Source organism: Brevibacillus sp. NSP2.1, assembly GCF_000470975.2.
GTDB lineage: Bacteria > Bacillota > Bacilli > Brevibacillales > Brevibacillaceae > Brevibacillus > Brevibacillus agri.
In genome coordinates, this window is the sequence record NZ_CP048274.1 from 1,271,955 (window position 1) to 1,365,000 (window position 93,046).

Genomic DNA, 93,046 nt, shown 5'->3' on the forward strand with positions numbered 1-93,046 from the left:
CATTTGGCTGGCTGCTGGCAGATGTCGCTGATCGCATCGAAAAGGGACAAGTACCAGGCATAGCGCTGCTCGGGAATAGGCAGCAGATGGCGGATGTTCAAAGGCAATCCGTAATCAAGCTCGGCGATATCTCCATGCGCTTCCGAAACGGGAGCAGTCCCCCAGCAATTGTACACGCGCAAGGAAGTAGATCCGTCCTCTGCCTGATAGCCGGAAGCGAAGACGACGTATTCCACGCCACGTTCAAACCGGTAATGGCAGCTTCCGGGAGCGGACAACGTGCGGCGCTCCGGGAGCTTGTCCCCTTTCCACGTTTTCGTGACCGCGAAAATCACCTCTTCATCCTCGCCGTTTTGGCGGATGTCCGTGACGACGCCCTGAAAGACAGCTTCTGTTTTTTCCAACCGCTTCGTCGCACTCTGTTCTCCGCAGGAGCAGGCTTGGGCGGAAGGGGTAGGATAGACGAGGAAGCCGAGCAGGATGAATGCCAAAACAGCCGCTACGCATTTGCGTAACCATTTGTGGATGTGCATGTTGGAATCACCTCATCGAAGAGACGGGCGAAGGGGTGGAAAAGTTACCATATTATAGGAAGGGTGATGATGCTCGTTTGGGGCGTAGCAGGGCGCTTACGGGTAAAAGGAAGGGATAGGAGACGGGAGGAGACGGGAGGAGACAGGTGGAGACAGAGACAGGAATTGTCGTTTTGTGATTTTTTGGCAGGCGAGTTCGGAGGGACGAATTTGTCGTCGGCATGAGCGGGCGGGGGGCAGGATTCGCTCGCAAGTAGCCAGCAGCAATGTGCATCATTGCCGTAAAAGTTGGGAGCGGGGAGGCAAGGGGCCAGGTATTCAGCAAGAAAGGGAAGGAGTGCTCGGAGTCTGTCAGCTCTCCAGCCGGAAAACGAAGGGACGTCCCCAACCAGCTTCCCAACCAGAAAACAAGGATCGCCGAAACCAGCCCCTCTGCCAACTAGCAAGTAACCCCCTCCCCTTGAACCTATTCCAACTCACCCAAATCCCGACAATACTTCTGAATCAGCTTCGTCGCTTTCGTCTGGCTCACGCCCAGGTCAGCGGCGACTTTGCGGGTTGTGCGGTGCTTTTGGCACGAGCGCCGGACCATCTGTTTTTCCACCTCCGCCAGCGCTGCGTCGAGCGTCTGGGGCAGCGGAGGACTTCCGGCCGAAGACAAAGGCAGATGATTCCGGTTATGCTGATGAATAATGTCCGGCAAATCGGCCGGGGTGATGATCGACTCTGTCGTGACTACGAGCCGCTCGATCATGTTTTCCAGTTGGCGCACATTGCCCGGCCAGGAATAGCTGCTCAAAGCTTGCAGCGTCTCCTGGGAAATCAGTCGGTCCACGCCGTATTTTTTGTTGCAGCGGTTGATGAAATAATAGGTGAGGGGTACGATGTCTTCAGGGCGCTCGCGCAGCGGCGGGATTTTCAGGTCGATCACGTTGAGCCTGTAGTACAGGTCCTCGCGAAACTGCTTGTTTTCCACCATCTTGGACAAGTCCCGGTTGGTCGCGGACAAAATGCGAATGTCCACCTGCTTGTACTCGGTGCCGCCGACAGGCAAAAAGCGGTGCTCCTGAATCACCTGCAGCAGCTTGGCCTGGATTTTCAGCGGCAGTTCGCCGATCTCGTCCAAAAAGATCGTGCCGTTGTTCGCCGCCTCGATCAGCCCGATCTTGCCGCTTTTGCTCGCTCCGGTAAACGCGCCTTGCGAATAGCCGAACAATTCTGACTCCAGCAGCTCCTCCGGGATCGCAGCGCAGTTGATCGTCAAAAACGGCCCGTTTTTGCGGCGGCTCATCTGGTGAATGAAAGCGGCGAACGCGCCTTTTCCCGTGCCGGACTCGCCTTGCAAAAGAATCGTCGAGTCGACCAGGGCGATTTTGTGGCAAAAGGTGAGCAAGTCCTTCATCTTCTGGCTGTTCGTGATGATGTTGTTAGGCAGTTGGTTTTGGTCGGCGGGTTCCTGATCGGTGTGCATGATTTTCTTGAAGTTCTGCTCATGGGCGGTAATGACGACGAGCTCGATCTCCTTCGTCCGGTTCAGGATGGGGACGGCTGTCGTGACAAGCTCGCCGCCGTAGTAGGTCGTCTGCTTGATGGTGACGGGCTTCTTTTCCTGCATGACGATCGGGATGATCGAGGGCGTCCAGTAGCCTTGCTTGAACAGCTCCTCGTTGCGCTTGCCGATGACCTCCGAGCGCTTGAGCCCGTAGTGCTGGGCGCATATTTTGTTCATGAAGACGATCCGTGTCTCGCCGTCGACCACGTAAATTTCATCGGTGGAATGGTCGAGGATTTTTTCCAAAATATCCGTGCTCATTTCAATGATGAAGCCATTTTCCGACTCTTTGAACATGGGAACCTCCGCGCGTGCAGCCGTTTTTCCCATCATACCACGCGTGAGTGCAAATCGGTTCGAAATGAACCTGAATAAACTCAATTTTCCTAATAATTTTACTATTATCACCGTGATAACCGTGGTTTTCGCATGTGGCATCGTTTTTGCAAAAAGGAGGGGCAAGACCGTAACCAATAATGATGCCGCATGGTGCGAAAACGAAAGGGGTCATGGCAGATGTCTATCCAAGAAGCAAAGGTTGGTTTCACTACCCGCGAGGTGAAAACGCTTCCTTACCGTCTATACACCGATCCGGAGGTGCTTCGCGCAGAGCAGGAAAAGATTTTTGCCCGCTCGTGGCAGTTTGTCGGGCATATCAGTCAGGTCGAAAATCCCGGCGACTTTTTTACCTGTGACGTGGCAGGTGAGCCGATCCTTGTCGTGCGAGGGCGGGAAGGTACGCTGCGCGCATTTTACAACGTCTGTCCGCACCGCGCGACGAAGCTGGAGAAAAACGCCGAGGGCAACAAGAAAATTTTGCAATGCGGCTACCACGGGTGGACGTTCCAGCTCGACGGTTCGCTGAACAAGGCGCCGAACTTTAAAAACGGCGAGCAACTGTGCGCAGCAGAAGCCTGTCTGCGCCAGGTGAGGCTGGAGGTGCAAGCGTCGCTGATTTTCGTCAACCTCGATGATGACGCGGTTCCGCTGGCGGCTTCCTACGGCGACTTTTTCGCTGATCTGGCGGCGTTTCCGTTTTTGGGCGAGTTGAAAAAATACAGCGTCAACACGCGGGTCATCAAATCGAACTGGAAAGCGTTCATCGACAACTACCTGGAATGCGACCATTGCCCGATTGCCCATCCCGGCTTTACCGCTACGCTCGATTTGACGAAGTACCAGATCATCCAGTGTGAAAATTACTCCGTGCAAGGGACGGTCGTCAAGCCGGATAAGCAACTCGGCTCGGTTGAACTGAATAAGGCGGAGATGCAGGGCGGCCGTTTTTACTGGCTGTGGCCGAACCTGATGCTGACGATCTATCCGGGGCCGGGCAACATGTCGCTGATCCAGATGGTGCCGATCGACCACGAGACGACATTGGGCGTGTACACGTATTTGTTCCGCCATGACGAGTTGACGCAGGAAGAAAAAGATTTGATGGCGTTTACCGAGCAGGTGCGGGTCGAGGACGTGGAGCTGGTTGAGCTGGAGCAGATCGGCTTCAAGTCCCGCGCCTTCCAGAAAGGGAAGTTTTCCGCAACCGAGCACGCCGTCCTGCAGTTCCACGAGATGGTGCTGAAGACGTTGGGGATCGAAGAGGCGCAAGCATGAAAAGAGGGGAGGGACCAGCGATGCACACGATGCAAAAAAGCTTGTTCATCAACGGCGAGTGGGTAAAAGCGGGGCAGTACACGGAGCTGCGCTCTCCGTATTCCGGGGAAGCGCTCGCCGAGATTCCGGCGGCAAACGAAGAAGAGACAAAGCAGGCAATCGCGGCTGCCTACGCGGCAAAAGCCATCATGGCGAAAATGCCGGCGCATCGCCGCGCTGCGATTCTCGAAAGCCTGGTGAGCCTGCTTCGCGAACGCAGCGAGGAGGCGGCCACGATCATCGCGCAGGAGGCGGCGAAACCGATTGCGGTAGCGAGAGGCGAAGTCGCGCGCACGATTGAAACGTACAAGTTCGCCGCCGAAGAGGCCAAGCGCATTCACGGAGAGACGTTGCCGCTCGACGCCGCTCCCGGCGGGGAAGGCCGGCTCGCCTATACGCTGCGCGAACCGATTGGCGTAATTGGCGCGATTACCCCGTTTAATTTTCCGATGAATCTCGTCGCGCACAAGGTCGGGCCTGCCATCGCAGCGGGCAACACGATCGTGCTCAAGCCCGCCTCGCAGACGCCGCTGTCCGCCTTTTTCATCGCAGAGCTGTTGGCAGAAGCGGGCTTGCCTGCCGGGGCATTGAATGTCGTGACGGGGAGCGGCCGCGTCGTCGGCGATCTGATCGTCACGGACGAGCGGGTCAACATGGTGACGTTTACAGGCAGTCCGGGTGTCGGCATTGGCATCCGCAACCGGGCAGGCTTGAAGCGGACGACACTGGAGCTTGGCTCCAACTCCGCCGTCATCATCGACAAAGGCGTCGAGCTTGAGCCGCTGATTGCCCGCTGCATCACCGGAGCGTTTTCGTTTCAGGGGCAGGTGTGCATCTCGTTGCAGCGCGTGTACGCGCATGCGGAGGTGTACGACGCGTTCGTGGAAAAATTCGTCGCAGCCGCAAAGGCGCTGCGGTTAGGCAGCCCGCTCGACGAGACGACAGACATCTCCGCCCTGATTTCCCCGGGTGACGTGCAGCGGACGCTGGACTGGATTGACGAGGCGCGACGGGCGGGAGCGACGGTGGCCGCAGGCGGCAGGGCAGAGGGCAACATCCTGCAGCCGACCGTGATTCTCGATGCCGGGCCTTCGCTCAAAGTCTCCTGCCAGGAAGTGTTTGCCCCAATTGTTTTGGTGAACCGGGTGAACTCGGTCGAGGAAGCGATTGAGCGCGTGAACGATTCCCGGTTCGGGCTGCAGGCAGGCATTTATACGGAAAACGTGCACACAGCGCTCGACGCCGCAGAGAAACTGCATGTCGGGGGCGTGCTGATTAACGACATCCCGACCTTCCGCGTGGACCACATGCCGTACGGCGGCGTCAAAGAAAGCGGAACGGGCCGGGAAGGGATCAAATACGCGATCGAAGAAATGACGGAGTTGAAGCTGGTGATCTGGAACCGGCGGCAATGATCTATTTCATGACGAGGAGAGATGCGGATGATTTGCTTTGACAAGGTCACGAAGACGATCAATGGCGCGCCGATTATCAAAAGCCTGGACCTGTACATCGGCGCGGGCGAGCTGTTTGTGCTGATCGGGCCGAGCGGCTGCGGCAAGACGACCACGATGAAAATGATTAACCGCCTGATCGAGCCGACATCAGGAAAAATTACCATCAACGGCGAAGACATCGCGAAAAAAGATCCGGTTATGCTCAGGCGGGGCATCGGCTACGTCATCCAGCAGATCGGCCTGTTCCCGCACATGACCATCGCGCAAAACGTCGCCCTGGTCCCGAAGCTGAACAAGACCGATCCGGCCGTCTACGAGAAACGGGTAGATGAGCTGCTCGCTCTGGTCGGACTGGAGCCGAAAAAATACAAGGACAGGTACCCGGCCGAACTGAGCGGCGGACAGCAGCAGCGCGTCGGGGTGATTCGGGCGATGGCGGCAGACCCGCCGATCATTTTGATGGATGAGCCGTTTTCCGCCCTGGACCCGATCAGCAGAGAGCAACTCCAGGATGAGTTTGTCCGTCTGCAAAAGACGATTCATAAAACCATCGTCTTCGTCACGCACGACATGGATGAAGCGATCAAAATTGCCGACCGCATTTGCCTGATGAACGACGGGGCTGTCGTGCAAATCGACACGCCGGACCGCCTGTTGCAGCACCCGGCCAACGATTTTGTCGCGGATTTTATCGGCGTCAAGCGGCTCAAACGGCCGAGCGAAAAGTTTCCGCGCTCCGGCGCTTTGTAGGGGGAGGGACGGGCATGAGCGATTTCTTTGCCTTTTTGTCCGAGCGGCACGAGCAAATTCTCTCGCTTGTCTGGGAGCATTGCTACATTTCCTTGCTCGCTGTGCTTGCGGGATTCATCCTTTCCGTTCCCCTTGGCATTTTATTGACGAGAGCAGAGCGAATCAGCCAGTATGTCATCGGCGTCGTCAACATTTTGCAGACGATTCCGAGCCTGGCGCTGTTGGGCTTCATGATTCCGTTTTTGGGCATTGGCGCTTTTCCGGCCGTCGTCGCGCTGTTTTTGTACTCGCTTTTGCCGATGCTGCGCAACACCTACACAGGTATCCGCGAGGTGGAGCCGTCGCTGATCGAAGCGGCTCGCGGGATGGGCATGACCAATCTGCAAATTTTGTTCAAGGTAGAAATTCCGCTGGCGATCTCGATCATCATGGGCGGCTTGCGGACAGCGACGATCTATACGATAAGCTGGGCGACGCTCGCCGCTGTCGTGGGGGGCGGCGGCTTGGGCTACCTCGTCTTCACGGGGCTTGGCAACTCGAATGACAACATGCTGTTGACAGGGGCGCTCCTGACTGCCCTGCTCGCGGCGTTCGCCGACCTCGTCACGCGCAAGTTCCAGCGCATGTGCACACCGCGAGGCTTGCGGAAGTGAGCAGAGCGATCCAATAACAGGTTGAGAGAAAAAGGGGGCAATGAATGTGGGGATGAGAGTGCTTTTTCGCACGCTGTTTTTGGCGGTCCTGGCGGTTGCGCTGGTCACGGGCTGTTCGAAGGGGGGAGCTGGAAACACCGTTCAGCTCGGTTATCAGCCTACCTCCGAGCAAGAGATTATCGCCAACATGCTGAAAAAACTGATTGAAGCCAATTCCAGCCTGAAGGTGGAAATGGTCGGCGGGCTCGGCGGAACGCCTGTCGTGCTCAAAGCGATGCAAAACAACGACATCCAGATTTCCGCCGTCCGCTACGTAGGGACAGATCTCACGAGCAGTCTCGGCATGACCGAATTTCCGAAAGACCCTGCCGCCGCCTTCGACCTGGTCAAGCAGGGCGTCAAGGAAAAGTTCGACCAGGAATGGTTTCCGTCCTACGGCTTTGACAACACGTACATTTTTACGGTGCGCAAAGATATCGCGGAAAAATACGGCCTGAAAAAGATTTCCGACCTGCAGGCGCACGCCGCCGAAATGAAGCTGGCAACAGACGCGGGCTGGCTGGAGCGGACCAACGACGGCTATCCGGCGTTCAAAAAGGAGTACGGCCTGGAATTTGCCAAGGCGATTCCGATGGACATCGGGCTGGTCTACAAAGCGGTGAAAAATGGCGACGTGGACATCGTGCTCGCCTATTCGACGGACTCGCGCCTGAAGGAGTACGATCTGGTCACGCTGGAGGACGACAAGCATTTCTTCCCGAACTACACGGCCTCGCCTGTCGTGCGCAACGACGCGCTCAAAAAGCATCCCGAGCTGGCGGACATTTTGAACAAGCTGGCGGGCAAAATCGACACGAAGACGATGACGGCGCTCAATTACCAGGCGGATGTGGAAAAGCTGGAGCCAGCGGAAATCGCCCAAAAGTTTTTGACCGAGCAAGGGCTTTTGCAGCCGTAGCGACCTTTTGCCAGAAAAGGAGGCAGATTCGATGGACAGCATCCTCGACATAATCGGCGTCATGAACAAATATTCGGAGCAAATCCTGGAGCTGACGGGGGAACATCTGTTCATGAGCATCAGCGCCATCGTCATTGCGATTGCACTCGGCCTTCCCCTGGCGATCCTGATGACGAAAAACCGGACGCTGGCCGTGGCGATCCAGACGACGATCAACATTATCCAGACCATTCCGTCCATTTCCATGCTGTTGATTATCATGATTTTCCTCGGCCTGGGCTATGACACGGCCATCGTCGCCCTGGCGCTGTACTCGATGCTGCCGATCATCGCCAACACGTACGCGGGACTGACTGGCGTGGACAAAAACATGATCGAGGCGGGAACAGGCATGGGCATGACGTCCGGCCAGCTCTTGCGCATGGTCATGATCCCGCTGGCGATGCCGATTATTTTGGCGGGAGTGCGGGTAGCGGCCGTTGTAGCGATCGGGGCGGCCACGATGGCGACGTTTGTCGGCGCGGGCGGTCTGGGCGAAATGATCTTGCGCGGCATCTCCACGACTGACGATCAAAAAATTTTGGCCGGGGCCATACCAGCCGCGCTGCTCGTCATCCTCGTCGACTTGCTGCTCGGGCTTGTCGAGAAAAAATCGAGCTTCCGCCTGCGCGCAGCGAAAAACAAATAGGAAGGGGCGAGCAAACGATGAGAAAACTGGTGTGCATCGGCGACAGCTTTACGGAAGGGCTGGGCGTGCCGAAAACGGCGGCCTGGCCCGCGCTCCTGCAGCGCGAACTGGGGGTGGAGGTCATCAACAAAGGCATTTCGGGGGACACGACAGGGGGAATGCTCGGCCGGTTCACCCACGATGTCGTTTGGCAAAACCCTTCGCATGCGCTCATCATCGGCGGCGGCAACGATTTGTGGTGGGATGTCAGCGAAAATGCGCTGCTCGCCAATATGTACGCCATGGTCAAGCAAGCGCTGCACCACGGCATCGTGCCGATCATCGGCGCGTCCGGCTCCGGCTTCGACCCGGGCCAGGTAGACGGCGAGCAGGTCTGGGAGCCTGTAGCCGGCTATGGCACGCTGTTGCGGCGCGGCAAGGAATACGCGGCGGCGCTGGAAGAGATGGCGAAAAAAAGCGGCCTGTTGTTCCTCAGCTTTCAGGGCATTTTCCACGACGAGCGGGGCGAGGTCGACCAGACGTACTTTGCGGGCATAGACGGACTGCATCCAAATCAAGCGGGGCATGCGAAAATCGCCGGAGCGGCCGCTTCGTTTTTACGGGAAGTGATCGTATGAAAAAAACGTGGCAGATCGCAGTGATTGCAGGAGACGGCATCGGGCCGGAGGTGCTTCGGGAAGGGATCAAGGTGCTGGACACGGCGGCACGGCTCGACGGCAGCTTCGAGCTGCAATTTCACGATTTTCCATGGGGCTGCGAGTACTACGCCAAACACGGCAAGATGATGGACGAGGACGGGATGGAGCAGCTCCGCAAGTTTGACGCGATCTACCTGGGGGCTGTCGGCTATCCGGGAGTGCCGGACCACATTTCGCTGTGGGATTTGCTTTTGCGCATTCGCAAAGGGTTCGAGCAGTACGTCAACATCCGCCCGATCAAGCTGCTGCGCGGCGCTCCTTGCCCGCTCGCTGGCGTGCCGCGAGAAGCGGTCGACATGCTGTTCATTCGCGAAAACAGCGAAGGCGAATACGCGGGGGCAGGAGAGTGGCTGTTTCGCGGAAAGCCGGAGGAAGTGGTGCTGCAGACAGGCGTGTTCTCGCGCAAAGGGACGGAGCGGATTATCCGCTACGCGTTTGCGACGGCCCGCGAACTGGGCAAGTCGCTGACGAGTATCAGCAAAGGCAACGCGCTCAACTACTCGATGGTTTTCTGGGACGAGGTGTTTGCAGAAGTCGCCAAGGAATACCCCGATGTGCCGACGCATTCGTATTTGGTCGATGCGGCGAGCATGTTCATGATAAAAGAGCCGCAGCGGTTCGAGGTCGTCGTCACTTCCAACCTGTTTGGCGACATTTTGACCGATCTGGGCGCGGCGATTGCCGGAGGGCTGGGCCTGGCGGCGGGGGCCAACATCAACCCCGAGCGCACGTATCCGTCGATGTTCGAGCCGATTCACGGGTCTGCCCCGGACATCGCGGGAAAAGGCATCGCCAACCCGCTGGCGGCAATCTGGTCGGCGAGCCAGATGCTTGAATTTTTCGGCTACAAGCACCTCGCTGAACTGGTGCTGCAAGGGATCGAGGAGACGCTGGTGGAACACGAGGTGCTCACGCCGGACATGGGCGGGACGTCCGCGACCGCAGAGGTGGGGGACGAGGTCGCAGGCAAAATCATCCGCCTGTTTCAGCAGAGTGGACATATAGTCTGAACCGATGGGAGGCTCCGCCGCTTGGATGGCGGAGCCGACTTTTTGAGGAGAGGGTGTCGCATGATTTATGTGACGATTGCGTTGATCCAGATTATTTACGTCGCGCTCAATTCCCTGCGGGTCGTGCTGATGATAAAAGGCCGAAACTACGCGGCCGCGAGCTTGTGCACGGTCGAGATTTTTGTCTATTTGTCCGGGTTGTCGATCGTTTTGAACTACATGGATTCGTTCTGGGGGATTTTCACGTACTGCCTGTCGTATGGAGTGGGGACGTTGCTCGGCATGTACATCGAACAAAAAATCGCCCTCGGCTACATGACGCTGCAAGTGATTACGGCCAATGAAGCGGAGCTGACCAGCGTGCTCAAGGAAAAGGGCTACGGCGTGACCAAGTGGCACGGCTCCGGCCTGTACGGGACGCGGATGATTTTTCTCATTTTGGCCAAGCGCAAAAATTACCTGGATGCGATCAAAACGATCCAGCAAATCGATCCCGGCGCCTTTATCATCTCCTCGGAGCCGAAGACGTTTGTCGGCGGGTTTACGCCGGGGAAGCTAAACTGAAAGCACGCCTGTTCCAAGCCTGCCTGCGCCAAGCCCGCGCATAAAAAGGTGCCGTGCAGCATCAGGGGAGCGCGGCATCTTTTTGCTGTCTGCCCTGGGTGGTGCGGCAGCTTGTGACGACCCGGCTTGCGGAATCGCGTTTTTGCCCGTGCAGGCGTTAGGCTGGTTGGCCCCGGTGTTTGTGAAGGCAGTTGCCATTTTCTTTGCCGTCTGCTCATAAAATACTATCTGATAGGCGAATTGCCAGCTTTTGGTTTGGGGCGACTGAGTGGCAAGGTTGCGGCCGGAGAAAAAGGGCGGCTCTGGCAGTGGAGCACAGCCGGATTGCCGAGGCGAACCAGTGCCAAGCGGTCAGAGTTGTCCAATCGCCGGACAGAGGTGTCTCGTAACTGTCCGCTGTCCGCTGCGCGTATGTGCCCGGACCGCGACATGGACAGCAGTGTTTTAGACAAAGCGGGAGCTGATAACGCTTTTGCGGGCTGGTGCAAAACTTGCATAGGTAATGTTGCGAATGCCGATTTGAAGGAAGGGAGAGAATGGCGTGGAAATTCGGGATGTGGTTGCCATGGTAACGGGTGGAGCTTCCGGATTGGGGGAAGCCACAGTAAGGAATGTGGTTGAGCACGGAGGAAAAGTAGCCATTCTTGATCTGGACCTCGAACGGGGGTACGCCCTCGCCAGCGAGCTGGGACGTGAGCAAGCCCTGTTTGTACAGACGGATGTGACGAGCGAGGCGAGCGTGCGGGAGGCGATTGACCGCGCAGCGGGAGCTTTTGGCACCATTCATGCTGCGATCAATTGCGCGGGCACGGTCCTGGGGCAAAAGACGCTTTCCAGAAACGGCCCGCATTCGTTGGAGGCATTTGCCAAAGTCATCCAGCTCAATCTGATCGGCACGTTCAATGTCGTGCGCCTGGCGGTCGAGCAGATGGCAGGCAATGAGCCAGCCAGCACGGGCGAGCGCGGCATCATCATCAATACGGCTTCTGTCGCCGCTTTTGACGGGCAGGTGGGGCAGGTGGCCTACAGCGCCTCCAAAGGCGGAATCGTCGGCATGACATTGCCATTGGCACGTGACCTGGCGCCGTACGGGATTCGGGTGATGACGATCGCTCCTGGCTTGTTCGATACGCCGATGTTTGACAAGCTGCCGCGCTCTGTAAAAGACGCGCTGGGAGCGACCGTTCCTTTTCCATCGCGCCTAGGTCAACCCGGCGAATACGCCAGGCTGGTGAACAGCATCATCACCAACCCGATGTTAAACGGAGAGACGATTCGGCTGGACGGGGCGATTCGGATGCAGCCGAAGTGAGCGAAGGGGGAAGCAAGCGGGCAAGCTTTTGTTTCAGCTTTGCGGTTTGACGCGGCTGGGCGCTTCCGTTTCCAACAGCGACAGTTCCTGCGCCTTGAGCAGCGCCTGCGTGCGGTTGGCGACGCCGAGCTTGCCGTAGATTCCGTGCAGGTACACTTTTACCGTCCCGCCCGTATTGCCCAGCGTTTCGGCAATTTCCTTATTGGTAGCTCCCTTGCCGAGCATGGACAAAATGATCCGCTCCTTGCCTGTCAACGGCTCTGCAAGCGGCGCGGAGCGATTGTCTTTGATGGTTGCGCCCGTTTGCGGAAAGAGGGCGAGCAGGCGGGCGACGCAAGCGGGAGACACGGCAGGAGCAAACGGCTCTGTCCGGGCTTTTTCCCGCTGCTGATAGGCGAGCAGCAAGCTGTGCATGGCCGGGCCTTCGTCGAGAAAGCTGCGCACGTACAAATTCCGCTCTCCGATTGCGAGCGCCTCGTGCAAGCATGCCAGGGCCTGCGGCTTGTTGCCTTGCTGCCATTCGGCCAGCGCCTGCACCACGTATTTGTTAATCAGCGAGTCGCCCCAGCCGTGCGTCTCCAGGATGCGGGAAAACTGCTTGCCGACCAGCTCTGTCTCATCGGACATCATCCCTTTCAAGCCGAAGCGCGTCTTTCGGATAAAAGGCTCTGTCGCGTTGTAGTTCAGATGGTAGAACAGCGGGTTTTGGGGCAGCTCGTCCTGCAATTGGGCAGCGCTTGCCACCCAGCTTGCAAAATCGCCGTTTGCGAACACGAGGTTGGCCCGGACAAAAAACAGGCCGCTGGCAAATTGCTCGCGTTCCGCGGAGGCTGGCATGTTTGACAAGTCTTTATCCTCTTCCTTGCAGCGCAAAAGTATCCTTCTATTATACTAGCAGACATGCGCCGTTCGACACGGGAAAAACGCGGCGTCAAAATAGGGCGAGAAATTCCTTTCCCCGCCGGACACGCTTCAACAAGCTTTTCGCAGCGCGCCTTCTACAATGAAAGGTAAAAAAAGGACGTGCGCGGCGAATGCAGATTATTCGATGGAAAAGGGCGGCCATGGTAGCGGTCGCAGCGGCTTTGCTGGCTGCTGCGAGCGCAAGCCCGGCTTTCGTCCAGGCGACAGAGGCGGGCGAGCGGCAAATAGCAGCAGAGGAAATCCGCATCGCGTTTGTGGGAGACATCATTTTGGATAAAAGCGTAGGGGTACAGATCGCGCGCCATGGGATCGACTACCCGTTTCAAAAAACAGCGGATTTTTTGCGGCAGGCCGATCTGGCTATCGGCAACCTGGAAACGCCTGTCAGCACACGCGGCAAGCCGGAGAAAAAGGAGTTTACGTATCGCGCCAAGCCGGAAGCGTTGCAGGGGCTTAAAACTGCCGGAATCGACGTGGTCAATCTGGCGAACAACCACACGCTGGATTACGGTGTGGATGCCCTGCTCGATACGTTTGCCCATTTGCAAAAGCAGCAAATCGGCTACGTGGGCGCAGGCAAAAACGAAGCGGAAGCGTTTGCGCCGTACGTACAGACGATCAAAGGCAAACGCGTTGCGGTGATCGGGCTTGGCCGCGTGCTGCCCAATCAGCGCTGGTACGCGGGCAAAAACAGGCCAGGGCTTGCGCACGCCTACGCCTATGAGCCGATGCTCTCCTATGTGCAGCAGGCGGTGGCGCAGTCAGATATCACGATTGCGGTCATGCACTGGAATCTGGAGTACAAGGACACGCCCGAGCCGTATGCCCGCGAGCTGGCGAAAAAGCTGATCGACCACGGCGTGGATGCGGTAGTCGGCTCGCATAGCCATTCGGTCATGGGCGTCGAGTTTTACAAAAATGCGCCGATCTACTACAGCGTAGGCAATTTTGTGTTCACGACCTCGCACAATCCGAAAGGCCGTGAAGCCATCATGGCGGAGCTGACATTTGCCGCAAGCGGCACGAGGACGCGGGTCATCCCGGTCAAGATTGCAAACGGACAGCCAGCCCCGATGGACAGCCAAAACAGGCAGCGGATGGTGGACAAGCTGAACCGGATTTCCTACGGGGCAACGGTCGCAGCGGACGGCGAAGTGAAAAAGAAGTAGGGAGGCTTTTGGAGAAGCCTCCCTTTTTGCATGGCTTTGGCTGGTCGCTCAGGCGTGCCCGACGGACAACGGACAACGCCGCTCACACAGACTCTGCCTGCCTGCGCATCATCTCTCTGCGCACGAAGCCGTACTGCTCGTACAGTCCATGCGCATCCCGCGTACCCAGCGTCATGTTCGTATGACGAATGGCCGGATGGTGGATGACGATCTCCATCATCCACTTGCCAAGCCCTTTTCCCCGATGCGCCGGATCGACGAAGACATCGCACACCCAGGAAAAAGTCGCGTAGTCCGTCACGACCCTGACGAATCCAGCCTGTCCGTTCTCGTGGTGCAATCCGAAGCAGAGCGACTGCTGGATGCTTTTGCGCACGATCTCGCACGGACGCTCGCTGGCCCAATAGGTGGTAGCCAGCCACGCACAAATTTTGTCCTCGTCGAGCAAAGCCTTGTCATCGCTCATCGTATAAGGCCATTCGCCGTGCTTCCACTCCATCTGTACCCCTCCCGCTTTCCTGTTTACTGCCTGACTTACGATTTACTATACTGTAAGGAACAAAAAGAGAGCTACGCACAAAAAGCGCATCTGTACCCACACAGAGCGGAGAACGGGGGACAGGATGGAGACAAAATACGAAGCGGTCAAGCAAGAGATCAAGGAGCGACTGGCGGCGGGCAACATACGGCCGGGCGAGAAGCTGCCTTCGATCCGCACAGCCTCTGCGCTGTGGAATTGCAGCATCAACACGGCGATCCGGGCCTATCAGGAGCTGGAAAAAGAGCACTTGATCTACTCCGTGCCAAAAAGCGGCTATTACGCAGTGCTTCGCTCGCAGGAAAGCGCGCGCCGGATGGAGGAGCACATTGATTTTTCAGCGGCGTGTCCCGATCCGGAGGTCATGCCGTACAAAGACTTCCAGCATTGCCTCAACCGCGCCATCGAGCTGTACCGGGAGCAGCTTTTCACCTATTGCGATCCGCAAGGCTTTTCCTCTTTGCGCCGCGAATTGGAGAAGCATCTCGCCCATTCGCAAGTATTCGCGCATCCGTCCCGAATCTGCGTAGTTTCGGGCGCGCAGCAAGCTTTGCACCTGCTTGCGTCGATGCCTTTTCCCAACGGAAAAAGCGCGGTTCTGGTCGAGCAGCCCACTTTTCACGGCATGCTTCGTTCGCTGCGGCTGCTGGGCGTAACGGCGCTCGGAATCGCGCGGACTGCGGCAGGCATCGACCTGGACGAGCTGGAGCGACATTTTCGCAACAATCCGATCAAGTTTTTTTATACTGTGCCGCGCTATCACAATCCGCTCGGGACAAGCTATGCGGCAGAGGAGAAAAAGCAAATCGCCAGGTTGGCGGAGCGCTACGGGGTATTTGTCGTCGAGGACGACTACCTGGCTGACATGGAGACGAAGGCGAAGGCCGACCCGATCTACAGCTACGATTCAGCGGGACAGGTTATCTACGTCAAAAGCTTTTCCAAAATCATGCTGCCGGGACTGCGACTGGCTGCGGTCGTGTTGCCGCCGTCGCTTCTGGAGACGTTTCGCCTGTTCAAAGCATCGGCTGATTCCAGCACGTCGGTCCTGTCCCAAGCTGCTCTGGAACTGTATCTGAACTGCGGCATGTACGACCGTCATGCGGCGATGGTTAGGGAGCGCTATCAGGCGCGGATGGAAGCGCTGGATGCAGCTTGCCGCCGCCATCTGGACAAGGGGCTGGGCTTTCGGTATGTCGCGGCGCACGGGGGAATTTTTACGACCATCGTCCTGCCGGAAGGAATCGCAGCCCCCGACATGATCGCGGCCTTGCAGCAGCGCCATGTACGGGTGTTCTCCACGGAGCAAAACTACTTGCCGAGCTTTGCTAGCGACAACGGGCTGCGCCTCAGCATCATTCAGACGGATGCCGCCGAGATCGACAGAGGAATGGCGCTCATGGCCGAGGTCGCCGGCGCGCTTGCGCAAAAACGGGAAATGGACAGGCGGCGAGTCATCGACTGGCGATGAATAGGAGCTGCTGCCAATGAATTGAATTATCAAAATATTTACCGTTGACTCGACTGTTCGGAAAAATTTAATATATATAAATTGAAAACTGTTTTGTATATAAAACAAAAAACGATTTAAACCAGAAAAATCAGGAGAATGATATTATCCCCTTTAGGTAGACGGTGAAAAAAGACCAAGTTAACGAGCTTGGATGATACACTGATACTTGGAGGGGATTTTCTTTGGCTAAAAAGGGGCAGTCATTTGTGAAGTATTCAGAGGAGACAAAACAAAGAGCCGTTGATTTATATGAAAAGGGTGGACGAAGTTATCAAGCTGTGGCGGATGCTCTGGGAATACGCAGTTCTAGTCAGGTAAAGAGCTGGGTAAAGAAATGCCGCAACCACGAAACACTGCAGGATCAGCGGGGCAAACAAGCAGCTTCCCATCCTTTTATTGGACGGCCCCGCACCAGGTTTTCCAGCGTGGAGGAAGAACGGGATTATTTGAAAGCGCAGGTCGCGTTTCTAAAAAAGCGCAATCCCAATCTATTCGGGGAGGGATCATTCCGAAAATAAATCGCTTTGACATCATTTCTTCGTTAAAGGACATGTACCCCATTACTTGGTTGGTGGCGATCGCCCAAGTATCGCGGGCAGGTTATTACAGATTTTCCGAACGAGAAAGCCCGCTACGGTGCGATAGCACCCCCTTTAGGGGCGGGATGAGAGTGAGTAGCGAATGGCTGCACCCGTGAGTTGTGCCCGGCCCTGGGGCTGGGCTTTCTTCTTTTCCACCCGAAAGGAGGCAAACGATGACCGCCTATTTCCTGAAAAGACTGTTGTACATGGCGCTGAGCCTCTTCGGCGCATCCGTTCTGATCTTTCTTTTGTACGCCATGACGCCCGGCGACTTCGTCGATACGAACCCGAAGCTGACGGCGGAGCGCAAGCTGGAGCTGAAGGCGATGTACGGACTGGATAAGCCTGTCGGGGAGCGGTATGTCATCTGGATGAAAAACGCTTTGCGCGGCGACTTCGGCTACTCCCTGCAATACCAGCAGCCGGTGATGTCGCTTTTGAACGACTACATCTGGAACTCGTTTTTGCTCGCCATCACCTCTACGTTTTTCACCTGGCTCATCGCCATTTCCATCGGGGTGCTGTCTGCGGCAAAGCAGCATTCGTGGTTCGATGCGCTCGTGACGATCGGGGTGTTTGCCGCGATGTCGCTGCCTGTCTTTTTCGTCGGCTTGCTGTTCATCAAATTGTTCGCGGTCGATGCCAAGCTGTTTCCTGCGGGCGGGATGATGCAGATCGGCAGCAAGGAGACGGGGCTTGCTTACGCATGGGACGTCATTCGCCACATGTTTTTGCCTGTGGCTGTCCTGACGCTGTTGAGTGTAGGGGCGCTGACCCGCTATTTCCGTACGAACATGCTCGAGGTCATCCAGCAAGACTTCGTGCGCACAGCCAGGGCCAAAGGGCTGAAAGAAAAAGTCGTCCTGCACAAGCACGCCCTGCGCAATGCGCTTTTGCCAGCGATTACGCTGCTCGGCTTTGAGCTGCCGGCGCTTTTTGGCGGCGCGATCATCACGGAAAAAATTTTCAACTGGCCCGGTGTCGGACAGTTGTACATGCAGGCGTTTTCGGTGCGGGACTACCCGCTGTTGATGGGCTTCACGATGTTTTTGGCGATTCTCACCGTCGTGGGCAACCTGTCCGCCGATCTGCTGTACAGAGTGGCTGACCCGCGCGTCCGGCTGAAGTGAGGGAGGAAACGAGATGGCGACAGTAGCGAGGGAAGCAGCGGAGCTGGCGAGAGACGGGCGGACTGCCTCCCGCCGATCCTCCTTGTGGCGCGAGGCGTTTTCGCGGCTGAAAAAGAAGCGTTTGGCGATGGGCGGACTCGTGTTTTTGCTGGTGATGGCCGCAGTTTGTTTGATCGGGCCGTTTTTTTCGCCCTACGCCAGCGGCAGCGTGAACACGGCGAGCATCAACAAGCCGCCAAGCCTCGCGCATTGGCTCGGGACGGACAATTTGGGGCGGGACATTTTGACGCGGATGATGCAGGCGGGTCGCATCTCGCTGACGGTCGGGATCGCCTCGATGGTGCTGTCCGTCACGATCGGGACGGTGCTCGGGGCGCTCGCAGGCTTTTACCGTGGTTGGGTCGACCAGTTGATTATGCGGCTGGCGGATGTGTTGATGACCATTCCCGGCTTGCCGCTGCTTTTCATCATGGGCGCGGTGCTCTCCGAGTGGAAAATCCCGACTGATTACCGCATCTACATCGTGATGGTCATGCTCAGCCTGATCGGCTGGCCGGGCTTGGCGCGGCTGGTGCGCAGCCAGATGCTGACGCTGCGCGAGAGCGAGTTCATGCAGGCGGCAGAGGTGCTCGGCCTGCGGGATCGGCGCAAGCTGTTTCACCATTTGCTGCCCAATCTGATGCCGCTGCTCATCGTCGTGGCGACCTTGAACGTCGGGGGAGCGATCCTGAGCGAATCGGTGCTCTCCTATTTCGGGCTGGGCGTCGTCCCGCCGACACCGACGTGGGGCAACATGATGGACGCGGCGAACTCCCTGATTGATTTTCAAAAGCGGCCGTGGCTGTGGGTACCGCCGGGCGTCGCCATTTTTGCCACCGTGATTTCGATCAATTTGCTCGGGGACGGACTGCGAGACGCACTGGACCCGAAGCAGAAGGGCAGGTGAGCCGGACGTGAACAAGCTGGTGGACATTCGCAAGCTGAGTACGCATTTCAAGTCGGAGCTGGGCGTGGTCAAGGCGGTAGACGGCCTCGACTTGCGCGTGCAGCCTGGCGAGACGGTGTGCATCGTCGGCGAGTCGGGCTGCGGCAAGAGCGCTGCGGCCATGTCGCTGATGGGGCTGATCTCGGAGGCGGCGGGAAAAATCGTCGGCGGAGAAGTGTGGTTCGCGGGCCGCGACTTGCGCAAGGTGAGCAAGGAGGAACTGCGCAAACTGCGCGGCAACGAACTGGCGATGATTTTTCAGGAGCCGATGTCGTCGCTCAATCCGGTGTTGACGATCGGCGAGCAAATCATGGAGCCGCTGATCGAGCACAAGCGGCTGCGCAAAAAAGAAGCGCTGGCAAAAGCGATCGAGCTGATCGAGCTGGTCGGCATTCCCCGCGCCAGGGAGATCGCCAAAGCGTACCCGCACGAGCTGAGCGGCGGGATGCTGCAACGGATCATGATCGCGATTGCGATTTCCTGCCATCCGCGCCTGTTGATTGCCGACGAGCCGACGACCGCGCTCGATGTGACGATCCAGGCGCAAATTCTCGATCTCTTGCGCAAGATCAAGCAAGAGTCAGGCACAGCGATCCTGCTGATTACGCACGATCTGGGTGTGGTCGCAGAAATGGCCGATCACGTGGTGGTCATGTACGCCGGAAAAGTGGTCGAGGAAGCGCCCGTCGAAGCGCTGTTCGAATCGCCGCTGCACCCGTACACGCAAGGCTTGCTTCGCTCGAAGCCCGTGCTGAACCAGCGGCAGGCCAAGCTGTACTCGATCCCCGGCCAGGTGCCGCATCCGGCGACGCTCGGCGAGTCCTGCTACTTCCACGACCGCTGCGCGCATTGCCTGGACAAGTGCCGGGTGCAACATCCGCCGCTGCGCGAGCTGGGCGACGGGAGGAAGGTAGCCTGCTGGCTGCACGAGGAGGAATTTGGCTATGACCGGTAATCTGGTGGAAGTGCATCGGCTGAAAAAATATTACCCGATCACAGGCGGGCTGTTGGGGCGGACGGTCGGCCACGTCAAGGCAGTGGACGACGTCAGCTTTTCGATCAAAAAAGGCGAGACGTTCGGGCTGGTCGGCGAGTCCGGCAGCGGAAAAAGCACGACCGGGCGCACGATTTTGCGGCTGCTGGAAAAGACGGCAGGCGAGGTGCGCTTTCAAGGAATCGACGTGCACGCCCTGTCCAAAGCGGAGCTGCGCGCCCTGCGCCCGCGCATGCAGTTTATTTTCCAGGACCCGTACAGCTCGCTCAATCCGCGCATTCGCATCGGGGAGGCGCTGGGCGAGGCGCTTCTGGACCACGGGCTTGCCGCGCCCGCCGAGGCGAGAGAGCGGGTGCTTGCCGTCATGGAGCTGTGCGGGCTTGCGCCTTATCACATCGACCGCTACCCGCATGAGTTTTCCGGCGGTCAGCGCCAGCAGATCGGGATTGCGCGCGCGATCATCCTCAACCCGGATTTCAGCGTGGCAGACGAGCCGGTTTCAGCCCTGGACGTGTCGATTCAGGCGCAAATTATTAATCTGTTTGCGGAGTTGCAGGAGCAGCGGCAGTTGACGTATTTGTTCATTTCCCACGACTTGAGCGTCGTCGAGCATTTGTGCTCGCGGATTGGCGTCATGTACCTCGGCTCATTGGTGGAGCTGTCCTCCCGCGACGAGCTGTTTGCCGAGCCGCTTCATCCGTACACGAAGGCGCTCTTGTCGTCCGTTCCGCTACCGATTCCGCGGCACAAGCGCGAGCGGATCGTTTTGCAGGGAGACATGCCAAGCCCTGCCAATCCGCCCGCAGGCTGCAAGTTCCACACGCGCTGCCCGTACGCGATGGAGCTGTGCAGCGAGCAGGCCCCGGCTTTTCGCGAAGTAAGCCGGGACAGATTCGTCGCCTGCCATCTGGTCTAGCTGCTGCGAAAAAGGGAGAGTAGAGGCATTGACCGAGAGAGAAAGTATATGATAAACTCGTTATAAATCAAAGTAAGTATATCGGTTTTTGTTAAATAGCTGATCGGACTACCGAAGGCTCCCGTGCAGACAACCAGCATGTCTTGTTCATCGGGAGTCTTTCTGCTATCAACCGGAAAAGAGGTGAAGTACCAAAGCAACCGCACAGCGTGGAAATGCAATGGACATACATGAACGCCAGCGATACCGGATTTGCGCAGCCTCTCGAAGCCCCGTGCTCTCATTGACAAAAAAGGGGACCGAGGGGTATCATTAGGAAACAAAACATACTAAATAGGTAGGAATAATATACATTGATTTTTTTCGCCAAAAACAGGGAGGAGTGACCATATGGCAAAGAAAGAGAATGCCCTGGATGAACGGTTGTGGGAGAGAATCGCGCGTGCGTTGGACAGCTTGGAATACGGCTCCATTCACATCGTGGTTCACGACTCGCAGGTGGTCCAGATCGAGCGGACCGAAAAATACAGGCTCCCTGCTGAAAAGGCGGAGACGAAGTACAATCAGGCACGAACAGGCAGATAGCAGGCGGAGCAAACAGGCCCAGCGCACGACAGATTGATACTGACGGGAGAATAGAGAGGAGGAGCTTTGTTATGGCAGGCGTTCTTGTAGTAGGTGGAGATCGGGTAGGGGAAATCGAGAGCTTGTTGCAGGATAAAGGGTTTCGCAATGTGTATCACGTTTCCGGACGAAAAAAATCGGACGTAAAGGCGACGATTCCTGCCGATACGGAGCTGGTTCTCGTCTTTATCAACTTCGTCAGCCACAGTCTCAGTAAAAACATCAAGAAGCTGGCGAAGCAAAAGCACGTCCCGATCGTCTTTTGCAGACGGTCGTGTGACGCGGTTTCCATGCACCAGCCAGCGATCAGCTAACCCCTGTCTACCGGACAATTCCATATTCGCGCGTGAATAGAAGTATTCAAGACTGAATACTTCTTTTTTGCGTAATCGGAAAACGAAAAAATGGGCAGCCTGATCGTGTGGGCCGCGTTTTTTTCCCAGGGAAGACAGATGGGATTTTTTGCAAAAACTGCCCAAGGCAAAAAGTATTCAGTGTTGAATACGGAACAGCGCCCGCGAAAATGATCTGGCACAAAATTTGCAGAATATTTATGCATCAGCCGTTCACCGAACCAAAAAATGGGGGTAAGCATGAAAAAACCAGTTGTCATCACAAGTCTCTTGGTTTTGCTATCCGGATTGTTTGCAGGCTGCAGCAACAGTGCGCCCACGAATCAGGCAGCGCCAGACTCGCAAGGGCAGCCGTCATCCGAAGCGGCTTCGCCTGCACCGGCAGCCAGCCAGATTTTGCGCATGAACGCCTCCGAGCCGGAAATATTGGACTCCGGCATGTCCAACGACGTCATTTCCGGCGCGTTTATCCGCTCTTTGTACGACTCGCTCGTGCGGCTGGACAAGGATGGCAAGCCGGTCAATTCCGTAGCCTCGGACATTTCCATATCGGACGATAAAAAGGTGTACACGTTTACGCTGCGCGACAGCAAATGGAGCAACGGCGACCCTGTGACGGCCAACGAATTCGCTTTTGCCTGGATGCGCGTGCTCGATCCGAAAACAGCGAGCGGCTCCGCCTACAAATACTACCCGATCAAAAATGCCCGCGCCTTTTTCGAAGGCAAGGCGCAGGCAGCAGATGTCGGCATCAAGGTGATCGACGCCAAGACTTTGCAGGTCACGCTGGAAAATCCGACCCCGTACTTCCTGACGCTCGCCACCTTCTACTATCCGGTCAACCAAAAAGTGGTCGAGTCCAACCCCGACTGGGCGAGAAAGCCGGAAACGATCGTGACAAACGGCCCGTTCAAGCTGGTGAACTGGGAGCATAAAAACAAGATCGAGCTGGCGAAAAACGACCAGTATTGGGACAAAGACGTCGTGAAGCTGGACGAAATCGAGTTTTCCATGATTGAAGATACGAATACCGAGCTGGAGCTGTTCAACAGCGGCGAATTGGACTGGGCAGGAGGGCCGATCAGCAGTTTGCCAGCGGATGCAATCGGGCCGCTGCGCGACGAAGGCAAGCTCAAGACGATGGAGCGCGCGACCAACTACTATTTGCTGTTCCAGACGGAAAAGCCGCCGTTTACGAATGCGAAAATTCGCAAGGCGTTTGCCTACGCGATCAACCGCAAGGACATCGCGGACAACATCGGGCAGGCTGGACAGACGCCGCTGATGGGCTTCGTGCCGCGCTCCGCCTCCCTGAAGCCGGATGGATTTTTCAAGGATAATGACACCGAGACGGCGAAACAGTTACTGGCAGAAGGCATGAAAGAACTGAACATCGCGACACTGCCGGAGATCACCTACCTGTACAACACTTCCGACCTCAACAAGAAAATTGCCGAAGCGCTGCAAGCCCAGTGGAAGCAGGTGCTGGGAGTAGACGTCAAGCTCGTCAACAAAGAGCTCAAAGTCATGTTCGACGATCAGGAGCACGGCAAGTACATGATTTCGCGCACGGGCTGGACAGGCGATTACAACGACCCCGTCAACTTCCTGGAGCTTTTGATGGAAAAGTACAGCGCAAACAACTCGACCTTCTGGCACAGCGAGCGCTATGTGGAGCTGGTAAAGCAGGCGTACGCCGAGCCGGATGAGGCCAAGCGCAACCAGCATTTGCTTGCGGCCGAAAGCATTCTGATGGACGAGATGCCGGTCACAGGGGTGTACAGCAGCGTCAACTCCTGGGTGCAAAACGACAAGGTCAAAGGCATCACCGTGGACCCGCTGGGCTATATCGACTTCAAGTGGGGCTACAAAGAACAATAGCGCATGACAGAAATGGCCGACGCCCGTGATACATGTGTGTTGGCCGTTTCCATAAAAAGGAGGAGACTTTCCTATGGCATGGCAGAAGGCATTGGAAAAAGCGCTCGCGGACGCGCCAGGCGTGTTCGGGGTCGCAGCGGAGCATCTGGAAACGGGGGAGTCGGCCGGACAGCTCGACGATCAGCTTTTTCAACTGGCGAGCGCATTCAAAATTCCGATCATGGTCACCTTGATGCGCGAGGTGGAGGCAGGGCGCGTCCGGCTCGACCAGCGGGTGGTGACGCAAAAAGACACGCGCGTCCCCGGTTCAGGCATTTTGCAGGAGCTGGATGCGGGCGCGGCCTTGACCGTCAAGGACTTGGCGACGCTGATGACGATTGTCAGCGACAACTACGCGACCGATCTTATCATCGAGCTTGTCGGCGGCATCGACAAGGTCGAGGCGCACATGCACGAGCTGGGGCTGAAGCAGATTCATTTGCGGCATACGTGCTGGCAACTGCTCAACCGCTGTGTCGGCATGAACGAGCCAGCGCCGTCCCCGGCAGGCTATGACGAATACGAGCGCCGGGAGGAAACCGGCGAGTACGAAATCGTCCACGACGTTTCGCTGCCGACTTTAGACAACAACGTAGCGACGCCGCGCGACCTGAACCGTCTGCTCATGCTGATCGCGCGAAAAGAAATTTTGACGCAAGCCTCCTGTGAGCTGATGCTGGACATTTTGCGCCGCCAGCAGTTCAACAGCCGCCTGCCTTACTTGCTGCCGGAAGGAACGAAGGTCGCGCACAAGACCGGGACGGTCAACGCCGTGGTCAACGACGCAGGACTGATTTATTTGCCTGATGGAAAAGGAACGATTGCGATTACCGTACTGTCGCGGGGCGTGACCGACAAGCAGGCCGCAGAGCTGGCCATCGCCCGCGCAGCCAGAGCGATTTACGACGAGGCGGTGGGGAACTGATGCAGGTGACGACATGGACGAAATCGTTTGAAGAGTATGCCGAGCAGCTTTTGGCCGAGGCCAACGCGCCAGGAGCGGCGATTGGGGTCGCGCGGGGAGGAAAGCTGCTGTACCAGAAGACATTCGGCTACCGCGACAGGGAAAACGGGCTGCCCCTCTCGGCCGACACGGTGTTTGGCATCGCCTCGATCACCAAGTCTTTTACGTGCGTCGCCATCATGCAGTTGCAGGAGGCTGGCAAGCTGTCTGTCCACGATCCGGTCGTCAAGTATTTGCCGGAGTTACGCGCCGGGGATGAAGAGCTGACGAAGCGGATAACGATTCATCACTTCATGACGCATACGCCGGGAATGGCGCCGCTGCCTTTTTTGGACAAAGCGATGAAGCGCAGTATGGAGCAAGACCCGGCGATTGCGGGGACGGAAGCGGAGGAAGAGCTGAAAAAGCTGCCGTACCTGGACACGTATGAAGAGGTCCTGCAGGCGATCGCGGCGTTTGACGCCAAGCCGCTCGGCGAGCCGGGAGAAGTGTTCAGCTACAACAACGACGCCTACGGCTTGCTCGGGGCGATCGTCGAGCGGGTGAGCGGGCAGACGTATGAACAGTACGTGACCAAGCACATTTTGCAGCCGCTCGGGATGCAGCGGACCGTGTTTGACGTGGAGGCGCTTGCGGACAAGGACGACGTCACGATTTTGTACACGAACAAAAAACTCGACGGCGAAAATCAGGTGATTGCCGCCCCGCACTGGCACGATGCCCCCGCCATGCGCGCCGCCGGCTTTCTCAAATCAACCGTGAACGATCTGTTGGCTTACCTGGAAGTATTCCGCACGAACGGAGAGGGCGTCGCTCCGATGTACACATACGCGCCGTATGAGCTGGCAGACGAGCAACTGTCCGAATACGCAGGCCGCTATGAATCGAACGAATGGCTGAATACCGTGATTGCAAAGCGGGATGGGCAGTTGTATTTGGAAGTGGACGGCCTCGTTTATCCGCTATTGCCTGTAGCAAAAGACAGCTTTATTTTTAGACGGAGAGATTCCATCGTCTGGATCGACTTTTTCCGGGATCGGGAAGGCGAGGTCGCGAGGATGAGCTACGCCTTGCGTCAATTGACGAAAGCTTCTGTAAACAACGGCTCGTCGGAGCAGCAATAGCTTGTCATAAAGAAGGATGCGTAAGCTATTTCGCTGCGTATCCTTTTTTTGCCGGAAAAAAGCAAACGCTTCGCCTGGCTGCGGCAAACGGACGTTGTCGTGCAAAAAGAGAACCGGCGTATCATTTTTTATTTATGTGTGAGAAGGAACCAGTCACAGTCTAGCGAATTGTCCTTTGGTTGGGAAAATATGGGTAAGGGCAAGAGGGAAACAATGAGTGACGAAGAGTGGATTTCGGTCAGGGACAGATGGCTGTCGCCGTTGCTGGTCGCTGCGGAGGAAATCGTGGAGCTGCACATGCAAGACATGCTTTCATTTGGAGAGCCGATTTCCCGTTACTATCGCAAATATCAGCAACAGCAGCGGATAGGGGTTCACGGCTTGCTGACAGAAGCGGTGCAGCAGCTATTTGCAGAAGAGGGCGAGTACACGGTATATTTGCAGGCGCTGCCCAGGAAGTCGTACAAGTGGGGGGAGAGGTGGGCGAAGGAAGAAATCCCGAAGGAAGTGCTGCTCGAAGCGATGCACAACCTGCGCCACCATGCGTATGAGGGCATACGGCGAGCCTGCACGGAGGCACTGGCCAGAGAGGAACTGTTGTCGCGCCTGCACGATGTGCTAAGCGTGCGCTATCACCACACGATGCGCGGATACTTGGCGAGCAAAGATCAGAAGATCAGCCATTTGCACCAGCAAAAAATGGGGGTCATCGGGCAGATGGCCGCAGGCATGGCGCATGAGATACGCAATCCGTTGACGGCGATTCGCGGATTTTTGCAGTTGATGCGAAAAAGTCTGGAACTGGAGGCTCCCTCTCCGGCAGACAGGGAGCGCTTTGCCAAGTACATTCAAATTTGCCAGCACGAGGTGCAAACCTTGGACAAGCTGGTCACGAGCTTTTTGATTTTGGCCCGCAAAAATGAAGCGGCGAACAGCCGCAACGAAATCGTCGAGCTGCACCCGCTGCTGGAGAGGGTGCATGAGCTGACGATGCATTCTCTCATCGAAAAAGATGTGCACTTGTCTTTTCATTATTCACCTGAGCAAGTCCGGGTCTGGGCGATTCCATCCCACGTGGAGCAAATTTGCCTCAACCTGATGCAAAACGCGATCGACGCAGTGGACACAAACGGAATCGTCCGGATTCACACCCGTTTTTTTGCCTCCGAATCAACGGTCAGCGTGACGATTGAGGACAACGGCTGCGGTATTTCCGAGCAGCGCAAGAAGCATTTGTTTGAGCCGTTTTATACGACGAAGGAAAAGGGGACGGGCATCGGCCTCTCCGTCTGCAAAAAGCTGGTCGAGGAAATGGGCGGGCAGATCGAGATTTACTCGACAGAAGGGCAAGGGACAAGGGTCGAGTTGCGCTTGAGCGCCGTCGTCCCGGCTGAGCCAGCTTGCCTTGCCAGATGAAGCTGGCAAGCTCAATCCGCAGAAGCTGCGAACGCAAAAAAACAGGCATGGCTGTGAGCTGCATGCCTGTTTTTTGCGTGGAAGCCAGCCGCCGATCACAGAAAGACGCCGATGATCGTGGCGGACAAGACAGAGGCGAGCGTGGAGCCGAGCAGCAGCTTCAAGCCGAATTTCGCCACGAGATCGCCCTGCTTTTCATTCAGCGCCCGCACAGAGCCTGTAATGATGCCGATGGAGCCGAAGTTGGCAAAGCTGACGAGGAAGACCGAGACGATGCCGACCGTTTTCGCCGACAGGCTGCTCGCGATTTCCTTGAAGTCGAGCATCGCGACAAATTCGTTCGTGACGATTTTCGTCGCCATGATGCTGCCAGCCGTAACGATCTCCGCCTGGGGAATGCCCATCAAAAAGGCGACAGGAGCGAAAATGTACCCGAGCACGTCCTGGAACGAAATGCGGAAGATCAGCAAAAACAGCTCGTTGACCAGATTCATCAGGGCGATGAAGCCGATCAACATCGCGCCGACGATCACGGCGATTTTCAGCCCGTCCACGATGCTCTCGCTAATCATCTGGAAAAAGGCAGGCCTCTCTACTTCTGCCTCAGGCTCGATCAAGTCTTCTTCCGCCGTCAGCTCGTACGGGTTGATGATGTTGGCGACGATCAGCGCCGACAGGATGTTCACGACGATGGCGACGACCACGTATTTTGGCTCCAGCATGGTCATGTAGGCGCCGACGATGGCAATGCTCACAGCGCTCATGGCAGAGGTGCACAGCGTATAGAGACGCTTGCTGGAGACGAGCCCGAGCTGCTTTTTCGTCGTCAGAAACACTTCCGATTGCCCGAGAAAAGCAGAGGAGACCGCGATGTAGTTTTCCAGCCGGCCCATTCCGTTCAGCTTGCTCAGCACGAAGCCGGTGAAGCGAATGAGCAGCGGCAAGATTTTAAAATGGTTCAAAATCCCGATCAGCACGGAGATGAAAATAATCGGCAGCAGCACATCGAGAAAGAAGGTGGACGTGCCGTTGTTTTCCAGCCCGCCAAACACGAAGTCCACTCCGCTGATCCCGAGCTTCATCAGTGTATCGAAGCCTTTGGAAATAAACAAAATCAGGTCAATCCCGAGCCCGGTATTGAGCAAAAGAAAGGCCAGCACGAGCTGGGTGGCGATCATGATGAGAATCGGCTTTAGCCTGATCGCTCTGCGATGATGGCTGAGCGCAAAGCCCACGCCGAACACAAACAGTAAACCCGTCAACAAAAAAACGACATTCATTGCTACTTTCTGCCTCCCAATTATAACAAGTATCTCATGCTGCGCGAGGTGCATGTCCCTTCCAGGCCCGTGGAGCCGCTTTCAAAGCGTTTTGAAAGAGAAGTGCAACGATTTTGAATTTTAGTTACTACTCGTGGAGTAACCTAATTTGCAGGCTTTTACCAGCTTACATGGAAGCCAGGCGCCTGTCAATTCGGAGGTTCGTTGGCTTTGTGTCCATCTATGCTTTATCATAGGAAATAAATAACCAGTTGATACGGGCAGGAGGAAGCATGTTACAAAAATTTGGTTTTTCGCAGTATGAAAGCAAAGTTTTTGAAGCGCTGGTGTCGAGCGAGGAACCGTTGGACGCGACGAAAATCGTGAAATATTCCGGCGTGCCAAAAGCGAAAATATACGAAGTGCTGTCGCGCATGATCGAAAAAGGCATGGTGCTGGATTCGGTATCGGAAAAGAAAAAGCTCTACAGTGCGCTGCCCTTGCCGCTTGCCATCGAAAAGCTGACGGCAGAGTTCCAGGACAACATCAAGCAGTTGAAAATCCAGTCGCGCAAAAAGTCCTACTCCGAAGATTTGGTTTGGAGCCTGAAGGTCGACACGTCGATTCGCGTACAGAGCAAGCAGATGATTCAGGAAGCGAAAAGCTCCATCCGCATTTCGGCGTGGAAAGACGATCTGGTCGAGTATTTGCCGCTTCTGGAACAGAAAGAAGCGGACGGAGTAGACGTGGAGGTGCTCGTCGTCGGGGCGTTGAAGCCGAATATCGCCAAAGTGCATACGCTGATTCCGGCAGCAGAGCACCACACGCTGGAGCGCTTTCGCCTGCTGATTATCGACGAGCGCGAGGTGATTTTCGCCTGTGAGGAAAACCAGTCGTGGCAAGCGATCAAAACGATGTCCAAGCCGTTTGTCAAAGTTTTCACGGAATTTTTCTACCACGATCTCGCGCTGGCGAAAATCAGCCGGAAGCATTACGATCTGATGATGAATGACGACGAGATCAGAAGCATTTTGATGCAGCTTCGTTATTGAGGCTCCGTTAGGAAGGCGAAGGGAAACCGCTTTTGCAGGTGCAGATGAGTTGCGGGATCGCCAGCAACGCGCCAGAAATGCGCCAGAAATGCGCCAACAATCCGCCAGACATGCTTGCAAGCGAGCGTGCCTGGCTTTTTTGCTGGATAGATTTTTAAAAAATTAATCGTATTCAAAAATTTGTTGAAAAAGAAGTGCGCAGAATAGTATGGTTAACGTAACGAAAAATATTTCTGACTTTTCATTCATTCGCGGGGTGATGCTATGTCGAAGATCGAAAATCGCTTGCAGCAACTGGGCTATACGCTGCCGCCGCCACCGCCGACGATGGCGAACTACGTCTCGTGCGTGCGGACGGGCAATCTGCTCTACACTTCCGGGGCGGGCTGCTACGTCGATGGCAAGCCGCTCTACCTGGGCAGGCTGGGGGCAGACGTGACGATCGAAGAAGGGTACGAGGCGGCGAAAATTACGACGCTCAATCTGCTTTCGATGCTGAAAGCCGAGCTTGGCGATCTCGACCGGATTGTGCGCATTGTCAAGCTGTTTGCGCTGGTCAGCAGCGCGCCGGATTTTTACGAGCAGCCGCGAGTCATCAACGGCGCTTCCGACCTTTTGATCGAAGTGTTCGGGGAGGCAGGCAAGCATGCGCGGGCGGCAGCCGGAACCTCTGTCCTGCCCTTCAACAATCCGCTTGAGATTGAGCTGATTGTGGAGGTCAGTTGACATCATCTTAGACAAAAGAAGCGAGGCTTTTTTCATGACGAAACCGATTCATCCGATTCTCACCAGCTACATACCGGTCGTGGAAGGGCTGGCGAAAACATTCGGCCAGCATTGCGAAGTGGTGCTGCACAATCTGACGGACGTGTCTTCCTCGATCATTGCGATCCACAACGGCCATGTGAGCGGCAGACAGGTCGGCTCCCCTGTCACCAATCTGGCGCTGCAAGCGCTGCGCACCGCCAAGACGAGCCAGGAGGACTACGACCTCAACTACCGCAACGACACGATCAAAGGCAAGCAGATCAAGTCCAGCTCGATCTATATCAAGGACGAAAACGGACAGGTCATCGGCAGCCTGTGCATCAACATCGACCTGACGCACATTGCGATCGCGCAGTCGGCCTTGAGCGAAATGATGGCGTTTGCCGACAAGGTGGAGGAAGGCCGGACGGCAGAAACGTTCGCGCCAACGGTCACCAGCCTGATGGAGCAAATGATCGACGACTGCCTGAAAAAGACGGGCAAGCCGATCGCTCTCATGCAAAAAGAAGAAAAAATCCAGTTTATCCACCTGCTCGACGAGGTCGGTCTGTTTTTAATCAAAGGGGCCGTCCAGCATGTGGCCGATTTGCTGGACGTCACGAAGTACACGATCTACAACTATTTGGACAAAAAAGACGGGAGATGAGCGAGCATGGCAGAGGCGACTGTGGAGCAGGCGCGGCGCTTTCACGATGGCGTCCATGTGCTGGACGGGCATTTTGACCTTTTGATGGATGTGGAGATTCAACGCGGCTACGGACGGACGAAGCTGATCGAGACGGAGTATTTGCCGCGGTTTCAGCAGGGCGGCGTGCATTCCGTCGTGGCCGCCGTATTCGTCGAAGATGCGTTTGTGCCGGAAATGGCCTTGCGCAAGGCGCTGAACCAGGTGAGCGCCCTGCACGCGGAAGCGGCGGAGTCCGGCGACCAGTTTGTCATCGCAAAATGCGTGCAAGACCTGCTCACAGCCAGACAGGCAGGCAAAGTCTCGTTCATCCTCTCGCTGGAAGGCGCAGAGCCGCTGTACAACGATCTCGGCCTGCTGCGCATTTTTTACGAGCTGGGCGTGCGGATGCTGGGGCTGACGTGGAGCCGCCGCAATTACGCGGGAGACGGCAGCTTTTTCGCTCCGGTGCGCGAAGGGAAAAAGGGCGGCTTTATACAATTTCATCTACAATAATGATATTGAACAAATCACTAGCGTTGCATAAAAATCTCTGGACTAATAAACTGATTTTTCTGTACGTGATTCTGGTTTCAAATGGCGAAAGAACGGAATGACCTACAAGGTAGTTCCGTCCATTTGGCATTTATATAGGGCTTGCTGAACAATGCATAAACGCGAGGAATCGTGAAATAATCAAAGAAAACTGCGGAAAATCTGGATTTATAACCAAGTGCAAGGTTTTTGCAGGAATTCTTTGAAAAACCTTGCACCAGTAAGAATTTCGTTCAATCAAGAGGCACACGAAACGTTCAAAATGGATCGGAAAAACAGTATTTTATACTACTGATATGCCATTCAGACTCTGACTTTGCTGTTTTGGAACCAAATCTGCATATTATTCATGATTTCTTGTATATTTCTCATTCGTTCAGCAAGCCCTAATAGCCAGTGAGAGAGAGCGGGAGGGGTAAAATGACAATAAAAAAATGGATGCCACTAATAGCGACAGGGATACTGATTTTGTGTATTTACCTAACTTTTTTGCTGGGTGTTCTTTAAATGGTGTTTCAACCAACTGGTCAGGGGAAATAAAAGTGACAGCAATTAACCGTAATGTAACAACTGATAATTTGAAGCTTGAATATAGGGTTAAGGAGTTACCTATAAGTTTAAAAAGTATAGAAGTAAATCTATCTGAGGAACTAGGTCTTAATAAAACAATCAAGTATCACAATCCATACCAATACAGTGATACTGTTTATTTAATGACACTTGATGGAGGAGAAATGGATGCTTGGGTTCTTCCTGTTTGGAAACTCCGAAGTAAGCTTTCCAATGCATATGTTACAATCATTTGGGATGACACAAAAGGAATAGAGCATACGGAAACTATTAAACTGAAGTAATCGAAAAGGAAGCTAGGTTTATGAGCTCTGGGGGAAAAGGTTAACTGTATTAAAATTATTCAAATTCTAGGCCCACGTTTATTTTTAAGGCTGTTTTCGTAAACTTTGTGGCTTCTGAAGGAGAAAAATAAACATTGTGATATAATAAAGATATAAAAATAGTAATTGTATAAAGGTTTGAATATGATAAATTAGGAATAACAAATAACTTTCAGGAGGTGAACCCATTTGAATAAATACAGTATTTTTTCACTTGCTACTTTGGTAATCTTCATTGGTTTGTTTTATACAATGTTGAGTGGTGTGTCGTTAGGAACATTCGGTAAACCATTTATTATTTCGATGTTTCTGTTCCCATTATTAGGAGTTTTTTCGGGACTAAAAGCCAAAAAAGGCATAATGAAATGGCTACTAATAATACTTAACATTATTGCAATTTGTACAATCGGATATATTTCATTACTTGCCAATGGTATTGCCGAAAATTGATGCAAGACGGGTAGCATACGCTATCCTTTTTTTATGCCTTATAAAACAGACCTTAAAGAATTGACTGTGGTGTTGGTCGATTTTTGACACGCTGAAATAAGCATTTGCTCAACACGTTTTTCAAATGCCAAATACTTGCCTAATTCAAGCCAACGGAACAGTGTCAATTTCTTCAGCTCTTACACGACCTGTTCCTGCTTTTCGAGCAATCACACTACCGTTACGGTCTTGTGCAACTACAACAGCAATTTTAAGGTTGGAAATTCCTCTTTTTTCGTCTTTTTCACCTCGTTTCTTGGATTTTCTATGAGTGATTTCTCTACCTTTCATAGACTCACGAAAGAAGGTTTCGTCACTCTCAACGATACCTTGCAGTTGATTAAAGCCAAGACTTCCTAATGCGTTCAAGATTTTATGCCTCCAATAAAAGGCAGTAGAAATGTGTATTTGGAGTTTTTCAGCGATTTTTGGTAGGGTATATCCCTCTACCATTAATTCAATGTATTTCACCCATTTTTCAGGGTATCGAGAGCCTGAAAATGGCGTATTTGTCAGATCATTGAAAGATTTTCCACAATCATTACATAGATAGCGTTGTCTTGAGCGATAGATACCGTTCCGTTTAACCGATGTACTACCACAATGGACACAACCCAAGAGCGCGGGAGACGGCGCTCTGACGCTCGCGGCTCCGGGCAACGAGCCAGCCGACGCGTACTTGTTTGACCCGCTGGACGCCGCGCCTTATTTGCTCGATTTGTCCGAAAACGAAAACAGCGTGCCGGAAAATTACCGGGAGGTCGAAAAGCGCCCGGACGTGCTAGTCTACACCTCGGAGCCGTTGCAGGAAGACGTCGCGATCGCGGGGGAAATCTCGGCTGTCCTGTACGCGGCAAGCTCTGCGCGGGATACGGACTGGCTGGTGCGCGTGAGCGACGTCGATGAAGAGGGCAACTCCATCCGGCTGTCGGACGGAATCATCTGCGCCCGCTACCGTCATTCTTTTGCCGAGCCGAAGCTGCTTGAGCCAGGCCAGATTGAGCGCTACGAAATCCGCATGGGCAAAATCGCCAACGTCTTCGAAAAAGGCCACCGCATCCGGGTCTGCGTCACGTCCGGGGCGGAGAACTTTTCGTTCCCGAATCCGAACACCGGGACAGATTTGGCGACGGAAACCGAGACGGTGGTGGCCCGGCAGCACATTTACCACGATGAACAGCACCCGAGCCACATTCGCCTTCCTTTGCTGCCAAAAAACAGGTAGCAGGCGGCACAGGCACAGGCGAATTTTCGCCAGCACATGCCAATCATGAAACAGCGGCTGCCAGCAAGTTCGGCAGCCGTTTTTTCTCGTGCCAGCATACGTGCAACTAAGGCTGCGCCAATGGCTTGGTGCAGCCAAGTTTTCTGATCTGATTATGCAAAAATGGGTTGCCGATGCGCGATTGCATACAGGCTACGGCAAAAACGTTTCGAAACAGGATGAAAATAAACTGAAATTGCTAAATAATCAGACTTGGTACAAAATATGCAGAGGACAACTTCTCGAAAAAGGAGAGGAGCCTAGCAAAAGAACTGGGGGATTGATCTATGGAGCATCCGACTGCACCAACGCTGAAACGCTCGCTTACCTTGAAACACATCGTCTTTTTCGGGCTGGCTTTCATGGCCCCGCAAACGTTTTTTTCGACCTACGGTGTTGCCGTACACAGCACAAACGGGATGATGCCCACGGCGTATGCGATCGCGCTGATTGTCATGCTGTTTACGGCGTACAGCTATGCGCAACTGGTAAAAGCGTTTCCGAATGCGGGAGCGGCCTACACGTTTACGCAAAAAACGATCAGCCCGCACGTCGGCTTTATCGTCGGCTGGACGATCATCATCGACTACATGTTCAGCCCGATGATTAGCTCGCTGCTCATCGGCATTTCGCTGTCCGCCTTCTTTCCTTCCGTCCCGATGTTCGTCTGGATCGTTTCGTTTGTTGCCGTCATTACGGCGGTCAACATTCTCGGGATCAAGCTGGCAGCACAGTTCAATACGTACATGCTGTTTTTGCAACTGTTCGTCTTCCTGCTGTTTTTCGTTTTGGCGATTTACGGACTGCAAAACGGCAAGGGGGCAGGGACACTGTTCTCGACGCTGCCCTTTTACGATGCAAAAATCAACGTTCCGACGCTTTTGTCCGTCGTTCCGCTGCTCTGTTTCAGCTTCCTCGGTTTTGACGCGGTGACGACGCTTTCGGAGGAGACGAAGGACGCGACGAAAACATTGCCGCGAGCGATTTACATGATTACGCTGATTGGCGGGCTGCTGTTTATTTCCGGCTCTTATTTCGCGCAACTCATTTTCCCGCAGTATCAGTCCTTCCAAAATCCCGACTCCGCTTACTTGGAGATTGCCGCGTACATCGGCGGAAACGTGTTTACGAGCATTGTGATTGCGGTCGGGCTGACAGCGGGTTTTGCCTCCGCCGTAGCGTCAGGCACGAGCGCCTCGCGCATTTTGTACGCGATGGGCAGGGAAAATGTTTTGCCGAAAAAAGTGTTTGGCTATTTGTCGCCGAAGTTCCGCACGCCGATTCCGAATATCGTCCTCATCGGCGTAGTCGCGATGAGCGCGCTGTTTCTCGATCTCATGACGGCCGTATCGTTTATCAATTTCGGGGCCTTATTCGCCTTTTTCTTCGTCAATCTGGCCGTGATTGCCCATTACTACATTCGCGAGAAACAGCGATCGTTCAAAGGCACGATTCAATACTTGCTCCTGCCGCTGATCGGTGCGGCGCTCATCGGCCTGTTTTTTGTCAAGCTGGACAAACACTCCTTGCTGCTCGGGGGAAGCTGGCTGCTGATCGGCTTTCTTTATCTACTGGGGCTGACGAAAATGTTCAGGCAGCCGCCCCCTATGCTCACTGTCGACGAGGTGCACTAAAGGCGTACGGAATGAGGCAAACGTTTTTTCACAGCAAACACGATCTGGAGAGGATGGATATTCATGACCAAGCAAACAGCCGACCTGATTGTATCGAGCAACGCCGTTTTTACCGGGCTTTCCGACCGCCCGGAGCCTGCCGCCATTGCCATCGCGGGCAACCGGATTATCGCGGTTGGCTCCAAGGAAGAAATCAGCAAGTACGCAGGGGAAGAGACAAAACGATACGATTTTCAGGACCAGCTCGTCATGCCAGGGTTTCACGACTTTCATCTGCACGTGATGCACGGAGCGGTGATGATGGAAAGCGCGATGCTGTTTTCCGCCCGCTCCGAAGCGGAAGCGCTGGAGATCATCCGCGAATTTGCGCAAGCGAAGCCGAATGAACCGTGGGTCATCGGCGCGGTCTGGGATGCCGGCTACTGGGACACGCAGCGACTGCCGAATCGCTACTCCCTCGACCGGGTTGTCCCCGATCGGCCTGCGATCATGTTCCACGCCGAAGGCCACTACGTCTGGGTGAACTCCAAGGCGCTGGAGATTGCAGGCATCGACCGGAACACGGAAGACCCTGCCTTCGGGATTATCGGCAAAGACGAAACCGGAGAGCCGGATGGCCTGCTGTACGAAAAAGCGATGGGGGCCGTCGTCAAGCACGCCTATCATTTTACAAAAGCAAAGAAGCAGGAGCTGTTCAAAAACTTCCTGGCGCACGCAGCGAGTCTCGGCGTCACTGCCGTGCACGACCTGTTCGCCACAGAATCGATGGATATGCTGACGGATTACGAGCTGTTCAAGGAGTTCGAGAACACAGGGGAGCTGACGGCGCGGCTTCATCTCTGGCCTGCCCTGGACGGCGACCTGGAGCGGGCGAAAAGGCTGCGGGAGACGTACCAGTCAGACAAGCTGCGAGTGTCGGGCTTGAAGCAGTTCATCGACGGCGTCATTACGGCGCGTACCGCCTATTTGCTGGAGCCGTACGCCGACCAGCCGGATACGCGCGGAGAGACGTCGTTTCCGCCGGAGACGATCAAAAAATGGGTGGTGGAGGCCGATGAGGAAGGCTTTTCCATTCGCTTCCACGCCATCGGAGACGGGGCGATCCGGCTTGCCTTTGACGCCTACGAGGAAGCGCAAAAAACAAACGGCAAGCGCGACTCTCGCCACTCCATCGAGCACGTGGAAGTCATCCACCCGGACGACATTCCCCGGTTCAAGGAGCTGGATGTGACCGCTTCGATGCAACCCGACCATTTTGCCATGTCCGAGCGGGGCGTGTACACCGAGCGCATCGGTTTGGCGCGGGAACCGCATGTGTTCTCCATCAACACGCTGCAGCAGGCCGGAGCGAGACTGGCGTTTGGCACAGACTTCCCGATCGACATATTGCAGCCGCTCTTGCAAGTGTATCGCGCCGTCACCCGCATCGACAGCAGCGGGGAAAACGTCTGGCATTCGCATGAACGGATCTCGCTCGCCGATGCGCTCAAGGCGTACACAGCCGGATCGGCATATGGGACGTTCCGCGAGCACGAGCTGGGTACTTTGGAGGCGGGCAAGCTCGCTGACATCGCCGTCCTGGAGCGCAATCTGTTTGCCATCCCGGTGGAGGAAATTCTGGATACGAAAGTGCGGCTGACGATTTTCGATGGAAAGGTAGTTTTTGAGCAGGCGGAAACACTCGTCGAAAAGTAGGCGGCCATCCCCAACACAAAATCCCAATTTCTCGTTATCCACGCGAGAGATTGGGATTTTTTTCGGGCTGACGCATTCACATTCAGGAGTGGTGGCGTTCTTCTGCTGCGGCCTGCGCTTTTGTTCGGTGCACCGTTCCGTGCGGATGATGCGGCGGGGCGTAGATCGTGTACAGCTTCAACGGCTCGTTTCCGGTGTTGATGATGTTGTGCCACGTTCCTGCCGGGACCATCACGGCATAGTCGTCATTCAGTCTGGCCTGATAGTCCAGCCTGTCTCTTCGCGGCCCCATTTGCACAAGCCCGTGGCCCTCTTCGATGCGGAGGAACTGATCGGTGTCCGGATGGATTTCCAAGCCAATGTCTCCGCCCACGGGAATACTCATCAGCGTCACCTGCAAATGCTTCCCTGTCCACAGGGCGGTGCGATAGTTTGTATTTTGCTTCGCAGCTTCATCAATGTTGATCGCCAGTGGATGAGGGCCGTAGTCTTTCAGCTCAACGCGATTCCAGCCGCCCTCCCAGCTTGCATGCCAATGGGAGTAGGCCGGAAGCCAGTAGTGCTCCCAATACGGCTGATTCCAGTTGACCGGCATGGCGGTGGGATGCCATGGATGGTGATAATACGATGGGTACATCGTGTTGCTCCTTTCGCGGGTTTTGCTCTCCCGATTACCATATGCGGATGCCCATGTGTGTGAAAGCCCAAAAATCGAAAACAGAGCAGAGCGCACAGGCGATCGCCGCCTTTTCGTCACCGCCTGGCGTTTGCGAAAGTCGTTGCCTCATCGCTTGAGAAAGTCGCTGTCCCCTCGCTTGAGAAAGTTGCCACCCCATCGCTTGCCATTCCCACGCTATTCCTATGGAAGCATGCTCGCTATCTCTCGCAAAAAAGCCGCCGTATTTTTGCCGAAGGACTCTGCCAAGCTGCCCTCCCGCATTTATTGCGCCGCCGCCGAAGCGCCGTCCAGCAGCACAAAATTGTTGATGTAAGTATCTGGCCTGGAAAAGAGCAGGGTGATCGTGCGGGTGGCAAAGTCGTAGTAATACAGGCCGTTCAATGCTCCGGCGACAGGGGCCAGATGCTTGGGCGGGTTTTTCACAGTTCCAGCGAAGTAAAACCCTTGTTTGTCAACAGACAAGTACATTTCCTCGATTCTCCCCAACTCGGGAAGGTCCAGCTTCTCTTTTTTGCCTGAACCCAGGTAGTGCAAGTAGTTCTCCCGCTGTTTATGGACCATGGGCGCACTTCTGACCAGCGCTAGCTTCGCATCCTTTGAGACGGAAAAGGAAGGAATCACTTCTCGGGCCTTGTACAATTCCCGCAAGGCATTTCCGTTCAGATCGTACTCGACAACGCGGTGCGTGGCGGCCACGACGTCATCTGCCTGTGTTTCGTTTGCCTTTTCCATGTTTTGGCTGCTTTCTGCAAAAGAATACAACGTCGCGTACAGCTTGCGAGTAAACGGATTATAGGACAACGATCGGACGGACGTATCGTGATCTTCGGGCTTCATCCAGTACGTAAGCGTGTTGGCGCGCAAGTCATAGGAGGCGAGCTGGACAACGTCTTTCCTTTTTTCCGCGGTCGCCAAAATCACCTTGTCGCCCGTCGGAATGATGGAATTGATCGCAAACAGATCGGTGGTCAACGTTTCTTTCCGCTGCGTCGCCAGGTCGAGCTTCACCAGTTGGTCTGACCCGGTGGCATCGCGTTCCGCATAAAACAGCGCCCCGTTTTGCAGGTCGACGGCGCCGAGCGGGTATTGGGCGGTATCGGGCGTTTCGATTACGTGCTGTACGGTCTTGGTATCGAACTGGTAGGTAAAATACAAATTTTTGCCCTGCTCGGTTGTCGCCGTGATCGACAGGTAGGGAGAGACGGGTGGCGGTGGCGGCAGGGGCACAGAGACAGTCTCCGACGCGGGACCTGTCGTTTGCGAACACGCGGTTAGCGCCAACAAGCCTGTCGCCAATACAAGGATGCTGCGGAACAAGCCGTTCATTGGGTGTGCTCCTTTTTCATAACATGATGAAGATAAGCGTCCCGAACTAGCAGACGCATATGGCAGAGATGCTTCTGCTTATTTTTCATGATAGGTTCTGCCTTTGAAACGGCCAGTCCCTTTCTTTTTGTCGACTTTCGTTTCGAACTCCTGCTCCATGAAGTCAGGCATAATATCTAGGACGGCGTGGGGAAGCCCACCAATATCTCCCTTGTAAGTTTCCTTGACGATGTCGTTTTCAAGGTTTCTAACTCTGATTTCCGTATTGTAGGGTGGTCGGTCGTATTTCATCTTTGTCGCGCAGTTATTGTTTTTTAATTTTTTGTTATCAGACCCTGTTTTTCCTTCGCCATCGTACCAAGTAACCCAGCCTTCACCCATCACATAGTTATCGGTTATCGTAATTTTGTTCTCGTTGTTTTTGCCATAGACGTACTCACCGTTTTTAGGAGGAGTCCAGCCAGCAGCGGCAGCATGACTTGTCGAGAGCGCTTTGGCATTGCTTGTACCGATGCTTGCGGAGTCGTAATCAACCAGCTTTCCATCCGCGGCTACGATCTTGGTCGGATATCCCATCCCATCGTAGTAGACGGTCATGCCGGGGTGCGGCGCAGGCAATTCCGGCTCCGTATCATAGTAGACGGGCAGCGACACTCTCTCCTGTTCGATATGGGCAAGAACGGCTTTCTCTTCTTTATCCGGCTTCTGTTTCTGCACTGCTTTGGCTCTTGGCCTCTCTGCTTCTTCCTTATATTCATAAGGGTGGACGATCATCTTGTTGTTTTCATCAAAAGTAATGATGGTGCCCGGTTCCATCGTTTCCGGGATTTTTTCCGCCGGGGCTTCGCTGTCTGTTTTGGCAGCCGAAACGGTAGAGAGTTCGTCTACGAATGGCACAGCGAGAACAGAGACGGCGAATACGACGGGCAATACAATTTTGAGCGAATGACATTTGTACTGGTTCATATCTTTAACCCTCCTTTTTTGTAATTAATTACATTTAATAACAAAATTTGTTGAAAACGTGTCGCAATTTGTCGTTCATAAAAATGTCATACGCTTGGAATGTTGCTTGTTCCCGATGGTTCTCTGTCCTATTCAGCTAATAGAGAAGTTGTCCCTTGCTAAAAACAGGGGAAGACCGCGCTGTTACCAAGAATGCCAACCAGCCCTCAAAAACCCTGCCCAACCCCAAAAAGCCGATGCCCAACATCCCGGCATCAGCCCAAAGATCAATCATCCACCTAAAGACTTGCTTACAGATTCACCCCGAGTTCAATCAAGATCATCATGCCGAAACAAAGAAGAGAGCGCTTTCTGCAAAAAGCTCGTGACGACGTCCTCGTCTTCTGCATGCACCGCAAGCGGCTGCACCCAGCTATGATTGTGCGCAAGGTCGTCGGAAGAGATCAGGGCGGCGCGCATGTTTTGCAGCGACATGACAATGCTTTTGCCGTCGAAGTGCTGGGAGTAGAAAAAGGCAAAGTCGTAGCGATGGTGCTCCGTGGCGAAGGTGACAAAGCGCGAGAGCAAATTTTCCGATTGATCGTACAAATATTCGAATTTCATGAGCAGCTCAACTCCTGATAATAGTTTTGGCTAAAGCGCACTGGCTGGCTGACGGTCAGCGCAGAGCGAAATCAAATCGCTTCCTCAAAGTCGATGACAGGCGGCTTTTTCGTGAAAAACTTGGTGCCGATCAGCAAGTAGCCGATGCCCGCCAGCGTCCAGAGCAGCCCGAGCGTCAGGGCATGGCTGTCCAGGTTGTACCAGAGAAACGCGACGAAGCTGGTCCCGCACAACGGGGCAAGCAAGTAGCGATACGTATCCGCCAGGGAACGCCGTTGGTTGCGAATATAGTAATGGGCGATGACGGAAGCGTTGACGGCAGTAAAGGCGGTCAATGCCCCAAAATTAATGAAGGCGAGCGCCGTCTCCAGATCGAGGAACAGCGCAGCAAGCGACACCGCCCCGACGAAAAACACGTTGCGAACCGGGATTCCTCTCGTTGGATGCAAGTGGCCGAACAACTTTTTCGGCAAGACGTTTTCCCTGCCCATTACGTACAGCAGGCGGGAAGCGCTCGTGTGGGAAGCGATCCCGGAGGCGAGAGCGGCGGTAATGCTGCCTGCCACGAAAAACGCATAAAACAAGTCTTGTCCGAGAATCATCGACATCTCCGGCGAGGGGGACTCCGGGTTTTGGAACTGGTCGACAACCGGAAAAGCGAGCTGCGTGAAATAGGAGGTAGTAATGAAAATGACGCCGCCAATCAATGCGACGAGAAAAATGCCGCGCGGAATCGTCTTCATTGGATCGACCGCTTCTTCCGTATAAGTGGTGACCGCGTCAAAGCCGAGAAACGAAAAGCAGAGAATGGCCGCTCCGGTCAGCAAGGTGGGAAAAGAAATCGCTTCGCCGTAAAATGGCTGGATCGTGAAGGCGCTCTCCCCGTTTGCTGCCGCACTGATGTGCGAGATGCTCAAGCCGATAAAGACGACGACCACGATCACCTGAAACACGACCAGCAGCGTGTTGAAGTTGGCCGTAGACTGAATACCGCGAAAATTGATAAAAGTAGTCACCGCAGCAAGCAAAATGCCCAAAATCCAGCCGGGAACCATCGGGAAGGCGGCGGATAAATAAATTTTGCCCAAAAGCACATTGATGACAGGCAGAAACACGTAGTCCAAAAGCGACACCCAGCCGACCAGAAAGCCGATGTGCGGATTGATCGCCTGGCGCGCATACGAGTAAGCCGAGCCGGCGACAGGGAACACCCGCACCATTTTTCCGTAGCTGGATGCGGTAAACAGCATCGCTGCCAGCGCGAGAATGTACGCGGTCGGGACGTGGCCCCCGGTTTCCTGGCTGACGATCCCGTACGTGTCAAACACAGTCAGAGGCGTCAAATAGCCAAGCCCCAATACGATGACTTGCCACAGCTTCAAGCTTCTTTTTAACGTGGGTGCCGACGTTGAATAATTCAGGCTTTTTTCCATGACCAATCCCCTTTGCGAGTGAAATGAAAGCGTTTAACATTCAGAAGTCGCTTCGTCCAAAAGCAAGCTTCGATCAACGGCCTGTTACGCGCAAAAGCCAGTTCCTATTCGATCCAGTCCTCCCGCCGCCCGGCTGCGGAGTCTGGTCGCATCGTTTCTCCTCATGTCATTTGCCCCCCTTGCCAAATCGGTGGTGATGCGACTGTTTGCATCAGCAACTGTAAGCAAGGGATGTGCCAAAAGCGAAAGCAGCCCGCAGTCCGGCTTTTTCGCTCACGAGCAAGCCTAATCGAAGACAATGATCCATGCAAAAATTCATCGTTTACCCAAAAATGCATAAAGCGAGAAAGCGCATGCCAATAAGAAGGCACGAGGATCGCCGTTTGGCACACGACTTGCTAAAACAGCAGAGGTGTAGCAGCAAAACGCAGGACGCCCGGGTCATCATTCAAGGGGTTGGAAACGTCGGCAGCTACCTGGCGAAGTTTTTACATGAACAAGGAGTAAAAATCGTCGGGATCGGGGACGCCAATGGCGCGATCTACGACGAAGCTGGCCTCGACATTCCGTACTTGCTGGAGCGCCGCGATTCGTTTGGCGCGGTCACCCAGTTGTTTGCCGACCGGATCACCAACCAGGAGCTGTTGGAGCGGCCGTGCGACATCCTCATTCCGGCGGCGCTGGGCGGGCAGATTACGGCAGAAAATGCGGGGCGCCTGGCGTGCCGGATCGTCATCGAAGCAGCGAACGGGCCGACGACGGCAGAAGCCGAGCGCATCTTGCAGGAGCGGGGGATTATCGTCGTGCCGGACATTTTGGCCAATTCCGGCGGCGTGATCGTTTCTTATTTTGAATGGGTGCAAAACAACCAGGGCTACTACTGGGATGAGGCGACGGTCGACAAGATGCTGCGCGAGAAGATGGAGGGAAGCTTCCGCAAGGCGTACGAGACAGCAGAGCAATACAGCATCGCCATGCGCAAGGCCGTGTACATGGTCGCCGTCAAAAGGCTGGCGGAAGCGGCACGCGTGCGGGGCTGGGCGAACTAAGCGGGGAAACACGGGCATAAAAACAGCGGCAGGAGCGTTGCTCATTCGGGCGGCGCTCCTTTTTCGCGATCAGACCAGGCAAAAGCGGTTATGCAAAAATGGATAGATCATGAAAAAACGAATAGAAAACAGCCTGCCTTTCAACGTTTTCACGAAAGATAAATTGGCATAATTTTTGCAATAATATTTCAATGAACGCGCAAGGAAGGAAACAAGGAGTGGTTACAAGCGATGCGAAACAAGCTTTTCCTCATTGCTGTCCTGCTGTCCATGATCCTGTTGCCGGCTTTCGCCCATCCGGCGAGCTTGTTTGCAAAAGGATACAGGCAGCGTTGGGCAGGAGCTGAGGGATAGAGAGGCACTACGGTAACAAAGCCAACTGCCCGTCATCTTTGCCAAAAAGTCCAACGCTGTAGAGAAGAAACAGACGATTCATACCCGACAACCTACAAACGGAGGACTGAAACACATGCAATATCCACTTTCCCCAGATGTAAAACCGGAGTTTTGCACGACAGGCACTTTCATGCGTCTGCCGTCCGCGCGAGAAAATGCCAAGGTAGCGATCATCGGACAGCCGTTTGACACGGCGGCGTCCTTCCGCGTCGGAGCGCGCTTTGCGCCGCAAGCGATTCGCCAGGCTTCGATGACGCTGTTCCCGTACCATCCGACGCACAAAGTGTACCCGTTTGAAGACACCAAGGCGATCGACATCGGGGACGTCCCGGTCATCCCGCACAATATCCACCGCAGCTACGAGCTGATGGAGGAAGCCATGCTCGACCTGATGCAAAAAGGAATCGTGCCGATCGGCTTGGGCGGGGATCACTCGATTACGCTGGCCTCGCTGCGGGCCGCCAAAAAAGTGTACGGCCAGGTCGCGATGATTCAGTTCGACTCGCACACGGACACGTGGGATACGTATTACGACGAAAAATATTGGCACGGCTCGCCGTTTATCCGGGCGCATGAGGAAGGGCTGCTTTTGCCGGACAAAGTGTTTCAGGTCGGCATTCGCGGGACGCTCAACCACCCCGGCGATCTCGAAGCGAGCTACGAGCTTGGCTACAACGTCGTCACGACGCAAGAGCTGCGCAACCGCGGCTGGGATGACGTGCTTGGCGAGATCAAGGCAAAAATCGGGGACACGCCGTGCTTTTTGACCTTTGACATCGACTTTGTCGATCCGGCTTTTGCTCCGGGAACAGGCACGCTCGAAGTAGGCGGCTTCACCAGCCACGAGGCGCTGCAAATGATTCGCTCCTTGACCGGCCTGAACTACATCGGCTTCGATCTGGTCGAGGTGCTGCCTCCGTACGACCCGGCACAGATCACGTCGCTGTTGGCAGCTACGCTGATTCACGACTTTGCCGCCCTGGTCGCCCTGCAACAAAAGCAGGCTGTGAGCAAGTAATCCAGCTATTCATTTTTGCATAATCTATGAATTTTTGAATAGATCATTCGTGCAGGTGATCCGGGTTTGCGCATGTGCACGGGCGCATCCCGGATTGGCACGAGAGTTGCTTTAGGTAGTTTACGTAAATGGATACAGCGGAAGGAGAGGATTCGTTGCATGATGAACCTGAAGATGTACATCAACGGGGAATGGGTAGACGCGCAAAGCAAAAAGACCCGCGAGATTGTGAATCCCGCTACGGGGGAAGTGATTGCCCTCTCGGCAGAAGGGGACGTGGAAGACGCCCGCCATGCCATTCAGGTCGCTCGCGAAGCATTCGACAGCGGCATCTGGTCGGAGCTTCCGGCAGCAGAGCGCGCCCGCTACCTGTTTAAGATCGCCGACAAGCTCGAGGAGCGCGCGGAAGAAATCGGCAGGCTGGAGACGCTGGACAACGGCAAGCCGCTGCGCGAGACCGCTTTTGACGTTGCCGACGCGGCTGCGTGCTTCCGCTATTACGCGGGCCTCGTTACCAAGCCGGACGGGCAGACCTATCACGTGGCAGACCCTGTGCAGGCGATGGTCGTGCGCGAGCCTGTCGGCGTATGCGGCCTGATCGTGCCGTGGAACTACCCGCTGCTCATGGGCGTGTGGAAGATCGCGCCTGCCTTGGCCGCCGGGAACACGATCGTCTTCAAGCCGTCTGAGGTCACCCCGGTCACTGCGCAAAAGCTGTTTGAAATCATAGAAGAAGTAGGCATCCCGAAAGGCGTAGCCAACATGGTGCTGGGCGCGGGAGCTACGGTAGGCAACGAGCTGGCGGAGAGCCACCTGGTGGACAAAATCTCGTTTACAGGCGGCACGGCTACCGGACGCAGCATCATGCGGGCCGCTACAGGCAACATCAAAAAAATTTCCCTCGAGCTTGGCGGCAAGTCGCCGAACATCGTGTTTGCCGATGCCGACTTCGAGACGGCTGTCGATTACGCGCTATTCGGAATTTTCGCGAATCAAGGCCAGGTCTGCTCCGCCGGATCGCGCCTGCTGCTTGAGGACAGCATCCACGACCGCTTCGTCGAGCGGCTGGTGGAACGGGCGAAAAAAATACGCGTAGGCCGCGGCGACGATCCCGCTACCGAGATGGGGCCAGTCGTCAGCCAGGCGCACATGGAAAAAATCTTGCACTACATCGAGCTTGGAAAAGCAGAAGGCGCCCGTCTGGTGTGCGGAGGCAACCGCTTGACGGCAAACGGCCTGGAAAAAGGCTACTTCATCGAGCCGACGATTTTCACCGATACGACCCCGTCCATGAAGATCGTCCAGGAGGAAATTTTCGGTCCTGTGCTGGCGATCCAGCGCTTCCGGGACGAAGCAGACGCCATCCGCATCGCCAACGATACCGTCTACGGACTGGCGGGCGGCGTGTTCACTCAGGACGGCGCCAAGGCGATGCGCGTCATCAAGAAGCTGCGCGCCGGGATTACGTGGATCAACTGTTACCATCCGACGTACAACGAAGCGCCGTGGGGCGGCTACAAGCAGAGCGGCATCGGCCGCGGTCTGGGCACGTATGGCTTCGAGGAGTACACAGAAGTCAAGCAGATCAACATCAACCTGCACGTACAGCCAACCGGCTGGTTTGAAAACTAATACGACAATCAGGAGGACAGCACGATGAACAAGACAGTGGAGAGCAATCAGCATGCACAAGTAAAAGAACAGTACAAAGACGTCTACGCCTATACGAGCCAGGTGCTCGACCTGATCGCCAAAAGCGAAATCACGAAAGACGAAGCGGAGTGGGTCACCCGCCAGACGGTGGAAAACTTCCGCGACCACGTCAATCCGGGCTTTCTTGGCTACCGCAAATCCGTGACCAAGGACGGCCAGTTCGCCGCTGTGGAATGGAAAGACGCAGGCCCGAACTCGTTCATGGACGTCAACGGAAAAGTGTACATCGACTGCCTGGGCGGCTTCGGCATCTACAACGTCGGCCACCGCCATCCAAAAGTCGTGGAGGCCGTCATCAACCAGCTCAACCGCCAGCCGCTGCACAGCCAGGACTTGCTCGACCCGCTGCGCGCCATGCTCGCCAAAATTTTGGCTGACGTGACGCCAGGCAACCTGAAATACGCCTACTTCGCCAACAGCGGGACAGAAACGGTGGAAGCGGCGATCAAGCTGGCGAAAATGCACACGGGCCGCACGACTTTTATCGCGACGACGAAAGCGTTCCACGGCAAAAGCTTGGGCGCTCTGTCCGCTACCGCCAAAGGGGTATTCCGCAAGCCGTTTCTGCCGATGATCCCGGGCTTCCGCCACGTGCACTTCGGCGACATCGAGATGCTGCGCAAGACGTTTGAAGCGTGCGCGCTCGTCGGCGAAGAGATCGCCGGGGTCATCCTCGAGCCGATCCAGGGCGAAGGCGGCGTCAACCTGCCGCCGGACGACTATTTGCAGCAGGTGCGCGAGCTGTGCGATCAGTACGGCGCTCTCCTGATTCTCGACGAAGTGCAGACGGGCATGGGCCGCACCGGAAAAATGTTTTGCTGCGAGCATTACAACGTCGTTCCGGACATTTTGTGCCTGGCCAAAGCGTTCGGCGGCGGCATCATGCCAGCGGGAGCCGTGGTCGCGACAGAGGAAGTGTTCAAAAGCTTTTTCCCGAATCCGTTCGTGCAGACGACGACGTTTGGCGGCAACCCGCTGGCGTGCGCGGCGGCGATTGCGACCTTCAACGTGCTGATCGAGGAAAACTTGCTCGACCGCTGCGTGGAAATGGGCGAGTACATGCTCAAAGGGCTGCGCGAAGCAGCGGCAGCGCACAGCGACAAGGTGCAGGAAGTGCGCGGCAAAGGGCTGTTGATCGGGATCGAGTTCCACAGCGACGAGATCGGCTACGAAGTGTCCAAAGGCTTGTTCGACAACGGCGTGCTGGTCGCCGGAACTTTGATTAACGCGAAGACAATCCGCATCGAGCCGCCGCTCACCATCACCTACGAGGAAGCGGACAAAGTGATCGAGACGTTCAAAAACGTACTGCCGCAAGTCCAAATCTAAATCGTTTACCGGAAAAGAAGACTGCCCACCCCAGTCTTCTTTTCCCCTTTCTTCTCCATGGGAGCCCTGAGTATAATAGAAGTCACACGCCAAGCAATATTGGGAGGACCTATGGTTTCAAATCGTTTTGTCAGAAAAGCGTTGACTGTATCGTTTGAATCTTCAGTAAATGAAGTCCGGAACATCATGTCACGGTTCAACGAACGCTATGTGTTTGTAACCGATCCGAACAATGAACAAAAGCTCGTTGCCTATATACGCAACACCGATCTGCTGCAACGGATGACGGACGCGGACTGGATGGACAGGCCCGTGCGCGAGTTGCCCTATCAAACGAACCTTTCTTTTTTGCAACAGGGAGAAGACGTCCCGGATTTTTTCAAAGTATGCGGAGAAGAAGTCGTCGTGGTTTCCGGTCCGGCCGGACAGCCCGAAGGCTACTTGCGCCGCGAAGATGTGCTGTACTACGTCCTGACCAGCCAGTCCGGGCACCCCGACTGGATTCGCTCGCTGCTCAACTCGATCCCGATGGGCATTTTGATTGTGGACGAGAAGGGGCGGATCGAGAACTTCAGCTCGGAAGTGTTGCGGATGGTTCGCGTGACCCCGGAGGAGCTGCGCCAGCAACGGGTCGGCGAGTTGCTCGACCCGGACGTTTTTCACAAAGTGATCGAGTACGGGGAAAAGGTGCTCAACTACATCATCGTCAACGAACGGATCGGGGTGCTGGCCGATTTTTGCCCGATTCGCAGCCAGGACGGCACGGTAACCGGGGCGACGATCGTCCTGCAAGATCTGCCGTACATCGAAAAAATGGCGATGGAGATGGAATACGTCAAAAACCTCAACACCGACCTGCAAGGGATTCTTTCCTCGATCTACGACGAGATTCTCGTCCTCGATGAAAAAGGCGTGCTGTTGCGCTACAGCGGCAACCTGATCGAAGACTTTTGGGAGATCAACAAGGAGCAGCTCGTCGGCATCAATCTGATGGAGCTGGAGCAGGAGGGGCTGTTTTTCTCCGCGATCGTCCGGATGGTGATGGAGCGAAAACGAAAAGTGTCCGTCACCCAGGAGAGCCGCTCGGGCAAAAATGTGCTCGCGGTCGGCAACCCGATTTTTGACGGCAAAGGCAAGCTGGAGCGGATCGTCATTGCGCTGCGGGATATTACGGAGACGGTCATGCTGAAGGAAGAGCTGCTCCAGGTCAAAAAAATATCGGAGAAATACAAAAAGGAACTGGAGCATTTGCGCGACCAGAAGCAGTACGCGAAAAACCGCCAGTTGATCTACGCCAGCGAGCCGATGGAAAGAGTGATGAAGTACATTCACAAGATCGCCAACACTTCGTCGACCGTGCTGCTCACCGGGGAATCCGGCGTCGGCAAAGAAGTGTTCGCTCGCACGATTTACGAGTTGGGGCCGCGCTACAACCACCCGTTCGTCAAGGTCAACTGCGGGGCGATCCCGGAGACGCTGTTGGAGAGCGAGCTGTTCGGCTATGAAAAGGGCGCGTTTACAGGCGCGAATACGAACGGCAAGCCGGGGTATTTCCGCATGGCCCACAAAGGCGTGCTGTTTCTCGACGAGATCGGAGAAATGCCGCTCAATCTGCAGGTCAAGCTGCTGCGCGTCCTCCAGGAGAGGGAGATCATCCCGGTAGGCGGCTCGGAGATCGTCGAGGTCGATGTGCAAATCATCGCCGCGACGAACAAAAATCTCGAAAAAATGGTCGAGGAAGGCACGTTTCGCGAGGACCTTTACTATCGGCTGAACGTCATTCCTGTCGTGATTCCGCCGCTGCGCGACCGCCCTGAGGACATCCCGCTCATCAGCCTGCACTTTTTGCAAACGTTTAACGAAAAATACGAACGTTCCACCCAACTGTCCCAAGACGCCCTCGACCTGCTGGAATCGTATTCCTGGCCAGGCAACGTGCGCGAATTGCAAAACATCATCGAGCGAATCGTGGTCACCGCAGACGAGGATCTCATCGAAGCGCACCACATTACGCCGCTGTTGAAGACGAAGAAAAAGCAGTATATGCGGCAGCGTTTGACCAAGATCATGCCGCTGAAGGAAGCGACGAGAGCGATGGAGGAGCAGCTTATCAAGATGGCGATGGACGAGTTCAAGACGACGTCCATGGCAGCCAAGGTGCTCGGCGTCAGCCAGTCCACGATCAGTCGCAAATATCAGGAAATCCAAGAGAAGATAAGTCGAGGTGAGCAGATTGGGTTTAAAGTATGACGTAGTATCGCCATTTGCCGGAACCATTGCGCGAATCTTTTTTCGATTGAGTGATTCTGTGCAGGAGGGAGAAGTGCTGTTCACACTCGCAGACGGCAGCCGGAGCATCGACATCCTCTCTCCGGTTACAGGGAGTGTGGAGGCGATTGAAGTCGAGCAAGGCGAGCTGGTAATTGCGGGGATGATTTTGGCGTCGATCATGCTCTGCAGCGAAGAGTCGAGCAAGCGGGACGAATGCGAAAGCAAGGCGTAACCCGGATCGTTTCGCCTGGGCAAAAAGCGGGCGAATGCCCGAAGCAAGCAAAATGGTTCATGCTGCGTCAAATACGTACAGCAAAAAGTGATCTGCCAGCGAGCGCAGATCCCTTTTTGTTGTAAGCTTTCTCGCGTACGCCGATGATGCTTACTCGGCGATAACGGCCTCCAGCGCCATGACGATCATGTCGTTGAACGTCGTCTGCCGCTCTTCGGCCGTCGTTTCCTCGCCCGTGAAAATATGGTCGCTGACGGTCAGGATCGACAAACCGTTGACGCCGTAATTCGCGGCAAGCGTATAGAGCGCCGTCGTCTCCATCTCTACGGCGAGCACCCCGTAGTCGCCGAGCTTTTTCACCGGCTCCATGCTTTCGCGGTAAAACACATCGGCCGTCAGCACGTTGCCGACCCGCACCGGCAAGCCTTTGGCAACGCCTGCGTTGTACGCTTTTTGCAACAGCTCGAAATTGGCGCAAGGCGCGTAGTCGAAGCCCGGGAATGTCAGGCGGTTCATGTTCGAGTCCGTGCATGCCGTCATGGCGATAATGACGTCGCGCACATGCACGTCTTTCTGGATGCCGCCGCACGTTCCGACGCGAACCAAATTTTTCACGCCGTAGTCGCGGATCAGCTCGTTGACGTAAATCGAAATCGACGGAACGCCCATGCCTGTCCCTTGCACAGACACCCGTTTGCCTTGATAAGTGCCCGTGAAGCCGAGCATGCCGCGCACCTGGTTGTAGCAGGTCACGTCTGTGAGAAACGTCTCAGCAATGTACTTGGCCCGCAGCGGATCGCCTGGCAGCAGGATGCTTTCTGCGATTTCACCTGGTTTGGCTTGAATATGTGTGCTCATGATAAGGCCGTCGCGCACCGAGCGGAACGCACAGGCTCGCTCTCGGCGCGACGGCATTCACCTCCTTAAATGGTAATGGACTGACCAAGCTTGGACGTAGCAGGTCTTGTAATAGAAAAAACAGCGCAGACAAAGGCAATCAGCACGAAGATGCCGCCTACCCAGGCCGTGTCCACGACAGAGTGATGCTCAATGACAAAGCCGCCGACGGCCGAGCCGAGCGCAATGCCGATGTGCAACGCGGACGTGTTCAAGCCTTGCTGAATCTCGTACGACTCGGGGGCCGTTTCGATCAGGTAGTTTTGCTGCGCGGGCGTGATCGCCCAACTGAGCATGCTCCAGACAATCATCACGACGAGGAACAAATAGAGCGAAAATGTCACTGCCGGAATGAGGAACATCACGACAGCGAACGAGGCGATAATGACCAAAATGCTTTTCGTCGAACCGAGCTTGTCTGCCGCCCAGCCGCCAACGCCGCCGCCGAGCACAGCGGAGATGCCGAAAATAAAGTAGACGATGCTGACCCAGCCGGAAGACAGGTGCAAAGCCGTTTTCAAAAACGGAGTGAAATAGGCGTACAACGTCAAATGTCCGGTCAGCATGAACACGGACGTCAGTTGCGCGCTGATGATCTTCGGCTTTTTCAGCGTCAAAAGCTGCTCTCTGAGCGGAATCGTCGGCCTTGCCGGGATTTTCGGCAAAAAGGCGGAAATCCCGATCATGGAGACGAGCGTCAAAACGGAAATAAGCAAAAACGGCGCGCGCCAGCCAAACGAATTGCCGATGACAAGGCCAAGCGGCACACCCAGCACGAGCGAACCGCTCACGCCCATGAAAATGACGCCGATTGCTCTCGCCCGGTACGCCTCCTGGACGATCGAGGAAGCGATGGTGATGGACAGCACGATAATCAGCGAACCGCTCGCTGCGGAAAAAATCCGCCCAAGCATCAAGATCGAATAATGAGGACTGAGCCAAGAAATGACGTTGCCGACGAAAAAAACGGCCAGCGCCCACAAATACAGCGCTTTTCGCTCGGCCTTTGCCGTTACGGTCAGCAAAATCGGAGCGGAAAGCGCAAAAACAACAGAGAACATCGTAATCAGCCAGCCTGCGGTGCTGATGGAGACTTGCAAATCCCCCGCGATGATGTCCAAGATGCCGCCGATAATCAGCTCTACTGTTCCTACGACAAAGGCAGCGATAGCCAGGAGGTACACTTTCATGTTCACGGTGGCGAGCAAACCTCCTTTTGAAATAGTTTGTTATAGGTTACTACGATTATAGTAACCTATATCGCGGTGGATAACAACCACTATCGTAGTAACCTTTTATCTTGAGGTAACAATATTTGACAATAGAGTTGGCAGACTCTTATAGTAAAAAAAGAAAAAAGAGAGGATCGAGGGGAAATCTTTGGGGAAACTGTTCTTGTTCTCAATCCTGTGGTGGCTGACAGGCAATCCGTTTATCGCCATGCTGATTATTTTGCTCGTCCTGTATTTCCTGGATCGCCGCTTTGTCCGGCTGCTGCCTGACATTACCAAGCCGTATCGCCGTTGGAGAAGGCTGTCGGCGTTACGCACGCAGTTGCGGCTGAACCCGCACGACACGCCAGCCAAGCTGGAGGCGGCCCGTCTGCACATGGAAAAGCGGCAATATGCAGAAGCGCTGGCTTACTTGGAAGGGATCGCCGCCACGATGCAGGATTCGTCCGAATATTTGTGTGACAAAGGCATCTGCTTGCTGAAGACAGGGCGGATGGAAGAGGGGCTGGAGCTGATCGGGCAGGCGTTGAAGCTCAATCCGCGCGTCAGATACGGGGAGCCGCGCCTGATTGTCGGGGAAGAGTACGCGAAGCGCCAGCAGCGGGAAAAAGCGCTGGAATACCTGGAGGAGCTGGCGAAAATGAACATGTCGTCGTGCGAGGTGTACTTCAAGCTTGGCGTCGTGTACGACGAGCTGCAGCAAAAAGACAAGGCGAAGGCATCTTTTCGCGAAGCGACAGAAGTGTACCGGGGACTGCCCGCCTACAAGCGCCGGACAGAAAGGCGCTGGGCGCTGCTCGCGTGGCTGCGGAAAACGTTTTGAAAATCCGGCACAACCAGATAGAGGCTTTTCGTGGCTGCCATGTACGGCAGCCATTTTTTGCTTTGTTTTTTGTCCGCGCTCCTATACAATTATCCATTAAATAAGGAAAGCGTTTGCCTGCTGCTTTTTGCAATCCATGCCCGCAACCGTTCATAATAGAACCAATACATTCAGGATGTGATACTGCTTGCAAATCATTGTCTATGACCTGGAAACAACCCTTACCCATCAACGGGACAAGATCCCGGAAATCATCGAGATCGGTGCGGCAAAAGTCGTGACCGGAAAAAACGGCGTGGAGGTCGACACCTTCCAGCGCTACACGTTTCCGGCCATCGAGCGCAGAATTACGGAGCGCACCCGCAAATTTATCGGCCTGGACAAAGAAAACATGCCGACGTTTATTCCGTTTCGCAAAGCCTTCGACGCTTTTCTCGACTGGATCGGCACGGACGAGGACTACTATTTGTGCTCGTGGGGCCAGGACGACAAACGGCTGATGATCGAGCATTGCGCCCGCTTCGGACTTGATTTCAACTGGCTGCGCAACTACAACGACATCCAGCCCGCGATCAGCATGCTGCTCGCCGACCGCAAGCAGATGAGTCTGAAAGACGCGATTGATGCAGCCGGCATCGTTCAGGAAGGAAGGCTGCACTCGGCTTTGGTCGATGCCATACATACGGCGCACCTTTTAATCAAATACAACAAGACCGTCCACCTTTCGCAAAACACGCCCGAGCAAAACTACAATTTGTCCAGCTCGCTGTACGTGACGTGCCGCTCCTGCAAAAAGCTCAAATACTACACCGCTTTTGGCAGAAAAAGCAGAAGATGCCAGGCGTGCCTGCAACATAAAAAGCAACTGGAGCAGACGGCGGAAGCGACAGCCACGAAGCAGAGCTAGCGCGCAGGCGATGAGCAGCAGAGGGAGAGAAGAGAAATGATTCGCAACCTGAAGGAGCGCGACCTGGGCACGGTCGTGGCGATGCTGCAAAAAGAGGTGCAATGGCGCCCGGTGGAACTCGCGGCAATCCTGAAATCGGCCACGGTGTTTCTCTGTGAGGAGCAAGGGGAGATCGTCGCTTGCGGCTTGTACGATTTAACCTCTTTTGGCGAAGAGGGGACGGCGGAAATGTACGTGTACACACGTCCCGAGCAGCGCAAAAAAGGGATCGGCTCCCGGCTGTTCGACCTCGTCTGGACACAGTTGCTTGCGCACGAACAGAAGCCGACGGCGGTCGTCGCCACGTATCGCATCGACGAGGGCGATGCCGGGGGGTTTTTTGCCAAAAAAGGCTTCGCGCCGTTGTGGGGACAGCATACGATGAAGTACACAGGCGGGATGGTGCCGGAGCCGACGCTTGCGGTCAAGCCTTTTGCCGAGCAGGAGCTGCCCTGCTACATCCAGTCCCAAAGCGACGCCTACTATGAGGTGCGCAAAAGCATTGATCTGAAGCCGTACCGTCTGACCGACTACTGCGAACAAACGATGGACTCCTGGCAAAAGTGGCTGCTCACGGAAATGAAGGACGACATCTACATGTTCTACGAGGAACAGGGCGAGTTTGTCGGCTCGTTGATCGTGACCCCGCACGGCGAAGCCTACGATGTTTTCGTCGACCCCAAGCACCAGAAAAAAGGCTACGGCAAACAGCTTGCCCGGTTTTTCATAAACCGGACGCTGGAAAAAGGCTTGCAGCCGTACCTCGTGACAGGAACGCACAACAAGCCTGCGATTGCTTTGTACGAAGGGACAGGCTTTCGGATTACCCAGACGATGCTGACGGCGAAGCGAGCGCTCCTGTAGAGAAGCGGGCCTCGCCTGGCCTGGGCGACAAGCGAAAACGGCTGCGCCAGCCAGCCTGTTCAGCATAAAAAAATGCCGCAGGTCCGTGGGAGGACCGAAGCGGCATTTTTTCGTTCTATACACCCAGCAAAAGCAGGATAATCGAGGTCAGCGAGAAGCACATGCTGATTAAGCATAGAAACGCCACGACCTGCTTGGGATTAAGCCCCGTGCGCAGCAAGCGGTAATGCACCTGGCTGGCGTCTGCCTGGTAGATCGGCTTGCCTTGCATGAACCGTTTTGCTACGACGAACAGGTTGTCGAAGATCGGCACACCCAGCGCCAAAATCGGGATGAACAGCGACAGGACCGTTGCCTGTTTGAAGGCTCCGTCCAGCGCGATCACGGCGAGGATAAAGCCGAGAAAAGTCGCCCCTGCGTCTCCCATGAAAATTTTCGCGGGCGGCTTGTTGTAGCGCAAGTAAGCGAGAGCGACCCCGATCAGGCTGATCGCCATGATGGCGGAGGTCGTCTGTCCTTTGACAAGGGCGACGACGAACAGCGTACCGGCAGAAATGGCGGTCAGCCCTCCGGCGAGGCCGTCCATGCCGTCCGAAAAGTTGATGACCGTCGTCACACCGAAAATCCACAAGATCGTGAGGATGAACTGCAGCCATTCCGGCAGCAGGATGTACTCCCCGCTCAGCGGATTGTAAAAGCCGGAGAAGTTGATTCCGGACAAGTACACGATCACGGCGGCGGAAAGCTGGACGATCATTTTTGGCAGAGCGGAGAAGTCTTTGCCCTGCGTCTTGTACCAGTCGTCAATCGTGCCGATGGTAAGAAGGAGCAGCGAGCCGATCAAAACGGCAATCGTCTGTTCCGGCGATTCTTTGGAAAACAGCAGAAACGATGTAGCGAAGCCGACGAAGATCGCATAGCTGGCGGTTAGCGGGATCGGCTCCCGATGAATCTTGCGCTCGACGTCTTTCCGGGGCTTGTCCACAAAATCAAGGCGAAACGCCAATTTGGCCAGCGGTGGAATCAGCACCATGACGATAGCAAACGACAGCAAAAACGAAATCGCGTATGTAATCATGACCATCTCCTACGAAAAGACAGCTTTTTTTTGACAAGTCTATTATAGGAAGGATTCCAAATTTTGTCGACTCTTGCCGGGAAAGCTGGGGAGGTACCAAAAAAAGTTGGTACTTATTTCATGCAGCGCGAAAAAATATAATCCCTTCTAGGAGGGATCGGGATGGAATACATGGCCTTATGGTTCATCTTGGGTATCATTTTTATGCTGTTATGGACGACAAAAGGGATAAAGGGCTGGGTCAAGGCCGCTGTAATCGTCTATTATATCGTTCTGTCGTACGTGTTCATCTCACGCAAGGAAGCAATTTACGCGGAGTATCATACGCTGCCGGTGCCGGAGCAATTTTGGGACAACAATTCGGCGTGGGTCGAGTCCATGCTCGGATTTTTCTTTGTTCCGTTTCTGCTCGTGCTGCTGTTCAACTACTACGGTTGGTTCAAGGCTGCCCGTGGAACGGCGCAAAAATTTTGGATCGCGCTCTCGATTGTTCCGGCAGGGGTTGTGTATGCGTGTCTTTTTTTCATCTTTAGCATGTACGGGTATCGTCCATTACGGATCGGTGATATATGTATGTTAATTTTTCTTACATAAAATGTTCCGTTTTAACTGACAGCGCTCCGTTTCTCGGTTATAGTGGTGCTAAAGGATACAGAATAATCACGCACATAGCGAAACGTAACGGAGGGGACAAAGCATGACGCCAGGTTTATCGTATCGAGAAGTGATCCAGCCAACGGAGCAGGAGCTTCGCGAGCTGGCCGGGCTGCTGGTGGATGTCGTAGCGGATGGGGCTTCCGTCGGGTTTTTGCCGCCACTGGCCTGGGAAGAAGCATACGCCTACTGGGCCTCGGTAACGGGCGAGCAGGTGGTAGTCTGGGTGGCAGCCAATGAAAACGGCATCGTCGGGACAGTCCAGCTCCACCTGGCTGAGCGGCCAAACGGACGGCATCGGGCGGAAATCGCCAAGCTGATGGTGCATCCTTCCGCGCAGCGGCAAGGCATTGGCCGCACGCTGATGCTGCTTGCACAGGCGCGGGCGCTGGCCGAGAACCGCAGCCTGCTCGTTTTGGATACGCGCGCCGAAGATCCGTCCAATCGGCTGTATCAGGCGATGGGGTACCAAGAGGGCGGGAGAATCCCGCACTACGCCATGTCTGCTGACGGCAGCCTGCACGACACGGTGATCTACTACAAACTCATCGTCTCGCAGTAAAGCGTAAGCAGCAGCGAAAAGCAGCGCCAAGCGGACGAAGCGACGTCCGTGTTTTTTCTTTCGCTTGACAAACCGACCGACGGTTTGTATAGTGGTCGTAAGGAACCGACTTCCATGTCCATTTTCTACAGGAGGATACTATGTCATCGATTCATCAAAACCCCAGCTTCCAATTGCTGCTGACGGCGACAGAGGAATTGATTTTGGAAAAAGGATGCCAGCAGACGACGTTGCAGGACATCATGAAGCGTTCAGGCTTGTCCAAGGGCGCGATCTACCATTACGTAAAAAGCAAGGATGAACTGCTCGGCTTGCTGTTGCAAAGACGTTTTGCCGCCATCAGCCAGCGGTTTTACCAAACCGTAAAAGAAGGGGGAAGCGAATTGACGGGGGCACTCGGGAGTATCTCGCAGGGCTTGCGCCACATTCACAACCCGCGCGATGTGACGAATCTGATCCTGATTTACTTGCTGAGCAAAAGAGAAGACCCGGTGATTGGCGAGATGCTTGCCAAGCTGCACGAGGAGAGCATCCAGACGTCGAAGGAATGGATCGAGGTTGGGCAGCGGGCTGGCGTGATCCCGGCCACGCTCGATGCGGAGAAGGTCGCGATTTTTTTCACGATGATTACGTACGGCATCCGGATGAAGACGCAAATCGCGCCGAATGCGAGCGGACTGACTGTCGATGAAGTGCATCAGATCATGTATCAGACGCTGACCAATGGTTAGCAGAGGGGGAAACAGCGCCATGCTTCTTTTCTCGATTTTCAAAGTGATTCACATCATCGCCGGATTTACCGCCTTGCTCGTATTCTGGCTGCCAATCGTCACCAAAAAGGGAGGAAAGGCGCACGTGCGCTCAGGCTGGGTCTACGTGATCGCGATGGGAGCAGTCGCGATCTCGGCCCTCGTCATGGGCATCTGGCGGATCGGATTCGATCCGGATAAAACGGTCGAGTCCGTCGCCTTCGCCTGGTTCCTCATTTTCATCTCGATTTTGAGCTCGGCGACAGCCTGGTACGGGATTCGCGTGCTGCGGTACAAAAACCGCAAAGCGGCGCATCGCCAACCGGTCGACCTGCTGTTTCCCGCTTTGCTGGTCGCCTCGGGCGCAGCCATGAGCCTGTACGGGGCGACGATCGACTTTACCCTGCTGACCTGGTTTCCGTTCATCGGGATTTTCCTCGGCACGACGCAGCTTGTGTACTGGCTGCGGCCGCCGGGGCGAAAGCTCCACTGGTGGTTTGAGCATCTGGGAGGAATGCTCGGCTGCTGTATCGCGACGATTACGGCCTTTACCGTATTCGGTGCGCCGCGCCTGCTCGGCCTAAGCTCTGTTCACCCGCTCGTCTGGTTTATGCCGACGATCGTCCTCGTCCCCTGTAGCATCGGATTTTCCCGCTATTACCACAAAAAATTCAACTCATCCAAAAGCGCATGACTGCATCGGCAAAGCTTCCTCGATGAATGAGGGGGCTTTGCTATTTTTCTAAAAGCCAGTGCCAAAAGTTTTATGGAAAAAACGAAACTTTCCAGCTATTGGCTCGTCTCATTGAAAGAGTAAATTTCGTCCCGAGAGAAAGGAAGGTTGGAAATGGCGAAACTGTCTTTGGCAGCACTTGTTCCGTTGCGTTCAGATATTGCCCACAAGGTCAGCGAGCTCGATCAGGAGCGCGAAAAAAACGCCTTCTGCGTCTATGTGAAAGGCGAGCAAGCGGAGGAGCCGACTCGTTCGTTTGCGCTCATCACGGAAGAGCTGGAGGAAGCGCGCGAAGACTTCCGCGTCATTGACGAGCTGATCCACAGCGCCAATCTCGCCCACAAAATCACCTGGAACAATCAGGAGATCAGCCTTTTTACTGCGATGCAGATTGCGAAGCATATGCGCAAGGAAGCTGCCTCGCTGAAGCGATACGGTTCGATGAAAAAAGAGGAACTGAATACGGGCGGCTACTTCAATGGCGGGGACAAGACGATCACGCGCGCCATGTACGACATTGAAAAAGCGCGGGAAAGCGGCTTGAAGCTGGAGAGAAAAGTCAAGCGCTTGTCCCAGTTGATTGAAGACGAATGCCACAACATTTTTCTGGAGTTTCCGCAGGCCGAAAAATATATCGAGCTGGAAGACTAGGCACAGCTTCATGTGCTTAGCTTAGAAAACGTAACGGATTGCGTTTTGTAAGCTGAGTACATCTCAGCCACAGGAAATCGCGGACAACGCCTATCCTTGTGCGAGACAAGGACCCCTATGAGCGCTGGTCGCTCGTAGAAATGTATGACAGAGCATACGTGCTAATCCTAATTTGTATGGGTAGAACGAATCGCCAGACGCCTATTCGGTTCATCGGTTACTCGTTCGATTCGGCTGGACAACCGCGAACACCAACCTCCCTATTTCGTCCCGTTTCCTGTGCCTTATTCTGAAAATCCAACTCCTTCTCTTTCGGCAGAGAAGGTTTTGTTATGCCGCCACGCTACAATTCCCCTGGGACACGACGGACATACGGCGCTCTTGCTCGCCGTCGCGAAATGGATGGCTGAAAACCGGGAAGCGGTCAAGCCAAACATCGTGTTTTTGTGCGGAAAAAAGAGCGCCTATCCGCATCATCTCCCCAAATTTGATATCGACGAGGAAGAGATCGGCACGGCTATTGATCGGTTTCTGAATCTGGTCAAGCATTTCGCGTGACTAGCGGCAAGCGATTCCTGTTTGGGGATCGCTTGTTTTTTTCTTCCGCGGCGAAAAGGGCTGCCGCTTCCCGGGCGCTACTTATGCTACTATGGAAGAAAAAAGGAAGTGAACGGCCGATGAAGCTGCAAAAGGTGACGTTGACGACGAGCAAGCCGGAAGAACTGCTGGCTTTTTACACGCAAGTTTTGCACATGCCGCTGATCGAAAGCACGCCCCGCTCGTTTGCCGTATCGGTAGGGGAAGCCACACTGGCTTTTCAGCGGGCGGAGCAAAAGCCGTTTTACCATTTTGCCTGCGGCATCGCGGAGCGGGCGTTCGATTCGTATGCGGAAGCGATCAGACAGCGCGGCATCGTTTTACGCAGCAAAGACGGGCAGGAGGTCATGCAGTCGTACACGTGGAAAGGAAAGCAGCTCTACTTCGCAGACCCGGAAGGAAACATTTTGGAGCTGCTGGCTTTTCCGACAGAGGCGAAGACGGATTGGCTCTCGATTCAGGAAGTCGGCATGCCCGTTCCCGATGTCGCGGCATTCGCGGCTTCGCTCGCCCCGATCCCGAGCGAATTTGAGGCTGAATCGGAAGTCTTTCGCTTTTACGGCGATCAGGACGGCGTGCTCGTGCTGGTAAAAGCAAACCGCCCGTGGTATCCGACCGACAGAGGGGCCACCATCCATCCTATCGCGATCGAGCTTGCGCCTGAGCCTGAGCGGGGACAGCAGGGGCTTGTGCATACGAGTCCGCCGTTGCCGTACCGGATCGTCTGCTGAACGGAACGGTTGCCGACTGCGTTCCAAAGACAGAGAAGTGGCGCTGCGGGAAATCAGCATCGTGTTTGCTACGCTGATCGGCGTCGTCTGGCTCAAGGAGCAGACACGCACGCATAAAAAAACACCTTCAAGATTGTCCCCGATCTTGCGAAATGATCGGATCGTCTTGAAGGTGTTTTCATCTGTTTCACATGCTTGGGATCAGTTTCGGCAGAGATTACAGCGTGCGCTTGTGCAAACAGCAAATCGATTTCTTGGCAATGAACTTGCGATCAATGAAAAATGCCGTAAAGAAAGCAAGAGCGAGAGTAAGCAGCAGGTGCGCATAGGTCATGAGAGGAAGCGCACTGCCTTCCAGCTTGATATTGTCGAAGCGGTATTCCAAACGCTTTACGCCATGCCGGGCTGTCAGCAGGTCTTCCTGCTTGGCCAGGTCTTCCAATGGAGCTTCAAACACATAACGGTTGGGAGAATCGGCGTGAATGAGCAGAGTCACATCGGCCTTGCCTTTTTCATTCCAAAACTTGATGTCATCGTGAGCCAGCGAAGGCGCGTCGCCGCCAGGGATAATCATTTTATCCAATTGTGGCGCATTCTCGATGGTGTGTCGTGCCACGATGTTGAGGTGATGCTTGGTCGTAAGCGGTGTCATCGTCCTCGAAATGGTCCGAACGCGTGTCGTTCCTGTGTCCGCGTACGAGTCAAAGATCGAAGACAGGGCCAGTTCTTCCATGCCGTCATAGAGCAGCACGCCCATTTGCTTTTTCTGCCAGCGGAATGTGCTATTCAGAATGTAGGTGGAAAATTTGTAGTCGAGAACAAACGGTTCCACTTTTGGATTCGCGACAAATTCGTAATTCGGATAGCTGATTTGTTTGGCAATGCTTGCTGCTGTCGGCTCGCCCACTTGCTGCGAGATGAGGTGAAGCACCGCATCGATACCAGCCGTTTGACCGGATGAAGTCAGCGTATTTCCTTCGTGGACATATCTCACATCCTCTACCCAAGTCGTATCCGGGTAGAATACTCGCAATGACGGAATCGCTTGCCAGTGAGACGCAGCCGATTTTCCTTTCAGCAGACCGGCATCAGCCAGGTTGCCTGACCCCCCGCAAATGCTCAGGAAAGTGGTATCGCTGTTAGCGTGTTTCTGAATCCACTCGCGGGTAGGGGCATATGTCGCTTCATCGATAATGGGCATAAACGGGACTACGATTACGTCAGGGTCTTTCCCCAACAGAGCATCCAACTCTGCATACGTGTAGTGCGGGACGACATCGAGTCCGCCTGACAGAGCTTTGAGGTCTTTGTCGGGTGCGACAGCATAGACATTATACGCTTCTGTCATCGAGAGCAGCGTGTACGGAATGAGAAAATCGAAATCCTCTGTTGTAATCGAAGAATCTCCCAAGACGACTGCAACGGTAGGTTTCGCCGGATCATGAGGGGGAATGGTGACTCCCTCCAGGGAAGGGACGGCCTCTTCGCGGAGCGCGTTGTAAAATTCCTTCTGCGTATGGGAATATCCAAGAAAGCCAAGACCGCCTACAAATACAACCAGACTAAGCAGATACACCGCCAAACGCAACAAAACTTTTTTCACTTTCGATTCCTCCTGTTTACGATACCCTTGTAGGGTAATCAGCTTCTAAGAGGAATATAAAGCAGCTATGTGAACTGAATATGAACGGAAACAAAAAAAGAAAAAACCGCACGCTGGCGGTTTTTCACTGCGGCAAGGTCACTTCAAACGTCGCTCCTTTTCCTGCTTCCCCTAAAACCCGAATGCTTCCCCGATGCCCGTCAATGATTTGCTTCACGATGGACAACCCAAGGCCGTTTCCTTTTACAGCAGAATTGCGAGCTTTGTCTACTTTGTAAAAAGGCTTGAAAATGTGAGCCCTTTCTTCTTCAGGAATCCCGATTCCGTTATCGGAAATGGAAACGATGCACTGATTGCCTTTCTTGACAGCCGTGATTTGAATCGTGCCGTTTATAGGTGTGAATTTGATGCTATTGCTCAGCAGATTGATCCACACCTGGCTGAACTGGTCCTCGTCTGCTTCTATCATGAGCGGCTCCAGATGAAGGTCGAAGTCGATCTGTTTGGTTTCCCAGTGTGGAGCAAGCGCAATCACGACCTTGCGAATCTGCTCGTCGAGACGATACGTCTTGGTGCGCAGCGGCATGTTCTCTTGCTGCAGTTGGGATAATTGCAGCAAATTTTGGCTCAACCGAGACAGTCTCTCGCTCTCTTCCTCGATAATGGTCAAATAGCGAAGGCGGTTTTCCTCGCTTACTTCCTTGTGCTTCAACGCCTTTGTGAAACCGGAAATCGAAGTTAAAGGGGAACCGATCTCATGCGAGACGTTGGAGACGAAATCCCGCCGCATTTGATCCAGCATTCCGAGCTTTTTGGCCATCTGGTTGAAGCTGGCGCTCAAGATTCCGATCTCGTCTTTGCGCTTGATAGGTACTTCTACTGCGAACTCTCCTTCCGCCATTCGCCGGGTGGCTTCGGTCAATTGAACAATCGGCTTGACCAGGTAACGGGCGGCGATGAGAATCAAAAAGCTTCCGATGAACAGGATTAAACCGTACAGCAAATGAATCGAATTCATCAATTCTTCGTCAGCGCTGTTTCGTTTCAGCGTCACGAACAAGGCATAAGGCTGTCCGTCCACCTGAAAAGGCAGGCCAATTACAGGCAGTGCAGCTTCATGGGAAGCAGAAGTGTCGCTTCGCAGCAGATCGGTTAGCTTTTCACCAGCGAGGACACGCGCGACATCACGAGGCTCCACCTGCAACGAGGCTCCTTTCTCGGCGAGGAGCGGAACGCCCTCTGCATTGTAAAGCTGCGTATGGGTTAGGGAAAGGCCCGACAAGTGCTGCATGAGCGGAACCAGCTCTGCGGTGGGAGTGGATTGGTAGGTGGCGATCATTTGGCTTCCGTTTTCGATGAGTATGTCTCGGACGATGCCTTTGGCGCGTTCTTCATACAGCCAGGTCGTAATGAAAAAAGCCGTCACCAGGCTGAGCATGACGATTCCGACGAACACGAGCACGACCCGTGTATAGAGCGATTTCATTGCGCTGTTACCTCCAGTCGATAGCCCAAACCGCGAATCGTCACGATGCGAAATCCGGATTCGGCTTCGGGGAACCGCTCGCGAAGCCGCTTGATATGCACATCTACCGTTCGTTCGTCCCCTTCATAATCGAGCCCCCAAATTTGTTCGATCAATGTTTCGCGAGTAAATAATTGCCCGGCATAGTTGCCCAGTTTGTACAGCAGTTCAAATTCTTTCATGGGGATCGTTTTGGTCTGTCCGTCTGCGTATACCACCAGATAGCGTGAACGGTCCAACGAAAGATGGCCAAGCGTAATGATGTTGGATACCGAAATGCGATACCGCTTGAGCAGTGCCTTTACGCGCAGAACCAGTTCTACGGGATCAAACGGCTTTACCAGATAATCATCGGTCCCCAGCTTGAATCCATGGATGCGGTCCTGCGCCTCGCCTTTGGCGGTAATCATGATGATCGGCATATCGCCAAACTCACGCAGTTTGGAGCATAGCTCCCAGCCGTCCATTTGCGGCATCATGATGTCGATAACCGCCAAATCCACGGCATGATTTTCCGCGTATGCCAATGCGTCTGCTCCATTTGTTTTTTCTACAATGTCAAACCCCTCGTCTTTTAAGTACAATGCGACCAATTCCCGAATGTGCGGGTCGTCATCGACCACTAATGCCCTTGGCACGCTCATCCGCTCCTTTCCGTTCTGCATATCAGGACCGTCATTACTGCATTTTTACCATTTACTATAGGGCCTTCTGTTTTTGGGAACAAGTAGCAAGTCTTGCCCACTGGCGGTCAAACGTTTGTATGCAAAAGGAGCTTACCCGCACCTGCGTTTTATCAGGCCACGCGTCGAGCGGGAGTGGATGCTCGGGCTGACAGCGGCACAGCTTGCGCAAGTCGCCGAATGGGAAAAAGACATGTGGAACGGCATCCACGGCTACATCGGCATTCACGGTGAGACGAATGACAGCGAGTATAAAGACGTGCCAGAGGAAAAGCAGCGGCTGCTTGCCGAAGCTTTTCAACCCATGGCGCACCGCGTCGACAATGAAATCAAAGGAATCCGTATTCATTACCCGACGGCGGCAACCGCGCAAAAGGCAAACATGAGCACAGACGCTTTCGAGGACTTTTTCTTCGACGTCTGCTCGTTTGACTACCGGAAAATGGCCAAGGCAAGCACGCCGCTGTAAGAGCTGATGGACAAAACGGATCAAGTGCGGATAGTGGGGCCGGGAACCGACCTGGCTTTTTCCATCAAAGGAATCGGCACACAGGTGGCGGTCGGCAAGCGGAATATGCCGGACGGGGAAGTGTACACAGCGCCCGTGCGCGGCTCGCTCCACGGAACGATCCAGTACAACGCGCCAAGCCGCTACAGAGGGACGGCTTTTGACAACGTGCGCTTCACGTTTCGCGAGGGCAAGATCGTCGAGGCGACGGCGAATCATACCGAGAAGCTGAACGAAATACTGGATACGGATGAGGGAGCGCGCTACATCGGAGAGTTTGCGATTGCGTTTCATCCGCACATTTTGCACCCGATCGGCGACATTTTGTTCGATGAAAAAATCGCCGGGAGCTTCCACCTGACGCCGGGACAGGCGTACGATTCGGCGGACAACGGCAATCGCAGCACGATTCACTGGGATTTGATCGCGATTCAAAGGCTGGAGTACGGCGGCGGGGAAATCTGGTTTGACGACGTGTTGATCCGCAAAGACGGAAGGTTCGTGCACGAGGCTTTACTGGGGCTGAATCCGGAGCAGTTGATTTTGTAGGAGGGCAGATGCGCCCTCCTTTTTTATTTCAGCTTAAAGACGAGCACGCCTGCGATCATGATGCCGATTCCCAGCAGTTTGTTTGCGCCAAGCGGGACTTTTTCCACGCCGAACAAGCCGAGAGAGTCGATGAGCAGGGCGACGAGCAACTGGGAGATGAGCAGGATGGAGACGGAGTAGGCCGGGCCGATCAAGGTGATGCCTTTCATGACGCTGAAAACGATCAGCGCCCCGAATACGCCTCCGAGCAAGTACAGCTTGTTCACTTCCCCGATTTTTTGCCAGTCCCCGTCGCGGACGATGGCGAAGACGGCGAGCGAGACGAGGAAGCCCAGCCCGTGGACGATGGCGTTCGTTTGCCACAGGCCCAGCTTGTCGCTCGCCTGGGCATTGAAGACGCTCTGCAAGCAGATGAACACGCCTGCGAGCAGCGAAAACAGAATGCCTTGCATGCTTTTCACGCCCTCCTATGCGGCCATTTATTCGTAAATGTTGCCGCTCGCAAGCTCCACGACTTTTTTTCGATTGTGAATGTGCAACGCCCCTCTTTTCCGCTCGATGATGCCGGACGCGCTCATGCTCTGAATGACCCGGTTCAGATGACGGTAGCTCGTGCCCAGCTCCGCTACTTCTGTGAGCTTCGCCGTCTTCAATTCGTCCGAGGCAGTCGGCTGCGTGCCGCCTTCGAGGGTGGAGAGCAGGTAGCTTGCGAAGCGGTTTTCCACCGGATACAGCAAATTCAGGCTCGTCGAGTTGGACGAGGTGTACAGCTTGTGGCTGATTTTTTGCAGGATGAACTGTAAAAAGCCCGGATGGTTCTGGTAGCGCTCGTGCAATACTTTGAAGGGCAAGGCAATCAGCTTGCCCGGATGGACAAATTCAACCGTGTTGCGCGCCTCCAGCCGCGTGACGAACTCCACGTCGCCGATGATCGCCAGCGGGTTGTTGAAGCGCAGCAGCAGCGACTTGCCGTTGGGGAGCGTCGTGAAAATTTTGATTTTGCCTTCGACGACGAAGTACATGTGCTGGAGCACGTCGCCTTTGGCGCACAACAGCTCGCCTTTTTCCGCCTGGTACAGATGCATTTCGCGGATGGCGGCAGCGTCGAACAGCTCGTGCAGACAACTGTTTTCGATAAAAGCGTGGAGCACAGCTCGATCGTGTATTTCCTTCATGGCAATCCTCCGAGAAAAAAGGATGGGGCAGACGGCATCTTCTATAGTAAAAGACTGGGGGGCGAGAAAAAAGGACATATGTCCTGTTGGCTGAAAGTGTGGCCGTGCAGGCGCTCGCTTTGCCAGAGAGCAGCAGGAATATCCCGCTTTGTTCCAGAACTATACGGGTAGGTATTACAGAGAGAAACGAGGGAGCTGGTAGCGTGACTGTACGTGCAGAAGAAACGGTTATCGGGTTTGTAGGAACGGGCGTCATGGGCAAAAGCATGGCGGGACATTTTTTGCGGGCAGGGTATCGGGTGCTCGTTTATACGCGCACGAAGGCAAAAGCCGAGGAACTGCTGGCGGCAGGAGCAGTCTGGAAGGAACGGGTAAGCGAGCTGGCTGCTGAAGCCAATGTCATCATTACGATGGTCGGATACCCGTCTGATGTGGAAGAAGTGTACCTTGGGCCTGAGGGCATCATTTCGCATGCGAAGCCGGGTACTTTTTTGATCGATATGACAACGTCGAAGCCTTCGCTCGCCCAAAAAATATACGAGGAAGCGAAAAAGCATGCGCTGCATGCGCTGGACGCCCCGGTGTCCGGCGGAGATGTCGGAGCGCGGGAAGCGCGGCTTGCGATCATGGTCGGCGGCGATCAGGAAGCGTTCGACGCGGTGGAGCCGCTGCTTGCGGTCATGGGCAAAAACGTCGTTCTCCAGGGCGGCCCTGGTGCCGGACAGCATACGAAAATGTGCAACCAAATCTGCATCGCGACCAATATGATCGGCGTGTGCGAAGCGATCGCCTACGCGAAAAAAGCGGGATTGGACCCGGCGCGCGTGCTGACGAGCATCGAAGCGGGAGCGGCGGGCAGTTGGTCTTTGTCCAATCTGGCTCCGCGGATGATTGCGGGCAATTACGCGCCCGGCTTTTACATCAAGCATTTTATCAAGGACATGGGCATCGCCCTGGAAGCGGCCGAGGAGATGGGACTGTTGACGCCTGGGCTCGCGCTGTCCAAGTCGCTCTATGAGGAGCTTGCGGAAAAAGGCGAGGCAGACAGCGGGACACAGGCGCTGATTAAATGGTTTGAACGCGAGTAGCACAATTTGGAAAGAGTAAAGCAAACAAAAAAGGAGCCCGCACGAGAAGGGCTCCTTTTGCTTGGTTATGTCGAGGATTGAGGCGGCTGTCCGTTTTCCTATTTGGCATTGACCCGCACGTCCAGCACTTCTTTGGAAACAGGTCTGTTTTTGGACATCGGGGTTCCCATTTTTTTTACTTCCAAAATGTCGAGCAAAAATACAAACGACGGAATCCCCACGATCAGTCCCCAGACGCCGAAGAAGTGTTCGGAGAAGATCAGGACGACGAACGTGTAAAAAATCGGCAGATGGGTCTTCGACGCCATCAGGCGAGGGTTGAGGACGTAAGCTTCCATGGCGTGAATCAGCATGATGAACACCAGCAGGTAGATCACCGTAGGCAAGCCGCCGATGCTAAAGGCGATGGCGCTGAGCGGAATCAGGGAAATGATGACGCCGGCCACGGGGATCAGCCCGAGCACGAACACCATCAGCGCCAGGCCAAACAAGTTCGGGAAGCCGAGAATCCACAGGCCGATGACCGTGAACACAGTGTTGAACAGGGCGATCAGCAACTGGGTTTCAATGACTTTTCCAAAGGTCAAAATAAACTTTTGGCTGAAATATTCAATCTCGTTGTACAGCCACGACAGCTTGCTGGTGCGGAACTGCGCGGTAAACGCGATCACGTTGTCCTTGCCCAGCAGGAAAAACAGGCTGAGCAGCAGCGCCAGAAACAGGTTGAAGCCCATGTCCTTGACGACCGTCAAAAAGTCAAGACTCCCTTTGACAAGCCCTTTCATGTCAAGCTTGTCTAGGGCGGACATGAGATAAGGCGCAAATTCGTTATGCTGGTTTTCCCGCACCACCTGCTCGATGAGGTGGATCAATTGCCCGGTTTGATGAATCAGGGCCGGGAAAGCTTTCATCCCTCCGCCAACCAGAAAGGCCGTCAACAGTGCGTAGAGGGCTATGAGAATCAATTTGGGATGGACGGGCACGAGCTTGTGAGTCGCCCTGGTGAGAAACAGGTGCAGCCGATCCATCAAAAATGTGACGAGAAACGTGAGCAAAACGACATTGAGCATGCTTCCGAGCGAGTAGAGCAGGAAACAAAACAACGCCAAAATACCGAAACGTCTGAAATCCTTATTTTGCAAGACGGTGAGCAAGTTCATGGGAACATCCTTTCCAATTTCGAGACGCGCTATTTTCTATGCTAAGCTTACCGTAACGATGTGTATTTCCTGTGTCTTTTTTTGGCGAATGCTGTAATTATCACACCATCCAAGGAAGGGAGAGCCATCCATGAAGCGACAGGTGCTGCTTGTCGAAGACGAGAGCCGCATCCGCGAAATCGTCGCGGACTACTTCGAACAGGAGCAATGGATTGTACACGAAGCGGAAAACGGAAAGCAAGCCATTCAGATGCTGGAAAGCCTCCGGGTCGATCTGGTCATTCTCGACATTTTGATGCCGGAGATGGATGGCTGGACGGTTTGCAAAGAAATCCGCACAACCTCTGATGTGCCGATCATCATCCTCACCGCCAAGTCCGAAGAAGACGACAAGATGCAAGGCTTTGAGCTTGGCGCCGACGATTACGTCACGAAGCCGTTCAGCCCGCGAGTGCTGGTCGCCAGGGCCAACTCCTTGATGAAGCGGGTTGAGGGCACGGTCAGAGGAACCGACCATCTGCTGCGCTTCGGCCAGGTCGTCATTAATCGGCATGCCCGGCGCATGAAGATCAGGGGCGAAGAAATCGACCTCGCCCCGAAAGAGTATGAGTTGCTCGTCTATCTTATCAAAAATGCCGGGATCGTGCTGTCGCGGGAAACGATCATGGATCACGTCTGGGGCTTCGACTACTTTGGCGATTTGCGCGTCGTCGACACCCATATCAAGAAGCTTCGCAGCAAGCTCGGCAGCGAAGCGCGACACATCCGGACAGTTATCAAGGCAGGCTATACGTTCGAGGAAGAGCGATGAAAAAATGGGGCGTCACACTCAAGCTGTTTGCCATCACTTCATCGTGTTTCCTGTTGTTTTATACGATTATCATGATCGGTCAGTTACTTTTTTTTGAGCAATTTTATCAATCGAAAAAGCTGGACGACCTGGAGAAGAAGCTCGAAGCGTTTGCCAAAGAGTACGTCTCGCGGGAATGGGACGCAGAGAGCATGGCCCGGGAGTTGTCCGTTTTTATCAGCCGCAACAAGACGCAACTGGCGATTGTCAGCCCAAACGGCCAGGTGAAGTACGACAATCCGTTTCGCATCGTCATTCGCGATCGCGAAGGCAAAAACGTGAAAATCTCGCTGTCCCTGCTCCCGGAGGAAGACCGCAGCGCCCTTTTGAGCGCGAATCTGCACAAAGGCGACCGGATTGAAGCGATCGGCGTCTTTGAGGAAGGGCTGCTGCAGGAGATGTTTTATCCGCGCGTCATTAAAAAAGCGGGGGCAGCCGATATCGGCACGTTGCGAGGGAGCGACACGACTCTGACGCTGTCGACTGTCTCCGGCGAAATTACCGAGCTGTTTTTGCCTGCGCCCAACCAGTGGAATTTGCGGCAAGGGATTCTGTTTCATGTGCTGAAGGACTTATTCCCGTTATCGGAGGAACGCAAACGCGCGCTGGAGGGCGGAAGCGTGCTGGAGGAGGAATGGGTGGAGCCGTGGAGCGGCGTGCGCAGCCTGGTTGCGATTCACCCGATCGTACAGGACGGGCGGCTCAGTGAACTGGTCGTCGCCCTCACCTCCTTGCAGCAGATCAGCGAGGCAAACGATGCACTGCGGCTGTTTTACGTCTACATCGGAATCGGCGGCTTCGCGCTGATCCTGCTGTTGTCCCTGCTTTTGTCCAAAATCGTCACCAAGCCGCTACTTTCCTTAAACAAAAGCGCCCTGCGCATGGCGCGGCTCGACTTCTCGGTCAAGTCGCCGATTATCCGCAACGACGAGTTCGGCAGCCTGGCGCGCAGTCTGAACACGATGGCGGAAAAGCTGGATGTGACGCTGCGGGAGTTGCAGCAAGCCAACGAACAACTGCGCAGCGAGATGGACCACAAGCAGCGGATGGAGCTGATCCAGAAGGAGTTTGTCTCCAATGCCTCGCACGAGCTGAAAACGCCGCTGAGCATCGTGAAAAGCTTCGCGGAAGGGCTGCGGGACGGCGTCGGCGAGAACAAGCGCGAGCGCTACATCGAGGTCATCCTCGACGAGACGGAAAAAATGGAGGAACTCGTCCGCGATTTGCTGGAGCTGGCCAAGCTGGAGTCGAAGACGATCAAGCTGAAAAAGAGCTGGTTTTTCTTAAGCGAGCTGACGGAGGAAATCGTCGAGCGGCTGATGCATCATTTCCGCGAAAAAGAGCTGCGGGCCGTGACGATTTTGGCCAACGAGGAAGCGCTGTACGCCGATCAGGAGAAAATCGAGCAAGTGTTGCTCAACATGCTGGTCAACGCCATCCGCCATGCGAATCCGGGCAGCGAGATTACCGTGCGGATCGAAGGCGAGGCGCAAGCGCTGCGCGTCACGATTGAAAATGAAGGCGAGCAAATCCCGCAGGAGCAACTCGCTTTTGTCTGGGACCGCTTTTACCGGATTGAGCGCTCGCGAAACCGCAAGACAGGCGGGACCGGGCTCGGACTTGCCATCGTCCGGCACATTCTGGAACTGCATGAAGCCTCCTACAGTGTGCGAAATACGAAGACAGGCGTCGCTTTTTCCTTTTCGCTGCCCACCCATGGAAAAGGAAAGTGAAACCAACGTGGCCGTTTGCGCGTCTGACTGATAGCAAGCAAAAAGCACAGGGGGAGGCCAACAAGCCCATGAAACATAAAGCGATCAGTCTGATGGCGGCTGCGCTGCTCTGCGCGAGCGCATGGACAGCTCCGGTGCAAGCGGCTTCGTTTGCAACCGTTCAGCCGTACTTGACGGATTACAAGATCGGTTTCACCAATGGCAACGAGCTGGTAACGAAAGCCCAGTACGATGCATTCGACTACTCTGCGCACGCGGTGATCGTCACCAAGGCCGGAAAAAAAGGATTGCTCGACGTGCGTACCGGCAAGGAAATCACTCCCGCCGTCTGGGACGAGATCGAAATTCCCGGCTCGAATAACATCGCCATCGTGCAAAAAGGCGGCTGGTTTCAATACATCGACCTGACGACGAAAAAGCTGTCAGCCACGAAGTTTGCAGGGGCGCACAGCTACTATCTGTCTTCTGACCATGACCCAGTCATTGTGCTGGGCGGACAGACTTCCATGCTGCTGGACAAAACGGGCAAGGTGCTGATTCCTCCCGTGGCAGGCAAGCTGTCCATCGTCTCGCTGATTCCCCCAGAGGTAAAGGGCGATCAGGAAGCAGACGCGACGCGCTACGTTGTGGCGACGACCGCGAAGGCGATGACCTTGTACGATCTGGTGACGTTCAAGCCGAGATTTTCCTTGCCGGGGGCCGCGCTGATTCCCAATGAAGGCGGGCCAAAGACTGCCTATCTCAAGGTGCGCTCGGGCGGCAAGGAAGGTCTGGTCGATGTGAATGGACAGTACGTGCTGCCTGCGCAATACAAGGCGATCTACACCTGGAACCATGGATATTTTCAACTGGTGGGGCCAAACGGAGTCGGTTTGTGGAAGGACGGACAGCTTTTGGCGGAGCCGCTCTATGCCGAGGTGGGATTTGCGCATAGCAACCCGGATTTGTACTGGACCGTCTCCAAAGATATTGTGACCTACCATTCCATCGCCAAAGGAACGGCTCATTCGTTGAAAAAGGGCGCGGACTATTTGCGCGACAGCTACGTGCTGGGACAGGACCCGAAGACGGGCATGTACGGCGTTGTGCAGGTAGACGCAGGAGTGGTGATCCCGTTCGTGCATCCGCGCGTGGAAGGGCCGCCTGCCTCCCGTCTGCTGGTGCGCAGCGACGGGAAAAAGACGATTCTCCCCGGTTGGGAAAAGCCGATCCGCGAACCGGACTTCTGGTTCGATTCGTTGACGCCGTTAGGCAGTTACGGTCTGCAGAGCGTCAAGGACGGCAGCAAAATCGGGCTGTATTCGGAGCGGGAAGGTTTGCTGCTCACACCAGCAGAAAATCGGGTCATTCGCTATGAGGAAGCTACGGGACAGGTGGTGGTAACCGAGCCGGATGGAAAAGTGCTACGCTTCGGTGGCATTAGTGGCAAGCCGGAGAGCGAACACGACGTCCAGCCGTTGTCCGAGCAGTTGAATGCGGTGTACGAAGCGGGCAAAGGGAGCGTAATCGTCGACCGTTCGACCGATAAACCGATCAGCAAGCATTATGAACAGCTTTACGCAGACGATGCCTCCAAGCTGATCGTCGCAGCAGATGGGCAGACGGCTGACCTGTACACGCCAGACGGCACGCTGCTCACGACAGAGATCAAGCTGGCGCGGTGGAAGGGGCGCTACGACGCTCCGCCCGTCACCATCATGCAGGTGGGCGACACCTTCTACACATTGGGCGTGAAGGAGGGCACAAACAAGCGGGCATTCATCCGGATCGCAGACGGGCAGTTGCAGGTCGCAGGCGAGTTTGCGTATCGGGAGGCTGCGGAAATAGCGATGGGCGAGAAAAAAGCGGCCGTTGCGATGCGGGCGGACGGGACGCTCGATGTTTGGGCGCAGGAAGGCAGCCGGCTCGTGCAAAAGCTGGCGAACGCAACCGGATACGAGACAGCCTCTACTTTCGACAAGCTGCTGGTGCAAACGAAAGATGGCTGGGATGTGTACTCCTCTTCGCTGGAGCGCATCACCACAGGGAACTACCAGTCGTTGAAGCCGCTGCCGCAAAGCGACAAAAGACCAGGCGTTGTCGTCTACCAGGATAAGCAGACGGGCTTGTACGGGCTTTTGGCAGCAGACGGCAGACAGTTGACTGCTCCCAGGTACGAAGCGATCAAGCCGTCCGGCGAAGTCTTTCCCGGACTTTGGCTGCACGACGACACACAGCCGCCATTTGCGTTTGCGACGAAGGACCAGTTCGGCTATCTCGATCAGGACGGCAAAGAGCTGTTTACGACCAAGTTCCTGACGAAAAAGCCTGTGATTACGTATCGCCCGCTCCAGTTGCAAAGCTTCGAGGCATATACGACACTGATGAAACAAAACCCGCTGGAGCTTGTCGACTTCGGCAAGCCGTATAGCTGGTCCGGGAAGGGCAGCAGCGAGAGCAAGTTTTACGCGAATCTCGCGCTGTATGCGGGACTGCCACAGGGCGCAGGAAAAGCAGAGGTGTTCGCGGCACTGGAAGCAAAAGGCGCGATCAAGCCCGATGCGAAACGCGCTGACATGAGCGACGAAGACATGTACAGCCTCGCCTACTTCATGGCGACAGGCAAAAGCAGCCAGTCGCTGACCGCCAAGGAGTTGACGGAATGGGCGCAAAAGCGGGGCATCGTGCCGCAGCGTGGAGGCATGAGCTACTATATGTCGATGGATTTGTACAAAGAGTATCACCAGATGTTTTTTGCGGAGCTGTTACGATCGGTGGCGGGGAAAAAGCTCGCGAAGCCGAAAGTGCTGAAGGCTGGAGAGCTGTCGCCTGAGCAGAAGGCGCTGGTCGAGACGATGCTGCTGGTCAACGGAAAGCAGGCGAACCAGTTGCCGCTGCCGTTGCCGCAGGCGGAGTGGAACCGGGGCGTTCAAGGATTTTTGACAGCATACCAAAAACAGGCAGCCGGACTTCTTGCCGCCTACGAAAAGCAAGCCGGAAATTGAGCGTGCCGAAAGACAAGCGCGGGAGCATCAAGCCCGCGCTTGTTTTCGCAGGTGCGTGATCTGCTGCTGTAGCAAGCAGGCGGCGCGTTTAAAAGATCGGCCAATATTTCAGCATGAGCAGGTAAAAGGCAGCGTGCACCGCCGCTGTCGCGACCAATGAAACGACGAAGGCGACGAACGAAATCTGATCCAGCTTGTAGGCGACCAGGAAAAAAATCGAAAAGGCGAGAAAGGCAATGAACGTGCCTTCTTCCAAATAAGCCATATGCGCATTCACCTCGTTTTTGTACCTGTCTCCTATTCTAGCGGATTTCGGCCGCGGATGAAGAACCAATCATGTTTGTGAAGGAGTGTCGTTTTCATGTCCATCCATATCGAGCCGTTGAAGCAGCAGGATGCCCCGGCGCTTTTTGCCTTCGAGTGCAAAAAGCGGGAGTTTTTCGAGCGGACAGTCCCCAGCCGCGGGGAGGCGTACTATCACTACGATTATTTTCAAAACAGTCTGCAAGCTTTGTTGGCAGAGCAAGAGCAGCGTATTTCCTGCTTTACGCTCATCAAAAATGCGCCGGGGAGACATTTTGGGCCGGATGAATCTGGTCGATTCCGATCACGAACGAGGAAGCGCCGAACTCGGCTACCGGGTCGGAGCGGATGCCGCAGGCAAAGGGATTGCGTCTCAGGCGCTCAAGCTCCTGCTTACCGAATACATACAGCCGCTCGGTATCCGTGAAGTACAGGCCAAGACGACAGCCGAAAATATCGCCTCGCAAAAAGTGCTGCTCAAAAACGGCTTTGTTTTTCGCGAGACTGACGCTGCGGGATTTTGGCACTACTGCTGGACGCGGTAACGGTTTATTTGTTTTTATTTTGGTTATTTGGTATTATATGTAAAATTCGAAAACTAGAAATCAAAGGAGAATCGCGATGAAATCACGCAGCAAAAGCGTTTTGAATGTGTTGGTAGCCGCTGGAGTGATTGCCTCTTGCGCTGGCTACGCGGCAGCCAATGAAGCAAAGCCAAAGGCAGCCAGTCCGGCCGCTACGGAAAAAGTACTGCGGCTCAATTTGGTCGCGGAGCCGCTCACGGTCGACCCGGCGCTGGCAGAGGATGAAGTATCGTTCATGTTGACCAGGGCGATGTACGACGGCCTGGTTCGCGTTGGCCCGGATGGAAAGCTGCAGCCATCCATGGCGCACAAGATCGAGGTGTCTGACGATTTGAAGACGTACACCTTCCACTTGCGCGATGCCAAATGGAGCAACGGCGATCCCGTCACGGCCTACGATTTTGAATACGCATGGAAGCGGGTGCTCGATCCGAAAACGGACAGCATCTACTCCCATCAGCTCTACGTGATCGAAAATGCCGAAGCAGCCAACAGCGGCAAGGAGAAGCTGGACGCCGTAGGGGTGAAGGCGGTTGATGCGAAGACGTTGCGCGTCGTGCTGGAGGAGCCGACTCCTTATTTTGCCCAACTGACAGCCTTCCCGACCTTTTATCCGGTCAACCAGAAGGTCGTGGCCGCGAATCCGAAATGGGCCAATGCCGTCTCGACGCATGTAGGAAATGGCCCTTACAAGCTCGCTTCCTGGACGCGCGCTGAACAGATGACGCTGGTGAAAAATGCGTCGTACTGGGATCAGGCAGCCGTGAAGTTGGACAAGCTCGCCTTTTCGATGGTTGAGGACGAAGAGACGGAGCTGGCCTTGTTCGATACGGGTGAGCTGGACTGGGCGGGTGCTCCCGGGCAGCTTCCGGCAGATGCTCTGCCAGTGCTGAAGGAGAAAGGGCTTCTGCACACGAAGCCGATCGCGGGTGTCTACTGGTACAAGTTCAATACGGAGCAGGCTCCTTTTACCAATGCGAAAATCCGCAAAGCGTTCGCCTACGCGATGAACCGCCAGGCGATTGTCGACACGGTGACCAAGGGAAGCCAGGTGCCCGCTACGGCAATCGTGCCTGTGACCAATGGCGAGAAGCAGTCTGGCTACTTCAAGGACAATGATCGCGAGACAGCGAAAAAGCTTTTGGCAGAAGGGATGAAGGAGCTGGGAATCGGCAAGCTCCCGCCGATCTCCCTGTCCATGAATCGCTCGGAAAACCATCGAAAGATTGCGCTTGAAGTTCAAAAGCAGTGGAAAGAGGCGCTGGGTGTTGACGTGAAGCTGGTGGAAGAGGAATGGAAGGTCTTTTTGGATCATATAACCGAGGGCAATTACCAAATTGGACGGATGGGCTGGCTGGCGGACTACGGCGATCCTGCGAATTTTTTGGGACTGTTCTACGACAAAAAGGGCGGTAACAACAATACGAACTGGGAAAACAAGCAGTACCAGTCGCTCCTCGACAAAGCGGCGACAGAAGCGGACCCGGCCAAGCGCAAGCAATTGCTGGCGGAGGCAGAAGCCATCCTGACGGAAGAAATGCCCGTGCTTCCGATTTATTTTTATTCGAGCAACTGGGTGCAGGACGAGAAGCTGAAGGGCGTCGTCATGGATGAGTTGGGCTACCTTGATTTCAAATGGGCCACGAAGGAATAACATAGGAAGGCTGATAAAACGAGCAAGCTCCCCTTTTCGACAGCTGGAAAGGGGAGCTTTTGTCTGGGCAAAAGGATCGCGTGGCAGCTTACGGTTCCCAAGGGCGGCCCCGTCCCGAGCGAATCAGGAGAGACGCTCGCGGCGTTGCAGTTGCGCGTCCGAGCGTTCGTCAGCTACGGCTCCCACGGGCGGGTCCCGTGCCGAGCGAATCAGGAGAGACGCTCGCGGCGTTGCAGTCGCGCGTCCGAGCGTCCGTCAGCTACGGCTCCCAAGGGCGCCCCGTTCCGAGCAAATCCGCGAGATGCTTGCTGCGCTTGCGGCGCTGCTGCCGCGCCTCTGCCCGCTCTGCCGCTCCGTCGTGCAAAAAAATTTCTTCCTGGGTTTCCGGCACGACTTTGGGCACGGGGGTTGGGCGGCCATCCGGCCCGATGGCGACGAAGGTGAGAAAAGAGGTCGCACAGACTTTACGCGCACCCGTCAGCAAGTCCTCTGCCACAACTTTGACGAACACCTCCATGGACGTATGGTGTGTCCAGGTGACAAAGCCTTCGAGCGAAACTTCGTTGTCCACGCGGATCGGATGCAAAAAATCGACGGAATCCGTAGAAGCCGTCACGACGGGTCCGCGCGCGTGCTTCATGGCGGAAATGGCCGCGACATCGTCAATGTGCGCCATCAGCCTGCCGCCAAACAGCGTGTTGTGGTTGTTCGTATCGGGAGGCAGCACATGGCTTGCCTTGAAAGTGCGCGACTCCCGGACAAAACGTTCTGCGATCATGGAAAGACGTCCTTTCGTTTTTTTGTGGATCACGTAATTATGAATCATTGTAATATTCTCATTTTTATTATTCCACAACCAGACGAGTTTTAGCCATAGCAGAAAGATGCGGATTTTCCCGGTGCCTGCCGCCGTCATGTCATGGCCTATGGCTTGGCCCGAAGCGGTTTTGGCCGGCAGAAGCATCAAGAGCGACTTTCCGACAAACCATACCAACTGTACAGGCAAAAGCCATCACCATGCGGAAAGGGAGCTGCTGCTTTGGAAAACTACTTGCAGTACCTCAATCAGTTCATCGCCGCGATCCACGACCTGCCGGACAGGCTGGCCGGGGTGCTCGCCTCCATCCAGGACCCGATTCGCAGCTTGAGGAACACGCTTGTGGCGACCAACATCCTGCTTGGCATGCTGGTTGTCACCTCGGTTGCGAACGTTTATATGCTGTGGCGAAACGGCAGGAAAAAATAAACCGGGGCGGCCTTGCCAAGACTGCCTGACTGGCGTATAATTCTGTAAAAATCAGGATGAGCGGTGTTTCTTTTTACATACAGTTCAGTTCGGTTGGAACCGAAATCAGCGGAAAGGAGCGGGCCCGAGTGAAAAAAGAGCGTTGCAATCATTGGCAAAAGGAATCGGATACTCGACCGCTGTTTTCTTTGCGCTGGTTACAGATTTTCCGAACGAGAAAGCCCGCTACGGTGCGATAGCACCCCCTTTAGGGGCGGGATGAGAGTGAGGTCAAATACGGAGTACCACGAATAAAACGAAGGTTTGTGGTACTTCAAGTATTTGAAAATTCCACTCTTTTTTGTTGTTCATCTGTTGTAGTATATAAAAAAAACTGATACAATAGGTGTATGAACGAATACAGAAGAACAAGCACAACCCTTTCATTATTAAACTACCATTTTGTGTTCTGCCCTCGGTACAGAAGAAAGATTTTTCTGCAAGCAGATGTAGAACAACGCTTCAAAGAGTTGGTACATGAAGGGTGTGAGGAACTGCAAATTGTGATTGTTGCTCTTGAATGCGACAAAGACCATACGCATATGTTTCTCAACGCACTCCCATTCTACCGCAGGAAATGTATCAAGTGAAACAATAAAGCGATATGTCGAACAACAGAAAACAAGGGGGTGAAAATCATGTCGCAGACCATCACAGTCAAAGTGAAATTGCTTCCAACAAAAGAACAGGCTTCTATTTTGCGTGAAATGAGTCAAACGTACCTCTCCACTATCAATACTCTCGTTTCCGAAATGGTTGCTGAAAAGAAAAGCACAAAGAAGTCGAGTAAGGATATTTCTGCTTCTTTGCCAAGTGCCGTTAAAAATCAAGCTATCAAGGACGCGAAAAGTGTGTTTAAGAAAGCGAAGAAAAGCAAATTCACTACTGTTCCTGTTTTGAAGAAACCTGTCTGCATTTGGAACAATCAAAACTATTCGTTTGATTTCACGCACATTTCCATGCCGATTATGATTGACGGCAAGGTAACTAAAACACCTATCCGTGCTTTGTTAGTTGATAAAGACAACCGTAACTTTGCTTTGCTAAAACACAAATTAGGTACGCTTCGAATCACACAGAAAGCAAATAAATGGATTGCCCAAATTTCTGTCACCATACCTACTATGGAAGGAACAGGAGTAAAAGTCATGGGAGTTGATTTGGGTTTAAAAGTTCCTGCCGTTGCTGTAACAGATGATGAAAAGGTACGTTTCTTTGGGAATGGCAGACAAAATAAGTACATGAAGCGTAAGTTCCGTTCTGAACGCAAAGCATTAGGCAAAAAGAAAAAGGTAAATGCGATTCGTAGTTCAAAAGATAAAGAACAACGTTGGATGAAAGACCAAGACCATAAGGTTAGTCGTGCTATCGTAAATTTTGCAAAAGACAATAAAATTTCTGTCATTCGCTTGGAACAACTGGCGAATATTAGACAGACGGCAAGAACAAGCCGTAAAAACGAAAAGAATCTGCATACTTGGTCATTTTATCGCCTGTCTCAGTTCATTGAATATAAAGCGAATTTAGTTGGTATTAGAGTTGAGCATGTGAATCCTGCATACACAAGTCAGACATGCCCTAAATGCTCTGAGAAGAATAAGGCACAAGACCGTAAGTATAAATGCAAATGTGGATTCGAAAAACATCGTGATTTAGTCGGTGCTATGAACATTCGATATGCACCTGTGATTGATGGTAACAGTCAATCAGCCTAAGATGCTATATGCACTGTCTTAGGAGGGGCAATGAGATGCCCTCATCTTGAAGGCTGTTCAAAACAGAAATGGACTGCGAACGCTTAGTCATTCAAGAATCCCACCCGTACACCGCAAGGTGGAAGACTTGCGGCTTTAGCCGTGGGAGTCTCAAGGGAGAAGTGTGTCCAAAAACGGATATAGCGACTGGGACCCTGTGAGATAATCGGTTTTTTCGAGCGAGACAGCAGAAAAAACGCCACAGGCCGCGCCCTTGTGGTGTTTTTTTGTGTGCAAAAATGTTGGAATGGCGCGAGTGCTTTGGCTATGCGAAGCGCGAGGGAGCCTTGTGCTCACTGACGAGCGGCTTTTATTCTGTGCCTTTTTGACAGGAAAAGATGTCGGAAGATGAAGGAAAATGCTGGCGAGTCGCGAATTTTTAACGAATAGGCTGGATTTTCCAATCTTGCTGACGATCTCTATACAAAAGGGGAAAGAGAATCTTGCTTGCACGCGTAAAAAACAGCGTTATCGCTGCCTGCTGCCTGATTTTTCTGCTGCCGGCTTCCTTCGCGGAAGCAGCCACACATGTCGAGGTAACAGTCGATCAGTTGAATATTCGCAGTACACCCGGAACAACCTCCCAGATTGTCGGCACGATTTCGAAAGCGACACGGCTGCCGATCGTGCAGGGACAAAAAGATTGGACGCAAGTCAGGCTCAGCAACGGCAAGACAGGCTGGGTCAACAACAAGTACGTCAAAATGCTTGAGATTCCTCAACTGAAATACGTCAAGAGCAACGTGGATATGTTGAACGTGCGGGCAGAGCCAAATGCCACTTCGCAAATCTTGCAAGTCATCGACAAGAACGGAGTTTTCCTGCAAGTGAAAAAACAAGGCGAGTGGGCGCAGATCAAGCTGTCCAACACAACAAGCGGCTGGGTCAACGCACGCTTTTTGGTGGAAACGACGGCGCCACAGCCCGCTCCAGCTCCAGCTCCTGCGCCAGCCCCAACGCCAGTACCGACTCCCGCCCCCGCGCCAGTTCCGCAGCCGACTCCCGTTCCGACCGTGCCGGAAATGCCGATCGAGCTGGGCGCAGGCTCGCTCGTCCTGAACGAGAGCTACGAGGTGTACGCCGCTCCCGACTTTTTGGGCACTGTGATCGGACAGGTCAATGGCGGCTCGACGATTACCCATTACGGCTATGCGGACGGCTGGTACACGATTGACTACTACGGCACGTACGCCTATATTTTCAAGCCAATCGTCCCGGATGAGACAGGCCAGGTGACGACACCGCCCGTCGCGGCGAATCCGGTGCAGCCTGCACCTGCTCCCGCAGAAGAGTCGATTCGCGTCAGAAACGCCGATACCAATCTGCGCAGCGGTCCCGGCACGAACTACCCTGTGGTGGGCAACGTGCAGCCCGGCCAGACTTTCCCGATTGTGCAAATCGTGGGAGACTGGTACGTCATCCGCATGCCTGACAACTCGCTCGCCTACATCGCAGGCTGGATCGTCGACCGCATCCCTGCGGCGGGCAACCTGTCGCCAGTCGGTGCAGGGACACCAGGCGTCGGCTATAACCAGGGCATGATCGGCAATGAAACCGTCTATATTTACCACACGCACAACCGCGAGTCGTGGCGCAACGTCGCGCGCAACACCCAGGGCAGCTCCGTCGACGACCCTGAAATCAACATTACGCTGGTCGGCAAGCGGCTGGGGGAAATTTTGCAAGCAAAAGGCATCCCGGCGATGGTCAACCAGGATGACTTCGCCCAGAAGCTGGCCGAGCAGAAGAAAAGCTATGCGATGTCGTACACTGAGTCGTACAAGGCGGTGGCGGCAGCGGCGACGACCAGTCCGAACCTGAAGTACATTTTCGACATCCACCGCGACAGCGACGAGCCGCGCAGCAAGGTGGCAATCACGATCAACGGCAAGACGTACTCGCGCATTTTGTTCGTGATCGGCACAGCCAACCCGGGTTATCTGGAAAACAAAAAGCTGGCCGACGCCCTGCATGCGCGCCTCGAGGCATATTATCCCGGCTTGTCGCGCGGCGTCATTTTGAAAGGGAAAAACGAAGGAAATGGCGTGTACAACCAGTCGATTTCTTCGGGCAGCCTGCTGCTTGAATTTGGCGGAACAAACAATACGCTGGAAGAATGCTACAATACGGCTGAGGCTTTTGCCGAGGTGTTCGTGCAGCACATGCTCGAATCGCAAATCGCCTTCAAGTAACGACAGACAGCCCGTTCCGTGTCGCTCGCAGCGCAAAGCGGATCGGGCTTTTGCGTGCGAAAGCGCATAGCGAGACGATGAACGAAGCGAAAAGCAAAGACGTGTGCGCCAGGGTGTGGAGGCTTTTGCCAATTGGCTTGGGCCTTGGTTTTGCGCGCATCCAAGTTTTCGTACTGCTGGCGGACGGCTTGTTTTGAGGCGAACACCAGTGCATGGGCGAGACAATGCCGCCGCACCGCGCGCTCGGAGTTGCACGCGGTGCGAAAAGAAACAGGAATGACTTTGGCAAGCAGCCAGGCTTCATCGGGTGCTCATCGCCTTTACGCCAATAGGAAAAAAGAGAATTTGTCAGGAGGGCATACATGACTGCTCATCAAGAACAAGACGAGTCGTGCCTGGGGAGGTTGCGCCATGACTTGCGCGGGGACTGCGAAAAATGCTTCGGGCTGTGCTGTGTGGCGCTGCCTTTTGCCGCTTCCTCCGACTTTGCCGCAACCAAGGACAAAGGCACCCCCTGTCGCAACTTGCAGGACGATTTTCGCTGCGCGGTTCACCAGAGCTTGCGCCAGCTCGGCTTTCGCGGCTGTACCGTGTACGATTGCTTTGGCGCAGGGCAAAAGGTTTCACAGGAAACGTACGCCGGACGCGACTGGCGGCAGGCGCCGGAGCTGGCCAAGCAAATGTACGAGGTGTTTCCGCTCATGTGGCAACTGCATGAGCTGCTCTGGTATTTGACCGAAGCGTCGACTTTGCAGCCAGCCCGTCCGCTGCACGCAAAGATCAAGCGCGTCCTGCGCGAGACGGAGAGCTTTACGGAGCTGGCCCCGGAAGCGCTGTTGCAAGTGGATGTTGCCGCTCAGCGGGCAAAAGTGGGCGAACTGCTGCGGCAGGTGAGCGAGCTCGTCCGGACAGAAGCCTGTCGCCAGCAAAAAGGGGGGCGGGGAAAAGCGAAACATGTTGGCCGGGGCGCTGATCTCATGGGGGCGAAGCTCAGAGGCGCCGACCTCAGGGGAGCCAATTTGCGCGGAGCGTATCTCATCGCGGCTGATCTGCGCGGAGCGAACCTCAGGTGGGCCGACCTGATCGGCGCAGACTTCCGCGATACCGATCTGCGCGGGGCCGATTTGACCGACAGCCTGTTTCTCACTCAGGCACAGCTCAACGCGGCAAAGGGGGACGCCTCCACGAAAATACCCCCGTCGTTTACGCGCCCGCCGCATTGGGCTGGCTCTTCGGCCTAGCAGCGGCCGGGGTTGTCGGTCTAATAGCGGCCGGGGTTGTCGGCCTAGTAGCCGCCGGGCTTGTCGGTCTCGCAGTCGTCGGGCTTGTCGGCCTAGCAATCGCCGGGCTTGTCCGCTTGACATCCGTCAGCCAGCGAAAACGAAACGAAAAACCCCGCGTGATAGCGGGGCTTTTGCGCTTTTGCCGACAGGGCAGACCTCTCGCCAAAAGAGGTCTTTTTCCGATCGGATTAAAAAGGAATGCGCTTCGTATGAATCACATAATGGTGCTTGGCTGCCCAGACGTGCAGTCCGCTCCAAAACTGCTCGCACGCCGCGACGATTTTTGCCGGATCAGCCAACTCGCCCGACATCACCAGCTTTGCCACTTGCTCGTAGCCATCCGGTCGGTCCGTCAGCAGGAGCGACTCCGGCAACACCTGGGCGCCTGTCGAATAGCAGGTGCGATGGTGCAGCCCGAGCAGCATCGCTCCGTATTGGGCAAACTGCATGGCTAGATAGGGCAAGTAGGTGTGCGGGCCGTTCAGGTGGGCATTGCGCAGCTTGCCGATAAACTCGTACATTTCCCCGACGAGCACGCCGTTGATCGCCTCTGTGAACGCTTCCTGGGTAGGCGATTGCGCCGCCTTTTTCAGCGCGGGAAAAAAGTCCTTTGGATCGTACAGAGCGAGCGGAGCAAAAAACGCGCCGTGCGACAGCGGCCAGCCTTCGTCAACCGTGGCGGCCATGTGCAAAAGCACGTTGGCGCTCAGCACGTTCACTTCGGCCTTCCATGGCCCGGCTGACCATTCATGGCTGAAATCGACGTCTTCGTCCGACTCCTCCAGCACGCAAAACATTTCGATATCGGAAAAAGGGCCGTCTGTCCCGCGGGCAACCGAGCCGTAGACGCCGATCGCCAAAATTTTCGCGCCGTACACCTCATGCAGCCTGGCGGCGATTTCCTGGCACGTTTGCAGTCGCTCGTTGCGCGTTATGTTTTCAGGTCCATTCATGTTCATTTGTACACATCTCCCTTTGCATGGTTGGTGGGTGAGTGGTCAAACGGACAGGAACGGAGGGCCACGGGATTAACGGGGGACGTGTTTTGGATGCATGAATAGGCTCCTCCTCGTAATGTGTTGGGGGTTCGGTTTCTCATTTCTTTCAGTTTAGCGAGTTTTCCGTTTCTTTACCATCCGTTTTATATGGCCTTGATTCAGACAAAAAAAGAAGACGCTGTCACACGTCTTCTTTTTCATCTTCTTCTGGGGCCTTGAACCCAATTCGCTTGGGAGGATTAGCTGGATCGGCTTTTTTGACGGCCATTAACAAAAAGCTGATTTGCGTAACATGCTGGATCAGCTCCACCGGCGCGCCGGTCTCTGTCGTTCCGAAGAAGCGGATCAGGCTCGGATTGTAGTAGCCGATCCCTTCGACGCGCAGTGTGACGTTTTGTCCAAACGAGACTAGCCGCATCCCGACCTCGTGCTGTTCATCCAGCGCAAGCTCAAATTCCGCAATCATCTGGATCAATCGCTTGTGAAACTCGCTCGCGAGGTTTTGATCCGGCTGCACTTCGAATACCGGAAGCTCATTGTCTTTCAGTTTTACTGCCTGTGGGGATGTTGGTAAGCTGTATTCGTTGACTGCCATGGCCATACCCCCTTTTCAGATAATTATAAACTATGAAAAAGATTTGAAAAAGGGGGAGTGGGTACGGGAAGAGGCATAAGTGCCAATCCCCTCCTGCGGATTAATCCGGGGAGGGGATTGGTACTTGGACCAAAGCAGACAAAGATTACAACGCCTGCGCTCTTGTCTTGGAAGGATTTGTAAGGAGACGCAAAAAATATCGTTTCATGTTGGCAGATCGTTCGCACAAAATACAAACGAACGTTCTTGTTTTGGGGCAAACAGCAAAAAAGAGCGGCAATCAGGATTGAGAAAGACGTCCTGGAATGCCGCTTGTGTTCGTTCATTTATTCAACGATTGGCTTCTTCGTCAGTTACACCTTATTCTCGCGGAATGCCTGCTTTACCCGCGCAATTTGGGCGAGGTGGTCGCGGACATGCTGGACGCGATATTCCAGCAGCTCTTTGAACGTGAATCGCGCTCCATCGGGATATTGCCCGACCCGCTCAAGCTGCGCGGAAGTCAGATTTTCCAGAAGCGGCAGCATGCTGGCCCGCAGCATTTGGAACAGGAGCATGTGCTGCTCGCGGTCCAACCGCTCATAGCCAAGGTGATCCACCCAGGCTTCCTGATTAAACGATAGCAGAAGCGGTTCTTCCTCCGCCAACACTTTTCTCAGCCGATGCGTAGACAAAATCTCGGAATCTGTTACATGAATCAGAATCTGGTGGATGCTCCATTTGTCCGGTGCAGGCTGGAAACGCAGCTCTTCCTCAGACAATCCTTCTACGGCTTCTCGCAACGGCTCACAGCCTTGGCGGTACTCTTCGATCAACTTTTCCATTCGATACTCTCCCTTTTGCATCATGCATGTGGCTGGCCATGATTGATAGTAGTATTCTTCGGTAAAGAACAAGTACCTTACCGGCTTTCATCCATAGTCAGTCTTCCAAAAGTGATTGCTTCAGAAAATCGCTACATCTGCAAACAAGAAAAAACCCTTATAAAATAAGGGTTTTTGCATAGGTACTTACATACCTTTTACCGATTATCCACCTTCTCCGGATACATATCATGATTCATCAGCCGATAGCTCGCCATCTCCTCATACTTCGTCCCTGGACGGCCGTAGTTGCAGTACGGGTCGATCGAGATGCCGCCGCGCGGGGTGAATTTGCCCCAGACCTCGATATATTTCGGGTCCATCAGTTTAATCAGGTCGTTCATGATGATGTTCACGCAGTCCTCGTGGAAATCGCCGTGGTTGCGGAAGCTGAACAGGTACAGCTTCAGCGACTTGCTCTCGACCATTTTGATGTCCGGGATGTAGCTGATGTAGATGGTGGCAAAATCCGGCTGTCCGGTAATGGGGCACAGGCTGGTGAATTCCGGACAGTTGAATTTGACGAAGTAATCGCGGTACGGGTGCTTGTTATCAAAAGACTCCAGCACGCTCGGATCGTAGGAATAGCTGTAAGTCGTTCCCTGGTTGCCCAAAAGGGTGAGGGAAGACAGATCGCGTTGTTGTTCGCTCATGGATGTTTCCTCCTCGTTTCTGTTTATCTGTTCCTGGTTTGTCCTTTCATCTACACGCTTGCACGTACACCTCTACACGCCGCGCTTGTTTCCCCAGACCAGCGCGTGGAGCTGCGGGAGCACCTTGGCGTCGTTCAAATCGGGGGCGGCCATCGCCTGGTCGATCAGCCATTCAAAGCTTTCCAATAGCTTTTCTCTCAGTTCCTGCGTGTCTGCGCTGACGAGATCGCTATTTCCCGGCTGGAGGAAAAAAGGAACCGCCGGATACCGCCGATGAATGTCGCGCGCATAGGCGAAGTCGGCGTCGTCAAACACGACGACCTTTAGGTTCAGCCCCGGATGCTTTCGCTCAAGCAAAGCGTGGACGATGCGGTCGAGCATGGCGTAGTCGGTGGTCATGCCGGAGCTTGGCGGCTTCGGCGAAAGGGTGATGTCGTCGATCAGGGGCAGCCATTCCTGCCAGCGGCTGCCTTGTGTCTCCAGCGCCGTGCGAATGCCGCGCTCCTTCAAAAACGAGACAAGCTCGCCCATGCCTGCGAGCAGCGCCGGGTTGCCGCCGGAGATCGTGACGTGGGAAAAACGGTTCTTCCCCAGACGCTCCAGCTCCGCCCAAATTTGCTCCGGCGTCATCTGCCTGATTTCATCCCGCGCCGAGCCGTCCCAGGTAAAGGCGGAGTCGCACCAGCTACAACGGTAGTCGCAGCCTGCCGTGCGGACGAACATCGTCTTTTGGCCGATGACCATGCCTTCCCCCTGAATCGTCGGGCCGAAAATTTCCAGAACGGGAATGCTCACTCCATCATCCACTCCCGTCTCGCCTCGGCATAGCTTGTCGGCGTTTCAAACAGGCGGACAAATTCGACGCGAGCGCCGCGGTAGCGGTCGCGATAGGCGTCAGACTGGAGCTGCTCTTCCATTTGTTCAAACAGCCAGACCACCATGTTTTCAGCGGTCGTATTCATCGGAGGCAGCATTTCGTTCAGGTAGCGGTGGTCGAGGTAGATTTCGATATGCTCCTTCCAGATTTGCTTAATGTCGCCAAAGTCGATGACGAGCCCGATTTCATCCGGGTAGCCGCTGATCCCGAACACGACGTGGTACGTGTGGCCGTGCAAGTTTTTGCATTTGCCTTCGTAGGCGTGCAGATGGTGCGCGGCGTCAAACGTAAACTCTTTGCTCACCAGCACGCGTTTGTTATGGTAACGCAGTTGCGATTTTTGAATATGGGTGCCCAGTGCCTGCATGCGGTCGACGATGCGAAAGTCAAAGTTGGCGCTCATCAGGCGTGTGCTCCTTGTTCATTTTTTTCGGAAAGATACGCGTCCAGTCCGGCTTTGCGCAGGCGGCAGGCAGGGCATTCGCCGCAGCCGTCGCCTTTGATGCCGTTGTAGCAGGTGAGGGTTTTCTCGCGAATATAGGTGAAGGCACCCAGTTCATCGGCCAGCTTCCACGTTTGTGCCTTGTCGAGCCACATGAGCGGCGTATGGATCACAAACGGATAGTCCATCGACAGGTTGAGCGTCACATTGAGCGATTTGATAAATGCGTCGCGGCAGTCGGGATAGCCGCTGAAATCCGTTTCGCAAACGCCCGTGACCAGATGCCGCGCTCCTTTTTGCTTGGCAAACACGCCGGCAAAAGACAGGAACAGCAAATTGCGCCCGTCGACAAACGTAGAAGGCAACTGGCCTTCCTCCTGGGTGATGTCGATGTCTGTGCGGGTTAGGGCATTGGGGGCGAGCTGGTTCAACAAGCTCATGTCCAATACGGTGTTGGCCACGCCCAACTCGCGGGCGATTTGCTGGGCGCATTCGATCTCCAGCTTGTGCCGTTGCCCGTAGTCAAACGTGATCGTTTCTACTTCGCCGAATTGCTGCTTGGCCCAGAACAGGCATGTAGTGCTGTCCTGACCTCCGCTGAACACAACGACGGCTTTTTCCTTTTTCATGCTCTCCATCTCCTTATTCGTAGTCATGGAAGAAAGAGAGTTCTTGAACCTGCTCCTGTAAAAAAACAAAACAATACCAAGGGATCGGTACTGTTGTCCACCTTAGTTTTTTATAGAGGGAGTTCGCGAACCTCTCCCGCGCAAGTCGCGCGGATTTCGTATGCAGTTGGGCGGCATGCTGTCGCCCTGAGCCATTATACTACAGATCGGCTCGTCATGGGAAACGGTGAGCGAAAAAACGATTGACGGAATATGGTGGTACTGCTAGTATTTTTTAATAACACCAATGGAGAAAATTTCCCATTATCCTCTGGTTCGAATTTATAATTACGCAGGTTCACTCCTGTTTTTTCAATTGTGATTCACGATATTATCCTGTCGATGGAATAATTAGCAAAAAGATTAGAGCGGAACGGGTGATTCAGATGCGAGAGGTCCCATTAGTGGAGGAGTATCGCGGCGGTATTTTGGAAAACGTTCATTCGGGCATGATCTGCGGGGTGGGCGAAGACGGACAGGTGATCTATGCGGCGGGAGATGTGGAGCACGTCGCTTTATTGCGCTCGGCGGCCAAGCCGTTTCAAGCGATTCCGGTAGCCAGACAAAACATTGCCGAAACATTCGGACTGACAAGTCGGGAGGCGGCGCTGTTTGCGGCTTCGCACCGCGGTGAGGTCTATCATCTGGAAGCTTTGGAGTCGATTTTGTCCAAAACAGGCATTCGGGAAGACGAGCTGCTTACGTGCCCGACGTACCCGTTAAATGAAGAACCGAAGTTTGCCTGCTTGTCCCAGGGCGTAGCGAAGCGCAGGCTGTTTCACAACTGCGCAGGAAAGCATCTGGGTTTTTTGGCGTTGTCCAAAGAGCGCGGCTTTTCGACCGACGATTACTACAAGCAGGAGCATCCGGCCCAGCAGGAGGCGCTCGCCGCTTTTGCGAGCCTGGCGGACTATCCGAAAGAGAAAATCCGCCTTGCCGTCGATGGCTGCGGCTTTCCTGTCTACGCCTTGCCGCTCAAGCATTTGGCGGTGGCGTACATGAAGCTCGCTTGCCCCGATCTGATCGCCGACCAGCCGACGCGGGAGGCTGTTCAGAAAATTACAGGCTGGATGACGGCCCATCCGGAAATGATCGCCAGCCATCGTTTCATTTGTACAGCGCTGTTGACCGATCCGAACATCATTGCCAAAGGCGGAGCGATGGGCGTATATGGCTTTGCGCTGAAAAAGGAGCGGATCAGCTTTTCGCTGAAGGTGCTGGACGGCTCTGAAGCAGTCTGGCCGCTCGTCATTGCCGGGATATTGGAACAGATTGCTTACAGCAACAAAGAAACGATCGCAAGACTGCACGCCCTGTCGTCAAAGGAAATCGCCAACGACAACCGACTGATCGTCGGGGAGAAACGGCCCGTTTTTGTACTGGAAAAACGGTGACCGCGCGCCGCGCTTGCGCCGGGGCGGAAACACTTCGTACAATGTCCGTAAATGTTTGCGGACGAAGGGAGAGTGCGACATGCTTGTGGAAGTAATTGCGACTTCGGTAGAGGATGCCAGACGCGCAGAGCAAGGAGGCGCAGATCGGCTGGAGCTGATTTCCGGCATTTTGGAGGGCGGCCTCACGCCGAGCTGGGGCTTGATTGAGGCGGTGGTCAAGGCGGTGTCCATCCCGGTCTATGTCATGGTGCGGCCGCACAGTCAATCTTTTTGCTATACCGCAGACGAGCTGCGCGTGATGAAGGAAGACGTGCGCGTCATTCGCGGGCTTGGGGCGGCAGGCGTTGTTTTTGGCATGCTGACGCCGGAAAAGCAGCTTGATCGGCACGGTCTGGAGCTGCTGCTTACGGAAGCGGATGGCTTGGCCGTGACCTTTCACCGGGCTTTTGACGAAGCAGCAGATCAACGGGAGGCGGCCCGCATTTTGTTGCAATACCCGCAGGTGCGCACGATTCTCACTTCAGGCGGAAAACGGACGGCCATAGAAGGCGCAAGTTGCATTGCCGAGCTGGTTCGGATGACAGCACAGACGCCGCTTGGTATTTTGGCAGGAAGCGGACTGTCAGAAGCGAACGCTCCCGAGCTCATCAGACAAACAGGCGTGAAAGCGGTGCACTTCGGCACTGCCGCCAGAGAAGACGGACAGGCTCTGCGCTACGTGGATGCCGAGCGGGTCGCCGCGATCAAGCGCGCTTGCCAGCTTGCAGAAAAATAAGCCCCTGCCTCTGTCCCAAGACACAAGCCGACGCCCTCACTTTTGCAGAGGTGTCGGCTCGTTTTGGATTCGCTTCCGTATGTAATAGCAGGCGACCAGTAGCAGCGGGTACAAGACCGCCACGGTGAAATCAAAGAGCGGCCAAAACGTATAAGCCTGCAGCAAAAACGTCTCGTTCGGCAAAAGGATGATCGCGCCGACGACAAATAACAGACAGGTCGGATAAGTAAGAAGCTTGTACTCTCGCAGCTTCAAAAGCTGCTGAATTCCCAGGCAAAAGCCGTACATGTACGTGACTACCTTGAAGTAGATCGAAACGAACCACATCAGCGCCATCATCGCCTCCTGTCGTTGAAAAAACTCCCCGACGTGCACCCGTTTCGCAAGCGAGTAGCTCGGAAAATTGTCCTGTGCCGTCATCGAAGGCCCGAGCACCAACAGCGTCAGTATGATGATTGCGATGAGGCAGATGCCGCCGTACGTCGCCCCGCGCAAGAAAGCAGGGGTAAGTTTTTGCGACGGATCAACAAAAGGGGTAATCATTAAAAAAATGATGAGTTCAGAAAACGGAAAGGCGATCACAGAAAAGGAGCCGTGAATGGCCGGGCCGATGCCGTTTTCCAAAACAGGCTGCAAGTTATGGATGGAAAACTGCGGCGTCAGCAAGAAGAAAAAGGAGAGAAAGGTAAAGACGAACCAAACATAAAAAATTTCGCTGGTGCGGGCGAACGTCTCCAACCCAAGGCGCGCACCAAAGAGAGCGCTCGCCACGAGCAAAAAGATGACGGCAACGCTTGGCGTTTCTTTTAAAATTTGCGAGGTCATGAAATCGCCAATGGCCCGCACGTAGACAGAGCCGTTAATCAGCACTGTGAACAGAAACAAAATGGACAGGCAGGTGCCGAGCCAGCGGCCGAAAATGAGCATGTTTTTCCCGATCAGCGTATGCTCCCGGTAGAGGTGGCTGATGATGCAGTAAAGGTAGACGATAGCCAGACCTATCAGCACGCCGATGATCCCAGACAGCCAACCGTCGTATTTGGCTTCTTTCGCTACGGCTGCGGGCAGGATCAGGATGGAATCGCCAATCGTAATCAGCGTAACGAGAATGGTGAATTGACGAATGCCGATCGTTCCGGGCTTTTGCATGTGGCTTCACCTACAGTACGTTTATCCCCCTATTATTTCCAAAGGACGGCAAAGCCAAAACATCCTGCAGCGGTCGGTCGTAGTCATGGTCATCCAAAACTTGTAACAGTCGTTTTTTGAATTGTATGATAATAGACAGGCGGTTGAGGCGGACTTTTACAGGAGGGATCAGGAGCGGTGGATTTGGAGAAAAGCTTGTCAGCGATCTTGCAGGAAGCGAAAGGGGCATGGGGCGTCGTGGTAAAAGAGCTGGCTGTGCAAAATGGCGCGTATTTTGCGCATCGGCCGGACGAGCTGTTTATTGCCGAAAGCGTCATCAAGGTTCCGATTATGGCAGCCGTCTATGCGGCCTGTGAGCAGGGAAAGGCTCGCATCGACGCACAGTTGGCGCTGCGCAAAGAGGATTTGGTGGCAGGATCGGGCTTTTTATATGCGCTTTCGCCAGGCTTGAAGCTGTCGATCCGCGACCTTGTGACCTTGATGATTATTCAGAGCGACAATACGGCGACGAACATGCTGATTGATCTAGTTGGAAAGGAACAGATTGACAGGACCATGCGCGAGCTGGGGATGGAGCGCAGCCGCTATTCCCGCAAGCTGATGATATACCCGCAGGACGTGACGGAAAACAACATGATTACCGCGGGCGATGTGGCGCGGATGCTGGAGCAGATCGCGTGCGGCGGCCGTTTTTCGCGGTGGGCAAGCGCCGATATGATCGCGATTATGCAGAAGCAGCAAGTTCTCCACGGCTTGCCGTCGCAGCTTCCGTCGCGCAGCGGGGAGGATGGACAAGCGGTCTGGGAGCTGGCGTGCAAATCGGGTTGGGATACGGGAAGACAGCATGACGTTGGCATTTTGTCCGTGCAGGGACGGCAGTTTGCGATTGCCGCCTTGTCCCAGGATGTGAGGGCGGAAGCGGCGTTGCATACACT

89 protein-coding genes, 6 pseudogenes and 1 riboswitch (2 of these 96 only partly in view) are annotated in these 93,046 nt (G+C 54.7%); of the genes and pseudogenes, 65 read left to right on the forward strand and 30 right to left on the reverse strand.

Going from position 1 to position 93,046, the window contains the following annotated elements; genetic code table 11:
* Positions 1 to 533: the 5' portion of a hypothetical protein gene (locus tag M655_RS06250; RefSeq protein WP_026558151.1), read on the reverse strand. Its footprint begins 1 nt before the window's first position; 533 of the gene's 534 nt are visible here — the first part of the coding sequence; its start codon is at positions 531 to 533; its stop codon straddles the left edge of the window (only 2 of its three bases are visible, at positions 1 to 2).
* Between the two features lie 466 nt (positions 534 to 999).
* Positions 1,000 to 2,382 carry a sigma-54 interaction domain-containing protein gene (locus tag M655_RS06255; protein ID WP_026558152.1) on the reverse strand — a complete coding sequence of 461 codons (1,383 nt, stop codon included), beginning with the start codon at positions 2,380 to 2,382 and terminating at the stop codon, positions 1,000 to 1,002.
* Between the two features lie 219 nt (positions 2,383 to 2,601).
* On the opposite strand from M655_RS06255, the gene M655_RS06260 reads away from it, so the two are divergent.
* The 11 genes and pseudogenes from M655_RS06260 to M655_RS06310 all read left to right on the forward strand — a co-directional run bounded on the left by M655_RS06260 (position 2,602) and on the right by M655_RS06310 (position 11,828).
* Complete coding sequence (locus M655_RS06260; protein WP_005827431.1) at positions 2,602 to 3,699, forward strand: aromatic ring-hydroxylating oxygenase subunit alpha; 1,098 nt, start codon at positions 2,602 to 2,604, stop codon at positions 3,697 to 3,699.
* On the forward strand, positions 3,696 to 5,153 hold the full coding sequence (locus M655_RS06265; RefSeq protein WP_122952989.1) for an aldehyde dehydrogenase family protein: 1,458 nt from the start codon (positions 3,696 to 3,698) through the stop codon (positions 5,151 to 5,153). Before M655_RS06260 ends, M655_RS06265 begins: the two co-directional genes overlap by 4 nt.
* A gap of 27 nt (positions 5,154 to 5,180) precedes the next feature.
* Positions 5,181 to 5,906: pseudogene (locus tag M655_RS06270) on the forward strand (ABC transporter ATP-binding protein); the annotation flags it as partial.
* Positions 5,907 to 5,959: 53 nt separating this feature from the next.
* Positions 5,960 to 6,598, forward strand: coding sequence for an ABC transporter permease (locus M655_RS06275; RefSeq protein WP_007783846.1), 639 nt, complete (start codon positions 5,960 to 5,962; stop codon positions 6,596 to 6,598).
* 52 nt (positions 6,599 to 6,650) lie between these two features.
* Positions 6,651 to 7,556, forward strand: coding sequence for an osmoprotectant ABC transporter substrate-binding protein (locus M655_RS06280; protein ID WP_026558154.1), 906 nt, complete (start codon positions 6,651 to 6,653; stop codon positions 7,554 to 7,556).
* Between the two features lie 31 nt (positions 7,557 to 7,587).
* A complete protein-coding gene (locus M655_RS06285; protein ID WP_005827424.1) occupies positions 7,588 to 8,244 on the forward strand; it encodes an ABC transporter permease in 657 nt (218 codons plus the stop codon).
* A gap of 17 nt (positions 8,245 to 8,261) precedes the next feature.
* On the forward strand, positions 8,262 to 8,861 hold the full coding sequence (locus M655_RS06290; protein WP_005827422.1) for a GDSL-type esterase/lipase family protein: 600 nt from the start codon (positions 8,262 to 8,264) through the stop codon (positions 8,859 to 8,861).
* Complete coding sequence (locus M655_RS06295; protein ID WP_005827421.1) at positions 8,858 to 9,952, forward strand: tartrate dehydrogenase; 1,095 nt, start codon at positions 8,858 to 8,860, stop codon at positions 9,950 to 9,952. The genes M655_RS06290 and M655_RS06295 overlap by 4 nt, the downstream gene beginning before the upstream one ends.
* Positions 9,953 to 10,012: 60 nt before the next feature.
* Positions 10,013 to 10,516 (forward strand): DUF2179 domain-containing protein, encoded by a 504-nt coding sequence (locus tag M655_RS06300; RefSeq protein ID WP_005827420.1) that lies wholly within the window; start codon positions 10,013 to 10,015, stop codon positions 10,514 to 10,516.
* Between the two features lie 82 nt (positions 10,517 to 10,598).
* Positions 10,599 to 10,736, forward strand: a complete 138-nt coding sequence (locus M655_RS06305; RefSeq protein ID WP_157797536.1) for a hypothetical protein — start codon at positions 10,599 to 10,601, stop codon at positions 10,734 to 10,736.
* Positions 10,737 to 11,057: 321 nt separating this feature from the next.
* The gene (locus M655_RS06310) at positions 11,058 to 11,828 is read left to right on the forward strand and encodes a 3-hydroxyacyl-CoA dehydrogenase (protein WP_026558155.1); all 771 of its coding nucleotides are present in this window, start codon (positions 11,058 to 11,060) and stop codon (positions 11,826 to 11,828) included.
* Between the two features lie 33 nt (positions 11,829 to 11,861).
* Here the strand turns inward: M655_RS06310 and M655_RS06315 are convergent, their stop codons facing one another.
* Positions 11,862 to 12,665 (reverse strand): helix-turn-helix transcriptional regulator, encoded by an 804-nt coding sequence (locus M655_RS06315; RefSeq protein WP_286086027.1) that lies wholly within the window; start codon positions 12,663 to 12,665, stop codon positions 11,862 to 11,864.
* A 197-nt stretch (positions 12,666 to 12,862) separates the two neighbouring features.
* Between M655_RS06315 and M655_RS06320 the strand changes: the two genes are divergently transcribed.
* Positions 12,863 to 13,921: a CapA family protein gene (locus tag M655_RS06320; protein ID WP_026558157.1), complete on the forward strand. Its 1,059-nt coding sequence runs from the start codon at positions 12,863 to 12,865 to the stop codon at positions 13,919 to 13,921.
* Between the two features lie 82 nt (positions 13,922 to 14,003).
* Here the strand turns inward: M655_RS06320 and M655_RS06325 are convergent, their stop codons facing one another.
* Complete coding sequence (locus M655_RS06325) at positions 14,004 to 14,420, reverse strand: GNAT family N-acetyltransferase (RefSeq protein WP_005827413.1); 417 nt, start codon at positions 14,418 to 14,420, stop codon at positions 14,004 to 14,006.
* A gap of 124 nt (positions 14,421 to 14,544) precedes the next feature.
* Between M655_RS06325 and M655_RS06330 the strand changes: the two genes are divergently transcribed.
* The 12 genes from M655_RS06330 to M655_RS06385 all read left to right on the forward strand — a co-directional run bounded on the left by M655_RS06330 (position 14,545) and on the right by M655_RS06385 (position 26,979).
* The gene (locus tag M655_RS06330; RefSeq protein WP_005827411.1) at positions 14,545 to 15,930 is read left to right on the forward strand and encodes an aminotransferase-like domain-containing protein; all 1,386 of its coding nucleotides are present in this window, start codon (positions 14,545 to 14,547) and stop codon (positions 15,928 to 15,930) included.
* 224 nt (positions 15,931 to 16,154) lie between these two features.
* Positions 16,155 to 16,490, forward strand: coding sequence for a helix-turn-helix domain-containing protein (locus M655_RS06335; RefSeq protein ID WP_025847541.1), 336 nt, complete (start codon positions 16,155 to 16,157; stop codon positions 16,488 to 16,490).
* Positions 16,491 to 16,726: 236 nt separating this feature from the next.
* Positions 16,727 to 17,683, forward strand: coding sequence for an ABC transporter permease (locus M655_RS06340; RefSeq protein ID WP_005827406.1), 957 nt, complete (start codon positions 16,727 to 16,729; stop codon positions 17,681 to 17,683).
* Positions 17,684 to 17,696: 13 nt separating this feature from the next.
* Positions 17,697 to 18,629: an oligopeptide ABC transporter permease gene (gene opp4C, locus M655_RS06345; protein WP_005827404.1), complete on the forward strand. Its 933-nt coding sequence runs from the start codon at positions 17,697 to 17,699 to the stop codon at positions 18,627 to 18,629.
* Between the two features lie 7 nt (positions 18,630 to 18,636).
* Complete coding sequence (locus tag M655_RS06350) at positions 18,637 to 19,623, forward strand: ABC transporter ATP-binding protein (protein WP_005827402.1); 987 nt, start codon at positions 18,637 to 18,639, stop codon at positions 19,621 to 19,623.
* Positions 19,613 to 20,578 (forward strand): ABC transporter ATP-binding protein, encoded by a 966-nt coding sequence (locus M655_RS06355; protein WP_026558158.1) that lies wholly within the window; start codon positions 19,613 to 19,615, stop codon positions 20,576 to 20,578. The genes M655_RS06350 and M655_RS06355 overlap by 11 nt, the downstream gene beginning before the upstream one ends.
* 390 nt (positions 20,579 to 20,968) lie before the next feature.
* Positions 20,969 to 21,163 (forward strand): YezD family protein, encoded by a 195-nt coding sequence (locus tag M655_RS06360; protein ID WP_005827399.1) that lies wholly within the window; start codon positions 20,969 to 20,971, stop codon positions 21,161 to 21,163.
* Positions 21,164 to 21,234: 71 nt separating this feature from the next.
* Positions 21,235 to 21,516 (forward strand): DUF2325 domain-containing protein, encoded by a 282-nt coding sequence (locus tag M655_RS06365; protein WP_007786731.1) that lies wholly within the window; start codon positions 21,235 to 21,237, stop codon positions 21,514 to 21,516.
* Positions 21,517 to 21,795: 279 nt separating this feature from the next.
* On the forward strand, positions 21,796 to 23,436 hold the full coding sequence (locus M655_RS06370) for a peptide ABC transporter substrate-binding protein (RefSeq protein WP_026558159.1): 1,641 nt from the start codon (positions 21,796 to 21,798) through the stop codon (positions 23,434 to 23,436).
* 73 nt (positions 23,437 to 23,509) lie between these two features.
* A complete protein-coding gene (locus tag M655_RS06375; protein ID WP_005827393.1) occupies positions 23,510 to 24,400 on the forward strand; it encodes a serine hydrolase in 891 nt (296 codons plus the stop codon).
* Entirely contained in the window at positions 24,400 to 25,563 is a 1,164-nt protein-coding gene (locus M655_RS06380; RefSeq protein WP_026558160.1) for a serine hydrolase, read from the forward strand. Before M655_RS06375 ends, M655_RS06380 begins: the two co-directional genes overlap by 1 nt.
* A 213-nt stretch (positions 25,564 to 25,776) precedes the next feature.
* Entirely contained in the window at positions 25,777 to 26,979 is a 1,203-nt protein-coding gene (locus tag M655_RS06385; RefSeq protein WP_007786723.1) for a sensor histidine kinase, read from the forward strand.
* Between the two features lie 95 nt (positions 26,980 to 27,074).
* Here the strand turns inward: M655_RS06385 and M655_RS06390 are convergent, their stop codons facing one another.
* Positions 27,075 to 28,259: a NupC/NupG family nucleoside CNT transporter gene (locus M655_RS06390; protein ID WP_005827388.1), complete on the reverse strand. Its 1,185-nt coding sequence runs from the start codon at positions 28,257 to 28,259 to the stop codon at positions 27,075 to 27,077.
* A 272-nt stretch (positions 28,260 to 28,531) separates the two neighbouring features.
* Here M655_RS06390 and M655_RS06395 point away from each other — a divergent pair, with 272 nt between their 5' ends.
* The 6 genes from M655_RS06395 (at position 28,532) to M655_RS06420 (ending at position 32,620) form a co-directional block, all read left to right on the forward strand.
* On the forward strand, positions 28,532 to 29,290 hold the full coding sequence (locus tag M655_RS06395; protein ID WP_005827386.1) for a TrmB family transcriptional regulator: 759 nt from the start codon (positions 28,532 to 28,534) through the stop codon (positions 29,288 to 29,290).
* 264 nt (positions 29,291 to 29,554) lie between these two features.
* On the forward strand, positions 29,555 to 30,016 hold the full coding sequence (locus tag M655_RS06400; RefSeq protein ID WP_005827383.1) for a RidA family protein: 462 nt from the start codon (positions 29,555 to 29,557) through the stop codon (positions 30,014 to 30,016).
* A gap of 34 nt (positions 30,017 to 30,050) precedes the next feature.
* A complete protein-coding gene (locus tag M655_RS06405) occupies positions 30,051 to 30,704 on the forward strand; it encodes a helix-turn-helix transcriptional regulator (RefSeq protein WP_026558161.1) in 654 nt (217 codons plus the stop codon).
* Positions 30,705 to 30,710: 6 nt separating this feature from the next.
* The gene (locus M655_RS06410) at positions 30,711 to 31,238 is read left to right on the forward strand and encodes a dipeptidase (protein WP_026558162.1); all 528 of its coding nucleotides are present in this window, start codon (positions 30,711 to 30,713) and stop codon (positions 31,236 to 31,238) included.
* Positions 31,239 to 31,711: 473 nt separating this feature from the next.
* The gene (locus tag M655_RS06415) at positions 31,712 to 32,131 is read left to right on the forward strand and encodes a hypothetical protein (RefSeq protein ID WP_026558163.1); all 420 of its coding nucleotides are present in this window, start codon (positions 31,712 to 31,714) and stop codon (positions 32,129 to 32,131) included.
* A 228-nt stretch (positions 32,132 to 32,359) separates the two neighbouring features.
* A complete protein-coding gene (locus M655_RS06420; protein ID WP_005830473.1) occupies positions 32,360 to 32,620 on the forward strand; it encodes a hypothetical protein in 261 nt (86 codons plus the stop codon).
* 156 nt (positions 32,621 to 32,776) lie between these two features.
* Here the strand turns inward: M655_RS06420 and M655_RS06425 are convergent.
* Positions 32,777 to 33,277 (reverse strand): annotated as a pseudogene (locus M655_RS06425) (IS1595 family transposase); the annotation flags it as partial.
* A gap of 19 nt (positions 33,278 to 33,296) precedes the next feature.
* On the opposite strand from M655_RS06425, the gene M655_RS06430 reads away from it, so the two are divergent.
* The 3 genes from M655_RS06430 to M655_RS06440 all read left to right on the forward strand — a co-directional run bounded on the left by M655_RS06430 (position 33,297) and on the right by M655_RS06440 (position 37,252).
* Positions 33,297 to 33,884, forward strand: coding sequence for a CocE/NonD family hydrolase (locus tag M655_RS06430; RefSeq protein ID WP_286086028.1), 588 nt, complete (start codon positions 33,297 to 33,299; stop codon positions 33,882 to 33,884).
* A 326-nt stretch (positions 33,885 to 34,210) separates the two neighbouring features.
* Positions 34,211 to 35,557, forward strand: a complete 1,347-nt coding sequence (locus tag M655_RS06435; RefSeq protein ID WP_005830467.1) for an APC family permease — start codon at positions 34,211 to 34,213, stop codon at positions 35,555 to 35,557.
* 63 nt (positions 35,558 to 35,620) lie between these two features.
* A complete protein-coding gene (locus M655_RS06440; protein ID WP_026558166.1) occupies positions 35,621 to 37,252 on the forward strand; it encodes an amidohydrolase in 1,632 nt (543 codons plus the stop codon).
* 82 nt (positions 37,253 to 37,334) lie between these two features.
* On the opposite strand, the gene M655_RS06445 is transcribed toward M655_RS06440, so the two are convergent.
* The 5 genes from M655_RS06445 to M655_RS06465 form a co-directional block, all read right to left on the reverse strand.
* The gene (locus tag M655_RS06445; protein ID WP_025845377.1) at positions 37,335 to 37,889 is read right to left on the reverse strand and encodes a cupin domain-containing protein; all 555 of its coding nucleotides are present in this window, start codon (positions 37,887 to 37,889) and stop codon (positions 37,335 to 37,337) included.
* Positions 37,890 to 38,192: 303 nt separating this feature from the next.
* A complete protein-coding gene (locus tag M655_RS06450; protein WP_025845376.1) occupies positions 38,193 to 39,257 on the reverse strand; it encodes a hypothetical protein in 1,065 nt (354 codons plus the stop codon).
* 78 nt (positions 39,258 to 39,335) lie between these two features.
* Complete coding sequence (locus M655_RS06455) at positions 39,336 to 40,223, reverse strand: hypothetical protein (protein ID WP_051353959.1); 888 nt, start codon at positions 40,221 to 40,223, stop codon at positions 39,336 to 39,338.
* A gap of 309 nt (positions 40,224 to 40,532) precedes the next feature.
* Complete coding sequence (locus M655_RS06460) at positions 40,533 to 40,826, reverse strand: SAV0927 family protein (protein WP_007784416.1); 294 nt, start codon at positions 40,824 to 40,826, stop codon at positions 40,533 to 40,535.
* A 71-nt stretch (positions 40,827 to 40,897) separates the two neighbouring features.
* Entirely contained in the window at positions 40,898 to 42,259 is a 1,362-nt protein-coding gene (locus tag M655_RS06465) for an APC family permease (RefSeq protein ID WP_025845372.1), read from the reverse strand.
* 428 nt (positions 42,260 to 42,687) lie between these two features.
* Here M655_RS06465 and M655_RS06470 point away from each other — a divergent pair.
* The 7 genes and pseudogenes from M655_RS06470 to M655_RS06500 form a co-directional block, all read left to right on the forward strand.
* Positions 42,688 to 43,308, forward strand: a pseudogene (locus M655_RS06470) (Glu/Leu/Phe/Val family dehydrogenase); the annotation flags it as partial.
* Between the two features lie 231 nt (positions 43,309 to 43,539).
* Entirely contained in the window at positions 43,540 to 43,662 is a 123-nt protein-coding gene (locus M655_RS06475; protein ID WP_255320452.1) for a hypothetical protein, read from the forward strand.
* Positions 43,663 to 43,777: 115 nt separating this feature from the next.
* Positions 43,778 to 44,722 (forward strand): agmatinase, encoded by a 945-nt coding sequence (gene speB, locus M655_RS06480; protein ID WP_007784404.1) that lies wholly within the window; start codon positions 43,778 to 43,780, stop codon positions 44,720 to 44,722.
* Positions 44,723 to 44,881: 159 nt separating this feature from the next.
* A complete protein-coding gene (locus tag M655_RS06485) occupies positions 44,882 to 46,354 on the forward strand; it encodes an aldehyde dehydrogenase family protein (RefSeq protein WP_005830453.1) in 1,473 nt (490 codons plus the stop codon).
* A gap of 24 nt (positions 46,355 to 46,378) precedes the next feature.
* Positions 46,379 to 47,764, forward strand: a complete 1,386-nt coding sequence (locus tag M655_RS06490) for a putrescine aminotransferase (protein ID WP_005830451.1) — start codon at positions 46,379 to 46,381, stop codon at positions 47,762 to 47,764.
* Between the two features lie 186 nt (positions 47,765 to 47,950).
* Positions 47,951 to 50,014, forward strand: a complete 2,064-nt coding sequence (locus M655_RS06495) for a sigma 54-interacting transcriptional regulator (RefSeq protein WP_235694666.1) — start codon at positions 47,951 to 47,953, stop codon at positions 50,012 to 50,014.
* Between the two features lie 58 nt (positions 50,015 to 50,072).
* A complete protein-coding gene (locus tag M655_RS06500; protein ID WP_479722892.1) occupies positions 50,073 to 50,267 on the forward strand; it encodes a biotin/lipoyl-binding protein in 195 nt (64 codons plus the stop codon).
* 150 nt (positions 50,268 to 50,417) lie between these two features.
* On the opposite strand, the gene deoD is transcribed toward M655_RS06500, so the two are convergent.
* Together deoD and M655_RS06510 are read right to left on the reverse strand one after the other, a co-directional pair.
* A complete protein-coding gene (deoD, locus tag M655_RS06505) occupies positions 50,418 to 51,125 on the reverse strand; it encodes a purine-nucleoside phosphorylase (protein WP_026558168.1) in 708 nt (235 codons plus the stop codon).
* A 65-nt stretch (positions 51,126 to 51,190) separates the two neighbouring features.
* A complete protein-coding gene (locus M655_RS06510) occupies positions 51,191 to 52,360 on the reverse strand; it encodes an MFS transporter (protein WP_026558169.1) in 1,170 nt (389 codons plus the stop codon).
* Between the two features lie 184 nt (positions 52,361 to 52,544).
* On the opposite strand from M655_RS06510, the gene M655_RS06515 reads away from it, so the two are divergent.
* From M655_RS06515 to M655_RS06525, 3 genes are all read left to right on the forward strand, one after another.
* Positions 52,545 to 53,219: a tetratricopeptide repeat protein gene (locus M655_RS06515; RefSeq protein ID WP_005830441.1), complete on the forward strand. Its 675-nt coding sequence runs from the start codon at positions 52,545 to 52,547 to the stop codon at positions 53,217 to 53,219.
* A 187-nt stretch (positions 53,220 to 53,406) separates the two neighbouring features.
* A complete protein-coding gene (locus tag M655_RS06520) occupies positions 53,407 to 54,126 on the forward strand; it encodes a 3'-5' exonuclease (protein WP_005830439.1) in 720 nt (239 codons plus the stop codon).
* A gap of 36 nt (positions 54,127 to 54,162) precedes the next feature.
* On the forward strand, positions 54,163 to 55,029 hold the full coding sequence (locus M655_RS06525; RefSeq protein WP_026558170.1) for a GNAT family N-acetyltransferase: 867 nt from the start codon (positions 54,163 to 54,165) through the stop codon (positions 55,027 to 55,029).
* 115 nt (positions 55,030 to 55,144) lie between these two features.
* On the opposite strand, the gene M655_RS06530 is transcribed toward M655_RS06525, so the two are convergent.
* Positions 55,145 to 56,113, reverse strand: coding sequence for an MraY family glycosyltransferase (locus M655_RS06530; protein ID WP_025845362.1), 969 nt, complete (start codon positions 56,111 to 56,113; stop codon positions 55,145 to 55,147).
* A 156-nt stretch (positions 56,114 to 56,269) separates the two neighbouring features.
* Between M655_RS06530 and M655_RS06535 the strand changes: the two genes are divergently transcribed.
* The 7 genes from M655_RS06535 (at position 56,270) to M655_RS06565 (ending at position 60,784) form a co-directional block, all read left to right on the forward strand.
* The gene (locus tag M655_RS06535) at positions 56,270 to 56,701 is read left to right on the forward strand and encodes a hypothetical protein (protein WP_005830434.1); all 432 of its coding nucleotides are present in this window, start codon (positions 56,270 to 56,272) and stop codon (positions 56,699 to 56,701) included.
* Positions 56,702 to 56,804: 103 nt separating this feature from the next.
* Positions 56,805 to 57,323, forward strand: a complete 519-nt coding sequence (locus tag M655_RS06540; protein WP_005830432.1) for a GNAT family N-acetyltransferase — start codon at positions 56,805 to 56,807, stop codon at positions 57,321 to 57,323.
* 140 nt (positions 57,324 to 57,463) lie between these two features.
* The gene (locus tag M655_RS06545) at positions 57,464 to 58,054 is read left to right on the forward strand and encodes a TetR/AcrR family transcriptional regulator (RefSeq protein WP_005830430.1); all 591 of its coding nucleotides are present in this window, start codon (positions 57,464 to 57,466) and stop codon (positions 58,052 to 58,054) included.
* A gap of 19 nt (positions 58,055 to 58,073) precedes the next feature.
* Positions 58,074 to 58,766 (forward strand): DUF2306 domain-containing protein, encoded by a 693-nt coding sequence (locus tag M655_RS06550; RefSeq protein WP_026558171.1) that lies wholly within the window; start codon positions 58,074 to 58,076, stop codon positions 58,764 to 58,766.
* A gap of 153 nt (positions 58,767 to 58,919) precedes the next feature.
* A complete protein-coding gene (locus tag M655_RS06555; protein WP_005830426.1) occupies positions 58,920 to 59,456 on the forward strand; it encodes a hypothetical protein in 537 nt (178 codons plus the stop codon).
* A 327-nt stretch (positions 59,457 to 59,783) separates the two neighbouring features.
* The gene (locus M655_RS06560; protein WP_035423219.1) at positions 59,784 to 60,014 is read left to right on the forward strand and encodes a hypothetical protein; all 231 of its coding nucleotides are present in this window, start codon (positions 59,784 to 59,786) and stop codon (positions 60,012 to 60,014) included.
* Between the two features lie 119 nt (positions 60,015 to 60,133).
* Positions 60,134 to 60,784 (forward strand): VOC family protein, encoded by a 651-nt coding sequence (locus M655_RS06565; RefSeq protein ID WP_025845356.1) that lies wholly within the window; start codon positions 60,134 to 60,136, stop codon positions 60,782 to 60,784.
* Between the two features lie 217 nt (positions 60,785 to 61,001).
* Here the strand turns inward: M655_RS06565 and M655_RS06570 are convergent, their stop codons facing one another.
* The 3 genes from M655_RS06570 to M655_RS06580 form a co-directional block, all read right to left on the reverse strand.
* A complete protein-coding gene (locus M655_RS06570) occupies positions 61,002 to 62,387 on the reverse strand; it encodes a DJ-1/PfpI family protein (protein WP_005830421.1) in 1,386 nt (461 codons plus the stop codon).
* Between the two features lie 124 nt (positions 62,388 to 62,511).
* Positions 62,512 to 63,873, reverse strand: coding sequence for a sensor histidine kinase (locus M655_RS06575; protein WP_026558172.1), 1,362 nt, complete (start codon positions 63,871 to 63,873; stop codon positions 62,512 to 62,514).
* Entirely contained in the window at positions 63,870 to 64,550 is a 681-nt protein-coding gene (locus M655_RS06580) for a response regulator transcription factor (protein WP_026558173.1), read from the reverse strand. The genes M655_RS06575 and M655_RS06580 overlap by 4 nt, the downstream gene beginning before the upstream one ends.
* 391 nt (positions 64,551 to 64,941) lie before the next feature.
* Here M655_RS06580 and M655_RS06585 point away from each other — a divergent pair.
* Positions 64,942 to 65,652, forward strand: a pseudogene (locus tag M655_RS06585) (aminopeptidase); the annotation flags it as partial.
* A 23-nt stretch (positions 65,653 to 65,675) separates the two neighbouring features.
* Here the strand turns inward: M655_RS06585 and M655_RS06590 are convergent.
* Both M655_RS06590 and M655_RS06595 read right to left on the reverse strand, forming a co-directional pair.
* Positions 65,676 to 66,104, reverse strand: a complete 429-nt coding sequence (locus M655_RS06590; protein WP_005830411.1) for a DMT family transporter — start codon at positions 66,102 to 66,104, stop codon at positions 65,676 to 65,678.
* Between the two features lie 27 nt (positions 66,105 to 66,131).
* On the reverse strand, positions 66,132 to 66,827 hold the full coding sequence (locus M655_RS06595; protein WP_026558174.1) for a cyclic nucleotide-binding domain-containing protein: 696 nt from the start codon (positions 66,825 to 66,827) through the stop codon (positions 66,132 to 66,134).
* 173 nt (positions 66,828 to 67,000) lie between these two features.
* On the opposite strand from M655_RS06595, the gene M655_RS06600 reads away from it, so the two are divergent.
* Positions 67,001 to 67,915 (forward strand): NAD(P)-dependent oxidoreductase, encoded by a 915-nt coding sequence (locus M655_RS06600; RefSeq protein ID WP_235694667.1) that lies wholly within the window; start codon positions 67,001 to 67,003, stop codon positions 67,913 to 67,915.
* A 98-nt stretch (positions 67,916 to 68,013) separates the two neighbouring features.
* Here the strand turns inward: M655_RS06600 and M655_RS06605 are convergent, their stop codons facing one another.
* Entirely contained in the window at positions 68,014 to 69,075 is a 1,062-nt protein-coding gene (locus M655_RS06605; RefSeq protein ID WP_007784367.1) for an AI-2E family transporter, read from the reverse strand.
* A 130-nt stretch (positions 69,076 to 69,205) separates the two neighbouring features.
* Between M655_RS06605 and M655_RS06610 the strand changes: the two genes are divergently transcribed.
* The 3 genes from M655_RS06610 (at position 69,206) to M655_RS06620 (ending at position 74,642) form a co-directional block, all read left to right on the forward strand.
* Positions 69,206 to 69,886, forward strand: coding sequence for a response regulator transcription factor (locus M655_RS06610; protein ID WP_005830406.1), 681 nt, complete (start codon positions 69,206 to 69,208; stop codon positions 69,884 to 69,886).
* A complete protein-coding gene (locus M655_RS06615) occupies positions 69,883 to 71,658 on the forward strand; it encodes a sensor histidine kinase (protein ID WP_007784363.1) in 1,776 nt (591 codons plus the stop codon). The genes M655_RS06610 and M655_RS06615 overlap by 4 nt, the downstream gene beginning before the upstream one ends.
* Before the next feature lie 68 nt (positions 71,659 to 71,726).
* Entirely contained in the window at positions 71,727 to 74,642 is a 2,916-nt protein-coding gene (locus tag M655_RS06620; protein ID WP_026558175.1) for a WG repeat-containing protein, read from the forward strand.
* A gap of 88 nt (positions 74,643 to 74,730) precedes the next feature.
* Here M655_RS06620 and M655_RS06625 read toward each other — a convergent pair whose 3' ends face one another.
* Positions 74,731 to 74,907, reverse strand: coding sequence for a hypothetical protein (locus M655_RS06625; protein WP_007784359.1), 177 nt, complete (start codon positions 74,905 to 74,907; stop codon positions 74,731 to 74,733).
* 96 nt (positions 74,908 to 75,003) lie between these two features.
* Between M655_RS06625 and M655_RS28295 the strand changes: the two are divergent.
* Positions 75,004 to 75,490 (forward strand): annotated as a pseudogene (locus M655_RS28295) (GNAT family N-acetyltransferase).
* Positions 75,491 to 75,566: 76 nt separating this feature from the next.
* On the forward strand, positions 75,567 to 77,183 hold the full coding sequence (locus M655_RS06635; RefSeq protein WP_005830400.1) for a peptide ABC transporter substrate-binding protein: 1,617 nt from the start codon (positions 75,567 to 75,569) through the stop codon (positions 77,181 to 77,183).
* A gap of 259 nt (positions 77,184 to 77,442) precedes the next feature.
* Here M655_RS06635 and M655_RS06640 read toward each other — a convergent pair whose 3' ends face one another.
* Positions 77,443 to 77,961 carry an acyl-CoA thioesterase gene (locus M655_RS06640; protein ID WP_025845333.1) on the reverse strand — a complete coding sequence of 173 codons (519 nt, stop codon included), beginning with the start codon at positions 77,959 to 77,961 and terminating at the stop codon, positions 77,443 to 77,445.
* Positions 77,962 to 78,222: 261 nt separating this feature from the next.
* Between M655_RS06640 and M655_RS06645 the strand changes: the two genes are divergently transcribed.
* From M655_RS06645 to M655_RS06665, 5 genes and pseudogenes are all read left to right on the forward strand, one after another.
* Positions 78,223 to 78,429: a hypothetical protein gene (locus M655_RS06645; protein WP_025845331.1), complete on the forward strand. Its 207-nt coding sequence runs from the start codon at positions 78,223 to 78,225 to the stop codon at positions 78,427 to 78,429.
* A gap of 389 nt (positions 78,430 to 78,818) precedes the next feature.
* A pseudogene (tnpA, locus tag M655_RS06650) lies at positions 78,819 to 79,101 on the forward strand (IS200/IS605 family transposase).
* 5 nt (positions 79,102 to 79,106) lie between these two features.
* Complete coding sequence (locus tag M655_RS06655; RefSeq protein WP_007784978.1) at positions 79,107 to 80,183, forward strand: RNA-guided endonuclease InsQ/TnpB family protein; 1,077 nt, start codon at positions 79,107 to 79,109, stop codon at positions 80,181 to 80,183.
* Positions 80,184 to 80,665: 482 nt separating this feature from the next.
* Entirely contained in the window at positions 80,666 to 82,414 is a 1,749-nt protein-coding gene (spoIIP, locus tag M655_RS06660) for a stage II sporulation protein P (protein WP_026558176.1), read from the forward strand.
* A gap of 362 nt (positions 82,415 to 82,776) precedes the next feature.
* Entirely contained in the window at positions 82,777 to 83,655 is an 879-nt protein-coding gene (locus M655_RS06665) for a pentapeptide repeat-containing protein (RefSeq protein WP_026558177.1), read from the forward strand.
* 230 nt (positions 83,656 to 83,885) lie between these two features.
* Here M655_RS06665 and M655_RS06670 read toward each other — a convergent pair whose 3' ends face one another.
* From M655_RS06670 to queC, 7 genes are all read right to left on the reverse strand, one after another.
* A complete protein-coding gene (locus M655_RS06670; protein ID WP_026558178.1) occupies positions 83,886 to 84,656 on the reverse strand; it encodes an ANT(4')-I family aminoglycoside nucleotidyltransferase in 771 nt (256 codons plus the stop codon).
* Positions 84,657 to 84,876: 220 nt separating this feature from the next.
* A complete protein-coding gene (locus M655_RS06675; RefSeq protein WP_005830393.1) occupies positions 84,877 to 85,290 on the reverse strand; it encodes a DUF6173 family protein in 414 nt (137 codons plus the stop codon).
* A gap of 353 nt (positions 85,291 to 85,643) precedes the next feature.
* Positions 85,644 to 86,114 (reverse strand): DinB family protein, encoded by a 471-nt coding sequence (locus M655_RS06680; RefSeq protein WP_007784350.1) that lies wholly within the window; start codon positions 86,112 to 86,114, stop codon positions 85,644 to 85,646.
* A 197-nt stretch (positions 86,115 to 86,311) separates the two neighbouring features.
* On the reverse strand, positions 86,312 to 86,806 hold the full coding sequence (gene queF / locus M655_RS06685; protein ID WP_007784349.1) for a preQ(1) synthase: 495 nt from the start codon (positions 86,804 to 86,806) through the stop codon (positions 86,312 to 86,314).
* 72 nt (positions 86,807 to 86,878) lie between these two features.
* Complete coding sequence (gene queE / locus M655_RS06690) at positions 86,879 to 87,550, reverse strand: 7-carboxy-7-deazaguanine synthase QueE (protein WP_051353962.1); 672 nt, start codon at positions 87,548 to 87,550, stop codon at positions 86,879 to 86,881.
* 47 nt (positions 87,551 to 87,597) lie between these two features.
* Positions 87,598 to 88,086 carry a 6-carboxytetrahydropterin synthase QueD gene (queD, locus tag M655_RS06695; RefSeq protein ID WP_026558180.1) on the reverse strand — a complete coding sequence of 163 codons (489 nt, stop codon included), beginning with the start codon at positions 88,084 to 88,086 and terminating at the stop codon, positions 87,598 to 87,600.
* Entirely contained in the window at positions 88,086 to 88,754 is a 669-nt protein-coding gene (gene queC, locus M655_RS06700; RefSeq protein ID WP_005830383.1) for a 7-cyano-7-deazaguanine synthase QueC, read from the reverse strand. The genes queD and queC overlap by 1 nt, the downstream gene beginning before the upstream one ends.
* A gap of 96 nt (positions 88,755 to 88,850) precedes the next feature.
* Positions 88,851 to 88,894, reverse strand: a riboswitch (PreQ1 riboswitch).
* A gap of 285 nt (positions 88,895 to 89,179) precedes the next feature.
* Between queC and M655_RS06705 the strand changes: the two genes are divergently transcribed.
* Both M655_RS06705 and M655_RS06710 read left to right on the forward strand, forming a co-directional pair.
* Complete coding sequence (locus M655_RS06705; RefSeq protein ID WP_026558182.1) at positions 89,180 to 90,187, forward strand: asparaginase; 1,008 nt, start codon at positions 89,180 to 89,182, stop codon at positions 90,185 to 90,187.
* A gap of 79 nt (positions 90,188 to 90,266) precedes the next feature.
* Positions 90,267 to 90,962 (forward strand): copper homeostasis protein CutC, encoded by a 696-nt coding sequence (locus M655_RS06710; protein WP_007784340.1) that lies wholly within the window; start codon positions 90,267 to 90,269, stop codon positions 90,960 to 90,962.
* A gap of 36 nt (positions 90,963 to 90,998) precedes the next feature.
* Here the strand turns inward: M655_RS06710 and M655_RS06715 are convergent, their stop codons facing one another.
* Entirely contained in the window at positions 90,999 to 92,111 is a 1,113-nt protein-coding gene (locus M655_RS06715) for a GerAB/ArcD/ProY family transporter (protein ID WP_026558183.1), read from the reverse strand.
* A 177-nt stretch (positions 92,112 to 92,288) separates the two neighbouring features.
* Here M655_RS06715 and M655_RS06720 point away from each other — a divergent pair, with 177 nt between their 5' ends.
* Positions 92,289 to 93,046: the 5' portion of a serine hydrolase gene (locus tag M655_RS06720; protein ID WP_026558184.1), read on the forward strand. Its footprint extends 43 nt past the window's final position; only the first 758 of its 801 coding nucleotides appear in the window; its start codon is at positions 92,289 to 92,291; its stop codon lies beyond the right edge, outside the window.

Excerpts from the sequence above, each read along its gene's own strand:
- M655_RS06590 (WP_005830411.1), bottom strand. The coding sequence starts at position 66,104 with ATGCAAGGCATTCTGTTTTCGCTGCTCGCAGGCGTGTTCATCTGCTTG.
- M655_RS06490 (WP_005830451.1), top strand. The coding sequence starts at position 46,379 with ATGAACAAGACAGTGGAGAGCAATCAGCATGCACAAGTAAAAGAACAG.
- M655_RS06415 (WP_026558163.1), top strand. The coding sequence starts at position 31,712 with ATGGATGCCACTAATAGCGACAGGGATACTGATTTTGTGTATTTACCT.
- opp4C (WP_005827404.1), top strand. The coding sequence starts at position 17,697 with ATGGCGACAGTAGCGAGGGAAGCAGCGGAGCTGGCGAGAGACGGGCGG.
- M655_RS06460 (WP_007784416.1), bottom strand. The coding sequence starts at position 40,826 with ATGAAATTCGAATATTTGTACGATCAATCGGAAAATTTGCTCTCGCGC.
- M655_RS06360 (WP_005827399.1), top strand. The coding sequence starts at position 20,969 with ATGGCAAAGAAAGAGAATGCCCTGGATGAACGGTTGTGGGAGAGAATC.
- M655_RS06595 (WP_026558174.1), bottom strand. The coding sequence starts at position 66,827 with ATGAAGGAAATACACGATCGAGCTGTGCTCCACGCTTTTATCGAAAAC.
- M655_RS06290 (WP_005827422.1), top strand. The coding sequence starts at position 8,262 with ATGAGAAAACTGGTGTGCATCGGCGACAGCTTTACGGAAGGGCTGGGC.
- M655_RS06565 (WP_025845356.1), top strand. The coding sequence starts at position 60,134 with ATGAAGCTGCAAAAGGTGACGTTGACGACGAGCAAGCCGGAAGAACTG.
- M655_RS06675 (WP_005830393.1), bottom strand. The coding sequence starts at position 85,290 with ATGGCAGTCAACGAATACAGCTTACCAACATCCCCACAGGCAGTAAAA.
- M655_RS06445 (WP_025845377.1), bottom strand. The coding sequence starts at position 37,889 with ATGTACCCATCGTATTATCACCATCCATGGCATCCCACCGCCATGCCG.
- M655_RS06640 (WP_025845333.1), bottom strand. The coding sequence starts at position 77,961 with ATGATCGCAGAACGTTTTGTCCGGGAGTCGCGCACTTTCAAGGCAAGC.
- M655_RS06380 (WP_026558160.1), top strand. The coding sequence starts at position 24,400 with ATGCAGGTGACGACATGGACGAAATCGTTTGAAGAGTATGCCGAGCAG.
- speB (WP_007784404.1), top strand. The coding sequence starts at position 43,778 with ATGCAATATCCACTTTCCCCAGATGTAAAACCGGAGTTTTGCACGACA.
- M655_RS06465 (WP_025845372.1), bottom strand. The coding sequence starts at position 42,259 with ATGGAAAAAAGCCTGAATTATTCAACGTCGGCACCCACGTTAAAAAGA.
- M655_RS06315 (WP_286086027.1), bottom strand. The coding sequence starts at position 12,665 with ATGCCAGCCTCCGCGGAACGCGAGCAATTTGCCAGCGGCCTGTTTTTT.
- M655_RS06370 (WP_026558159.1), top strand. The coding sequence starts at position 21,796 with ATGAAAAAACCAGTTGTCATCACAAGTCTCTTGGTTTTGCTATCCGGA.
- M655_RS06625 (WP_007784359.1), bottom strand. The coding sequence starts at position 74,907 with ATGGCTTATTTGGAAGAAGGCACGTTCATTGCCTTTCTCGCCTTTTCG.
- M655_RS06435 (WP_005830467.1), top strand. The coding sequence starts at position 34,211 with ATGGAGCATCCGACTGCACCAACGCTGAAACGCTCGCTTACCTTGAAA.
- queD (WP_026558180.1), bottom strand. The coding sequence starts at position 88,086 with ATGAGCGCCAACTTTGACTTTCGCATCGTCGACCGCATGCAGGCACTG.
- M655_RS06285 (WP_005827424.1), top strand. The coding sequence starts at position 7,588 with ATGGACAGCATCCTCGACATAATCGGCGTCATGAACAAATATTCGGAG.
- M655_RS06655 (WP_007784978.1), top strand. The coding sequence starts at position 79,107 with ATGTCGCAGACCATCACAGTCAAAGTGAAATTGCTTCCAACAAAAGAA.
- M655_RS06405 (WP_026558161.1), top strand. The coding sequence starts at position 30,051 with ATGACGAAACCGATTCATCCGATTCTCACCAGCTACATACCGGTCGTG.
- M655_RS06485 (WP_005830453.1), top strand. The coding sequence starts at position 44,882 with ATGATGAACCTGAAGATGTACATCAACGGGGAATGGGTAGACGCGCAA.
- queC (WP_005830383.1), bottom strand. The coding sequence starts at position 88,754 with ATGAAAAAGGAAAAAGCCGTCGTTGTGTTCAGCGGAGGTCAGGACAGC.
- M655_RS06635 (WP_005830400.1), top strand. The coding sequence starts at position 75,567 with ATGAAATCACGCAGCAAAAGCGTTTTGAATGTGTTGGTAGCCGCTGGA.
- M655_RS06355 (WP_026558158.1), top strand. The coding sequence starts at position 19,613 with ATGACCGGTAATCTGGTGGAAGTGCATCGGCTGAAAAAATATTACCCG.
- M655_RS06265 (WP_122952989.1), top strand. The coding sequence starts at position 3,696 with ATGAAAAGAGGGGAGGGACCAGCGATGCACACGATGCAAAAAAGCTTG.
- M655_RS06280 (WP_026558154.1), top strand. The coding sequence starts at position 6,651 with ATGAGAGTGCTTTTTCGCACGCTGTTTTTGGCGGTCCTGGCGGTTGCG.
- M655_RS06535 (WP_005830434.1), top strand. The coding sequence starts at position 56,270 with ATGGAATACATGGCCTTATGGTTCATCTTGGGTATCATTTTTATGCTG.
- M655_RS06440 (WP_026558166.1), top strand. The coding sequence starts at position 35,621 with ATGACCAAGCAAACAGCCGACCTGATTGTATCGAGCAACGCCGTTTTT.
- M655_RS06615 (WP_007784363.1), top strand. The coding sequence starts at position 69,883 with ATGAAAAAATGGGGCGTCACACTCAAGCTGTTTGCCATCACTTCATCG.
- M655_RS06255 (WP_026558152.1), bottom strand. The coding sequence starts at position 2,382 with ATGTTCAAAGAGTCGGAAAATGGCTTCATCATTGAAATGAGCACGGAT.
- M655_RS06610 (WP_005830406.1), top strand. The coding sequence starts at position 69,206 with ATGAAGCGACAGGTGCTGCTTGTCGAAGACGAGAGCCGCATCCGCGAA.
- M655_RS06300 (WP_005827420.1), top strand. The coding sequence starts at position 10,013 with ATGATTTATGTGACGATTGCGTTGATCCAGATTATTTACGTCGCGCTC.
- M655_RS06605 (WP_007784367.1), bottom strand. The coding sequence starts at position 69,075 with ATGAACTTGCTCACCGTCTTGCAAAATAAGGATTTCAGACGTTTCGGT.
- M655_RS06330 (WP_005827411.1), top strand. The coding sequence starts at position 14,545 with ATGGAGACAAAATACGAAGCGGTCAAGCAAGAGATCAAGGAGCGACTG.
- M655_RS06340 (WP_005827406.1), top strand. The coding sequence starts at position 16,727 with ATGACCGCCTATTTCCTGAAAAGACTGTTGTACATGGCGCTGAGCCTC.
- M655_RS06540 (WP_005830432.1), top strand. The coding sequence starts at position 56,805 with ATGACGCCAGGTTTATCGTATCGAGAAGTGATCCAGCCAACGGAGCAG.
- M655_RS06545 (WP_005830430.1), top strand. The coding sequence starts at position 57,464 with ATGTCATCGATTCATCAAAACCCCAGCTTCCAATTGCTGCTGACGGCG.
- M655_RS06390 (WP_005827388.1), bottom strand. The coding sequence starts at position 28,259 with ATGAATGTCGTTTTTTTGTTGACGGGTTTACTGTTTGTGTTCGGCGTG.
- M655_RS06710 (WP_007784340.1), top strand. The coding sequence starts at position 90,267 with ATGCTTGTGGAAGTAATTGCGACTTCGGTAGAGGATGCCAGACGCGCA.
- M655_RS06555 (WP_005830426.1), top strand. The coding sequence starts at position 58,920 with ATGGCGAAACTGTCTTTGGCAGCACTTGTTCCGTTGCGTTCAGATATT.
- M655_RS06705 (WP_026558182.1), top strand. The coding sequence starts at position 89,180 with ATGCGAGAGGTCCCATTAGTGGAGGAGTATCGCGGCGGTATTTTGGAA.
- M655_RS06530 (WP_025845362.1), bottom strand. The coding sequence starts at position 56,113 with ATGGTCATGATTACATACGCGATTTCGTTTTTGCTGTCGTTTGCTATC.
- M655_RS06455 (WP_051353959.1), bottom strand. The coding sequence starts at position 40,223 with ATGAACCAGTACAAATGTCATTCGCTCAAAATTGTATTGCCCGTCGTA.
- M655_RS06295 (WP_005827421.1), top strand. The coding sequence starts at position 8,858 with ATGAAAAAAACGTGGCAGATCGCAGTGATTGCAGGAGACGGCATCGGG.
- M655_RS06475 (WP_255320452.1), top strand. The coding sequence starts at position 43,540 with ATGCGAAACAAGCTTTTCCTCATTGCTGTCCTGCTGTCCATGATCCTG.
- M655_RS06495 (WP_235694666.1), top strand. The coding sequence starts at position 47,951 with ATGTCACGGTTCAACGAACGCTATGTGTTTGTAACCGATCCGAACAAT.
- M655_RS06410 (WP_026558162.1), top strand. The coding sequence starts at position 30,711 with ATGGCAGAGGCGACTGTGGAGCAGGCGCGGCGCTTTCACGATGGCGTC.
- M655_RS06680 (WP_007784350.1), bottom strand. The coding sequence starts at position 86,114 with ATGGAAAAGTTGATCGAAGAGTACCGCCAAGGCTGTGAGCCGTTGCGA.
- M655_RS06620 (WP_026558175.1), top strand. The coding sequence starts at position 71,727 with ATGAAACATAAAGCGATCAGTCTGATGGCGGCTGCGCTGCTCTGCGCG.
- M655_RS06385 (WP_007786723.1), top strand. The coding sequence starts at position 25,777 with ATGAGTGACGAAGAGTGGATTTCGGTCAGGGACAGATGGCTGTCGCCG.
- M655_RS06670 (WP_026558178.1), bottom strand. The coding sequence starts at position 84,656 with ATGAACATGAATGGACCTGAAAACATAACGCGCAACGAGCGACTGCAA.
- M655_RS06550 (WP_026558171.1), top strand. The coding sequence starts at position 58,074 with ATGCTTCTTTTCTCGATTTTCAAAGTGATTCACATCATCGCCGGATTT.
- queE (WP_051353962.1), bottom strand. The coding sequence starts at position 87,550 with ATGGTCATCGGCCAAAAGACGATGTTCGTCCGCACGGCAGGCTGCGAC.
- M655_RS06715 (WP_026558183.1), bottom strand. The coding sequence starts at position 92,111 with ATGCAAAAGCCCGGAACGATCGGCATTCGTCAATTCACCATTCTCGTT.
- M655_RS06525 (WP_026558170.1), top strand. The coding sequence starts at position 54,163 with ATGATTCGCAACCTGAAGGAGCGCGACCTGGGCACGGTCGTGGCGATG.
- M655_RS06665 (WP_026558177.1), top strand. The coding sequence starts at position 82,777 with ATGACTGCTCATCAAGAACAAGACGAGTCGTGCCTGGGGAGGTTGCGC.
- M655_RS06395 (WP_005827386.1), top strand. The coding sequence starts at position 28,532 with ATGTTACAAAAATTTGGTTTTTCGCAGTATGAAAGCAAAGTTTTTGAA.
- M655_RS06450 (WP_025845376.1), bottom strand. The coding sequence starts at position 39,257 with ATGAACGGCTTGTTCCGCAGCATCCTTGTATTGGCGACAGGCTTGTTG.
- M655_RS06275 (WP_007783846.1), top strand. The coding sequence starts at position 5,960 with ATGAGCGATTTCTTTGCCTTTTTGTCCGAGCGGCACGAGCAAATTCTC.
- M655_RS06260 (WP_005827431.1), top strand. The coding sequence starts at position 2,602 with ATGTCTATCCAAGAAGCAAAGGTTGGTTTCACTACCCGCGAGGTGAAA.
- M655_RS06375 (WP_005827393.1), top strand. The coding sequence starts at position 23,510 with ATGGCATGGCAGAAGGCATTGGAAAAAGCGCTCGCGGACGCGCCAGGC.
- M655_RS06400 (WP_005827383.1), top strand. The coding sequence starts at position 29,555 with ATGTCGAAGATCGAAAATCGCTTGCAGCAACTGGGCTATACGCTGCCG.
- M655_RS06365 (WP_007786731.1), top strand. The coding sequence starts at position 21,235 with ATGGCAGGCGTTCTTGTAGTAGGTGGAGATCGGGTAGGGGAAATCGAG.
- queF (WP_007784349.1), bottom strand. The coding sequence starts at position 86,806 with ATGAGCGAACAACAACGCGATCTGTCTTCCCTCACCCTTTTGGGCAAC.
- M655_RS06320 (WP_026558157.1), top strand. The coding sequence starts at position 12,863 with ATGCAGATTATTCGATGGAAAAGGGCGGCCATGGTAGCGGTCGCAGCG.
- M655_RS06325 (WP_005827413.1), bottom strand. The coding sequence starts at position 14,420 with ATGGAGTGGAAGCACGGCGAATGGCCTTATACGATGAGCGATGACAAG.
- M655_RS06575 (WP_026558172.1), bottom strand. The coding sequence starts at position 63,873 with ATGAAATCGCTCTATACACGGGTCGTGCTCGTGTTCGTCGGAATCGTC.
- deoD (WP_026558168.1), bottom strand. The coding sequence starts at position 51,125 with ATGAGCACACATATTCAAGCCAAACCAGGTGAAATCGCAGAAAGCATC.